This is a genomic window from uncultured Phascolarctobacterium sp. (genome assembly GCF_902463975.1).
Classification (GTDB): Bacteria; Bacillota; Negativicutes; order Acidaminococcales; family Acidaminococcaceae; genus Phascolarctobacterium_A.
Window position 1 is genome coordinate 1 of the sequence record NZ_CABQHJ010000002.1, and the last position, 115012, is coordinate 115012.

At 46.9% G+C, this 115012-nt stretch carries 112 protein-coding genes and 1 other annotated feature (1 of these 113 cut by a window edge); of the genes, 67 read left to right on the forward strand and 45 right to left on the reverse strand.

The window, feature by feature from the left end; genetic code table 11:
- Positions 1 to 343: 343 nt before the first annotated feature.
- On the reverse strand, positions 344 to 1228 hold the full coding sequence (locus RDW05_RS00810; RefSeq protein ID WP_307977492.1) for a YitT family protein: 885 nt from the start codon (positions 1226 to 1228) through the stop codon (positions 344 to 346).
- A gap of 265 nt (positions 1229 to 1493) precedes the next feature.
- Between RDW05_RS00810 and RDW05_RS00815 the strand changes: the two genes are divergently transcribed.
- Positions 1494 to 1820, forward strand: a complete 327-nt coding sequence (locus RDW05_RS00815; protein WP_307977493.1) for a hypothetical protein — start codon at positions 1494 to 1496, stop codon at positions 1818 to 1820.
- Between the two features lie 129 nt (positions 1821 to 1949).
- Here the strand turns inward: RDW05_RS00815 and RDW05_RS00820 are convergent, their stop codons facing one another.
- The 4 genes from RDW05_RS00820 to RDW05_RS00835 all read right to left on the reverse strand — a co-directional run bounded on the left by RDW05_RS00820 (position 1950) and on the right by RDW05_RS00835 (position 6003).
- On the reverse strand, positions 1950 to 2312 hold the full coding sequence (locus RDW05_RS00820; protein ID WP_021720113.1) for a DUF1667 domain-containing protein: 363 nt from the start codon (positions 2310 to 2312) through the stop codon (positions 1950 to 1952).
- Positions 2313 to 2324: 12 nt separating this feature from the next.
- Complete coding sequence (locus RDW05_RS00825; protein ID WP_009145285.1) at positions 2325 to 3593, reverse strand: NAD(P)/FAD-dependent oxidoreductase; 1269 nt, start codon at positions 3591 to 3593, stop codon at positions 2325 to 2327.
- Between the two features lie 2 nt (positions 3594 to 3595).
- Positions 3596 to 5059, reverse strand: a complete 1464-nt coding sequence (locus tag RDW05_RS00830; protein ID WP_040565033.1) for an NAD(P)/FAD-dependent oxidoreductase — start codon at positions 5057 to 5059, stop codon at positions 3596 to 3598.
- A gap of 206 nt (positions 5060 to 5265) precedes the next feature.
- Positions 5266 to 6003, reverse strand: coding sequence for a phosphatase PAP2 family protein (locus RDW05_RS00835; protein ID WP_307977494.1), 738 nt, complete (start codon positions 6001 to 6003; stop codon positions 5266 to 5268).
- Between the two features lie 150 nt (positions 6004 to 6153).
- On the opposite strand from RDW05_RS00835, the gene RDW05_RS00840 reads away from it, so the two are divergent.
- Positions 6154 to 6714: a hypothetical protein gene (locus tag RDW05_RS00840; protein ID WP_307977495.1), complete on the forward strand. Its 561-nt coding sequence runs from the start codon at positions 6154 to 6156 to the stop codon at positions 6712 to 6714.
- Positions 6715 to 7104: 390 nt separating this feature from the next.
- On the opposite strand, the gene RDW05_RS00845 is transcribed toward RDW05_RS00840, so the two are convergent.
- The 4 genes from RDW05_RS00845 to RDW05_RS00860 all read right to left on the reverse strand — a co-directional run bounded on the left by RDW05_RS00845 (position 7105) and on the right by RDW05_RS00860 (position 10285).
- Positions 7105 to 7485 (reverse strand): hypothetical protein, encoded by a 381-nt coding sequence (locus RDW05_RS00845; protein WP_307977496.1) that lies wholly within the window; start codon positions 7483 to 7485, stop codon positions 7105 to 7107.
- The gene (locus RDW05_RS00850; RefSeq protein ID WP_293692810.1) at positions 7463 to 7606 is read right to left on the reverse strand and encodes a hypothetical protein; all 144 of its coding nucleotides are present in this window, start codon (positions 7604 to 7606) and stop codon (positions 7463 to 7465) included. Before RDW05_RS00850 ends, RDW05_RS00845 begins: the two co-directional genes overlap by 23 nt.
- A gap of 396 nt (positions 7607 to 8002) precedes the next feature.
- A complete protein-coding gene (locus tag RDW05_RS00855) occupies positions 8003 to 8992 on the reverse strand; it encodes an agmatinase family protein (RefSeq protein ID WP_307977497.1) in 990 nt (329 codons plus the stop codon).
- 48 nt (positions 8993 to 9040) lie between these two features.
- Positions 9041 to 10285, reverse strand: coding sequence for an Nramp family divalent metal transporter (locus tag RDW05_RS00860; RefSeq protein ID WP_307977498.1), 1245 nt, complete (start codon positions 10283 to 10285; stop codon positions 9041 to 9043).
- 312 nt (positions 10286 to 10597) lie between these two features.
- On the opposite strand from RDW05_RS00860, the gene RDW05_RS00865 reads away from it, so the two are divergent.
- Both RDW05_RS00865 and RDW05_RS00870 read left to right on the forward strand, forming a co-directional pair.
- On the forward strand, positions 10598 to 11374 hold the full coding sequence (locus RDW05_RS00865; protein WP_304098763.1) for an IclR family transcriptional regulator: 777 nt from the start codon (positions 10598 to 10600) through the stop codon (positions 11372 to 11374).
- Between the two features lie 178 nt (positions 11375 to 11552).
- Positions 11553 to 12032: an L-2-amino-thiazoline-4-carboxylic acid hydrolase gene (locus RDW05_RS00870; RefSeq protein ID WP_293692806.1), complete on the forward strand. Its 480-nt coding sequence runs from the start codon at positions 11553 to 11555 to the stop codon at positions 12030 to 12032.
- 105 nt (positions 12033 to 12137) lie between these two features.
- Here RDW05_RS00870 and RDW05_RS00875 read toward each other — a convergent pair whose 3' ends face one another.
- Positions 12138 to 12941, reverse strand: coding sequence for a MetQ/NlpA family ABC transporter substrate-binding protein (locus RDW05_RS00875; protein WP_307977499.1), 804 nt, complete (start codon positions 12939 to 12941; stop codon positions 12138 to 12140).
- Positions 12942 to 13021: 80 nt separating this feature from the next.
- Positions 13022 to 13273, reverse strand: a binding site (T-box leader).
- 443 nt (positions 13274 to 13716) lie between these two features.
- Here RDW05_RS00875 and RDW05_RS00880 point away from each other — a divergent pair.
- The 3 genes from RDW05_RS00880 (at position 13717) to RDW05_RS00890 (ending at position 17620) form a co-directional block, all read left to right on the forward strand.
- Positions 13717 to 14856: a PLP-dependent aspartate aminotransferase family protein gene (locus RDW05_RS00880; RefSeq protein WP_307977500.1), complete on the forward strand. Its 1140-nt coding sequence runs from the start codon at positions 13717 to 13719 to the stop codon at positions 14854 to 14856.
- Positions 14857 to 14885: 29 nt separating this feature from the next.
- Positions 14886 to 16067 carry a MalY/PatB family protein gene (locus RDW05_RS00885; RefSeq protein ID WP_307977501.1) on the forward strand — a complete coding sequence of 394 codons (1182 nt, stop codon included), beginning with the start codon at positions 14886 to 14888 and terminating at the stop codon, positions 16065 to 16067.
- A 311-nt stretch (positions 16068 to 16378) separates the two neighbouring features.
- A complete protein-coding gene (locus RDW05_RS00890) occupies positions 16379 to 17620 on the forward strand; it encodes a hydantoinase/carbamoylase family amidase (RefSeq protein WP_307977502.1) in 1242 nt (413 codons plus the stop codon).
- A 106-nt stretch (positions 17621 to 17726) separates the two neighbouring features.
- On the opposite strand, the gene RDW05_RS00895 is transcribed toward RDW05_RS00890, so the two are convergent.
- The 12 genes from RDW05_RS00895 to dnaA form a co-directional block, all read right to left on the reverse strand.
- Entirely contained in the window at positions 17727 to 19061 is a 1335-nt protein-coding gene (locus tag RDW05_RS00895; protein WP_307977503.1) for an MATE family efflux transporter, read from the reverse strand.
- Positions 19062 to 19099: 38 nt separating this feature from the next.
- Positions 19100 to 21550, reverse strand: coding sequence for a DNA gyrase subunit A (gyrA, locus tag RDW05_RS00900; RefSeq protein ID WP_304075495.1), 2451 nt, complete (start codon positions 21548 to 21550; stop codon positions 19100 to 19102).
- A 70-nt stretch (positions 21551 to 21620) separates the two neighbouring features.
- Positions 21621 to 22385: a TSUP family transporter gene (locus RDW05_RS00905; RefSeq protein ID WP_374110993.1), complete on the reverse strand. Its 765-nt coding sequence runs from the start codon at positions 22383 to 22385 to the stop codon at positions 21621 to 21623.
- A gap of 165 nt (positions 22386 to 22550) precedes the next feature.
- Positions 22551 to 23288, reverse strand: a complete 738-nt coding sequence (locus RDW05_RS00910) for a thiamine diphosphokinase (protein ID WP_307977504.1) — start codon at positions 23286 to 23288, stop codon at positions 22551 to 22553.
- Positions 23288 to 23587 carry a hypothetical protein gene (locus tag RDW05_RS00915; RefSeq protein WP_307977505.1) on the reverse strand — a complete coding sequence of 100 codons (300 nt, stop codon included), beginning with the start codon at positions 23585 to 23587 and terminating at the stop codon, positions 23288 to 23290. The genes RDW05_RS00910 and RDW05_RS00915 overlap by 1 nt, the downstream gene beginning before the upstream one ends.
- A 32-nt stretch (positions 23588 to 23619) precedes the next feature.
- The gene (gyrB, locus tag RDW05_RS00920) at positions 23620 to 25560 is read right to left on the reverse strand and encodes a DNA topoisomerase (ATP-hydrolyzing) subunit B (RefSeq protein ID WP_307977506.1); all 1941 of its coding nucleotides are present in this window, start codon (positions 25558 to 25560) and stop codon (positions 23620 to 23622) included.
- A 2-nt stretch (positions 25561 to 25562) separates the two neighbouring features.
- On the reverse strand, positions 25563 to 25823 hold the full coding sequence (remB, locus tag RDW05_RS00925; RefSeq protein WP_049897182.1) for an extracellular matrix regulator RemB: 261 nt from the start codon (positions 25821 to 25823) through the stop codon (positions 25563 to 25565).
- Complete coding sequence (locus RDW05_RS00930) at positions 25810 to 26586, reverse strand: DUF721 domain-containing protein (protein ID WP_293724711.1); 777 nt, start codon at positions 26584 to 26586, stop codon at positions 25810 to 25812. Before RDW05_RS00930 ends, remB begins: the two co-directional genes overlap by 14 nt.
- Positions 26587 to 26588: 2 nt before the next feature.
- Positions 26589 to 27716: a DNA replication/repair protein RecF gene (gene recF, locus RDW05_RS00935; RefSeq protein WP_307977507.1), complete on the reverse strand. Its 1128-nt coding sequence runs from the start codon at positions 27714 to 27716 to the stop codon at positions 26589 to 26591.
- On the reverse strand, positions 27716 to 27940 hold the full coding sequence (locus RDW05_RS00940) for an RNA-binding S4 domain-containing protein (protein WP_021720090.1): 225 nt from the start codon (positions 27938 to 27940) through the stop codon (positions 27716 to 27718). Before RDW05_RS00940 ends, recF begins: the two co-directional genes overlap by 1 nt.
- A gap of 12 nt (positions 27941 to 27952) precedes the next feature.
- Positions 27953 to 29062, reverse strand: coding sequence for a DNA polymerase III subunit beta (gene dnaN / locus RDW05_RS00945; protein ID WP_307977508.1), 1110 nt, complete (start codon positions 29060 to 29062; stop codon positions 27953 to 27955).
- A 261-nt stretch (positions 29063 to 29323) separates the two neighbouring features.
- On the reverse strand, positions 29324 to 30709 hold the full coding sequence (gene dnaA, locus RDW05_RS00950; protein ID WP_307977509.1) for a chromosomal replication initiator protein DnaA: 1386 nt from the start codon (positions 30707 to 30709) through the stop codon (positions 29324 to 29326).
- Between the two features lie 355 nt (positions 30710 to 31064).
- On the opposite strand from dnaA, the gene rpmH reads away from it, so the two are divergent.
- From rpmH to RDW05_RS00995, 9 genes are all read left to right on the forward strand, one after another.
- Positions 31065 to 31199, forward strand: a complete 135-nt coding sequence (rpmH, locus tag RDW05_RS00955) for a 50S ribosomal protein L34 (protein ID WP_021718820.1) — start codon at positions 31065 to 31067, stop codon at positions 31197 to 31199.
- A 59-nt stretch (positions 31200 to 31258) separates the two neighbouring features.
- Entirely contained in the window at positions 31259 to 31615 is a 357-nt protein-coding gene (gene rnpA, locus RDW05_RS00960) for a ribonuclease P protein component (protein ID WP_040565072.1), read from the forward strand.
- Between the two features lie 15 nt (positions 31616 to 31630).
- Complete coding sequence (yidD, locus tag RDW05_RS00965) at positions 31631 to 31840, forward strand: membrane protein insertion efficiency factor YidD (protein WP_044484312.1); 210 nt, start codon at positions 31631 to 31633, stop codon at positions 31838 to 31840.
- Between the two features lie 45 nt (positions 31841 to 31885).
- The gene (locus RDW05_RS00970; protein WP_307977510.1) at positions 31886 to 32530 is read left to right on the forward strand and encodes a YidC/Oxa1 family membrane protein insertase; all 645 of its coding nucleotides are present in this window, start codon (positions 31886 to 31888) and stop codon (positions 32528 to 32530) included.
- A gap of 28 nt (positions 32531 to 32558) precedes the next feature.
- Positions 32559 to 33482 (forward strand): RNA-binding cell elongation regulator Jag/EloR, encoded by a 924-nt coding sequence (jag, locus tag RDW05_RS00975; RefSeq protein WP_246869426.1) that lies wholly within the window; start codon positions 32559 to 32561, stop codon positions 33480 to 33482.
- A 107-nt stretch (positions 33483 to 33589) separates the two neighbouring features.
- Positions 33590 to 34969, forward strand: a complete 1380-nt coding sequence (gene mnmE / locus RDW05_RS00980) for a tRNA uridine-5-carboxymethylaminomethyl(34) synthesis GTPase MnmE (RefSeq protein WP_307977511.1) — start codon at positions 33590 to 33592, stop codon at positions 34967 to 34969.
- Between the two features lie 759 nt (positions 34970 to 35728).
- Positions 35729 to 37612, forward strand: coding sequence for a tRNA uridine-5-carboxymethylaminomethyl(34) synthesis enzyme MnmG (mnmG, locus tag RDW05_RS00985; RefSeq protein ID WP_307977512.1), 1884 nt, complete (start codon positions 35729 to 35731; stop codon positions 37610 to 37612).
- Positions 37609 to 38328 (forward strand): 16S rRNA (guanine(527)-N(7))-methyltransferase RsmG, encoded by a 720-nt coding sequence (gene rsmG / locus RDW05_RS00990; protein WP_307977513.1) that lies wholly within the window; start codon positions 37609 to 37611, stop codon positions 38326 to 38328. The genes mnmG and rsmG overlap by 4 nt, the downstream gene beginning before the upstream one ends.
- An 11-nt stretch (positions 38329 to 38339) precedes the next feature.
- Complete coding sequence (locus RDW05_RS00995) at positions 38340 to 39218, forward strand: ParB/RepB/Spo0J family partition protein (protein WP_293852719.1); 879 nt, start codon at positions 38340 to 38342, stop codon at positions 39216 to 39218.
- Between the two features lie 126 nt (positions 39219 to 39344).
- Here RDW05_RS00995 and RDW05_RS01000 read toward each other — a convergent pair whose 3' ends face one another.
- Positions 39345 to 39521 (reverse strand): hypothetical protein, encoded by a 177-nt coding sequence (locus RDW05_RS01000; RefSeq protein WP_307977514.1) that lies wholly within the window; start codon positions 39519 to 39521, stop codon positions 39345 to 39347.
- 339 nt (positions 39522 to 39860) lie between these two features.
- Here RDW05_RS01000 and rbr point away from each other — a divergent pair, with 339 nt between their 5' ends.
- Entirely contained in the window at positions 39861 to 41912 is a 2052-nt protein-coding gene (gene rbr, locus RDW05_RS01005; RefSeq protein ID WP_307977515.1) for a rubrerythrin, read from the forward strand.
- Between the two features lie 200 nt (positions 41913 to 42112).
- Here the strand turns inward: rbr and RDW05_RS01010 are convergent, their stop codons facing one another.
- Both RDW05_RS01010 and RDW05_RS01015 read right to left on the reverse strand, forming a co-directional pair.
- Positions 42113 to 43366: a hypothetical protein gene (locus RDW05_RS01010; protein ID WP_307977516.1), complete on the reverse strand. Its 1254-nt coding sequence runs from the start codon at positions 43364 to 43366 to the stop codon at positions 42113 to 42115.
- A gap of 248 nt (positions 43367 to 43614) precedes the next feature.
- The gene (locus tag RDW05_RS01015; protein WP_307977517.1) at positions 43615 to 46242 is read right to left on the reverse strand and encodes an autotransporter outer membrane beta-barrel domain-containing protein; all 2628 of its coding nucleotides are present in this window, start codon (positions 46240 to 46242) and stop codon (positions 43615 to 43617) included.
- Between the two features lie 287 nt (positions 46243 to 46529).
- Between RDW05_RS01015 and RDW05_RS01020 the strand changes: the two genes are divergently transcribed.
- The 5 genes from RDW05_RS01020 to gatB all read left to right on the forward strand — a co-directional run bounded on the left by RDW05_RS01020 (position 46530) and on the right by gatB (position 51249).
- Positions 46530 to 47084, forward strand: a complete 555-nt coding sequence (locus RDW05_RS01020) for a hypothetical protein (protein ID WP_293724685.1) — start codon at positions 46530 to 46532, stop codon at positions 47082 to 47084.
- A 24-nt stretch (positions 47085 to 47108) separates the two neighbouring features.
- A complete protein-coding gene (locus RDW05_RS01025) occupies positions 47109 to 47633 on the forward strand; it encodes a hypothetical protein (protein ID WP_307977518.1) in 525 nt (174 codons plus the stop codon).
- Between the two features lie 400 nt (positions 47634 to 48033).
- Positions 48034 to 48321, forward strand: a complete 288-nt coding sequence (gene gatC, locus RDW05_RS01030) for an Asp-tRNA(Asn)/Glu-tRNA(Gln) amidotransferase subunit GatC (protein ID WP_009145481.1) — start codon at positions 48034 to 48036, stop codon at positions 48319 to 48321.
- Positions 48322 to 48337: 16 nt separating this feature from the next.
- Positions 48338 to 49807: an Asp-tRNA(Asn)/Glu-tRNA(Gln) amidotransferase subunit GatA gene (gatA, locus tag RDW05_RS01035; protein WP_298880463.1), complete on the forward strand. Its 1470-nt coding sequence runs from the start codon at positions 48338 to 48340 to the stop codon at positions 49805 to 49807.
- Positions 49807 to 51249 (forward strand): Asp-tRNA(Asn)/Glu-tRNA(Gln) amidotransferase subunit GatB, encoded by a 1443-nt coding sequence (gene gatB / locus RDW05_RS01040; protein WP_009145483.1) that lies wholly within the window; start codon positions 49807 to 49809, stop codon positions 51247 to 51249. The genes gatA and gatB overlap by 1 nt, the downstream gene beginning before the upstream one ends.
- A 112-nt stretch (positions 51250 to 51361) precedes the next feature.
- On the opposite strand, the gene RDW05_RS01045 is transcribed toward gatB, so the two are convergent.
- Both RDW05_RS01045 and RDW05_RS01050 read right to left on the reverse strand, forming a co-directional pair.
- Complete coding sequence (locus RDW05_RS01045; RefSeq protein WP_307977519.1) at positions 51362 to 52243, reverse strand: hypothetical protein; 882 nt, start codon at positions 52241 to 52243, stop codon at positions 51362 to 51364.
- A gap of 168 nt (positions 52244 to 52411) precedes the next feature.
- Complete coding sequence (locus tag RDW05_RS01050; RefSeq protein WP_307977520.1) at positions 52412 to 53518, reverse strand: hypothetical protein; 1107 nt, start codon at positions 53516 to 53518, stop codon at positions 52412 to 52414.
- 333 nt (positions 53519 to 53851) lie between these two features.
- Here RDW05_RS01050 and RDW05_RS01055 point away from each other — a divergent pair, with 333 nt between their 5' ends.
- The 4 genes from RDW05_RS01055 to RDW05_RS01070 are packed head-to-tail and all read left to right on the forward strand — an operon-like array spanning position 53852 to position 56453.
- Positions 53852 to 54076 carry a DUF6718 family protein gene (locus RDW05_RS01055; protein WP_307977521.1) on the forward strand — a complete coding sequence of 75 codons (225 nt, stop codon included), beginning with the start codon at positions 53852 to 53854 and terminating at the stop codon, positions 54074 to 54076.
- A 52-nt stretch (positions 54077 to 54128) separates the two neighbouring features.
- Positions 54129 to 54650: a DNA-directed RNA polymerase subunit alpha C-terminal domain-containing protein gene (locus RDW05_RS01060; RefSeq protein ID WP_307977522.1), complete on the forward strand. Its 522-nt coding sequence runs from the start codon at positions 54129 to 54131 to the stop codon at positions 54648 to 54650.
- Between the two features lies 1 nt (position 54651).
- Complete coding sequence (locus RDW05_RS01065; protein WP_307977523.1) at positions 54652 to 55887, forward strand: hypothetical protein; 1236 nt, start codon at positions 54652 to 54654, stop codon at positions 55885 to 55887.
- 53 nt (positions 55888 to 55940) lie between these two features.
- Positions 55941 to 56453: a flavin reductase family protein gene (locus RDW05_RS01070; RefSeq protein ID WP_307977524.1), complete on the forward strand. Its 513-nt coding sequence runs from the start codon at positions 55941 to 55943 to the stop codon at positions 56451 to 56453.
- A gap of 66 nt (positions 56454 to 56519) precedes the next feature.
- Here RDW05_RS01070 and RDW05_RS01075 read toward each other — a convergent pair whose 3' ends face one another.
- From RDW05_RS01075 to RDW05_RS01085, 3 genes are all read right to left on the reverse strand, one after another.
- Positions 56520 to 57191: a helix-turn-helix domain-containing protein gene (locus tag RDW05_RS01075; RefSeq protein WP_307977525.1), complete on the reverse strand. Its 672-nt coding sequence runs from the start codon at positions 57189 to 57191 to the stop codon at positions 56520 to 56522.
- 533 nt (positions 57192 to 57724) lie between these two features.
- On the reverse strand, positions 57725 to 58600 hold the full coding sequence (locus RDW05_RS01080; protein ID WP_021721218.1) for a phosphoribosylaminoimidazolesuccinocarboxamide synthase: 876 nt from the start codon (positions 58598 to 58600) through the stop codon (positions 57725 to 57727).
- Positions 58601 to 58754: 154 nt separating this feature from the next.
- Positions 58755 to 59591, reverse strand: coding sequence for a PHP domain-containing protein (locus RDW05_RS01085; RefSeq protein WP_307977526.1), 837 nt, complete (start codon positions 59589 to 59591; stop codon positions 58755 to 58757).
- A gap of 339 nt (positions 59592 to 59930) precedes the next feature.
- Between RDW05_RS01085 and sstT the strand changes: the two genes are divergently transcribed.
- Positions 59931 to 61187 carry a serine/threonine transporter SstT gene (sstT, locus tag RDW05_RS01090; protein WP_293724665.1) on the forward strand — a complete coding sequence of 419 codons (1257 nt, stop codon included), beginning with the start codon at positions 59931 to 59933 and terminating at the stop codon, positions 61185 to 61187.
- A gap of 82 nt (positions 61188 to 61269) precedes the next feature.
- On the opposite strand, the gene RDW05_RS01095 is transcribed toward sstT, so the two are convergent.
- Entirely contained in the window at positions 61270 to 61719 is a 450-nt protein-coding gene (locus RDW05_RS01095) for an Hsp20/alpha crystallin family protein (protein WP_009145490.1), read from the reverse strand.
- A 980-nt stretch (positions 61720 to 62699) separates the two neighbouring features.
- On the opposite strand from RDW05_RS01095, the gene RDW05_RS01100 reads away from it, so the two are divergent.
- The 13 genes from RDW05_RS01100 to RDW05_RS01160 all read left to right on the forward strand — a co-directional run bounded on the left by RDW05_RS01100 (position 62700) and on the right by RDW05_RS01160 (position 75309).
- Positions 62700 to 64085 carry an S-layer homology domain-containing protein gene (locus RDW05_RS01100; protein ID WP_307977527.1) on the forward strand — a complete coding sequence of 462 codons (1386 nt, stop codon included), beginning with the start codon at positions 62700 to 62702 and terminating at the stop codon, positions 64083 to 64085.
- A gap of 976 nt (positions 64086 to 65061) precedes the next feature.
- A complete protein-coding gene (locus RDW05_RS01105) occupies positions 65062 to 65262 on the forward strand; it encodes a hypothetical protein (RefSeq protein WP_307977528.1) in 201 nt (66 codons plus the stop codon).
- A gap of 65 nt (positions 65263 to 65327) precedes the next feature.
- Positions 65328 to 66434, forward strand: a complete 1107-nt coding sequence (locus tag RDW05_RS01110; RefSeq protein WP_293722687.1) for a nucleoside hydrolase — start codon at positions 65328 to 65330, stop codon at positions 66432 to 66434.
- A gap of 138 nt (positions 66435 to 66572) precedes the next feature.
- Complete coding sequence (locus RDW05_RS01115) at positions 66573 to 67214, forward strand: hypothetical protein (RefSeq protein WP_307977529.1); 642 nt, start codon at positions 66573 to 66575, stop codon at positions 67212 to 67214.
- Between the two features lie 35 nt (positions 67215 to 67249).
- The gene (locus RDW05_RS01120) at positions 67250 to 67594 is read left to right on the forward strand and encodes a hypothetical protein (RefSeq protein ID WP_307977530.1); all 345 of its coding nucleotides are present in this window, start codon (positions 67250 to 67252) and stop codon (positions 67592 to 67594) included.
- Positions 67595 to 67657: 63 nt separating this feature from the next.
- A complete protein-coding gene (locus tag RDW05_RS01125) occupies positions 67658 to 68131 on the forward strand; it encodes a hypothetical protein (protein ID WP_307977531.1) in 474 nt (157 codons plus the stop codon).
- Between the two features lie 10 nt (positions 68132 to 68141).
- A complete protein-coding gene (locus RDW05_RS01130; RefSeq protein ID WP_307977533.1) occupies positions 68142 to 68870 on the forward strand; it encodes a hypothetical protein in 729 nt (242 codons plus the stop codon).
- A gap of 147 nt (positions 68871 to 69017) precedes the next feature.
- On the forward strand, positions 69018 to 69764 hold the full coding sequence (locus RDW05_RS01135; RefSeq protein ID WP_307977535.1) for a hypothetical protein: 747 nt from the start codon (positions 69018 to 69020) through the stop codon (positions 69762 to 69764).
- 354 nt (positions 69765 to 70118) lie between these two features.
- The gene (locus tag RDW05_RS01140) at positions 70119 to 70928 is read left to right on the forward strand and encodes a hypothetical protein (protein ID WP_307977536.1); all 810 of its coding nucleotides are present in this window, start codon (positions 70119 to 70121) and stop codon (positions 70926 to 70928) included.
- A 129-nt stretch (positions 70929 to 71057) separates the two neighbouring features.
- The gene (locus RDW05_RS01145) at positions 71058 to 71537 is read left to right on the forward strand and encodes a hypothetical protein (RefSeq protein WP_307977537.1); all 480 of its coding nucleotides are present in this window, start codon (positions 71058 to 71060) and stop codon (positions 71535 to 71537) included.
- Positions 71538 to 71722: 185 nt separating this feature from the next.
- Positions 71723 to 72370, forward strand: coding sequence for a hypothetical protein (locus RDW05_RS01150; RefSeq protein WP_307977538.1), 648 nt, complete (start codon positions 71723 to 71725; stop codon positions 72368 to 72370).
- 226 nt (positions 72371 to 72596) lie between these two features.
- The gene (locus RDW05_RS01155; protein WP_307977539.1) at positions 72597 to 74213 is read left to right on the forward strand and encodes a bifunctional UDP-sugar hydrolase/5'-nucleotidase; all 1617 of its coding nucleotides are present in this window, start codon (positions 72597 to 72599) and stop codon (positions 74211 to 74213) included.
- 34 nt (positions 74214 to 74247) lie between these two features.
- Positions 74248 to 75309, forward strand: coding sequence for a hypothetical protein (locus RDW05_RS01160; protein WP_307977540.1), 1062 nt, complete (start codon positions 74248 to 74250; stop codon positions 75307 to 75309).
- 265 nt (positions 75310 to 75574) lie between these two features.
- Here RDW05_RS01160 and RDW05_RS01165 read toward each other — a convergent pair whose 3' ends face one another.
- Positions 75575 to 77392 carry a LuxR C-terminal-related transcriptional regulator gene (locus RDW05_RS01165; protein ID WP_307977541.1) on the reverse strand — a complete coding sequence of 606 codons (1818 nt, stop codon included), beginning with the start codon at positions 77390 to 77392 and terminating at the stop codon, positions 75575 to 75577.
- 29 nt (positions 77393 to 77421) lie between these two features.
- Positions 77422 to 78759, reverse strand: coding sequence for an ABC transporter substrate-binding protein (locus RDW05_RS01170; RefSeq protein WP_307977542.1), 1338 nt, complete (start codon positions 78757 to 78759; stop codon positions 77422 to 77424).
- A 409-nt stretch (positions 78760 to 79168) separates the two neighbouring features.
- Here RDW05_RS01170 and RDW05_RS01175 point away from each other — a divergent pair, with 409 nt between their 5' ends.
- The 4 genes from RDW05_RS01175 (at position 79169) to RDW05_RS01190 (ending at position 83233) form a co-directional block, all read left to right on the forward strand.
- The gene (locus RDW05_RS01175; protein WP_299824726.1) at positions 79169 to 80683 is read left to right on the forward strand and encodes an SPFH domain-containing protein; all 1515 of its coding nucleotides are present in this window, start codon (positions 79169 to 79171) and stop codon (positions 80681 to 80683) included.
- A gap of 287 nt (positions 80684 to 80970) precedes the next feature.
- Positions 80971 to 82074, forward strand: a complete 1104-nt coding sequence (locus tag RDW05_RS01180; RefSeq protein ID WP_293692758.1) for a hypothetical protein — start codon at positions 80971 to 80973, stop codon at positions 82072 to 82074.
- Positions 82075 to 82086: 12 nt separating this feature from the next.
- Positions 82087 to 82866 (forward strand): TPM domain-containing protein, encoded by a 780-nt coding sequence (locus RDW05_RS01185; RefSeq protein WP_307977543.1) that lies wholly within the window; start codon positions 82087 to 82089, stop codon positions 82864 to 82866.
- 70 nt (positions 82867 to 82936) lie between these two features.
- Complete coding sequence (locus tag RDW05_RS01190) at positions 82937 to 83233, forward strand: hypothetical protein (protein WP_293824041.1); 297 nt, start codon at positions 82937 to 82939, stop codon at positions 83231 to 83233.
- A 139-nt stretch (positions 83234 to 83372) separates the two neighbouring features.
- Here the strand turns inward: RDW05_RS01190 and RDW05_RS01195 are convergent, their stop codons facing one another.
- Positions 83373 to 84284 (reverse strand): metal ABC transporter substrate-binding protein, encoded by a 912-nt coding sequence (locus tag RDW05_RS01195; RefSeq protein ID WP_307977544.1) that lies wholly within the window; start codon positions 84282 to 84284, stop codon positions 83373 to 83375.
- Between the two features lie 191 nt (positions 84285 to 84475).
- Between RDW05_RS01195 and RDW05_RS01200 the strand changes: the two genes are divergently transcribed.
- The 12 genes from RDW05_RS01200 (at position 84476) to RDW05_RS01255 (ending at position 92635) form a co-directional block, all read left to right on the forward strand.
- Complete coding sequence (locus tag RDW05_RS01200; protein WP_307977545.1) at positions 84476 to 85141, forward strand: metal ABC transporter ATP-binding protein; 666 nt, start codon at positions 84476 to 84478, stop codon at positions 85139 to 85141.
- A complete protein-coding gene (locus tag RDW05_RS01205) occupies positions 85141 to 85938 on the forward strand; it encodes a metal ABC transporter permease (RefSeq protein WP_210685296.1) in 798 nt (265 codons plus the stop codon). The genes RDW05_RS01200 and RDW05_RS01205 overlap by 1 nt, the downstream gene beginning before the upstream one ends.
- 15 nt (positions 85939 to 85953) lie before the next feature.
- Positions 85954 to 86394, forward strand: coding sequence for a transcriptional repressor (locus RDW05_RS01210; RefSeq protein ID WP_307977546.1), 441 nt, complete (start codon positions 85954 to 85956; stop codon positions 86392 to 86394).
- Between the two features lie 132 nt (positions 86395 to 86526).
- Positions 86527 to 86811 (forward strand): 30S ribosomal protein S6, encoded by a 285-nt coding sequence (rpsF, locus tag RDW05_RS01215; RefSeq protein ID WP_009145514.1) that lies wholly within the window; start codon positions 86527 to 86529, stop codon positions 86809 to 86811.
- Between the two features lie 3 nt (positions 86812 to 86814).
- Positions 86815 to 87243, forward strand: a complete 429-nt coding sequence (locus RDW05_RS01220; protein ID WP_009145515.1) for a single-stranded DNA-binding protein — start codon at positions 86815 to 86817, stop codon at positions 87241 to 87243.
- Between the two features lie 18 nt (positions 87244 to 87261).
- The gene (gene rpsR, locus RDW05_RS01225; RefSeq protein WP_009145516.1) at positions 87262 to 87492 is read left to right on the forward strand and encodes a 30S ribosomal protein S18; all 231 of its coding nucleotides are present in this window, start codon (positions 87262 to 87264) and stop codon (positions 87490 to 87492) included.
- 148 nt (positions 87493 to 87640) lie between these two features.
- Positions 87641 to 88345, forward strand: a complete 705-nt coding sequence (locus tag RDW05_RS01230) for a hypothetical protein (protein WP_293808515.1) — start codon at positions 87641 to 87643, stop codon at positions 88343 to 88345.
- A gap of 41 nt (positions 88346 to 88386) precedes the next feature.
- Positions 88387 to 88872, forward strand: a complete 486-nt coding sequence (locus RDW05_RS01235) for a PepSY domain-containing protein (RefSeq protein ID WP_307977547.1) — start codon at positions 88387 to 88389, stop codon at positions 88870 to 88872.
- 163 nt (positions 88873 to 89035) lie between these two features.
- Entirely contained in the window at positions 89036 to 90142 is a 1107-nt protein-coding gene (ychF, locus tag RDW05_RS01240) for a redox-regulated ATPase YchF (RefSeq protein ID WP_210685300.1), read from the forward strand.
- Between the two features lie 175 nt (positions 90143 to 90317).
- Positions 90318 to 91079: a ParA family protein gene (locus RDW05_RS01245; RefSeq protein ID WP_021719853.1), complete on the forward strand. Its 762-nt coding sequence runs from the start codon at positions 90318 to 90320 to the stop codon at positions 91077 to 91079.
- Positions 91072 to 92064, forward strand: a complete 993-nt coding sequence (locus RDW05_RS01250) for a ParB/RepB/Spo0J family partition protein (protein ID WP_307977549.1) — start codon at positions 91072 to 91074, stop codon at positions 92062 to 92064. Before RDW05_RS01245 ends, RDW05_RS01250 begins: the two co-directional genes overlap by 8 nt.
- Positions 92065 to 92158: 94 nt before the next feature.
- Positions 92159 to 92635 (forward strand): DUF4446 family protein, encoded by a 477-nt coding sequence (locus RDW05_RS01255; protein WP_293387979.1) that lies wholly within the window; start codon positions 92159 to 92161, stop codon positions 92633 to 92635.
- Between the two features lie 85 nt (positions 92636 to 92720).
- On the opposite strand, the gene RDW05_RS01260 is transcribed toward RDW05_RS01255, so the two are convergent.
- Positions 92721 to 93134 carry a hypothetical protein gene (locus RDW05_RS01260; RefSeq protein ID WP_021719850.1) on the reverse strand — a complete coding sequence of 138 codons (414 nt, stop codon included), beginning with the start codon at positions 93132 to 93134 and terminating at the stop codon, positions 92721 to 92723.
- Positions 93135 to 93499: 365 nt separating this feature from the next.
- On the opposite strand from RDW05_RS01260, the gene RDW05_RS01265 reads away from it, so the two are divergent.
- The 8 genes from RDW05_RS01265 (at position 93500) to RDW05_RS01300 (ending at position 100418) form a co-directional block, all read left to right on the forward strand.
- Positions 93500 to 94672: an ABC transporter substrate-binding protein gene (locus RDW05_RS01265; protein ID WP_299824293.1), complete on the forward strand. Its 1173-nt coding sequence runs from the start codon at positions 93500 to 93502 to the stop codon at positions 94670 to 94672.
- A gap of 161 nt (positions 94673 to 94833) precedes the next feature.
- On the forward strand, positions 94834 to 96009 hold the full coding sequence (locus RDW05_RS01270) for an ABC transporter substrate-binding protein (RefSeq protein ID WP_303680567.1): 1176 nt from the start codon (positions 94834 to 94836) through the stop codon (positions 96007 to 96009).
- A gap of 125 nt (positions 96010 to 96134) precedes the next feature.
- On the forward strand, positions 96135 to 97025 hold the full coding sequence (locus RDW05_RS01275) for a branched-chain amino acid ABC transporter permease (RefSeq protein WP_277249539.1): 891 nt from the start codon (positions 96135 to 96137) through the stop codon (positions 97023 to 97025).
- Positions 97026 to 97036: 11 nt separating this feature from the next.
- Positions 97037 to 97996, forward strand: a complete 960-nt coding sequence (locus tag RDW05_RS01280; protein ID WP_307977550.1) for a branched-chain amino acid ABC transporter permease — start codon at positions 97037 to 97039, stop codon at positions 97994 to 97996.
- Complete coding sequence (locus RDW05_RS01285; protein WP_021719845.1) at positions 97971 to 98744, forward strand: ABC transporter ATP-binding protein; 774 nt, start codon at positions 97971 to 97973, stop codon at positions 98742 to 98744. The genes RDW05_RS01280 and RDW05_RS01285 overlap by 26 nt, the downstream gene beginning before the upstream one ends.
- The gene (locus RDW05_RS01290; RefSeq protein ID WP_009145532.1) at positions 98744 to 99448 is read left to right on the forward strand and encodes an ABC transporter ATP-binding protein; all 705 of its coding nucleotides are present in this window, start codon (positions 98744 to 98746) and stop codon (positions 99446 to 99448) included. Before RDW05_RS01285 ends, RDW05_RS01290 begins: the two co-directional genes overlap by 1 nt.
- A 104-nt stretch (positions 99449 to 99552) precedes the next feature.
- A complete protein-coding gene (locus RDW05_RS01295; protein ID WP_307977551.1) occupies positions 99553 to 100212 on the forward strand; it encodes a CBS domain-containing protein in 660 nt (219 codons plus the stop codon).
- Complete coding sequence (locus RDW05_RS01300) at positions 100212 to 100418, forward strand: DUF951 domain-containing protein (RefSeq protein ID WP_009145534.1); 207 nt, start codon at positions 100212 to 100214, stop codon at positions 100416 to 100418. Before RDW05_RS01295 ends, RDW05_RS01300 begins: the two co-directional genes overlap by 1 nt.
- A 647-nt stretch (positions 100419 to 101065) precedes the next feature.
- Here the strand turns inward: RDW05_RS01300 and RDW05_RS01305 are convergent.
- Positions 101066 to 102238 carry an MFS transporter gene (locus tag RDW05_RS01305; RefSeq protein ID WP_307977552.1) on the reverse strand — a complete coding sequence of 391 codons (1173 nt, stop codon included), beginning with the start codon at positions 102236 to 102238 and terminating at the stop codon, positions 101066 to 101068.
- Positions 102239 to 102743: 505 nt separating this feature from the next.
- Between RDW05_RS01305 and RDW05_RS01310 the strand changes: the two genes are divergently transcribed.
- Complete coding sequence (locus RDW05_RS01310; RefSeq protein WP_293722586.1) at positions 102744 to 104198, forward strand: flotillin family protein; 1455 nt, start codon at positions 102744 to 102746, stop codon at positions 104196 to 104198.
- A gap of 69 nt (positions 104199 to 104267) precedes the next feature.
- On the forward strand, positions 104268 to 104696 hold the full coding sequence (locus RDW05_RS01315; protein ID WP_307977554.1) for a DUF523 domain-containing protein: 429 nt from the start codon (positions 104268 to 104270) through the stop codon (positions 104694 to 104696).
- A gap of 118 nt (positions 104697 to 104814) precedes the next feature.
- On the opposite strand, the gene RDW05_RS01320 is transcribed toward RDW05_RS01315, so the two are convergent.
- The 9 genes from RDW05_RS01320 to RDW05_RS01360 form a co-directional block, all read right to left on the reverse strand.
- Positions 104815 to 105942 (reverse strand): 2-hydroxyacyl-CoA dehydratase family protein, encoded by a 1128-nt coding sequence (locus RDW05_RS01320; protein WP_307977555.1) that lies wholly within the window; start codon positions 105940 to 105942, stop codon positions 104815 to 104817.
- A 1-nt stretch (position 105943) separates the two neighbouring features.
- Positions 105944 to 107233 carry a 2-hydroxyacyl-CoA dehydratase subunit D gene (locus RDW05_RS01325; protein WP_374110994.1) on the reverse strand — a complete coding sequence of 430 codons (1290 nt, stop codon included), beginning with the start codon at positions 107231 to 107233 and terminating at the stop codon, positions 105944 to 105946.
- Positions 107233 to 108024, reverse strand: coding sequence for an acyl-CoA dehydratase activase (locus RDW05_RS01330; protein ID WP_307977557.1), 792 nt, complete (start codon positions 108022 to 108024; stop codon positions 107233 to 107235). Before RDW05_RS01330 ends, RDW05_RS01325 begins: the two co-directional genes overlap by 1 nt.
- A 30-nt stretch (positions 108025 to 108054) precedes the next feature.
- A complete protein-coding gene (locus RDW05_RS01335; RefSeq protein WP_307977558.1) occupies positions 108055 to 109257 on the reverse strand; it encodes a CaiB/BaiF CoA-transferase family protein in 1203 nt (400 codons plus the stop codon).
- Between the two features lie 96 nt (positions 109258 to 109353).
- A complete protein-coding gene (gene bioF, locus RDW05_RS01340; RefSeq protein ID WP_307977559.1) occupies positions 109354 to 111255 on the reverse strand; it encodes an 8-amino-7-oxononanoate synthase in 1902 nt (633 codons plus the stop codon).
- 178 nt (positions 111256 to 111433) lie between these two features.
- Positions 111434 to 111919 (reverse strand): hypothetical protein, encoded by a 486-nt coding sequence (locus RDW05_RS01345; protein WP_307977560.1) that lies wholly within the window; start codon positions 111917 to 111919, stop codon positions 111434 to 111436.
- Positions 111920 to 111929: 10 nt separating this feature from the next.
- Positions 111930 to 113285 (reverse strand): adenosylmethionine--8-amino-7-oxononanoate transaminase, encoded by a 1356-nt coding sequence (gene bioA / locus RDW05_RS01350; protein ID WP_307977561.1) that lies wholly within the window; start codon positions 113283 to 113285, stop codon positions 111930 to 111932.
- Positions 113286 to 113453: 168 nt separating this feature from the next.
- Positions 113454 to 114137 (reverse strand): dethiobiotin synthase, encoded by a 684-nt coding sequence (gene bioD / locus RDW05_RS01355; protein WP_304258209.1) that lies wholly within the window; start codon positions 114135 to 114137, stop codon positions 113454 to 113456.
- A 229-nt stretch (positions 114138 to 114366) separates the two neighbouring features.
- Entirely contained in the window at positions 114367 to 114582 is a 216-nt protein-coding gene (locus RDW05_RS01360; protein WP_246869428.1) for a 4-oxalocrotonate tautomerase family protein, read from the reverse strand.
- A 323-nt stretch (positions 114583 to 114905) separates the two neighbouring features.
- On the opposite strand from RDW05_RS01360, the gene RDW05_RS01365 reads away from it, so the two are divergent.
- A protein-coding gene (locus tag RDW05_RS01365; protein WP_307977562.1) for a DUF2520 domain-containing protein crosses the window boundary here: on the forward strand, positions 114906 to 115012 show its beginning. 742 nt of this gene lie beyond the right edge of the window; 107 of the gene's 849 nt are visible here — the first part of the coding sequence; it begins with the start codon at positions 114906 to 114908; its stop codon lies off the right edge, out of view.

Here is a 115012-nt window from a genome sequence, read left to right on the forward strand (position 1 = left end):
TTGACTTGGTCTTGCGCTTTCGCGCTCGACCCGCACATTCGCTTTTTTCTAGGTTCAATGTTCAGTTTTCAAGGTTCACTCTGTTGCGTTTGTTCGCAACTTTGTTCTTTGTGTTTGTCGCTGTATCCCGGCGACTTGTATATAATACCACGTGGGCAAGGTAATGTCAACACCTTTTTTACAACTTTTTTAAGATTTTTTAGTGAAACACTTGGCATAGTGGGCAAATAAAGTATCATGTATACACGCTTTGAGGCCTCTGAAAAACTTCAAAAATTTCTTCAAAAATCTACGAAAAATCCTCAAAAACACCTTGCAAAACGTCATTTTTTAGCAAAAATTTCTATAATCTTTTTTCGAAATTTCCTATCACCGATACATTTTCGTATTCAATAATAAAGATATTCGGGTCACATTCTTCCAATAAATGACGTAATTTCATTGACTCAACCTTAGAAACTACTGTCAAAAGCACATTGGTATTCTCACCGCTATAGGCACCGATGCCCTTAATTTTAGTTACACCGCGATGCACAGCCGCAAAAATAACCTCTTCTACCAAATCTATTTTGGTAATTATAATCATCGTTACCGTAATACTGGGTAAATAAGCCTTATCCAATACAACAGAAGTAATCACTGCAAAGAAGATGGAGTAGACTGCCGCAGCCACATCATATAATAGAATACAGCTGCCAAAGACAAAGATATTGATAATATTGAAGACTTTGCCTACACTCATATTGTGATACCGGTGCATCAGCAGCAGTCCCAGTATGCCCTCACCGCCGCCGCTGCCCTTGCTCATCAGTGTCATACCGCAGCCAAGGCCACACAGAATACCACCTGCCAGACAAGCCGTAATCGTATCAGGCAGATAATTATGCTTTGCCACAGGCACCAGACTCAATAATACGCTGTAGCTGGTTATGCAAACGGCCGATTTTACTAAAAAATCCTTGCCGAATTTGCGTATGGCCAGCATCATCAGGGGAACATTCAACAGGAAATAGATGCAGCCGATATAGCTGTCGGTAACAAAGCTCAGCCCCAGGACATTTCTCATAAAATATCCCAGCAGCTGTGCTATACCCAAAAAACCTCCGTTATACAGGTTACAGGGCAAAATGAACATATTAAAGCCTATAGAATATACCAGCGAGCCGCCTATAATCAGGCACAGGGCCTTTAAGGAAAGAAATTGTCTGAGATAGGTAACAGCCTTCATGCTACAGCCTCCTTTGCCGACTGACGGGGAAGGGGGTTGATTAATAACTACTATTATAATAATAACCTAAAATCTTCTATTTGCGTATTAACCAAGTAAATAAAGCACTTTTTTCATATCCACATAAGTAAAATGCTAAAGTCTTTACAATTTTTTCTGCTTATTTTTTGTAAATCAGACAAAATCGTCATAATTTCGCCATATACTGCCTTTATAATAAAAGCAACAAAGGTAAACAACCACTTTAAGAAAGAAGGTGCCAAATATGATGACAACATTAACCAAGTATATGAAGAAAACCACAGCAATTGCTATGGCTGCCATGGTGCTTTCTCTGCCGCTAGCAAGCGTAGCATCCGCTCACGAAAGGCACGATGCTCCGCCACCGCGTCATTCAGACCGCTATGACAGACACGACCGTTACGACAAGCATGATCGTTATGACAAACACGACCGTTACGACAGACATGACCGCTATGACAAGCGTCATAAGAACGACAATTACGTAACGAAAAAGGACAGCAACAAAAAAGCTACCACCAGCTTCATCATCGGTGCTGTACTTGGTGCGGTAATTGCCAAAAACACCTGATTAACATACTCCTTTCATACTCATTACTCATACACAAAAAGAGCTGCAGTTTTACACTATACAAGGTAGTGCAACTGCAGCTCTTTAAATTTGTACTATATTATATGTAACTAAGTAATCCTCAGCTGATTACATATCACGGCTGGCGATAATATCTACACCAAGGCCGAGAATATCCTTAACTACAACGTCACCGGTTTTAATCGGAGCGGTAACCTTGACGGTGCGCAGGAAGCGTGCGCAGTCCATGATACGTTCCTTCGGCAGTACGTTAGCGGATACTACAGGCAGCAAAGGCAGCATACCGCCTTCTACAGCAACGGTAGAGGTCAGCATACGCTTCGGAGCAGTAACTTCATCGTTAGCATATTTAGCGCCACGCGGGCAGGTGTTGCCGGTAACATTGGTAACTGCACCATTTTCAATGGTAACAGTCATCTCGCAGCCCATAGGGCACATAATGCAGTTCATAACACGAGTTTCAACAGCCATTTTATACCCTCCTTACAGCACCAGACCTACGGTAACTTCGTCACCGATCTGGGCAAATTTTGCAGCCGGAATTTCTACGGCAATCATTTCACTGGGCTTTGCTACGGGCAAAGGACGGCTCAGCAGAACATTGTCGCCACTCTTAACCTCCAGCTTAACTTTGCGGTGCGGTGCAGCAACACGCATGAACAGCTTAACCTTCTCGTCTGCAGGAATTTCTGCAGGCATGGTCAGCTTCTGCGGTACGCAGGTACGTACGCCGTCAATAGCCTTTACGGTTACGGTACGGTTTTCGGTTGCCATTTTCTCCTGAGCCTTCAATGCAGCATATTTGCCTGCGATTTCAGCTTCTTCGGATACAAAGTCAACCAGGTCATGTACGTGTACTACGTTGCCGGCAGCAAAGAAACCGTCTAAGCTGGTTTCACGATGCTGGTCAACAACCGGACCGTTGGTCAGCGGGTTCATTTCCAGATCAAGTCCGCGGGACAGCTCGTTCTCAGGAATCAGACCGACAGACAGCAGTACAGTATCACACTCGATATCAAATTCGGTACCCGGGATCGGAGTCATGCGCTCGTCAACCTTAGCAACGGTGATACCGGTTACGCGCTCTTCACCATGGATAGCAACGATGGTGTGGGAGAGGTACAGAGGAATATCATAGTCGTTCAGGCATTGAACGATATTACGGGTAAGACCGTTAGAGAAGGGGCAGATTTCCAGGCAAGCCTGAACCTTGCAGCCTTCCAGGCTCATACGGCGGGCCATAATCAGGCCGATGTCGCCGCTGCCGAGGATAACGATTTTGTGACCCGGCAGATAGCCTTCCATATTAACCATACGCTGAGCAGCACCGGCAGTAAATACGCCTGCAGGACGCTCGCCCGGAATACGGATAGCGCCACGGGTACGCTCACGGCAGCCCATGGTCAGGATAACAGTTTTGCCTTCCAGCTTCAGTAAGCCTTTTTCCGGATTAACGGCAATAACGGTTTTATTGTTTTGTACATCTAATACCATGGTATCAACCAGGGTTTCGATTTCAGGTTTATCAGCAACGAGCTCGATGCAGCGATGTGCATAGCCGGGGCCGGTCAGCTCTTCCTTGAAGTGATGCAGACCGAAGCCATTGTGAATGCACTGTTGCAGGATACCGCCGAGTTCGCGGTCACGCTCGATAACAACGATTTTTTTAGCACCATTCTGCCATGCGCTGTAAGCAGCAGACAGACCGGCAGGGCCACCGCCAACAATAATTACATCATATAATTGGTTCATTATTATTCCTCCCCGCCATCTGCAGAATATTTTTCGTAGAACATATTGGAATCAGTACGTTCTTTTAATACTTCGGGAACAGAAATGTTCAGCTCGCGTGCCAGAATCTGGGTAACACGCGGACCACAGAAGCCACCCTGGCAACGGCCCATGCCTGCACGGGTACGGCGTTTTACACCGTCAACAGTGCGTGCGCCAACAGGAGAGTTAATTGCTTCTACAATTTCGCCCTCGGTAACGGTTTCGCAACGGCAGATTACGCGGCCGTACAGATTGTCTTCGGCAATCTTGGCAGCCTTTTCATCAGCAGTCATATAGTTGAATGCTTTATGCTTCGGCAGAGCAGCCTTAAAGTCAGCCTTCTTGGCAGCGCCGCTTACACGGGCAATTTCGTTGGCAATCAGCTCACCTACAGCAGGAGCTGCAGTCAGACCGGGAGATTGCATGCCGGCAGCATTGTACAGGCCTTCAACCTTTTCGGAAGGACCGAGTACGAAGTCACCGGTGCTGGAAACAGCACGCAGGCCGGCAAATTCGGTAATAGCTGCGCCCATCGGCAGGTTCGGAATCAGCTTCTTGGCAGAAGCAATGATTTCATTCATGCCGGCAGTGGTAACAGCCTTATCCTCTTTGGAATCCTGCTCATTAGCGTTAGGACCGATGAAGGTGTTGCCGTGGGTAGTGGTGCAAACCAGAATACCTTTGGATTTTTTGGTCGGGGTAGGGAATACCACGCCATAAACCAGGCTGCTGCAAGCAGTCTTATCAAACAGAATATATTCGCCCTTACGCGGGGTGATGGTGAAGGTGTCATCACCGGCCAGCTTAGCGATTTCGTCAGCATACACACCGGCAGCATTAACTACATATTTAGCAGCAATAGTGCCTTTATTGGTTTCTACACCGGTAATTTTGCCGTCTTCCTTAACGAAGCCCAGTACCTTGCAGTCGCGGATAACTTCTGCACCGTTTTGTACAGCGCATTGAGCGAAAGCAATAGCAGCACCGAACGGCCAGCATACGCCGGCACTCGGAGCCCACAGAGCACCCTTGACAGTAGTCAGGTTAGGCTCCTGCTCAAGAACTTCTTCTTTAGACAGGATTTGCAGCCCTTCAACGCCGTTCTTTTTACCGCGTTGCAGCAGCTCCTGCAGAGTCTGCATTTCCTCGTCGGTGGTTGCAGCAACCAGGGAACCGGTCCATTTAATATCCAGGTCCAGTTCGTTTTGCAGCTCGTGGTACAGAGCGTTGCCACGAACGTTGGTAATAGCTTTGAGGCTGCCGGTAGGAGCGTCAAAGCCAGCATGAAGAATTGCACTGTTAGCTTTAGTAGTGCCGATAGCGATGTCCGGCTCTTTTTCCAGCAGAACGCATTTCAGGTCATACTTGGAAAGCTCGCGCAATACAGCAGTACCTACAATGCCGCCACCAATAACGACTACATCAGCAGATTTTACAAATTCCATTCCGTCACTTCCTTGCTGAATTTTCTCATAAAAATACATCTAAATTTTATCACAAATCTGCAAAAAATAGAAGAGGGAAGCGAAAATAAAAAGTCCATGGTGGGACACGATATGCCCCAACGATGTTTTCTTCATTATATACAAAAAAGCTGCTGCCATTTCAGTCTTACTGTAAGCAAAACTGAAAATGGCAACAGCCTGAAATTCTATTCTCTCTTTTTCACAAACCATCTCAGTGGCAGCTTTTTCTCCAGCCAGCCGATAAAGATATCCGAAAGCGGTGTAAGCAGAATCCAGCTTAAAACAAGCAGGACAAAGGAAACAGAGCCTACAAAAACATCGGTAAACCAATGCGCACCGCCCATAATACGGGGCAGAGAGAAAATAATAAATACAGCCAGCGCTTTAACGAAAGCGTCCTTGCCGATATATTTCCACATATACACAGCAAATATCAACAGCATCATGCCATGGTCACCGGGGAAGCTGCTGCCGGAACGGTCCTTGGCAGGCCAGCCGCTCAGCTGGCTAACCCAGTTTACATTATGATACAGCTGGTCAAAATAAATAGAAGCACTCGCACGGTCAATCGGCAGCAGCTTATCAAACTGCTTAATGATTACCGCACTTACCAGCATGGCAACGCCGATACAGAACAGCCAACGCTTACCTTCAACATTGCTTTTGCGGTAATAGCTGTAAAAAATCGCCAGCATCGCGACGAACGCCACCACATCAAAGGCACGCAGATTAACAAAGGCCGTAAAATAAGTAAAGGCCGTTCCCTGCGCCAGCTTCTGGTTAAAGAAATAAAAGACACTTTGGTCCAGAGCCAGCCACGGTCCGTGATAGCCGGCGGTGGGGGTGCTTGCCAGCCAGCTTCCCAAAAGCAGTGCTCCCAGGATATTACAGATAATTATCCAAATCAGGTTATTTTTCTTCATATAATCTCCTCGTATTTCAACATCCACTGTTCCTCAGATATCACCTAAAGTTCAGTTAACAAATTTACGTAAATATGATACCATATTCTTGAGGATTATATAAGTCTTTTATGTAGAATTTTCCTATCAGCTTCCAAAGGAGTGAGAATTATGCGCAAGCTGCTTTTACTGTTAACCTGCTTACTGATGTGCTGCTGCAGTGCGTTGGCGCTCGCCGCAGAAAAAACTAAGGCTACCGATGATGCTGACGCAATCAAACCGGTGGAAACCATCAGCGCGGCAGTAATGAATGAACGATTGCAGGCAGGCGATAGCGACGACCTGCTATATGTAAAAATCAAAGAAGACAGGGTAGAGGTTTACCAAGGATTGGCAACAGACCGCTCTCTGCGCAAGCAGCTGATTTTAACTATGCCCAATACCGAAATGCTGCGCTTATATACCAATAACAAGGCAACCTTTGCGCAGATGAACAAAATGCTCAGCGATTACGAAAGCTCCAACGCCAACTTCAACGGCTATAAGATTATCACCGATAAGGATACACCGAAAAAGCTGGAGAACGGCGGTAAAATCTATCGCCTGTGGTTTATGAAGATTGAACGCGAAAAGCAAAGCCGCAGGGGTGGCTGGAACTTCCCGATTGGCATAGGTATCGGCATCGGCGGCGGCCATCACCACCACGGTCCCTGGATTGGAGTAGGGTGGTAAGAATATATCGTATATATTACAAAGAGTGTACTAAGCTATTTTGCGACTTAGTACACTCTTTTATTCATAGCCAGTATTACAATCTCAATTAGTAAGGATATAGGTACACAGCACCTTGGCAGATACACCTTTGATTTTAGTACATCCGCATTTTGCTAACAGTCTGATAATCCCATAAGCTGAAATAAAATTAGCAATAGAGCGAGAAATATTCTTTTCATTAGTCGAATTACGTGAAACAATAGACATGGCGTAAACCTCCTTGGTTGATTGTTTGTTGCACTTTATTGTACCAAGTTTTGAGGCTTTACGCCTTTTTTATCTTCTGAAATATGCAGTTTTCAAGGAATTAAGCTGATTTTCGGTGTGGGAAGTTTGAGTTAATAAATATTAACCTCTAAGTCCTATTTGCCTAGCGACTTTTTTTATCTGTAAAACAAAAGAATCGTTACTTCGTCCTTTTCCTTCCAAACTGTTTATTGGTGTAGCGGCCCATCGATAAATTTGCTCTATACTCCCATAACCTCTTTTAAACAATACAGCATATTTTGCACAATTCTCTTTAGTAGGTGCATCAGATAAAATAATTTTTAATTGTTCGTCAGTCCATGGTTTTCCTTTATTAGAAACATCATATTGATCTTCATGATCTTTCTGATAGTCAATCAAAACCTTTTTTACAAATTGAATTTTCGTATCTAATGAAGAACCATCCAGTTCTAAATCCAGTAATTTATAAATTTCTAATTTATAATCTTGTTTTTTCATCATTTACCTCTAAATAAACTTTTACTATTCCGTCATTACGCATTTCTGAATGTACTATTTCAGTATTATCATCTAATGTTAAAATAGATACATCAAAATAATCATCTCCTTGCAATACATTCATTTTAGCATATCCATACAGCTTTAGCAATTAAAACAAGCGTAGACCTTCCTAAACATAAAAAGAGATACTGTGCGCACAAGCAAAAAAGACCTGCAGCCTCACTCCTTTGCTATTAGAGTAATATAAAAAATGTCTAAGCCTTTCATTTGTGCATTATATTATACAAAATGTCTATTATATTGCACATGAAAATGTTTTTTAGAAATTATTGACATTTTTTCTATTTTCGTGTAATACTAAGTGGGAAGTTTGAGTTACTACTCTAAAAACTTCTTGATATACGTATTTTATCTAGTAGTAGTCGAAAAACTATTATCAAAATATAGGCCACAAAAAGGCTTCACTATGACAAAAGAGCAGTCTGCATCCACACAGACTGCTCTTTTTGATTTGCAATTATTTATTTTCCAGCTTCATGCGACGTTCAGCAACACCGTTAAGGAAGTACAGCGCCAGCCAGCAGCCAACATGAGATGCTGTTTGCAAAGTACCGTTTTCCGGATAAATTTCTACGAAATCCAAAGAGCAGGCACCGGCAAGAGCTGCCTCATGCACCATGCTCAACAGCTCATAGCTGGTCAGACCGCCCATATCTTGCGGGCCTTGCGGCATATAAGCAGCGTCCAGAGCATCGGCACAGATAGTAATATAAATTACTTCCGTATCCTTGGAAACTACAGCCAAAGCTTTTTTAATCGCTGCCTTCCAGCCTTCTTCTTTAATCTCACGACAGGGAATAACAGTAGCACCGTATTTTTGGGCGTTTCTGTATTCCTGCTGATGATTACGCGGTCCGCGGATACCAATATGAGCAATCTTGGTAGCATCCATATTGGGGTCATTATACAGCTGGAAGAACGGAGAGCAACGAGAGTATTTGTCATCACCGAAGTTATCGTAGTTATCAAGATGAGCATCAAAGTGCAGCACGCCTACTTTTTTCGGATGGCGTTTGGCCATTTCGCTGATCAGAGGATAGGCGATACCATGGTCACCGCCTAAAACGATAGGCACACATTTTGCATCCAGCAGCTCGCCATATCTTTCACGAATTTGTGCAAAGGTGAACTCGTAGTTACCATTTTGTACAGCAACGTCGCCATAATCACCACCGGTAAGATGTTCAAAGGAATCAATATCAAAATCAGGCAGATAGCCGGTATAACGAATAGAAGCAGTACGAATAGATTTAGGACCATCGGTGCAGGAGGAATAACCGCCAATAGTGCAGCCGCCTTCCCAGGGCACACCCATAACAGCAACATCAACCTTCTTTAAATCTTCCTTGTTTTCCAATACAGGCAGATTCAAAAATGTCGGAACACCACTATAAATATTGGTCGGTAAAAAATTAGGGTCATAAATTGTCGGTTTACTGTCTTTCATTAAAATATCCTTCTTTCCTAGTCAAAACTAAACTATTTATTCATAAGATCAGAACAGGCTGATAACGCTGCTCAGACCAAGGTATAAACTGATTAAGAAGATTATCCAGCCCAATGCAGTTTGTATAGCACTGTTGGTAAATTCACCCATGATTTTCTTGCTGCAGGTAAGATAAACCGTAACGCCTACAACTACAGGCAGAACGATACCATTAACAGCCTGTGCCGTCATAATCAGCGCAATCGGATTAAAACCAAAAGCGGAGATAACAATACCGGTTACAAGAACCGCTGCATTAGTAATAACAAAGCGTTTATCGCTTCTGTCAGTTTTCCAGCCCCACAAGCCTGCAAGTACATAGGATACGCCCATCGGTGTGCAGACAGCACTGGAAACACCGGCAGCAACCAGGCCAACAGCCATAAACGGCTCTGCAAAATCACCCAGAGTGGGCTGCAGCTGAACTGCCATATCCATAGCATTTTTTACGGTCATGCCATGCATAACAGCAGCCGAAGTAATCAAAATTGCACCGGTTACGATACCACCGATAATCATAGGGATGTTAGTACCAAAGGCAACCAGCGGCAGTTCCTCGGCGCTATGCCAGGTGCGCTTGGCGCTGGCAGCATGTAAAAACATGTTATAAGGAACAACGGTAGTACCAATCAAAGCCAGGCAGGTCATCAAAGAACCTTCCGGAATGTGCGGTACAAGACCACCAAACAATTCGCCAAGATTAGGTTGTACAACAATCATTGTAATCAGAAAAACAATGCACATAACTACAACGCAGACAGCCAAAAGCTTTTCCAGATATTTCAAAGCATCACCGGCAAAGCTTAAAAGCACCATAATGCACAGGCCCCAAATAGGTGCAATGATATGTGTCGAAACGCCGGTCAATGCACTGACGCCCAAAGCAGTACCTGTCAAATCACCGCCCATATAAGCAAAGCCGCCTACAGCGATAGCCACGGCAACAAGGCCTACAAGAAATTTTCTGAGCAGCGGACGGTCATCAAAAGCAATCTGCAAGGTTTCCGCCAAATCCTTTTGGGTTACCACGCCTAAACGTGCTGCCATACCCTGTGTAACAATAACAGCAATTACGGAAAAGACTATGCACCACAACAATTCATAGCCATAACCGGCGCCGGCTCTGGTAGAGCTTGTTACGGTACCGGGACCGATAAAGGAACCGCAGATTAAAAAACCTGGTCCCAAAGCAGCTAATTTTTCTTTAAAAGTAAAGTGACGCGGTGCTTTAGCACCATTTGTTTCCTTTTGCATTTGTAATGCCCCCTCAAAAAAATAAATATATCAGACGCGTTTCGCTTTACATTATCGTTTTTCTTTTTATATTATCGTCTGATATTATTTCTTATATCACTTTACAGCAGCTCTGTCAAGATTTTTTTGTACTATTAATGTAAAACATTTCCACAAATCACATTTTCAGATATTTTCTTCAGTCAGACGCTGAAATAGTCTGCGCCAATCAAAAATAATGTATTATAAAAACGGCTCTCCAGCTCTTCATTGTCAGTCTAAATATATGTTATAATATATTTAATGTATCGAAGATATCGAAGGAGCATTATCATGACTACTACTACACCAAAGCTAATCCAATCAGTCCAGCGTGCTATTGATATCCTCAACTGCTTCAACAACAGCAACCCTGAAATAAGCATCAATGAAATCAGCGCCAAAACAAAACTGAACGTCAACACAGCCCGTGGACTTATCAATACAATGGTAGCAAACAATCTGCTGCTTTTAGACCATAACACCAACCATTACCGCTTGGGAAGCTTTTTTCTGAGCAAAGCAGGCATTATCCAAAGCCAAATCCGTTCTTATATCATTCTCTGTAAACCGCTGATGAATGCGTTGGCAGAAAAGTATCATATAACTGCCAGCCTGCAGATTGTCAACCAGGATGAAATTGTCACGATTTATTGTGCTTATCCTGTCAGTACCTCTTATTACATTACCTTGTCCGAATATACGCCTCTGCCGGAATACGTTACCTCATCCGGTAAGCTGCTTTTAAAGCATGTACTGCTTCCCGCACGTCCTGATTATCTGGACGATATTGAATTTAAGCCCTACACGCCATATACCTTAAAAAATAAACAGGAGCTGCAAAAACAGCTTGATGAAATTACGGTAAAAGGCTATTCCGTAGAAAAAGAGGAATTTAACCTTGATGTCGGCAGTATCGCTGTACCGATTTTTGATTTAAATAAAGACCTCATCGGCACCGTCAGCGTCACTGTCTTTGCCAGTGCCATGCCCCGTCTGGAAAAAAACTTGGTGCATGACCTGAAGCAGATTGCCGATCAGGTCGGCGGTTTAATCGGTATGCAAAAATAAACCTTGTACTAATCTCGTTGCTTCCTTACGCAAGTAACGAGATTTTCTTTTTCACGATATTGTCGTTTTTAAATTTGCAATTTCGTCTTGTATGATTTGCGACTTTTTTGTATAATGCATATGAGCTATATAGGTTTCTCTATATAGTCCAATGCAAAACAAGTGAGGGATTATTAAAATGCAAGAAGAAGTTAAAGAACCGGTTTCCATGTTTGTTTTATTTGCCAGGATGTTTTCTATTACCGCCAAAAATCTGGAAAAAGAATTTGGCGAAAAAGGCCTGAAGGTCTTAGAGGACAGCGTTAAAGAATTTGGTATTGAACGTGGCAAGGACATTGCTGCCCGTGCCAAAGCCAACGGCAAAGAAAATACACTGGAAAATTATCTGGATAACTACGATATGGGACGCAGCGAAGAATTCGGTTATGATACTGTTTATAAGCAAGACGGCATTCACCAGGATTTTCACCGCTGCGTATTTGCCAAAACCTGGATGGATGCAGGTGAAGAAAAATACGGTCGCATCTATTGCGAAAACATTGATCCTGCTATCGCAGAAGGCTATAACGAAAATATGGAATGTGTACATGACCATATCATGTATGCAGATGGTCATTGCACCTTCTGCTTCCGTATGAAAGAGAACAATAAAAAATAATAACGGCAAACTATACCGACTAATAAAAAACTCCCCTTAATATAGCTGTACATTTGCTGCAGCTGATATCAAGGGGAGCTTTTCTATATATTTTTATTTTCTACATTAAAATGCAGGTTCAATGGTGCCTTTATATTTATCGGCAATAAACTTCTTCACAGCCTCGGACTGGTAAGCTTTCACAAAAGCCTTGTAAGCTTCTTTATCCTTATCCTTGTTGCGAGCAGCAATAATCATTACAGCCAGCGGCTCATCCATAGGCTCAAGGAAGATATTCTGCTTTTTAACATCTAAGCCACCGCTCATTACATAGTTCATGGTAATAGCAGCAGCATCTACATCAGCCAGACTGCGCGGCAGCTGTGCTGCCTCCAGTTCCTTAAATTTCAGATGCTTGGGATTATCGACAACATCCTTCGGAGTAGCCTTCATGCCCACGCCATCCTTCAGTTTCAACAAACCGGCGCGCTGCAAAAGCAACAGACCGCGACCACCGTTTGTCGGGTCGTTAGGAATCGCAATCGTTGCACCATCCGGAATATCCTTCACATCATGCACCTTATCACTGTAAATGCCCATGCGCATTAAAATAGCGTTGCCGATGGGCACAAGGTCAGTCTTGTTGGTCTTGTTAAAGTTATCCAGGAAGGGCTTATGCTGATAGCTTACCAAATCAAGCTCGCCATCCGCCAAAGCCTTATCCGGGGTAACATAATCAGAGAACTCCACAACCTGTACCTTCAAGCCACTTTTTGCCGCTTCCTTGGCAGCAGCCTCCACAACCTCAGCATGAGGACCTGCAGTAGCGCCAACCTTAATCGTCGTTTCCGCCTGCTTATCACCGCCGCCGCAGCCTGCTGCCGCCAGTGCCACTACAGATAACGCAATAACCAATAATTTTTTCAACATAATTCATCGTCTCCTTTGTAAAACTATAAAACTAAAATAAAAAAAGCCTTCGTTTATCCATACCGCATTTTCATTATGCAGTAAGGGACGAAAGCAAACTTCGTGGTACCACCCAATTTCACTGCTACCTCACGATAGCAGCCTCCTCAAGTACGCCGGACTAAGCCATTAATACTTCAGCACTGTAACGGGTGCTCCCGGACGACCTAAACTTGCGCTTCAGCCAATCAGCTCCAAGACCATCTTCGGCAAAGTCTCCTGCGCTTCCTTGCACCAAACGAAAGCTCTCTGTGGCAGTACTCCTTGCGTACTCTTCTTTTCATCGCTCGTATATGAACTTGTGAGTAAAAATATACAACTTGTCAAAGCATCTGTCAACAAAAAACAGGAAAATTTTTCTCAAAGCCTAGTATTTTAGTAGATTTGTAAACGATGTTACACAATTCACTTGCTTATACAACTGCTATTCTGGCCCCTGCAACAGAAATATTATTTTTATTTTACATTTCTTCATTATAGCGCCCCAAAATACAATAAAAAGTGTAAATTTGCCTATTGACAAACTAGGCTTTATCATGTAAATTATCAAGCAACATCACACAAGCATTGCTTGTTGATTTTGTTTCACGAATAAAAAATTTGACAATATCACGCTCAACAGGTGAGAAGATTCCGGAGGAGAAAAAATGCAGCAATGTGCATAAAACTGCTTGCTGCAGTCCCGATGCAATATCCGGTATCTTGCCGCCTGACCTTGAAAGGAGAAGATGACACTATGGAATTTGCAACAAAATGTATTCATGAAATCGGCGCAGCTGACGCAACCGGCAGCATTACCCCGGCAATTTATCTTTCCTCAACCTTTGCACACCCCAAGCTGGGGGACACTACAGGCTTTAATTATACACGTGAATCCAACCCGACACGTGCACGTCTGGAACAACTTCTGGCAGCATTGGAGAACGGTGTCGATGCCTTGGCTTTTTCCTCCGGCATGGCTGCAGTTGATGCGGTTATGAATCTTTTCGCGCCCGGCGACCACATTATCACCGGCAACGATCTCTACGGCGGCTCCTTCCGTCTGTTCCGCAACCTCAATGCCAAAAACGGCGTAGAGTTCACTTCTGTGCATACTTCTAAGCTGGAAGAAATTAAGGCTGCCATTAAGCCCAATACCAAAGCCATCTTTTTGGAAACACCTACCAACCCCACAATGGAAATCAGTGATTTGCGTGCTATCAGCAAAATCGCCCGCGAAAATAATTTTCTCGTTATCGTCGACAACACCTTCCTGACACCATATTTTCAAAAGCCGCTGGACCTTGGCGCTGATATCGTTATCCATAGCGGAACAAAATATCTTTGCGGCCATAACGATGTACTCGTCGGCTTTACCGTAGCAAAGGACCCTGTTATTGCCGACAAGCTACGTCTGATTTATAAAACAACCGGTGCCTGTCTGGGAGCACTTGATGCCTGGCTCGTTATCCGCGGTATCAAAACTCTGCCGCTGCGTATGGAGCAGCACCAGAAAAACGCTTTTGCCATTGCCAAATGGCTGCAGGAGCAACCGCGTGTACAATATGTTTTATATCCCGGTCTGGAAAATCATCCCGGTTATGAAATCAACAAAGCGCAGACCACCGGCTTCGGCGGCATGATTTCCTTTGCTGTAGACAACGCCGAAACAGCACGCCAAATTTTGGAAGGCGTCAAGCTCATCAAATTTGCCGAAAGCCTCGGCGGTACGGAAAGCCTGATAACCTATCCGATTCGCCAGACGCATACCGACCTTACTGCTGAAGAATGTGCCGAAAAGGGGATTACAGATTGTCTGCTGCGCTTCTCTACAGGCATCGAAGCAACGCAGGATCTTATTGACGATTTGGCACAGGCCTTTGCTGCAATAGAATAATTTGTAAGAATAAAGTTTGGTGATAAGCTATGACTAAATATGATTTTGACAAGATAATCGACAGACGTAATACAGACTGCTTAAAATACGATTTTGCCATTCAACGTGGTCGTCCGGCAGACGTTTTGCCTTTTTGGGTAGCAGATATGGATTTTCCTATTGCCCGGGAAATACAGGAAGCACTTCTTGAACGCTGCCAACATGCCATCTTCGGCTATAGCGAAAGCACAGAAGCATATTTTCACGCTGTCCGCGACTGGTATACTAAGCATTTTAACTGGAGCCCTGAATCCGAATGGCTCACCAAGACTCCCGGCATAGTTTTTGCCCTTGCTATGGCAGTAAAGGCCTTCACCCAAAAAGGTGAGGGAGTACTTGTACAGCAGCCGGTTTACTATCCTTTCAGCGAGGTTATAGAGGATAATGAACGCAAGCTGATTAATTCACCGCTCATTCTGAAAAACAGTCATTATGAAATGGACTTTGCCGATTTAGAAGAAAAAATCGTCGCTAACAATGTTAAGCTGATGCTTTTATGCTCACCGCATAACCCCGTAGGCCGTGTCTGGACCCGCGACGAGCTGCAAAATTTGGGCGATATCTGCCTTAAGCATGGTGTAATTACCGTAAGTGATGAAATTCATGGTGATTTCGTCTGGGGAAATAACTCTCAGACGGTTTTTGCAAGTTTGGGTGAGCAGTACGAGCAAAATTGCGTAATCTGCACTGCACCCAGTAAAACCTTCAATATTGCCGGTCTGCAGGTATCCAATATCTTCATTCCTAACAAAAATCTACGTCGCCGCTTCCGCAAGCAGGTAGCGGCAGCAGGCTATAGTCAGGTAAACACCTTAGGCCTTGTTGCCTGTCAGGCAGCCTATACTTATGGTGAGGATTGGCTGCAGCAGGCAAAGGCTTATATCGAAGATAACATTAAATTTGTTGATGCTTATCTGAAGCAGAACCTGCCGCAGATTAAGCTGCTCCGGCCTGAGGGGACATATCTGATTTGGCTCGACTGCAGCGCCTTAGGCCTTACAGCTGCCGAACGCGAGCAGTGGCTCTGGCATAAAGCACACCTCTGGCTCGACGGAGGCGGTATCTTCGGCAAAGAGGGAGAAGCCTTTGAACGTATCAACGTTGCCTGCCCCCGTGCGCTATTATTAAAGGGACTTGAGCAGCTGAAGCAAGCTGTTCATGAATTAAATTAAATTTATTAATTCCATTCTTTCTACGATGTAACTGAAAAAACTGCTGCCTTCTTTGTAGCAAAAGTGAAGGCAGCAGCTTATTTTTATTTTCGCTATACTTTTGCAGGCTCATTATTCCATCTTGTAAATTGACGCCGATTTGTATATAATTCAGATAAGCTATCCTGTGCTTGTTTGCTGTAATACTCTTATCGGAGCAGATAAAACAGCGGAACAAATTGGTTTTAAAGCTATAATAAAATATAATAAACTTACTTTTTTACGCTTTTGCCTCTACGCAAAAGCCTAATGAAGCTGGAAGGGAGCATTATATGAAACGTGAACAAATAGCCAACAATATTGTTGCCGATCTCAAGGAGCTGGCAGCCTTAACCTCTGATGCAAACGGAGCACACCGCGTTGCCTGGACACCGACATTCAAAAAAGCAACGGAATGGTTTGCCCAAAAGATGCAGGCAGCAGGTGCCGAGGTCTGGACCGATGCCGCAGGCAACAGCTGGGCCAAATTTGCCGGCGAAAGCGAGGAGTGCATTGTTATCGGCAGCCATCTCGATTCCGTACCTGACGGAGGCTGGCTGGACGGCGCTTTAGGTGTTGTAGCAGCCATGGGCATCGGTGCCTATGGTCTGGCAGATAAAAAGCCTGCCAAAACTCTTTACGTTGTCGGCTGGGCTGACGAGGAGGGTGTAGCCTTCGGCAAAAGCTGTCTTGGCAGCAGCGCTGTCAGCGGCATTGTCACGAGCAAAGATGTATTGCCCTTAGTCCACCAAGAAAACGGCCGCAGCTTCAGCGATGTCTGGCAGGAATATGGCCTTGATGCCAGCAAGATAGGGGAGGCACACACTGCCTTTGCCAAACTGCCGGTTAAAGCTTACCTGGAGCTGCACATTGAGCAGGCACCGCTGCTGACGTTAGCAAAAAAAAGCGTAGCCTGCGTTTACGGCGTCTGCGGCTGCAACCGCCAGTACATCACCTTCCGCGGTCAGCAGGGCCATTGCGGTTCGCCGGTTGCCCTGCGTCAGGATGCCTTTATCGCGGCAGCGCAGACCACACTTGATCTGCGTGAAATCGCCCTCAAATATGATTCCTATTGTACAGTAGGCAATATCGAGGTCAAGCCTGACCTGACTACTATTTCTCCGGGCTATTGCCGCATTTCGCTGGACCAGCGCAGCATTAAGCCGGAAACAATGCAAATCATTGTTGCAGAAGCCAAGGCTGCGGCGCAGAAGCATGCACAGGAGGGTAAGCTCACTGTAGAGTTTGAGCCTATCTGGCATGCGGAGCCGATTCTTTTTGATGAACAGCTGGTAGAGGACTGCAACGCTGCCGTAGAGGAGGAAACAGGTGCAAGACACAGCATGTATTCCGCACCGCTGCATGATGCCGTGCCTCTGAATGCCGTTGTACCTTCGGTAATGATGTTCACCCAGTCTGATCCCGGTATTTCTCACTGCAAGGAAGAAAATACCCCGCAGCCGCAGCTGGAGGAGGCAATCCGTGCCTTCATCCGTCTGGCGGAAAAAGAGCTGGGTACAAAATTTGCAGAGTAGGCGGTATAGCTTAGCTATGACCTTGCAATAACGTAATTTTATATTTCAACACGACAAAAAGCAGCTTCTGCGATGCAGAAGCTGCTTTGCTTTTTATACGGCATATTTATTTTATTAAATCCTTCAATCCGCGTATCCGCATAACCTTCCAGGTAAAGCACAGACTGCGCAGCGACTGGTCCAAGAACATCGGTACCCAGGCGCCCACAATCCCCAGCTTGCAATAATAGATAAAGAAGGCCGTCATCAATGGACGTAAAACGGTAATCAACACAAAGGAATAGACCGCAACAGCAGTAGTCTGGCCGCTGCCACGCAATATACCTGCGGTGATAATCGTATGCCCCTGCGGTATGCAAACGGCAGCTACCCAGAACATTACCGTTTCACTGAGAGCAAGTGCCTGCGCATCCTGCGAATAAACACTGAAGATGGGTACACGTGCGGCATACAGGATAATAAAAGACGCAACGGAAAGACCCAGACCCCATTTAAAGCCTATACTGCGGCAGCGCTTCCAGGTTGCATAATCAGCGGCACCGCGCATTTGCCCGGCCAGCACCATATTAGCCTTGCCGAAGCCAAAGATAAAATCATAGGAAAAATCGCAGATGTTATAGCAAATGCTGTGTACTGCATAGGGCAGAGTACCAAGACGCGCAGTCATCCAGCCATAGGCCAGCATGCCGATGCGTTCCGCCCCCAGCTCACTGAAAACACCGCCGAATACAGGCATAAATTCCCGCCAGAAGACTTTATCCGGCAGCTGCAGCAGACCATCACTGAAAAAGCCCTCTTGCTTCATAATCCAGATGGTGATACCAAGAGTACACAGCGAGCCGATAATCGTGCTGATTGCAGCGCCACGCACACCCCAGCCGGCAAAACTGCCAAAGCCGGTAATGAGAAAATAATTGCAGACGATATTCACTACATTGCCGACAATATTGCTTTTCATAATAGCGCTTGTCCGGCCTACGCCCAACAAGGTTCCCTGCAGCAAAAGTGACAATGAGTTTAGCAGTACTGCAGCTACGGCAATATTGCCGTAAGCCAGCGCCAGCTCCAAATAATCGCTCTGCGCACCCATCAGCACCACCAGCTTCTCAAAAAAGCCATAGAAAAGCAGATGCAGCACTACAAGCAGGATACTGCTGACAGTAAAGCTTTGGCGCAGCAAAACCTTAATAGCGGAATATTGTCCGGAACCGAATTTATTCGCCGTCAGAATCGTAACTGCTGACGCCAGTGAGCGCGATACCGTCAGCAGCACCAGGCGCAGCGGCAGAAAAATGCTTACCGCCGCTATGGCCTTAGCACCCAATACGCCTACCATAATCAAATCAGCCGCAGCCAGAAAGGTCATAAAAATGCCCTCCAACGCAGCGGGGAGGGCAATACGCAAATATTTACCTGTTAATGAATCATTAAAGCTCTTCATTTTCTAGAAAACATATACGTTAAAACAAATAAACAAATTTATTCAGCATCCTCTTCATGATGGATTGCTGCCAGAGAAACAACCTTGTCATCATCGTTCAAGGTCATCAGCTTTACGCCCTGGGTATTACGGCCATATTGGGAAATCTGGTCCACATCGGTGCGGATAATCAGACCGGCTGCGGTAATCATCATGATTTCCTGCGCCGGGTTAATAACCTTCATGCCGATTACCAGACCGGTTTTTTCGGTAATCTTCATGTTGATGATACCCTTGCCGCCGCGAGTCTGCTTACGGTATTCCTTAACCTCGGTACGCTTTCCCATACCGAATTCGGTTGCCGTCAATACCTCGGAATCCTCATCGGAAACGCTGTCCATAGCTACAACCTCATCGCCGTAGTTGAGGGAAATACCCTTTACGCCATGTGCAGTGCGTCCCATGGTACGTACATCCTGCTCATCAAAGCGGATAGCAATACCGTTGCGGGTTGCCAGGATGATTTCGCTGTTGCCGTCAGTCAGTTCAACACCGATCAGATCCTCATCATCGTCCAGATTAATAGCAATCATGCCGTTTTTGCGGACGCTTTCCAGATCCTTAAGATTGATTTTCTTTACAGTACCCTTATTGGTAGCCATAAACATGTACTGCTCTTCTCTGAATTCCTTCACCGGAATAACAGCCGTAATCTTTTCGCCAGGCATTAAAGCCAGCAGATTGATAATAGCTGTGCCCTTGGCTGTGCGGCTTGCTTCGGGGATTTCATAGCCCTTCTGGCGATATACACGGCCACGATTGGTAAAGAAGAGAATGTTATGGTGGGTGGTAGAGAGGAAGAGATGCTCTGCCGAATCATCAATCTTCTTGCCGCTGCCGCCGGTTTTGCCTACGCCACCGCGTTTTTGGCTGCGGAAGTTGTCGAGAGTCTGGCGTTTGATGTAGCCCTGATGGCTGATGGTTACAACGATATCCTCCTCGGCAATCAGGTCCTCTATATCCATTTCGGAGCTGTCGATGGAAATTTCGGTACGACGCTCGTCACCGAAGCGCTTCTTCATTTCCTGCAGGTCTTCCTTGATAATGTTCATAACCTTATGCTCATCTGCCAATACGCTTTCCAGCCAGTCAATAGTTTCCAGCAGGTCAGCATATTCTTCGTCAATCTTCTTGCGCTCCAGACCGGTCAGGCGCTGCAGGCGCATATCCAGAATAGCCTGTGCCTGACGCTGGCTCAGCTTAAAGTTTTCCATCAAAGCAGTACGGGCAATTTCTGCTGTCGCGCTGCCGCGGATGGTGCTGATTACAGCATCAATATTATCCAGGGCAATCTTCAAGCCCTCTAAGATGTGAGCTCTGTCCTTAGCCTTGCCAAGCTCGTAGCGGGTACGTCTGGTAATAACATCCTTCTGGTGCTCCAGATAGTATTCCAGCACCTGCTTGAGGTTCAGAACACGCGGCTGGCCGTTAACCAGCGCCAGCATGATGATACCAAAGGAGCTTTGCAGGGCGGTATGCTTGTATAGACGGTTCAGAACAACGTCAGGAACAGCATCGCTCTTCAGCTCAACAACAATCTTCATGCCGTCTTTAAGGCTGGAGAAGTCATCAACCTTGGTAATGCCTTCAATTACGCCGTCCTTAGCCAGGTTAGCAATATCCTTAATCAGGTTAGCTTTGTTAACCTGGTAGGGGATTTCGGTAATAACGATATGGTGCTTGCCCTTGTTGGCAGGCACGATCTCAGCTTTAGCACGGATTTTTACAACGCCGCGGCCGGTGTTATAAGCGCTGGTGATGCCTTCCTTGCCCAAAATGCAGGCACCGGTCGGAAAGTCAGGGCCTTTGATAGCCGTCATCAGCTGCGGAATTTCCACATCCGGGTTATCAATCAGCATAACCAGGCCGTTAACAACCTCGCACAGGTTGTGCGGCGGAATGTTGGTAGCCATACCGACTGCGATACCGGCACTGCCGTTAATCAGCAGAGCAGGAACCTTAGAAGGAAGTACGCTGGGCTCTTTTAAGGATTCATCATAGTTAGGTACAAAATCAACAGTATCCTTTTCGATATCCTCCAGCATTGCCTCAGCAATTTTAGCCATACGCACCTCGGTATAACGCATTGCTGCCGGACTGTCGCCGTCAATGCTGCCGAAGTTGCCATGGCCGTCTACCATCAGATAGCGGGTAGAGAAATCCTGCGCCAGGCGCACGATTGCATCATATACGGAAATATCACCATGCGGGTGATATTTACCTAAAACGTCACCGACGATACGAGCGGATTTTTTATAGGGCTTCGTCGGAGTCATGCCTGCTTCCTGCATTGCGTATAAAATACGGCGATGTACAGGCTTCAGACCATCGCGGACATCAGGTAAAGCACGTTGGATGATAACGCTCATCGCATAATCGATGTAGGATTTTTGCATTTCCTCTTCGATATATACGGGAAGAACTTTACCAGTGGTATTTTCTAAATCCACTTTATCACCTTTCCTTTACAAAAAAACAATATTACAACCAGATATCTGAGGCAGAAGGCCTCATCTCAGGTTATTTTAACAATATCTCATAAACCTGCTTGCCAATCAGCAGGGTAGTAACCAGTAAATACAAGGGACGCACATAGGAAGCACCCTTTTTAATCGCCAGACGGGTACCGACAACAGCACCGGCAATCATTGCCGCAGCCATAATCAGGCCGTAGCTCCAGATAATTGTGCCGCTGACAGCAAAGGATACAAGAGCACCAACGCCGCTGGCAAAATTCAACGCCTTGGCATTACCGGCAGCCGTTACAAAGTCATAGCCTAAATACAAAAAGCCAAAAATCAGGAAAGAGCCTGTACCGGGACCGAAGAAGCCATCATAAAAGCCCATGGCAAACGCCATGACGATGGCACCGATTAAAGCCTGCATACCAAGCTTTTCTATCGTACCGGCATCGCCCCAATCCTTACGGCGATAGGTATAAACAGCAACAGCAACCAAAAGCACGACGATGATATTTTTCATCAGCTGCTCCGGCAGCAGATAAACTACGTAGGCACCTAAGGCTGAACCGATAAAAGAAAGCGGCATCAGCGTAAAGGCTGCCTTTTTTATTTTACCGGCGCGCCAAAAGGAGAGCACGCTGGTAAAGCAGCCGATAGAGGCTGCCAGCTTGTTTGTTCCCAAAGCATAGGGAACAGGCAAGCCCAGGCTCAACAGGGCAGGGGTGGAAATTAAACCGCCGCCGCCAACAGTAGAATCAATAAACGAAGCTATAAAGCCTGAAACTATCAGGAAGATAACTGTCGTTGCATCTAAATTCGCCACAAAAGTTTCCAAAAAATTCCCCTCATTCCGGTGCGTAGTTGTTAGTTGTTAGTGATTAGTGGTTAGCTTTAGGTTGCCTGTATATCATGCTAACGACCTTCACTATACACTATTTACTAATCACTGCACACTGCACACTGCACACTATACACTATTCACTTTTACCTATTTACTGCCTTCCGCCCAACGGATATAGAGTCCTAAAGCACCGCTGTGACAGGTGCAGCAGATTTTTTCGGCACCTTCCAGAACCTCATTGCTGATAGCATAAGGATAGAGCTGACGCAGTGTTGCCTGCTGCAAGGGCCAGCGCACGCCGGTAAAATCTACTGTCGTGCTTTCGCTTAACGGCAGCAATGAAACAGCTTCCGCCGCAGCCTGCAGCTTCAGCTCTACGCTTTCTCCTGCTGTCAGCAGCAGCATAAATTCCTTGTCATCCGCCAGTATAACACGGCAGCCACGCTGCTTTTTTACTCCCAGCAGAGTGTAAACGTTGCTGTATAAATGGTCGAAGCGTCCGCCCCAAATACCGCTGGCAAGAATATCTCCCTCAGGCAGATTGTGCAGCAGCAGCTGCAGGTCGGTATCATCCTTAGCAGGATTAAAGCTGTACACCTCTGTGCCTGCAGCACGCGCCTGCTGATAAACAGCCTGTGACGAGCTGTCGCAATCACCGAACAGCTCCGCCGGCAAACAGCCGGCCGCAAGGCAATACTCAGCGCCGCGGTCGGCGCAGTAAATTTTCTTGCCGCTGCCAATGCTGTACAGCCACTCAGTTTTTGGTCCGCGTCCGCCTGCAACCACCAGCAAAGTGTCAGCAGGGGAGAGTGCAACGGTATGATGTTTCACGTGAAACATTACACGCAGCTCCAGCTCAGGCAGTACAAAAAGCTTGTCAGCCATTATTTTTTCGCTACAGCAACAGGCTTAATCACAATCTGGCCGTTTTCCTTGAGAACCTTCCAGGTGCAATCACCATTCTTGTTCTTCAGCCATTCCATGCTGATTTCCAAAAGAAAACGGTTCAGGCGCTCCTGTGCATCCTCCGGCAGCAGCAGCACTTTTTTAGCAGGTGCCTTAGCACCCTTTAATTTGCTTTGCTTAACCTTTTCGTCAGCATACATGCCGTTTTCAAAGGTCAGCTCCTCGCTGAAGCCCTTCAGCATATCTGCATCGGAAAGTCCTTTTTTTATCTTAACCATTTTAAGCACCTCTTTTTATGCAACAAGCCTGCTTACAGGTCCAGGTTACGAACCTTCTTAGCATTGTCCTCGATAAACTGACGGCGCGGCTCAACCTTATCGCCCATCAGAATGGAGAAAATGCGGTCTGCCTCTGCAGCATCCTCCAGATGAACCTGCAGAATAGTACGTGCCGCAGGATCCATAGTTGTTTCCCACAGCTGGCCGGGGTTCATCTCGCCTAAGCCTTTGTAGCGCTGTACATACGGGTTAGTATCGCGGCCAACCTCGTCGAGGATTTGCTGCAATTCTTCATCGCTGTAAGCGTAGTAATGCTGCTTCTGGTTTTTACGGATTAGATACAGCGGCGGCTGTGCAATAAACACATGGCCTTCCTTAATCAGGGGCTGCATATAACGGTAGAAGAAGGTCAACAGCAGCGTACGGATATGCGCACCGTCGACATCGGCATCTGTCATAATAATAATCTTGCCATAACGTGCCTTCTCCAGATTGAAGTCATCGCCGATACCACAGCCGAAGGCGGTAATCATATTGCGGATATCTTCACTGCTCAGCACCTTATCAAGACGTGCCTTTTCTACATTGAGGATTTTACCGCGCAGCGGCAAAATAGCCTGGAAGTCACTGTTACGTCCCTGCTTGGCGCTGCCGCCTGCAGAGTCACCTTCGACCAGATAAATCTCAGTATCCTCAACGTTACGGCTCTTGCAGTCAGCCAGCTTGCCGGGAAGTCCGCCCAAATCCATAGCGTTCTTACGGCGTGTCAGTTCACGTGCCTTACGCGCTGCTAAACGTGCGCGTGCAGCAATAATAGCCTTTTCCACCAGCTTTTTGGCAACCTGCGGATTTTCCTCCATAAACTCGGCCAGAGTATCGCCGACCAAGTTATCCACGATAGGCATAACCTCGCTGTTGCCCAGCTTAATTTTAGTCTGGCTTTCAAACTGCGGGTTCTGCACCTTCAGGCTCAGAACTGCAGTTAAGCCCTCACGCACATCATCACCGCTCAGTGCATCCTCATTTTCCTTGAGCATATTGGTTTTACGCGCATAAGCGTTAATTGTGCGTGTCAGCGCCTTACGGAAGCCGCTGAGGTGAGTACCGCCTTCCTCGGTGTTGATATTGTTGACATAGGTAAAAATATTCTCGCTGTAGGTATCGCAGTATTGCATTGCAACCTCAACGATAATAGCGTTCTTTTCGCCCTCCAGATAAATCGGTTTCGGATTAATCTTATCCTTGTCCTTATCCATAAATTCGACGTATTCGATAATACCACCGGCGAAATGGAAGGTTTCACTCTTATCCTCGGCACGTTCATCGGTCAGTGAAATGGTGATACCCTTATTCAAAAAGGCCAGCTCGCGAATACGCAAACGCAGGGTATCATAGCTGTATTCAGTTTCCGTAAAGATGGTAGCATCCGGCTTAAAATGTACCGTAGTACCGGTAACATCGCAATCGCCCTTTTCATAGAGCTTTTTGGAGGTTTTGCCCTGCTTGAATTCAATGCCGTAGCATTTACCGCCGCGGCGAACTTCAACCTCCATATGCTCACTCAAAGCATTAACGCAGGTAACACCTACACCATGCAGGCCGCCGGAAACCTTGTAGCCGCCGTCACCGAACTTACCGCCTGCATGCAATACTGTCATGATAACCTCAACAGCAGGCTTCTTTTCCTTTTTCATCATATCCACGGGGATACCACGGCCGTTATCGATAACCGTAATGCTGTTATCCTTATGGATAATTACCTTGATATCACTGCAGTAGCCGGCCAAAGCCTCGTCAATACTGTTGTCCACAACCTCATACACCAGATGGTGCAGACCGCGGGAGGACGTACTGCCGATATACATAGCAGGTCTTTTGCGTACAGCCTCCAGGCCCTCTAAAACGTGAATCTGTTCAGCGTTATAATTGCCCTTGACCGCTGTAGCTTCTTCAATATCAATTTCCTGGGTCATATTTACCTCCGTTTTAAAATTTCCAGATTAGTATAGACAGCGCCGTCCAGAAAACCTGATTCAGCGCGTTTTTTCAAAGTCACCGAAGAAATCGAGGACAAATACATCGTATCACCGGTCAGAACACAGCTATAATAGCCTTCGCCGCCGGAAGCATCAACCACCCTGTAGCGGGAGCCATACTTCTTGACGAAATCGTCATAAACCAGTGACTGAGGGTGATTCAAATTAAAAATAGCGATGATCTCACTATTTTTTACCATGTAATCTACTCCCAAATGCAGATACACCCTGATCCCTCCTTAAATAAGTTAAAGCATTTTCATATAAAGCTAAGGTAATTTCCTCTGGCTGCTTCTCCAGCAGAAACATTACTGCCAGCAGGCTTTCCTTCTTGTCCGCAAAGCCACAGCGTACACGCTCAAAATAGTAGCTTTGCAGGCTTTCCTTTACAGCCGTGAATAATATTTTATCACATTTGTAGTAGGCCAGACAATCTTCATACTTCAGCCAGGGCTGAATCCGCAGCAGCTCCGCCAGCTTGCTGCGCAGCTCCTCGCGCTGCTCACGCTCGCAAATGCTGCACATTGCCAGTCCCTTGCGCATTTGGGCACCACAGACAGGACATTTGGTATATTCCACAGGCGGGGCAGGCGGCTCGGCCTCCTTGGCCTTTTGCTCCTGCCTTTTGAAAAAGCTGCCGGTATGAAAGTAAACCTTTTTTATCAGCACACGTCCCAGCAAAAAGGAATTGATTTTTTGCAGGAACAACTGCTGCATCATATACAGCTCATTAGCCAGCATACTGTTAGCCGTACGCACATAAAGCTCGTTGCCGCTGATTTTCTCAATAGCACAGCTGCGCGCTAGGTTTTCGCCAACAATCTCGCTCCATCTGCTTTCCAGATAATGCTGCAGATAGGCCAGCTTGATTTCCGGCGAAATATAAGCCTTTTTATAGGTGCGGCGCGGGTCAAACAGACGGCGGATAACCTCCTCCGCAGCCTCTAAATTTTCAGCATACATAATCAGGCCTCGCTTATACAGCCACCGGATATTTTAAAGTAAGCATTGCCTGCAAGCTCCGGTATCAGCTCGCGGTCATTTACTGTGATAAAGGTCTGCACTCTGCCGTCGATAAACAGCAGCAGCTGGGAGCGGCGACTGTTATCAAGCTCACTCATAACGTCATCTAATAGCAGGACGGGGAATTCTCCCAACTCGTTTTTGACATACTGCAGCTGCGAGAGCTTCAGTGCCAGGGCACCGCTGCGCTGCTGCCCCTGGGAGCCGAAAGAGCGCAGGGACAGACCATTGAGCAAAAGCTGCAAATCATCGCGGTGGGGGCCGATGCCTGTATTGCCGCGCAGAATATCGATGCGCTGACGCTCCAGCAGTCTGTCGCGGTAAAAATCCTCCGTGGCTTGCGCAGCAGACTGCGGATAAAGCAGCTCGCTGTTGTTGGCCTTCTGCTCATAGCGCACCTGCAGCATTTCGCTGCCCTGGGTAATCGAAGAGTAAATCTCGCCGGCAATAGCCTGCAGCTTTGCCAGCGCTGCCAAACGCCTGCGTACAATAGCTGCTGCAAGACGAATAAATTCCTCATTCCATGGCTGCAGCACCTCAGCACTGCCACCGTTATCACGCAGCTCCTTTAAAAGACGGTTGCGCTGCAATAGCACGCGGTTATACTTCAGCAGCAAATCATAGTAAACAGCATCAGTCTGCGCAATCTGCATATCAAAAAAACGACGTCTTAAGGCAGGCTCACCCTTGACCAGCTGCAAATCCTCCGGCGAAAACATTACGGCATTCAAAGCGCCATAATGCTCCTTAGGACGCACGCGCGCACCATCAAGCAATATTTCCTTGTGCCAACGCTCATGCTGCCGGTATTTTTTGATTTTTACCTCATGGCTGCCGCTGAAGCTGGCATATTCTACGCCTACAGCCATCGCCTCTGTACCCATTTTCAGCATTTCCTCTTCAGCCGAGGTACGGTGCGACATGCCGAAGGCCCCATAAAAGATAGCCTCCAGCAGATTAGTCTTTCCCTGAGCATTCTGCCCGTAAAAAACATTAATCATAGCGGGAAGCTGCAGCTGGCAGCTTCCATAATTGCGGAAATTAAACGCATAAAGACTATTGATTTTCATTAAGCTTCTTTGGCAACGGTCAGCTCTATCTGGTCATCAATATTAACTACATCGCCAGGATGTACCTTTTTGCGTTTTTCCGTTACCAGCTGGCCGTTCAGGCGGACAACGCCATCTTCAACCATCATAAATGCCTGGCCTCCGGTGTCAGCAACACCGGAAAACTTCAGCAGCTTATCCATAGTAATGAATTCTGTTCTGATTTCTACAGTTTCTTTTTGCATAATAGCAGCTCCTTAGAAAACAACGCGTACCGGGGTAACGATATAGGTATAATCAGGCTCTTCGGCGCAGGTAACGCAAACAGGGCTGAGAGAGGTATTCATGGATAAAACTGCTTCCTCTGCTTCCAGGTTTTTCAGAATATCCAGGATATACTTAGCATTAAAGGCAACATTCAGCGGGTCACCGACAGTCTGGCAGGCAATAACCTCCAGGCCGGTGCCAACATCCGGGCTGCTGCTGGTAATAGTAATTTCCTCAGCAGCTACGCTCATTTTGATAATGCTGTAGTCTCCGTCAGTAGAGAAGAGAGCAACACGCTCAACAGCGCCTGCCAGCTCTTTGATATTAACCTTGCTGGTCAGAGCGAATTTCGGCGGAATAACGCGGCGATAATCAGGGAACTGGCCTTCAATCAGACGGGAAACAATAACTACATTATCGATAACAACCATAATCTGGTTATTGAGCAGGGAAATAAGTACCTGCTGCGGTACTTCGCCGGTAAGATTACGGGAAATTTCGCCCAGAACCTTGGAAGGAATAATCATGCTGAGCTCTTCATTTTCCTCGTAAGGTAGAGATTTAATTGCCAGACGATGGGTATTAGTGCCAACGAAGGTAATTTTGCCGTCTTTAGCTTCTACAAGAATACCGGTGAACAGAGGTCTTGCTTCATCGGTAGAGCAGGAGAAGATAGTCTTTTTAATCAGCTCCTTAATCATGCTGTCATCAAGAGCAATGGTTCTGTCTGCATCAAAGGTGGGAAATTTAGGATAATCATCTTCATTCATTAAGAAGAGCTGATATTCAGATTTTCCGGAGCTTACTTTAATAGCATGCTTGTCAGCATTTTTGCTGATAGTCAGGCTTTCACCGGGCAATTTACGGATAAGGTCAGCAAAATGCTTGGCAGAAACAACTATTTCCCCTGGTTCGCTGATTTCAGCATCAATGGTGCAGGAAATAGCCATGTTTAAATCCATAGCTTGTATTTCCAGCTTGTCAGCTGATGCGATTACATGAATACCGGAAAAGATAGGTGTGCTTGGCTTGGAAATAATTGCTCTTTGAACTGTCTGGATGGCTTTATTTAAGCTGTTGGTATTACAGGAAATTATCATTTGTTCACAGTCCTCCTTGGTTTTTTAATACTGTTATAATATATAAAAAGTAGTCGACGTAGTAGTAGAGCCTGTTAGTTATGGGGAAAAGTATCGCAAGCTCAGTCGTGATGGGTTATTTCCCATGTATATAAAGCTGTTGATAACCGGGAAATAATATACACACAATCTACAGGGAAAAATTTTATCAACTGGTGCCCCAAAGTTATGCACAGTTTAGGGGCTAGTTATCAACAGTTTTTGTGGATAACTTTTTTACTGTTATTGCCGTAAGATTTCTATGATTTCCTGCAGCTCGTTTTGGAAGGCGAGGCTGCTGTTTTTGCATTTGCTGATTTTTTCATAAGCATGGATAACGGTGGTATGGTCGCGTCCGCCAAAGAGCTCACCGATACGCGGATAAGATAAATCAGCCAGTTCACGGCAAAGATACATAGCTACCTGACGCGGGAAGGCAATGTTTTGGGTACGCTTCTTATTGAACAGCTCATCCTGCTTTACATTGTAGTGGTCAGCAATAACCTTGATGATGCCTTCGAAGGTGATGGTTTTGCTTTTGAGTTTGATATCGTTGCCCATGTCTGCGAGAACCTTTTGCGCAGTCTCTACAGTGATGGGCATATGCATCAGGGAGGTATATGCTACTATTTTGTTGTAGGCGCCTTCAATTTCACGGATGTTGGTGGCGATGTTGGTTGCCAGCAGGGTAATAACATCGGTAGGCAGGGTGATATTGTCGGATGCTGCCTTGGTACGCAGGATGGCCATACGTGTTTCCAGGTCAGGTGTCTGGATATCAGCTGTCAGTCCCTGGTCAAAACGGGAACGCAGGCGGTCTTCCAGCGTTTCAATTTCGCGGGGGGGACGGTCACTGGAGATGATGATCTGTTTATCTGCATCCTTCAGTGCATTAAATGTATGGAAGAATTCTACCTGTGTCTGCTCCTTGCCCTTCAGAAACTGGATATCGTCGATAATCAGGCAGTCGATATTGCGGTATTTCTGACGGAAGGCTTCCGTGGTTTTGTTCTGAATAGAGTTGATGATTTCGTTGGTGAATTTTTCACTGGAGGTGTACAGTACCTTCATGCTGGGATTATTCTGCTTGATGCGGTTGCCGATAGCGTGCATCAGATGTGTTTTGCCCAGACCAACGCCGCCATAAAGGAAGAGAGGATTGTAGGCGTGCGCCGGGTCATTGGCTACTGCCTGCGCTGCTGCGTGGGCGAAGCGGTTGGAGTTGCCGATAACGAAGGTTTCAAAAACGTATTTGGGGTTCAGGTTGCTTTCATCGGGCTGCTGCACGGAGGTGTTTTCATTAAACAGCTGCTGCTGTTCGCGCTTGGCAGGTACAGCCGGCATTTCTTCAGCTGCTTCCGATCCGCTGCTGCCGTTGTCCATGGTTTCGATGATGAGCTTGATATTTTTGCTCATAATGCCGGCCAGGACACCCTCGATAACCTGAGCGTAGTTTTCCTCCAGCATTGTTTTAAAGAAGTCGTTTTTGACAGCTACTTTATAGTAGGTATCTGTCACCTCTAACGGCATAATCGGCTTAATCCAGACATTGAAAACTTTTTCATTAAAGGATTCCTTTAATTTGTCCTTACATCTGACCCAGATTTCCGCTAAATCATAGGAATTCATATAGATACATCCTTTCTCGCTGATTTTAGAAAAATAAAAACGACAGCCTGCATTGCCCGCGGAAGGGCGGTGTAAGCGCCGGTTTGAGTGAAGCTAGATATACACATATATTTTATCAGACTGTGGATAACTTCGCAAATTTTCAAGAAAAATTTCTGAGATGGCAGAAAAATGGCTGTTTTTACTTGACGAAGTTTTTATTTTCCCATATAATAAGTTAGTAATACCTTGCGTGGTGCAGTACGTGCTGATGAAGGCGCATTGTTACTGCGTTGGTAGAGCAAATAACAGCTATCAATATTCACATAAATTAGAAATTGATAAAATTTTGCGGTGGATAAGGAGGGAATACTGAATGAAGCGTACTTTTCAACCTAACAATCTCAGAAGAAAAAGAACTCATGGTTTCAGAGAAAGAATGAAAACTTTGGGCGGTCGTCAAGTTCTCAAAAGAAGACGTGCTAGAGGCAGAAAGAAATTGTCTGCATAACATTATAAAATAGGCCGCGCAAGTGGCCTATTTTTTCCATGCGGGCAGGTGTGCATTTGATGCAAAAGAAAAAGTTTACTTTAAAAAAATTAAATCGACTTAAATCGAAGAAAAGCTTTCAGATTGTCTATGTAAAGGGACGCACTGTTGTCGATGCTATGTCGGTTTTTTATATTCTCCCGGATCAGGGCGAAGATATAAAAATCGGTCTGGCGGTAGGCAAGAAGCTGGGCTGTGCTGTGGTGCGCAACCGTGTCAAGCGTCTGATGCGTGAAGTATTCCGCATGCATAAGGCAGAACTCAAAAAGGGTTACCATATAGTCTGGGTAGCTCGCAAGAAGCTGACAAAGGCTGATTACAAGACTTTTGAGCGTGTATTTTTAAGACTGGCAAAAAGAGCAGCTCTGCTGCAGTAATAAGGATAGAAGGCTATGAGCAGGTTACTGATTTTGTGTATAAGATTCTACCAGATTTTTATATCACCGCTGAAACCGCCGACCTGCAGGTTTTATCCTACATGTTCAGCGTATGCTATTGAAGCGATTCAGAAGAAGGGTCCTGTAAAGGGAACGTGGCTGGCGATTAAGCGTATCGCCAAATGTCATCCTTTTCATCCGGGCGGTTATGACCCTGTGCCATAAGCATACTATTAAGCTATAACACTTTGTTTTTTAAGGAGTGATATCTTGGATTTTCTCGCTAATATCGTACAACAGGTGTTGAATGTGCTCTACAATTTTACTGAGAGCGTCGGTATACCGAACCTTGGCCTGGCTATTGTGTTAATGACCATTATTATTAAGCTGATTATGTATCCGCTGACTCAAAAGCAGATTCAGTCAACTAAGGCTATGATGGAAATTCAGCCGAAAATGAAGGCTTTACAGGAAAAATATAAGGATGATAAACAGCGCCTGAATATGGAGCTGGCTAATTTATATAAGAGCGAAGGCGTTAATCCGCTGGCAGGCTGTCTGCCGCTGCTCATCCAGATGCCGATTATGATTGGTATTTTCTACGGTATCCGTGATTACAACTATGCAGCACATCCGGAAATCGTTACCAGCTTTTTGTGGCTGGCTGACATTTCCAAGGCAGACCCGACCTATGTTCTGCCGGTGCTTTCCGCATTAACTACTTTTATTCAGACCAAGCAGACTATGCCGGCAAACGGCGGTGGTGCACAGAACAAGATGATGATGTACTTCATGCCTCTGTTCATCGGTTATATCAGCTTGACCTTCCCGGCAGGTCTGGTACTGTATTGGGTTGTTATGAATATTATGCAGATTGCACAGCAGTCTATTATGAACAGAGCTGCTGCTAAATAAGCGTGTAAGCGTATAGGAGTTGGTAAAGATGGCTTTTGTTGAGAAGACCGGTAAGAGCGTGGACGAAGCTGTTGCAGCAGCTTTGGCAGAACTGAATGTTACTGCCGACCAGGCTGTTGTTGAAGTATTAGAGGAAGCAAAAAAGGGCTTTTTAGGCTTTGGCCGTAAGGATGCCCGTGTACGCGTAAGCGTTAAACCTGCAGAAGCAGAGGCAGAAAAAACTGCCGAAGCTGCACCCGCTGCTGAAAAAACCGTCAGCGAGGCTGCTGCCGACGCTGTAGCTGCAGTAAAGGTGGCTGCAACCGTAGCTGCCGGTGCTCTGGCTAAAAAGGCTGATGCTGTGAAGGCCGATGCAGCTGTAGCTGCCGAGGATTTCAAGAAGAAGGCTGCAGATGCTAAGGATGATGCAGTTGATGATGCTATCGCAGCGCTGAATGCTTTAAAGAGCGAGCGTCGCGAACGTCAGAACCGCGAACCGCGTAAATACAATGTAAGTGATGAGGCAGTTGCTGCTGCTAAGGAATTTTTGCAGAAAATCTTCAATGCTATGCATATTGAGGTTGCTATGGAAAAATTCATCAACAAAAATGACGGCAGCGTTACCTTCCGCCTGCATGGTGATGATATGGGTATTTTAATCGGCAAGCATGGACAGACCTTAGACAGCTTGCAATACCTGACCAATCTTGTTGCTAACAAGAATAGCAACGAGCGCGTGCGTGTAATCATTGACGTTGAGGATTACCGCGACCGCCGTATCGAAACTCTTAACCGTCTGGCAGCACGTCTGGCAGATAAGGTTAAACGTACCGGTGAGCGCGTAGCCCTGGAGCCTATGAATCCGCACGAACGCAAGATTATCCATATGGCATTACAGGGTGACCGTCGTGTTACTACCCTGAGCGAGGGCGATGAGCCTTATCGTCATGTGGTTATTGAGCTGAAAAAATAAAATAAAAAGCAAGGCTGTCGCGTTAAGTTAATTAGAGGCTTATTTGCGGCAGCCTTTTTTCCGTACTGAGCTTTTTTATGCAGTACAGATAAAAGAAGGAGGGTCATATGGCTGAGGATACGATTAGTGCTGTTACTACGGCTCTTGGCGAAGGTGCTGTAGGTATTGTGCGTATTAGCGGACCGCAGGCGTTGGCGGTGGGCGAGACCTTGTTTAAGGCGGCTTCCGGCAAAGCGCTAGGTGCATATCCTGTGAATACGCTTGCTTATGGCCATGTTTATGATACGGACGGCAGCCTTGTAGATGAGGTGCTGGCGGTGTATATGCGTGCTCCCCGTTCCTATACGGCGGAGGATGTGGTTGAAATCCAGTGTCACGGCGGTGTACAGCCGCTGCAGAAGATTCTGCAGCTGACTTTTGCTGCCGGTGCGCGTCCGGCGGAGGCCGGCGAGTTTACGAAGCGTGCGTTTTTAAACGGCAGGATTGATCTGACGCAGGCTGAGGCGGTTATGGATATTATCCGTTCGCGCAGTGAGGCGAGCCTGAAGCTGGCTGCGCGTCAGCAGCAGGGACAGCTTGCAGGCGAGCTGCGCACTTTGCGTAAGCAGCTTGTGGATATTGTTGTTAATCTGGAGGCTGTGATTGATTATCCGGAGGAGGATATCGAGGATGTTACCTATGGCAGGGTGCAGGAGAGCCTGAGCACTGTCTGCAGCGGGATTGAGCATCTGCTGGCGCATGCGCATACGGGTAAGATTTTGCGCGAGGGCCTGCGTACAGCTATTGTTGGCCGTCCGAACGTGGGCAAGTCGAGCTTGCTGAACGCTTTGCTGCGTGAGGAGCGTGCGATTGTTTCGCAGTATGCCGGTACGACGCGTGACGTTATTGAGGAGCAGCTGCTGCTTGACGGTGTGCCGCTGGTGCTGGCGGATACGGCCGGTATTCGTGCTACCGATGATTTTGTGGAGAAAATCGGCGTGGAGAAGAGCCGCCAGCTGTTGGCGGATTCGGAGCTGGTTATCTGCGTGATTGACGGCAGCGAGGGCCTGACGGATGAGGATGAGGCGATTTTAGAGGCTGCGGCGGACAAGCCCTGTGTGGTGATTGTGAATAAGAGCGATTTGCCGCAGCAGGTTGATTTGGCACAGTTGCGTGAGCGCTTCGGTGCTGATAAGGTGATGACGCTTTCTGCTAAGACTCTGGTTGGTATTGAGGCGTTTACTGTCTGGCTGAAGAGCTATGTTTACGGCAGCAAGGGTACGCTGGAGGATGGCGCTTATATTCAGAATGCGCGTCAGGAGCGTTTGCTGCGTGAGGCGCTGGCTGGTCTGCAGGATGCGGAGGTTGCGGCGCAGGATTTCCTGCCCTATGACTGCATTGTGATTGATGTGCGCTCGGCGATTGACCTGTTAGGGGAGATTACGGGTGATACGGTGCAGGATGAGATTATCAATGAGATTTTTGAGCGGTTCTGTATCGGTAAGTAGGGGGAAGCGACGCAACCCTTCCGTCTGCTCGCTGAAGCTCGCAGCCACCTTCCCTTTCAGGGAAGATATAATATTATTGCGAAGTTTTAACTTTGGTTATTACTATGAACTTTTATATGCTCCCTGAAAGGGAGCTGGCATCGCCGTAGGCGATGACTGAGGGTTGTGTAAGCGATATGTTATTTGCTCGTTAGGGCTTTCAGCTATTTGTGTTCTGCTAACCTTCTTGCCTTCCCCTTTGGGAAGGTGCCGAGCGTAGCGAGGCGGAAGGGGGTTGCGCGCCGCAATTAAATATCGTTCCAGTCAGCAGCAATTTTCCAGTGCCCAAAGGGCACAACGCAAATTTCGTGTGGAACCAGGACGAAGTGCCGCAAAACTCGCGCTATGCAAAGAAATTATGCTAAAGTAGTTGGCTTAGCGCTCAAACAGTTGCGACACTTCTATGGTACCAGACACTCATTTGCTAAAATTGCTATTCCTTACACGATATGTTAATTGCTTAAGTTAGTGTCAACTACTAGCCTTTTATATGCTCCCTGCGTCGCAAAGTGACATTAGCACGACTAGCAGTTTCTCGCGGCGCATAGCTTGCGACAAACTGAGTCTTAGCGTCAAGGGAGCTGGCATCGCCGTAGGCGATGACTGAGGGTTGTGTAAGCGATATATTAATTGCTCGTTAGGGTTTTCTGCTAATTTTCTGGTTATCTCTCATGTAAAAGGGTGATAGCCGGTACATATATTTTTAAGAGGTCTATTAAGATGAGTTATATTACAGATACATTTGATGTAATTGTCGTTGGCGCCGGCCACGCAGGCGTGGAGGCGGCGCTGGCTGCTTCCCGCCTGGGCGGCAAGACGCTGCTGGCGACGCTGTCGCTGGATAATGTGGCGCTGATGCCGTGCAATCCGTCTATCGGCGGTCCTGCTAAGGGACATCTGGTGCGTGAGCTTGATGCTTTAGGCGGCCAGATGGGTATCAGTGCGGATTTTGCGTGTATCCAGATGCGTCTTTTGAATACCGGTAAGGGCTATGCCGTACATGCTCTGCGCGGTCAGGAGGATAAGCCTTTTTATCACACGCTGATGAAAAAGATTGTTGAGGATCAGGAGAACCTGGAGCTGAAGCAGCTGATGATTGATAAGCTGCTGGTAGAAAACGGCGCGGTTGTTGGCGTAGAGGCCGAAACTGGCGAGATTTTCGAGGCGAAGTGCGTTATTCTGGCCACCGGTACTTATCTGCGCGGCCGTATTGTTTACGGTCAGGTTAATTATGAATGCGGTCCGAACGGTCTGCGCAGTGCGCAGAAGCTGTCTGCTTCGCTGCTGGAGAACGGTGTGGAGCTGATGCGCTTCAAGACTGGTACGCCGGCGCGTATTGATGCCCGCAGTCTTGATTACAGCAAGATGGAGCCGCAGTACGGCGATGAGGAGGTGCGCAATTTCTCCTTTATCAGCGATATCAAAACACGTGAGCAGGTTCCCTGCTATCTGACTTATACGAATGAGGCTACACATAAAATTATCCGCGATAATCTGCATTTATCCGGTATGTATAACGGTATGATTGAGGGTGTCGGCCCGCGTTACTGCCCGTCTATCGAATCTAAGATTGTGCGCTTCGCCAATAAGGAGCGTCATCAGCTGTTTATCGAGCCGGAGGGACGCAGTACCAATGAAATGTATGTACAAGGCATGAGTTCTTCTTTGCCGGCGCACATTCAGCTGCAGTTTATGCAGACGATTCCCGGACTGGAGCACTGCAAGATGATGCGTGCGGGCTATGCCATAGATTACGATTGCCTTGATCCGCTGCAGCTGCGTCCGTCGCTGGAGCATAAGGCTATCAGCGGCTTGTTCAGTGCCGGTCAGTCCAACGGTACCAGCGGCTACGAGGAGGCTGCTGCCCAAGGTCTGATGGCAGGTATTAACGCGATGATGAAGATTAACGGACGCGAGCCGTTGGTATTGCGCCGTGATGAGGCGTATATCGGCGTGCTGATTGATGACCTTGTTACCAAGGGTACGTCCGAGCCTTACAGAATGATGACCTCGCGTGCGGAATATCGCTTGCTGCTGCGTCAGGATAATGCTGATTTGCGTTTGACGGAAAAGGGCAGAGCTATTGGTTTGGTTGATGATAAGCGCTACGGCATTTTCACCGAAAAGCGTACTGTCTTGGAGCGCACGGTGAGCGAGCTGGGCAAGCAGAATATTTCGCCCAGTGCGGAAAATAATGCCATGCTGGAGGCTATGGGTACGGCGCCGCTGCGCAGCGGCAGCAGTCTTTTGGATTTGCTGCGTCGCAAGGAGGTTACCTACAGTAAGCTGCAGCAGGCCTTCGGTTTGCCGGAGTTGGCACCGCAGGTAGCGGAGCAGGCCGAGATTTTCGCCAAGTATGAGGGCTATATTACTAAACAGCGTCAGGAGGTTGAGCGCTTTATGAAGCTGGAAAACAAGCGCCTGCCTGACGATATAGATTATCGTGCGATTAAGGAGCTTTCCAGCGAGGCCGCTGAAAAGCTGGACAAGGTACGTCCGGCGAATATCGGTCAGGCATCGCGTATCAGCGGTGTTTCGCCTGCTGATATCAGCGTGCTGATGATTGCGTTGGAGCTGAAGCGCCGAAAGGAGCAGGAAGAATGACCTTTGCAGAAATTTTAGCCGAAAAGGGTGCGGAGGCCGGTTTGAGCTTTACGCCGTTGCAGCTGGAGCAGTTCAGCCGTTATTACGAGCTGCTGGTGGAAACCAATAAGGTGATGAACCTTACCGCTATTACCGAGCCTGAGGAGGTTGCCGTAAAGCATATGGTAGACAGCCTGCTGGCCTACGAGGCGGAGATGGGCAGTAAAACCCTGGCGGACGTGGGCACAGGTGCCGGCTTTCCCGGTGTGCCGCTGAAAATCTACTGCCCCGAGCTGAAGGTAACTCTGATAGATTCCTTGGGCAAGCGCCTGCGCTTTTTGCAGCAGGTGATTGAGGAACTGGGACTGAAGGGCATCCGCTGCGAGCATTTGCGTGCCGAGGATGCGGGCCGTGATAAAAAGCACCGCGAAAAATATGACTATGTAACGGCGCGCGCTGTGGCACGTTTGAGCGTGCTGAGCGAATATTGCCTGCCGCTGGCCAAAAAGGGTGGTCAGTTTATCGCCCTGAAGGGCAGCAAGTTTGCGGAGGAAATTACCGAGGGCGAGGCTGCGGTAAAAATCCTCGGCGGCAAAATTATCAGTGCGGAGCCTGTAAAATTACCCGGTCTGGACGATGGACGTGCTATAATAAAGATAGCTAAAATCAAAAGTACACCGGCACAATATCCGCGTAAGGCAGGTACGCCGGAAAAACAGCCCTTAGGCGCTAAATAGGGGGAAAGCATATGTTAGTAGATGATGGATTTTCGGTATTGGATACAGATTGCGGTATTATCGGCGAGCGTAAGGCAGTCAATGAGGTGAAGGTAGTCAAGGTTCCCATCGGACAGATTTTCCCCAACCCTTATCAGCCGCGCAAGAGCTTTGACGAGGCAGCCTTAGAGGAGCTGTCTGCTTCCATCGCCCAATATGGTGTGCTGCAGCCTCTTTTGGTATCGCCGACTGAGGACGGACGTTATCTGCTGATTGCCGGCGAGCGCCGTCTGCGTGCTTCCCGTATGGCGAAGCTGACGGAGGTACCGGTTATTATCAGCGATTATACTACGCAGCAGATTGCGGAAATTGCGCTGATTGAAAACCTGCAGCGTGAGGATCTGCATTTTCTGGAGGAGGCTGAAGGCTACGAACAGCTGATGGAGCAGTTCCATCTGACGCAGGAGGCTATGGCTGCGCGTGTAGGCAAAAAACAGTCTACTATCGCCAACAAGCTGCGTTTGCTGCGTCTGTCGCCTGCTGTACGCAAGGTGCTGGTGGATGCCGGTCTGAGCGAGCGTCATGCGCGCGCACTGCTGAAGCTGGAGGATGATGCCAAACGTCTGGAGGTGCTGGAGGTTGTTGTTGCCAAGAATTACAGCGTGCGCCAGACCGAGGAATATATCAACAAGCTGCTGGAGGACAACCAGCAGGAAAAACGCCGCCGTATGGTGATTGTCAACGATGTCCGCATTTACCTGAACAGTATTAAGCAGGTTGTCAACGCTATTAAGGACGTCGGCATTCCGGTTAATATGGAGCAGACGGTGGAAGGCGATGAGGTTATCGTCAGCGTCCGCATCAAGAACCAGAAGAAGCCGAAGGGCGGCAACAGCAAGCCATTGTTCTGAAAATGATAAAGCAGGAAGCTTCCTGCAGCAACGATAAAAGCAGAGAGCTGTGTTTCACGTGAAACACAGCTCTCTGCTTTTTTGTACAAGGAGGTGGCTTATTATGCTCCGGCTATAGCCGGATTTTTACCAGAATTTAAACATCTGGAAAAGACTCTTTTTGAAGTCCTTCTCCGGCGGAATTACCTCATGCAGGAATTTGGGCTTAACATAGCGCACAATCATCGGCGGCGTACGCAGCGTTGTTTCGGCAAAGCGCGGCAGCTTGCTGTTGGCGGGCAGCGCTTTTGCTGCTGACAGCAAAGCTGATTTATGCCTAGTTACGGGGAGGCGATAGCGTGGGACGTATAGAATGGACAAGTATGCATTTTTCTCATGAGCTCAGGCTTAGGTGTTTGGCAGTTGCGTGAATGCAAGTTGCTGAATATGCTGCCAGCGCTGGTCATGCCGCAGGTTTTCTAGGCGCTGATGGGGCTGGTGAAGTGAGCTTTAGAGAAAAGTCTCCTTTAAAGTAAAATTATTTTTTATTAATATAAGTTGTTGACAGACGCTGGGAATGAGTTATAATGTGAACGATATAATAGTGCTTTATAAAAGGTCAAGGGAGCGCTGTTAAAATTTCATATTGGAGGAGATGATATTGTGAGCAAGCATTTATCAACTTCCGTGAGGGTGCCTATTGAAGCGGATAATCCCAGTATTGTCCGTAATGAGTCATTGTGCATCAAATGCGGTCAGTGCAGTAATGTCTGCACAAGTCCTGTTGGTGTGTTGGGAACCTATGCGCTGGAGCAGACCGGAGACAGAGCTATCTGTATTCACTGCGGTCAGTGTGCTAATGTCTGCCCTGTTGGCAGCATCACCGAGGTATATGAATATCCAGAGGTTAAGGCTGCCGTGCAGGATAAGGACAAAATCGTCATTGTCAGTACGTCACCTTCTGTACGCGTGGCTTTGGGCGAGGAATTCGGCCTGCCTAAGGGGGCGTTCGTGCAGGGGAAGATGGTTGCGCTTTTGCGTGCTCTGGGCGTTGATTATGTGCTGGATACGAACTTTGCGGCTGATTTAACAATTGTTGAGGAAGCAAGCGAGCTTCTTGCCCGTATTAAAGGTGAAACGGACAAGCCGCTGCCGCAGTTTACAAGCTGCTGTCCGGCGTGGGTGAAGTTTGCAGAAACCTATTATCCTGAGCTTCTGCCGCATGTTTCTACAGCTAAAAGTCCGATAGGGATGCAGGGACCGACGATTAAAACCTATTTCGCACAGAAAATGGGCATTGATCCGAGGAAGATTGTTAATGTCGCCTTAACTCCCTGCACGGCGAAAAAATTTGAGATTCGCCGTGAGGAAATGAACGCTGCTGGGCAGAAGCTGGGTATAGCTGAATTGCGGGATATGGATAATGTCATCACGACGAGGGAGCTGGCACTGTGGGCGAAGGAAGCAGGCATTGATTTTACCAGCCTGGAGGACAGCGATTTTGATAAATTTATGGGCGAGGCCTCTGGTGCAGGTGTTATTTTTGGCAATACAGGCGGCGTGATGGAGGCAGCTCTCAGGACTGCTTATGCTTATCTTACGGGTGAGCAGCCACCTAAGGAAATACTCAAGCTCGAGCCAGTGCGTGGTTATGATGGATTGCGTGAGGCCAGCGTGGAGATAGCAGGCAGGGTTATCAATGTAGCAGTGGTTCACGGAACGGAAAATGTCCGAAAGCTCATAGCTGGTGGCATTGAAAAATATCATTTTATAGAGGTTATGACCTGTCCTGGCGGCTGTATTGGCGGCGGCGGGCAGCCGAAGGATTTTGCTTATGATGCTGACGCAGCACGCAAGGCACGTATCGAGGGTCTTTATGAGCGGGACGCAGAGATGGAGTTGCATCTGTCTCACGAAAATAAAGAAATTCAGCAGCTTTACCAGGAGTTTTATGATACGCCCTTGAGCGACATGGCTGAAGCAATGCTGCATACTGCTTATCAGGACCGCAGCGCAGATTTAACAAAAGGAGCGAAAAAGAAAATGATGAAGTGGAAATGTTTAATTTGTGGTTATATCTATGAAGGCGAGGAGCTGCCAGCTGATTTTGTCTGCCCAATCTGTAAGCAGGGTGCAGATAAGTTTGTAAAAATCGAGGATACTCCTGGCGACAAGGCAAAGAATCCTTATGCTGGCACAAAGTCGGAGAAGAATCTGTTAGAGGCCTTTGCTGGCGAGTCTATGGCTCGTAATAAGTATACTTATTTTGCTAAAGTAGCGCAGGAAGCAGGCTTTGAGCAGATTGCTGCTTTGTTCTTGCAGACAGCAGAGAACGAAAAGGAGCATGCACAGCTATGGTTTAAGGCTTTGGGCGAGCTTGGCGATACTGCGGCAAATCTGCTGCACGCTGCTGAGGGAGAGAACCACGAATGGACGGATATGTATGTGCGTATGGCCAAAGAGGCAGATGCCGAAGGCTTCTATGAGCTGGCAGAGCAGTTCCGTGGCGTAGCAGCTATTGAGAAGCGTCATGAGGAGCGTTATCGTGCGTTGCTGCACAACGTAGAGGCACAGCAGGTATTTGCTAAGAGCGAGGTAAGAATTTGGGAGTGTCGCAAGTGCGGACATATCGTTGTAGGTACGAAGGCTCCGGAGGTTTGCCCGATTTGTAAAAACCCGCAGGCTTATTTTGAAATTCATACGATAAATTATTAAGAGCGGATGTTAGCTCGGTTTCTTCTGAGCTGCCGGAATTTCCCCTGATGCTTGCTATGAAGCTGGCGTCAGGGGATTTTTAGGTTCTATAAATAAGTGTTGGAATTGTAGTAAAATATTATCGACCAAAACAACATAATCTACAAAGGAGACCAGACACTCTATGCTTTACAACAATTATACACAAAATAACCCGTTTTTTACCAGAATTTAAGCATCTGGAAAAGACTCTTTTTGAAGCCCTTCTCCGGCGGAATTACCTCATGCAGGAATTTGGGTTTAACATAGCGCACAATCATCGGCGGTGTGCGCATAGTAGTTTCGGCAAAGCGCGGCAGCTTGCTGTTGGCGGGCAGCTGCAGGCTGCGTACCTTGTCCTTGCTGTTGACGAAGCGGGCGCTGGCAGCGCCGGTCTGGCCGTTGACTACGATAACGAAGCGTTCGCCGGCGCTGTTGTCCGTATAGTCAACATAATAAATCGGCAGCATGATGTCAGCCGAATGCTTGCGGATATTGCGTGACCATTTTTCAATCTTAACATTCTTTAAGCCGTAATTTTCGCAGAGCCTGTTGCAAAGCTGCTCGTTGATCATGCGGTCAAGATATTTTTCTACCGGGAAAAGATTGCTGCGGGTGGTGATATGTACGTCACCCTCCAAAAATACAGGGTCGAAGGGGGCGAATTCATCAAAGTTCCAGGGAGCAACCATATCGACAGCGTTTTCGTCAAAGACATAGGTTTGCGGATATACCCAGTTTAAAACCTCCTGATAAATTTCGCAGTCACCCTTGTTGCTGGAGATTTGCGCTTTGACGCGCAGGTCCGCCAGTGTATAGGGAGTATAGAAAGCGGTAAATTTTTCTTTGATGGTCTTTTCTGCACCCTTAAAGGACATAGGTTCGCGCTTCATCAGCAGCTGCGCTCTGCCGAAGGCCTGCTCCTTAGTGAGCTTGAAGGGCAGGGCGATGGAGGGATAGCTGCGAGAGCCTGCGCCGATGAGCTGGTCCTTGTTGTAGCCGCCGGCCTTCAGCTCCTCCTGCGTCAGACGGTGACCGCAGTATTCGCAGGTAAAAATAGTCTGCGTGGATTCGCCGGTAACATCGGCACCGCAGAGCGGGCAGGGCAGCTTGATGGTGTGGCTTTCTTCGTAAGTCTTGGTGCTGAGGGCGCTGAAAACGCCCAGCTTATCTTCGATGCTTTGGGTGTTGTTTTTGAGCATCTCCGGCAAGGGCTCCATGAAGTATACGTGTCCCAGCTTCACCAGACCGTTGACAACCTCTACCGGTTTATGACGGTATTTGATTTCGGTATCAAGAATATTTTCTCTGTTCGGCCAAGGCTCCTTGCTGCCGCAGAAGGAACAGATGAAACTGGTGCTGGCAGCATCGGAATACATGGTGCCGCCGCATTTTTCGCATTGTATAGCACAACATTCGTCGTTTTCTTTAAACATAGGAACATCTCCCTTCCTTATCTTGCCTTCATTATAGCGCAAAAAGAATGTCAGCGCCCCACCCGAAAGGGGAAATTTGGGTAGGATGGGGTGAAAATATTAAAGGCAAGGCATAATAGTGCAAAAACTCAGCTGGCTTCTAAAGAAATTGAGCAAAGAAAAATTGTGCGGCTTTTTACGACCGCACAATTTTTTTGCTGTTTACTTACAGCATAGGATGTGATTATATGTTGAAGAATTATAACCTATCAGAAGGTCCAGCGCATACCTACGTTCCATTGCCAAGGTGTCTTGTAGTCGCCGCCGAAGGCTTTGGAAACATCTGCATACAGATAACTGTTATCCTTGGTTTTGAGGTTGAAGCCGATGCCTGCCTCGTACCAGGTGTCGCCCAAATCGTTGCTGTAGGTGGTGGATACACCGTTGTAGCTCAGGCGGGTGTCAGCACTGCCGCCGAAGTCATGCAGTACAGAAGCTTTGGCGTATACATTACCGTTGTCGCCAAGTCTGCTGCCAAGCTCGAAGCCTAAGCGGCCGATGGTGCTGCTTTGGCTGTCCTGACTGATAGCAATGCCGTTGGCGGTAGTGTAATCCTTACCGGCAATACGCAGCCAGGAAAGCTGTGCCTGCGGAGTGAAGTAGGCCTTGTCACCCATAGCGATTTCTCTGCCGTATTCCGCACTGATGCTGCTGCCCCAGGTTTTATACTGACCGTGAGTGAAGCCAATCGGTGCAGAGATATCGTAATCATTGCTCAGACGGCCTTCTTTGAGTACGATGTCTGCATAATGTCCCTTGTCGCCCAGCCAGGTGCCGTACAGTGTGAGTGCCAGACTGCGGTTTTTCGCTGTTGCATCGCCGTAGGTGGTCTTACCGCTGTTGCGGCTGATAGCAGCGCCGTAATGCCAATCGCCGCCAGCCTTGTCATAGCCCATCTGGAAGAAATTATTTTGGTTTTTGGCATTGCCATATTTAAATTCGCCGCGGTTCAAGCGTACCCAGAAGCCTTGGTCGCTATCGCCCTGACGCAAATCGCCCAAGCGTTTGCTCAAGGTAGCATCCTCCTGTCTCCAGGACAGTGCTGCTGCGCTTTGCATATGGCTGATAGCATCCACAGTAGTGCTTTGGGCAATTTTTACATTGGCGATTGTGTTGCCGTCAATATGGTTGATGGTATCTGCCTGCATTTGGCCGATGAGCAGACCTTCGTTTACCTGAACGTCAAATTTTGCCGCACTGTCATCGTGAATCTTCAGGCTGTTTCTAACAAGGCCTTCCAAGCCGGCTGCGTCCTTCACGTTATCAGCATTGATGCCTGCATAAGAGGTATGTACTGCGGCAGCGTCGGTGTCAGCGTTGTTTACGCGGAAGAAGCCTGTATTGAGGTTTGCATCAGCCTCCAGCGTCAGCTCGCCGCCGGTGCCCTGCAGGTGATTAATGTCAATGTTCTGCACCTCTTCATTGGTCATGGTGATGCTGCCATCATTCAGGGTGAGGTTTTCCAGATAGCTATAACCAATACCGTATTCACCCATAGCATGCCATGTAGCCTTGTTGGCGAGGGTGAGGTTAATGGTACCGGCAGAATCATCCTTGTCTACATAAGGACCGCTTTGGTCGAGATTGCCGGTGATGCTGGAAGCGTCAGTGTTCAGGTTGAGGTTAACGATTGCGGTGTTGGCTGCACGTACGTCACCAACGATTACAACATCGTTAGCAGTGCCTTGGTTGATGTTGACAATAGTGTCGGTATGCCAAGTCGGATCCGGATCCTCGCCGTAAGCATTGATAGCGTTGAATTTTCTATTGTTAGCATTGTTGGCACCAGTGATGCTGCCGCCGGCCATGTTAAGAACGGCACCATCTTCGACAAATAACACATCAACAGTACCGCCGTCACTATTGTTCTCTGCTCTGATATCCGTAATGCCCAGGTTGACTTCGGAATAGAAGCCTGCGCGTACACCTATGGCTGAAATCTCGCCGTCGCCGTTGCTTTCAGCGTAAATGGAACTGCCATCGCCGAGTGTAATTTGGGAGCTGTAAATGGCGTTGAGGCCGTAGCTGTAGCCTTCAGTTACAGCGTTGCCTTTTACGTTAATATGTGTTTCTCCTGCATTAATTTCGCTGTTGCCTGCTGCAAAGATGCCGTTAGTCTGGGCTAAAGTTTCAGATGTAGCTTCAGTAGCTATCTTCAGCGTGGCAAAGGTCATCTTTGCCTGGTCTTGGGCTTCAATGCCTGCTGCCCAAGCACGATTGCCGTTGCTGTTTTTAGAAACAGCCTTGATGTTTGTATCGCCGGTTACGGTCAACAGATGCTCGCTGTCCGTATCTTGAAGATCGCGGCCCATGAAAATACCGTCAGCAATACTTTCAGGTTTGCCGTCAGCTGTAACATCTATATGGAGATTTTTTATCTGGATATCAGCAGCATAGGCTTCAATACCGGAAATATAGATTCTGTTTATATCATAATTAGAGCCTGTAGACTGGCCGGTGATAGTAACATCTTGGGCAGTGAGTTTACCGGGAGTATCATAGTCAGAGGTTGCTACGTAAATACCGCTGGTAGCGCTATCTTGAACATCAAGCTGCAGATTCAGCGGCGTAGTAAATTTTAAATGTGTTCCTGCGCCCCAAACCTCGACAGCAGGGCCGGAGCTAGTCCATTTTACGACGTCGCCTTCGGCAAAGGTGTAGGTAGATTCTGTGCCGACAGTAGTACGGATACCATGTTCGGCATAAGCGTCACCCGCACCGGTGATTTGGTCAGTGTACTCCTGTGCAGAAACAATGGATGGTTGTGCCCCCCCGATGTACAGCGCAAGCATTACAGCTGTTGTCAGGGTTTTGGAGATTAATTTTTTGCGTTGCATAAATAAGACCACCTTTCTTGCAATCGGCTTGGACAAATAAAAGTTCAAGAATATTTTAAAGATTTATCTGCCGATTCTTCTCTACACCTGCATTATATATTAGAAAGCAGAAAAAAGCCCCACCCGAAAGGGCAAATTCGGGTAGGGTGAAGTGAAAAATTTGTTGATTTTGTGAAAAATTTGAAGTTAGCTTCCCTTCCTACTCAAAATCACCTTTTTGGGTGGGGACAACGCAGCGCAAATACGTTATGCTATACCCAGAAAGATAGCAAAAGGCGGTGAGCAGCATGCGCAAACAAAAAAGCAATAAGCTGAGAATTATTCACCTGCTGTTATTGGCAGCGCTTCTGCTGCTGACAGCAAAGCTGATTTATGCCCAGGTGCGGGGAGGCGATAGCATGGGACGTATAGAATGGACGAGTATGCAATTATACAGAAACGGCTCGAATTATGATTATAGCTATAATTATGCACTGCGTTTGGATGCTAAAAGCGGGCAGATGCTTTATGACTGCAGTTTTAAGGCTCCGACAAATCTTAATGACGACATCTGGCGTTGTGAGCTGGAGAGCGTGCCTGTGACGCGCGAGGAGCTGGCCCCTCTTGATGCGCTTATCCAAGGACTGCCGCTGGCACCGCTCAAGGAATCTGAGCCGGTAGATGATGATATGTTTATCTGCGATGAGACTAGGGAGATTTTTGACGTGAGTGTCGCCAACTATAAGGATAGAAGCGTCAAGAAGCTGACGGCGCCTTTGAGCGGGGAGCAAAGAGCGGAAATGCAAAAGCAGTTTCTGCAGCTTTACCTGAAGGCTAAGGACAGAGCTCCGCTTCGCAATTAAGGCTTAACAAAGGTGGTGAACGGTATGCACAGTAAATTATGGAAAATCACCAAAATGCTGCTGGCGGTGCTTGTACTGCTGACAGCTAATATAGGTTGTGCGCCGGTACAAGGAGAAGATAAGATGACACACGTAGAATGGTCCACTTTTTATATGAGCCGGAACCATCAGTTCTGCACCCTGAGCTACAGGTTTGAGGTTAATTATGATCCTTTTAAGGAAGGGCAGGGTACCTTCAGCTGCTTTTTTGTCGATAAAAAGGGCGAAAATTGCCTGCTGTCGTCGGCAGAGGTGACAAGTGAGGATTTGGTAGAGCTGGATGCTTTTATCCAAAAGCTGCCGCTTACGGAGCAGGAGCAAAAGCAGAAGCAGACGGATATGCTGTTTGCGCACGATGCGACGACAAAAGGGTTTTATATTACTTTTGGCAGCTATAAAAATAAGAACAGAAGAAAAGTAACGCCGCAGCTAAGCAGTATGCAGCAGGATGAGGCAATGGATATTTTAAAAAGGCTGTATGTTAAGGTGAGCAAGCGAGAAGGGAAATAGCGCCAGATGCTTGGAGTTTAGAGAACCGCCGTGAGGCGGTTCTTTTTTATACGGCTGTGTTGCAGAGAGGCTCTCCCTGGAGAGAGCGGTCGTCCGTAGGGCGACTGAGAGGGGTTGTGCTTATGCATATATTTTATTTTGTTGAACCCCTCTCCGTCATCGCTGCGCGATGCCACCCGCCCCAGGGCGCCTTCTCTTGCCCTACGGGCAATTCACCTTGTCTCCCCGAGGAGAGGCTTTATTGTTTTGCTGTCTAATATTTTAAAAGCCGCTTTTTCCTAAAAATATCCCCGCAACCACTGCCGAACCACCTTACTCAGTGTACTTTGCTCAGTAAATGTGTTATAATAAAACAGGTTATTTGTAAAAATAAAACGAGTTTTTATAGGATGGTGAAAAAATGAAAGTTTCTGCTGAAGACGTAAAGCATATCGCACAGCTTTCCCGTTTGACTGTTCCTGCTTCCGAAATGGAAGTGTTCACTGAGCAGTTCAACCAGATTCTTAACTATGCCGACATTCTTGAAAAAATTGATACCGCCGGTATCGAACCTACCCCGTACGTACTGCCGGTAAGCAACGTACTGCGTGAGGACGTTGTCAAAGAAGGCGTATCCCACGAGGAAGCATTGAAGAACGCTCCTGCTGTTCACAATGACGGCTTTAAGGTACCGCGCGTAATCGAATAAGAAGGAGGCAAACGCTGTGGATTTGTATAAACTTACTGCGCACGAGCTGCATGAAAAGCTCGTCAACAAAGAAGTAAGCTCCGTCGAATTAACTAACGCTGTTATTGCGCGTGTCGACGCAGTTGAAGACCAGGTTAACGCTTACGTAACCCTGGATAAAGAAAACGCTCTGGCACAGGCTGCCAAGGTTGATGCCAAGATTGCCGCAGGCGAGAAAATCGCTCCGCTGGCAGGTATTCCAGGCGCAATCAAAGATAATATTTCTACCAAAGGCCTGCGCACTACCTGTTCCTCCAAAATGCTGGAGAACTTCATTCCTGTATATGACGCACATGTTATCAAAAACCTGCGCGCTGATGAAACCATTTTCCTGGGCAAAACCAACCTGGATGAATTTGCTATGGGCTCTACCACCAAGACCTCTCATTTCGGTGTAACCCACAACCCCTGGAACCTGGACCGCGTTCCCGGCGGCTCCTCCGGCGGCAGCGCTGCTGCTATCGCTGCAGGCGAAGCTATCTGGACTCTGGGCTCCGATACCGGCGGATCTATCCGTCAGCCGGCATCCTTCAACGGCTGCGTTGGTATTAAACCGACCTACGGCCGTGTATCCCGTTATGGCTGCGTAGCATTCGCATCCTCTCTGGACCAGATCGGACCTATCACCAAAGACGTAACCGACGCTGCTCTAGTACTCAACACCATCTGCGGTAAGGACGAGATGGACTCCACCTCCCTGAACGTAGAGGTTCCCGACTTCACCAAAGCACTGGTAAATGACGTTAAAGGCCTGCGCATCGGTCTGCCGAAGGAATACTTCGGTGAAGGCGTTGATGCTAAGGTTAAGGCTGAAATCATGAAGGCCGTTGAAAAATACAAAGAGCTGGGCGCTGAAATCGTTGAGGTTTCCCTGCCGCATACCGAATATGCTGTAATCACCTATTACATCATCGCTCCGGCTGAAGCCTCCGCTAACCTGGCACGCTTCGACGGCGTTCGCTATGGTTACCGCAATGTTGATGCAACCTCCGCACCGGAAATGACCACCATGAGCCGTACTGAAGGCTTCGGCCAGGAAGTACGCCGCCGCATTATGTTGGGCACCTACGTACTGAGCAGCGGTTACTATGATGCATACTACAACAAGGCTATGCAGGTTCGTACCCTCATCCGCCGCGACTTTGAAGCTGCGTTTGAAAAATGCGACGTGCTGCTGACCCCGACCTCTCCGGTTCCTGCTTACGGCATTAACGACCAGATGGATCCGCTGACCATGTATATGCTGGACGTAACCACTATTCCGGTAAATATGGCTGGTCTGCCGGGTATTTCCATTCCTTGCGGCTTTGCTGATGACGGCATGCCTATCGGTATGCAGCTGATCGGTAAGGTTCTGGACGAAGCAACCATTCTGCGTGCTGCTTATACCTTTGAACAGGCAACCGAATATCATAAAGTATTCGCACCGCTGGGAGGTAACAAATAATGACTAAATATATTACCGTTATCGGCCTGGAAGTTCATGCCGAGCTGAAAACCAAAACTAAAGCATTCTGCAGCTGCTCCACTGCCTTCGGCAGCCTGCCTAACACCCATGTATGTCCGGTTTGTCTGGGTATGCCAGGTGCACTGCCTGTACTGAACAAGCAGGTTGTTGATTTCGCTATTAAGGCTGGCCTGGCGCTGAACTGCGATATCCAGAAATACAACAAATTTGACCGTAAAAACTACTTCTATCCTGACCTGTCCAAGAACTATCAGATTTCCCAATTTGATAAGCCTATCTGCCTGGGCGGTCACATTGACATCGTTGTTGACGGCGAGCATAAACGCATCGGCGTTACCCGTATCCACATGGAAGAGGATGCAGGCAAGCTGAACCACAGCGGTGCAACCATCAGTACCTCTGACTCCTCCGCAGTTGACTACAACCGTGCAGGCGTACCGCTGATTGAGATTGTATCCGAGCCGGATATGCGCAGTGCTGCCGAAGCTCGTGCTTACATGGAAAACCTGAAAGCAATTCTGGAATATACCGATGTTTGCGACTGCAAAATGCAGGAAGGCAGCCTGCGCTGCGACGCTAACATCTCCATCATGCCCGAAGGCGCTAAGGAATTCGGTACCCGTGCCGAAATTAAAAACCTGAACTCCTTCCGTGCTTTGGAGCGCGCTATTAACTACGAAGTTGAGCGCCAAAAAGAGGTTCTGGAGGACGGCGGCCACGTTGTTCAGGAAACCCGTACCTGGGATGAAGCTAACGGCGTAACCCTGTCCATGCGTTCCAAGGAAGAAGCACATGACTACCGTTACTTCCCTGAGCCTGACCTCGTTCCGGTACAGCTGGACGATGCCTGGATTGAGCGCATTCGCGAAACTCTGCCGGAGCTGCCGGCTCAACGTCAGGCACGCCTGATGAGCGAGCATGGTCTGCCAGAATATGATGCTTCCCAGATCGTTTCCACCAAGGCTATGGCTGAATACTTTGATGAAGCAGTTAAGACCGCTAAGGACAGCAAAGCAGTTTCCAACTGGCTGCTGGGCGATGTATCTGCTTACATGAACAACGAAGGCATTACCATTGCTGACTTCAAGGTAACCCCTGCACATCTGGCAGAGCTGGTTAACCTGATTAAGGACGGCGTGCTGTCCAGCAAGCTGGCTAAAAAGGTATTTGCCGAAATGCTCAAAGAGGATGAGGCTCCGAAGGCTCTCGTTAAGAAGCTCGGTCTGGAGCAGGTTAGTGATGAAGGCGCTATCCTCAAGCTGGTTGAAGAAACCATTGCTGAGAACCCGCAATCCGTTGCTGACTACAAAGCCGGTAAGGATAAGGCTATCGGCTTCCTCGTTGGCCAGATTATGAAAAAATCTCGCGGCAAGGCTAACCCGGGCATGGTTACTAAGATGCTCAAAGAGAAAATGCAATAAGGCATACATAGCCTGGCAATATCTGCGTGTATTAAAAGTATAAAAATCAGCACCTCGCTTTGACGTAAATTTTACGTTTGAGCGAGGTGCCTTTTTATTGCTGAATTTTAATTTATTGGCCGTTGTTGCGAAACAATTTCCAATAAAATAAAAGTGTACGATAATTATGTTCGTGGTCTATACCAATGACAAAGAAGTTTAAGGTGATTTCACTCTGACCGGCTACGCATATACTAATCCTTTCGTTATTATCATGGTTGATGCAAATAATTGGTTTATAAGCTTCAATTTTTTCGATTTGTTTCCAGGATATTGTTCGTGGTATTTTTAGCGGCTCAAGAAAGTGCCATCTGATTTTATAATTTTGCTGCAAGCCGTTTTTATCAATACTAAAAATAGGCGTATGCTTTTTTATGGACATTTTAGCAAAATACATATGACGGATATAACAGATTGTTAATCCAGCACCTATTAAAAAGTGAGGAACAGCAAAAAGTATGCCATAGTATAAAAAATAAATGGCAATAAACATGAATACCGCAGCAAATATCAGGTTGAAATAATCGCTTAAATTACAATTGTAGAAATAACTTTGACGAAAATCGCTCTGTAAAAAATATTTACTGTCATTATAATTATGCTTAAGGATAAATGCATTGGCTGTTGCTTCTTCATTAGCGTTACGGCTTTTGGTAACAACTATAAAACTATCGCCTTGAGCAGCAGTGTTTATTATGCGTAAATCGTAGGCTGCTTGCATGAAAATTTGTCTGAAGCTGTTAAAGGTTTCGATGCTGTCAACATGGACAGGGTTTATAGCAAAGCAAATTTTTTCAGGTGTAATGCCACCTCTTTGCATTGAATTTACAAAATTTTGGATGTCTGTGGTATTGTTGGCAACAATAATGTCATGGGGAATGAAAAGTTTGTTGTCTTCGCCAAGTATAACGATGATACTTTGAGTTTCTTCTATTTTTATACCGCCGTAGAGCATGAGGGCACCTTCTTTGCTTTAGATGATATAAGTATAGCATTTCTTTATAGTGAGATAAAGTTACCTATAAGATATACAGACAAGTTTTTTTCCATATAAAAATCTGCCCGGCTTAATATTTTAAGGCTCCCCGTCTGAACGGAACCGTTCAGGAAGAGAGCCTTTAGCTTACGGATTAAACCTAATGGATTTGGCAGATTTTACTACTGCAGCCTTCTGCCGTTTGGCATCATCAAACGGATATTGATAGTCAAAGGAAATAAATTTGCCATCCCTAACGAAGATATAATCCATTTCCGTAGAACTGGACAAATCAAAGCTTACATTCAAGCAATTTTCACCGTCAATAGTGATAAATTGAGCTTTGATATTGTCAAGCTTGTATTTAGGATTTTCTTTTTGCCTTGCTTCTACTTTCTTTTGTATGCGTGCTGCTTCTTTAGCAGCAAGTGTTTCTTTATCGTTATCGCTAAGGTTAGCAAAAGAATTAGGATAAAAGCTTAACTCTGCTTTATCAGTAATGTTTACAATCATGGGGCTGACGAAAAAATAACCATTAGAATAGGCGAATGTGTGATGGGGATCATTTTTTATAGGCATTAGTATACAGTTAGCTGGCGTAGTAAAGGATGCAGGATAATCTTTTAGAGTTTTTGTGGTAAAAGGACGTCTGTAAATATCATCGCTTAGAGGAGTAATTTTAACGGATTGGATTATTTTAGGGAGAAATAATTTTTCGTCAATAGGATAGATAAATCTATTTCCTACGTAGCTAAATTTATAAGTACCATTTGGTGTAATGATTATGTAATCATCAAAAATAGCTAGTTCTTTCTCAGGTAAGTAGTATGAAAAACGCATTGCCGGGTATTTGGCAATGGAGAGCTGTTCTTTGAGCAGAATCTTATAGCCTTTCGCTTCCAGGTTAGCTAGCTTTTCGTAAAAAAACTTGGTGTTCAGCTTTTTTAAATCTTTAGCTTTAAGGATAAACGGGCGACAATCAACGAGAAAAACTCTTCCATCACCGCGAAAAGAGTATAGGATATTTTTGTTTTTACTTTGATATTCTTTGTAATCTTTTTCAGGCACTGCAAAACTAAAGCCATATTCTTCGTTTTTATAATGCTGCATACTGATATTCGTCTTATCAGGGTTAATGTGGTATAGGTCTAAAATTTGTATCTTTTCTTTCTCGGTAGCAGATTCTTCTGCTTGAGCGATGCCGTTTAGAGCAATACAGGCAAAAAGAGCTACGACTAAAAATTTTTTGAGCATGGTTAAGACCTCCTTGGATATTCCTGACTAAAGTATAGCATTTCTTTATCGTGATATAAAGCTAGCCATAGAATATACGGACAATTTTTTGCGCAAAGTAAGTTGCCCGGCTTAAATTTTTAAGGCTCCCCGTCTGAACGGAAACGTTCAGGAGGGGAGCCTTTTTGAGTGCTATTTTTTTGTTAGTGCAATGCAAATGAGAATAGCATATAATATTGTAATAGAAGTTTTTCTTGAGCTTTAACATGCTTTTCTATATAATAGCTATAATGAGAAAAAAATATGAGAATGGATTGATAAAGATAGATATTGAATTTGAGGAGGTTTGGCGTGATGTGTTATCTTGTTGCTAAAGATACAGCAAAACATGGTTGTTATGCGTTGAAAACTATGCATGGCAAGAATTTGGTAGAATTAAAAAGATTTTTAAATGAACGTGTTGCTGCCAAAGGTATTCAGTTAGTGACAATTAGCAGACCTACAGCTTTTGGCGAGTATGCACCTTATCATTTTGCACAAAATGAGGAAGAATTTGTTACTCTTGTCAAAGCGATGTAATCATAATTATTTTAAGAATGATGTATGTATATATTGATAGGTGTGATGAATAATGGATATTATTGAACTAAAAAGAGAATATGAAGCAAGAATAGCTGACTTAAATAATAGAATTAGTGACCTTGAGTCATTACTTGAGAGATATAATCATGAGAATAAAACTCTTAGAGAAGATAGAGATAGATATCGTGAAAAAGTAAGAAGAGGACGTGAAATATTAACTGGTATCCAAAAGTTAGGTGATATATATTTACATGATGAATTAATATTACCTAAAATAGAATTTGAACGTAAAATTAATAATACAACAATAAAATCTAATTTATTAAATGATGTATTACCTAAACAAGAAGCGACACTAAGCTTTTATTTGGAGGATTTAGATTTTAGAGTAGGAGTTGCAAACCGTTTGAAGCGAGCAGGAGTGAATACTGTGCGAGAATTACTAGAAAAATTTAAAAATAAAAATGAATTATGCAGTAATCGTTATTTGGGAAGTAGATGTGGTGATGAAATTATAAAGGTTCTAGCTGAAAAAGGTGTTGATGTTACACAATATATGGATGGTGAGTAACGTGAATTATCAAATTGAAGATGTTTTTAGTCCGCGTTCGTTTCCTCAAAATACATATATTTCCCGTAAGCTTGATGATGAAGAAACTGTTGATGACAGATTAAGACGTGCTTTGGCGATGAAGGGAAACCTGATTTTTGTTTCCGGTGCATCTAAATCCGGCAAAACAGTGCTTTGTCATAAGGCCATAGCTGCTGAAAGCTACATTGCACTCAGTGGTAACCAAATAAGCACTAAAGCAGATTTTTGGAACCATATTGCAGAACAGCTGCCGCTGTCAGACGCAGTTGTAATGACAACCAGCGGGCAGGATACTGCTGCTAAAACAGGGCAGGCGCAATTTGCTGTTAATTTTGGTGTAGCTAATATGGGAGTAAGCATCAATAAAACTAATGGTGCTGCCTTTAATCAGCAGCTGGCAATGACCAACAACAGAACAGAGCGCCAGATAATCCAGTATCTGATTGATAATGATAAGGTGTTGGTAATCGACGATTTTCATTATGTAGCTCGAGAGATGCAGATGTATATTGCACGTACCTTGAAAACAGAGCTGTTTAACGGTTTGAAGGCGGTAATCATTTCCTTACCGCATCGAAGTGATGAAGCAATTATCTGCAATCCTGATTTAATTGGCAGAACTACCTCGATTGAAATTTTGCCGTGGACTGCAGCCGAGCTAAAGGCTATTGCTGTCAAGGGCTTTAAGCTGTTGGACATGCCGATAGACGAGGCCGAAGAAAATCTTTTGGCGCAGGAAAGCATTACTTCGCCACAGCTGATGCAGGAGAATTGCTTTCAGCTGGCTTTTGCAGTAATGCAGAAAAAGCAGCCTATCAGCCTGGAGCTGGTGCATTTTGCCTTTAAGCAGACAGCGCGAAATTACGCACATTATGAGCGCCTGGTTAAAGCAATTGTGCAGGGACCTGTACAGGGAATTGGCAGACGTAAGCTTTATGCGCTTACACAGGGCAGTGTGGATATTTATCATTTACTGCTATTGGCGTTTAAGGCGGATCCGCCTGTTACCGAGCTGAGTATGGTTACCTTGAAGGAGAGAATCAAAGGCTTATTGCTTAGCAAAGAGCTGCTTTCCAGTACGATTATTTCTGCAACCATCAACAAAATTATTAAAATTGTTGAAGCGACAATGCCTGACCTGGATGCGCTGGAATATAAAGCGCAGTGTCTGTATATTTTAGATCCGTTTTTGTTGTTTTATTTGAGGTGGAAGTAGCTTGCGTAAACGCTGTATAATATTCTTGTAAAGCAAATGAGGAGGTTTTTGTTATGACTATGAAAAAAATCAACGCCTTTGAGCAGGGCGAAGCAATTTTAAAGACTCTGTCCAAGGGTGCTTTTCTGACTACTGCTGCCGAAGGTAAGCAAAACACCATGACCATCGGCTGGGGCAGCCTGGGCTTTAAGTGGGGCCTTCCGACCTTCACTGTTATGGTGCGCCAAAGCCGTTATACCAAGGAGCTGATTGACGCTAATCCGGAATTTACCGTCAGCTTCCCGGTAAAAGAGGGCTTTGCCAAGGCTCTTGGTCTGTGTGGCAGCAAGTCCGGCCGTGATCTGGACAAGTTTGCAGCTGCAGGCTTAACCACGGAAGCAGGCGAGACCGTCAGCGTTCCTGTTATCAAGGGCTGCGGCCTGCATCTGGAATGCAAAATTGTAGAACACTACACCATGGCGGAGGATAAATTCGACAAGGAGCTGTGCGACAAATGGTATGCCAACAAGGATTGGCACACCTGCTACACCGGTGTCATTACTGCTGCTTATGTAGAAGAAGCATAAAAATCGTAGACCTCTAAGAAATGCAAAAACAGCTGCCGCTTAGCGGCAGCTGTTTTAGTATGCGCGTCAACGTGCGTTGCCGCGCAAAAAGTGGTCGGTAATTATTCTTGCTGCTTCCTCGTCCGTCATGTCAGCAGCAATTTCATCGCTTTGGTTAAAGATGCTCATGGCTACACCGAAGAAAACAAATTTAGTGGTAATCTCCGGCACGGTATCCTCCTTCAGCAGGTTGTCCTGCATTGCCTTAGTAATCAGCTGAGCTAAAATATCATATTCATCATGCAGAATTTTGTGATAGCGCAGGATGCGTTCAATCGTTTCCTCACTCAATTTTACAGAATTATAGCGGGGAACAACCTTAAAGCCGTCGCCGTCAGGCTTAACTTTGCAGCCGTTAGTGCCGCCGAGCATTTCAAAGCAGATAATCTGCCATAGGGTGCTGTTAGCAACATAAAAATGCACCATTACTTCAAAATACTTTTTGAGCTTGTCCTCAAAGCTGTCTGCACTATCGACAGCCTGCTGCGACTTTTCCAAAAAGGGCGCGTTTTTATCGGCAACCAGCTTGTAAAAAAGATGCTCCTTGTTGCCAAAATATTTATAAACAGTACCTTTGCCTACATCAGCCAGAGCGATTATTTCATCAAGCGTAGCCTTTTCATAGCCATGCTGCGAAAAAACCTCCTCCGCTGCCTGCAAAATTCTTATATCCTTAGGTAATGACGCGTCTATAGCCACCGTGAAACCTCCAACTATCCTAAATAGGAAAATTTTTCGTACATTTATTACATTAATTATACCTGTTTATGCGGATAATTGCTAGTGATGTTTACGTGTTTTAATAAGCTGAATTTAGCTTTTGACGATAAAATAAAAAACCCGCTCGCCGCGGGCGTTTTTATTTCGCGTAACTGCTGTCCGGCCCCTCAGCCGTCAGTGCTTTGTGCTTTTAGCATTTCCAAAAGTCCCCTCAATTGGCCGCTTCCACGAACCACCTTCTCTGTTTTTACGGTGGCGATACGTTACGCGATTAAGCACTATTATATTTACGGATTCTCTTACACTAATATATAGTATCTACAGTGCTATGAGAAACAAAAAAACAACAACGGAAATAGACAGCTTGCGCTGTTCCAACTCCGTTGTTGTTTATGGTGAAATTATACAACCAATGTCCATGGTTGTAAACAATTTTTTTGTAAAGAGCGTTAAATTTTTCCTGAGCCTGTTGCTACTGCAACAAAAGTTACAGTTTTAAAGCATTTTCAGAATTAAAAGTCAAACTTTTGACCTGTCAGCAGTTCATATGCTTCGATGTATTTGCCGATGGTTTTGTCGATAACATCCTGCGGCAGCTCGTAGCCTGCATCCGGGTTAGCGCTCAGCCAATCGCGGACAAATTGCTTGTCATAGGAGGGCTGGCCTTGGCCAACCTTGTAGCCTTCCAACGGCCAGAAGCGGGAGCAGTCCGGGGTAATCATTTCGTCACCAAGTACAACCTCGCCGTTTTCGTCAAGACCAAATTCAAATTTGGTATCGGCAATGATGATGCCACGCTCCAGAGCATAGGCAGCACATTTTTTGTAGATAGCGATAGTGTAGTCACGCAGCTTCAGAGCATATTCTTTGCCGCGGCCCGGATACAGTTTTTCCAGGATTTCGATGCTTTGCTCTACGCTGATGTTTTCGTCATGGTCACCGATTTCAGCCTTGGTGCTGGGGGTGAAGATAGGCTCAGCCAGCTTTTGGGATTCCTGCAGGCCTTCGGGCAGCTTAATGCCGCAGATTTCGCCGGTTTTCTTGTAGCTTTCCCAGCCGCTGCCGGTGATGTAGCCGCGAACGATGCATTCGATAGGCAGCATGTTCAGCTTTTTGCATTTCATGCTGTTGCCGGTGAATTCGGGTTTCTGGAAGAATTCGGGCATATCTTTGGTATCAACGGAAATCATATGGTTAGGAACAATGTCTTTGGTCAGATCGAACCAGAATTTGGAAATCTGAGTCAGCACAGTGCCTTTTTTCACAATCATGTTTTTCAGAATATGGTCAAATGCGGAAATACGGTCAGTGGCAACCATAATAATGCTGTCACCAACATCATACATCTCACGAACCTTGCCGGATTTAAACGGTTTGTACTCTTGCATTTTAATGCCTCCTAAAAATTTCTCAACAAGTAAATGCAGGCTCGGTGCCGGAATTTCTTGTCAGTGTTAACTTTGTTATATTTTATGGTAATATCATAGCACAGTCCAACGAAAAAGTCGAACGTTTTTCGTGTTTTAACAAATATTTTTCGGATTATTTTACATCCTGCGGCAAAAGGCCGTCCAAGCGCAGCATATCGGCAGTGACCAAAGGCTGTCCCAAACGTCTCCCCGGCACAAATGTACCATGGCAGTCGCTGCCGCCGCTGATAAGCAGACCGTGCTTTTTGCAATGCTGCAGCAGGCGTTGCGTTCCTTCTTCCGAATGGTTGGAGTGGTAGCATTCAAAGCCGTCGAATTTCTCCGTCCGCAGGATGTCGAGCACGCGCTCCAGTCCGGGGCCGTGAAAGCCGCTGGCGGCATGCGCGCACAGTGCTGCGCCGCCGGCAGCGTGAATTGCTGTGATTACCTCGCTGATGGCAGGAAACTCTGGAAAGCCCAGGTCATGCTCCGGCGTAAAGATGCGCTGAAAGAAATCGCCCACGCCGGTGCACAGTCCCTTGTCAATCAAATAGGCGAGGGCACGCCAGCCGCCGCGGCGTCTGTCATAGGTATAACGAGCGAACTCCGCTTCATCGACAGGCCAGCCGTCGCGCGCCAGCATATGAATGCTGTCCACATCCTTTTGCTCCAACAGTGCTTCGTTATGCTGCATTAATTCCAGCAGCTGTTTATTATGGATATCAATGCCGTAGCCAAGGATATGAAAAGACAAATCCTCCTTTGTGGAGCAGATTTCCGCTGCTGGCAGCAGTGTGATACCGGCGACTGCCGCCAACGTCATCGCTTCTGCGACGTTGGCTACGCTGTCGTGGTCCGTTACAGCAATCAGCCCCAGCTGTTGCTTTTGCGCTTCGGCTATCAGCTCCGCCGGTGTCCAGGTGCCGTCTGAGGCCGTTGTATGTATATGTAAATCAGCTCTTACCGACATATAAGCAGCTCCCTTCTATAGTATTACTGCTTTTTTGTGCAGTAATGATGTATTTTGTATACTTATAGAATAGTTTATCTTGCACAGCATGTCAACTGCTGGTAAATATATTCTCTCATTGCACAATAGTCCGTTATATTTAGGAGCGATTTGCGAGGTTTTGTAACAAGCTTAACACTTACTTATGTTTTAAGTGTAATAGTCCCTTTTATGAGTACGGATAAATTCCGTGTCTACTCTACAAATACATTACTCATTACAGGCTTGACATTGTTTAACTTATGATATATACTATGAACATCGTTATATACGGGAGTATAAATTTAGGGGGAGTTCATTATGTTTAGAAAATTTGCTGCGATTATCAATGAAGTCGCACTCATCAAGCAAATTGCCGTCGGTCTCGTAATCGGCGTTTTGCTGGCACTTTATGTACCGAAAGCGGTACCTGTTGTTACCATCTTTGGTGACCTTTTTGTAAAAGCATTAAAGGGCGTTGCTCCGGTGCTGGTTTTCTTCTTGGTTATGAACGCTATGGCCAAAAAGAAAAGCGGCGGCGAAGCAAATATGAAGCCTATTATCGGCTTATATGTTGTAGGCACCTTCTTTGCATCCTTAGTTGGTGTAACCCTGTCTTTCCTGGCACCTACCACTCTGCACCTGCAGGTTGCTGATGCTAAGCTCAACCCGCCCAGCGGCATCGTTGAGGTTCTGCATAACCTGATTCTGAGTGTTGTAGATAACCCGATTGCTGCTCTGCTGCACGCAAACTATATCGGCATTCTGGCATGGGCTGTAGTATTCGGTATTGCTATGAACATGGCTGCCAACGAACAAACCAAAAATGCTCTGGACGATGTTGCTAAGGCAATCACCCTGGTTGTTAAATGGGTTATCCATTTCGCTCCTCTGGGCATCATGGGCCTGGTTGCAACCTCCATCAGCGACAGCGGTCTGTCTGCAATTTCCAGCTATGTACACCTGCTGGCAGTACTCATCAGCTCCTACTTCCTGGTAGCGCTGGTTATGAACCCGTTGATTGTTTACTTCAACATCCGCCGCAATCCGTATCCGCTGGTATGGGCAACCATCCGCGAATCCGGCGTATACGCTTTCTTTACCCGCAGCTCCGCTGCTAACATTCCGGTTAACATGGCTCTGTGCAAACGTCTGGGCCTGAATCCTGATACCTACGCAATTTCCATTCCGTTAGGCGCAACCATCAACATGGCAGGTGCTTCCATCACCATTTCCGTACTGGCGCTTGCTGCTGCCAATACTCTGGGTATTCATGTTGATATGCCGACAGCTCTCTTGCTGTGCATCGTTTCTACCGTTGGTGCCTGCGGTGCTTCCGGTGTTGCCGGCGGCTCCCTGCTGTTGATTCCGGTTGCCTGCGCTTCCTTCGGCATCAGCAATGATATCGCTATGCAGGTTGTTGGCGTTGGCTTCATCATCTCCGTACTGGAGGATGCTTGCGAAACTGCGCTCAACAGCTCCAGTGACGTTCTCTTTACCGCAACTGCCGAATTTGCAGAGCGCGCTAAGGAAGGAACTCTGAAGTCCGAAGACCTGGTTCCGAGAAACAACATTTAATTTAACATAACAACAAAACGGCCGCCGAAGCTAGCGCTCCGGCGGCCGTTTCATTTTGAAAGGATGATGTGTTTTTTATGTATTAGCCTTCAATGGCAATATATTTTTTGTCTTCGACTTTTTTAGGCTCAACCTTAGGAATAGTAACCTTCAGGATACCGTCTTCGAATTTAGCCTTGATATCTTCTTGGGTAACTGCTTCGCCGACATAGAAGGTTCTTGCACATTGACCGCTGTAACGTTCACGGCGGATATAAACGCCTTTATCGTTCTTTTCGTCCTTGTCGAGGCCTTTAGCGGCGGTAATGGTCAGATAACCGTTTTCCAGTTTGGCGCTGACGTCCTCTTTTTTGAAGCCCGGCAGGTCGATATCCATTTCATAAGCTGTATCCGATTCCTTGATATCGGTTTTCATAACGTTCTGAGCATGTTTGCCGTACAACGGATTACGATGACCGAAGAACTCTTTTTCAAACGGGAAATCCATTAAATCATCAAATAAGCTTTCACCAAATACACTAGGCATCATCATAAGTCATTCCTCCAGTTTTATTGCGCTTGTTGTAGTCATTTTAATGTTGATGCAGCAAGTATTGATTTGATTTGCCAACGCGGGATTTGTGCTTTGCGGGTGCTGCCCTTGCAGCTCCTGTAGCTCATTTCCTTTGTTGATTATGTTATACCACTATTTATTAGCACTGTCAAGCGTTGAGTGCTAATTTCTGACGATTTCACAGAAATTACAAAAAAGTGGGGGAGAGCCACCTTCCGCCTCACTATGTTCGGCACCTTACAGATGGAAAGCAGTACTAAAGAGCCTCTCCTTGGGGAGAGGTGCCGAGCTTGTCGAGGCGGAGAGGGGATATGCTGAAAATAATGCTATTCGTAAGCATAAAGATTGCAAGCAAATAATCTTTGTGTACGAATTTTCTTCAATCTAAATTCAAATGTAAGCCTATAAACTGCAGTCCCCTCTCAGTCGCCCTAGCGGGCACCAGCTCTCCCCGAGGAGAGCCTCGTTTTTCTTCCCAAAGTTTCATATGCTTGCAGCCTCCTTCCGTCAGCTCGCAACCCCCTTCCGCCTCGCTACGCTCGGCACCTTCCCCAAGGGGCAGGCAAGACTAATAGCTTTCCATTAACCTTCATTAGCACGTTCTTGGTTCCCCCTCGGGGGAACTGTCGCGTTAGCGACTAAAGGGGGAAATGTGAGAGCAGATAAGAAATTTGCTAGAAGTATAACCCAAAATCTCTAAAATTTTCTCCAAATTTCCCCAAAATTCCTAAAAATTTCCTCTCATCCTACCCGAATTTGCCATTTCGGGTAGGGACAAACCACCCAAAATAAGCTATGATGTAGCCAGAAGCAACGAAGAAAACACTGTTCTTCTTGCAAAAGTCTTTACTAAACGGAGCAGGCACTGCAGAAGCTAAAATGAAACAAGGCAAATTTTGGCAGCAAACAGCGCAAGCCTCCGCAAGGTAAAAAATTTACTTAAAGAGGAGGAAATTCTCATGAAAAAATCTTTAGTACTCGCAATGGCAATGGCTCTTGGCGTAACCGCATCCGCTTACGCTGCTAACCCGTTCAGCGATGTTCCTGCCGGCCACTGGGCATATGACAGCATCAGCAAGCTGGCAGCTGCAGGCGTAATCGATGGCTACGGCGACGGCACCTTCGGCGGCGACAAGCTGATGACTCGCTATGAAATGGCACAAATCGTTGCTAGAGCAATGGCTAAGGGCGCTAGCGTAGAAAGACTGGCAGCTGAATTTGCTGACGAGCTGGACAGCCTGGGCGTGCGTGTAGCTAACCTGGAGAAAAAGGCTGACAATGTAAAAATTACCGGTGAAGTTCGCTTCCGTTATGTTGACCAAGACGGTGCAATGTCAAGAAGGACTTTAGACAGAGGTTACAGAGTTTTGGGCAATGATTCCAACCATGTGGCAGATATCCGTTCCCGTATCTGGATTAACGGCATGATTAATGATGACTGGACCTACACCGGCATGCTGCAGAATGTTCAGAACCTGAATAATAATGCCGGTGATGAAAATACAAGCTTCCAACGCGCTTATGTAGACGGCAAGTTGGGCGGCATGGCAGTACGTGCAGGCCGTTATAACCTGGTAATTGCTGACGGCAATATCTATGATACCCGTGCTGATGGTCTGGAGCTGTCTTATGGCAACAAGGTTAAGGTAAAAGGCTTTGCAGGCAAGGCAACTGATGATATTACTGTAGTACCGTTTATGATAAATGATGGCATTAATACTGAAACTGGTGATATTACTAATGGCGGCAAGTATTGGGGCTTGGCAGTAGAAGGCGAGTTGGCTAAGGGCTTGAAGGCTACTGCCGGCTACACTCAATTCAAAGATATGGGTACCGGCTTTGTAGAAGCTCATGGTGGAGATTTTGGCAAAACCGATATTGATAACGGCATCTGGCATGCAGGCTTGAGCTATGATATGGGTCATTTCAATCTGTCCGCTATGTATCTCAAGGGCGATTTGTCTGCTGACAAACTTAATGATACGCAAGACGGCGAAATTAACAAAGCTATTGATCAATACCTTGATGACGACGGCTTCGTTATCGGTCTGTCCTATAAGGGTGCAAAGGCTGAGGATGCAGGCAGCTGGGGCGCATGGGCTAAATACTATGACCAAGGCGCACAAACCTATGTTGCACACACCACCGATGCTAACACCTTTGGTATGACCGGCTTCAAGGGCTTCGGCGTTGGCGCTAACTACACCCTTGCTAAAAACATTGTAGCTAATGTTGCATACTATAACACCGAATCCAAGCTGTTGAAAGAGCGTCCTGGTATTGCTGCTGATATGGAACGTACTAAAGACCATCGCTTCTGGACTGACGTAACCTTCACTTTCTAATAAACCTTCATACAAAAACTTCCTAAAATCGGCAGCGCTCCGGCGCTGTCGGCAGAGAACCGCCGCGAGGCGGTTCTTTTGCGTTTGGGTGGGGGTGTCGCCCCCTTCCGTCAGCTCACGGTGTTCGCTGACACCTTCCCCAAGGGGCAGGCAAGACTAATAGCTTTCCATTAACCTTCATCAGCACGTTCTTGGTTTCCCCTTGGGGAAACTGTCGCGTTAGCGACTAAATGGGGAATCACTGAAGCAAATGAGAAGATGGGTAGAATAGAGAGGCTCACCTTTCTTCCTAAATTCTTAGCTGCTTACCCAACCCTTCCGTCTGCTCGCAAGGCTCGCAGCCACCTTCCCTTTCAGGGAAGATATAATGGTATTACGTAATTTTAACTTTAGCTATTACTACGAACTTTTATATGCTCCCTGCGTCGCAAAGCGACATTAGCACGACTAGCAGTTTCTCGCGGCGCATAGCTTGCGACAAACTGAGTCTTAGCGTCAAGGGAGCTGGCATCGCCGTAGACGATGACTGAGGGTTGTGCAAGGCGAAAAAATGTTAAAGTCATTTGCGTTGCAGCCCCCTTCCGCCTCACTAAGTTCGGCACCTTCCCCGAGGGGCAGGCAAGACTAATAGCGTAGGTTTTTGAACAATATCTTGATTACTGGTGTTAAAATTTTTATGTTTTTACTGCGATATATAATTGCTTGCGTCAGTACGCAGAACTTGGTGTACTGCAGACCAAAGAGGATATGGCAAAGCCTTTTTTGCTAAGCTTTTTGCGGTGATGCAAAAAGCGACTGTTTCCCGCGCTTTCGCAAAGCGCGCCCCTTTCTTGTTACTTCTTTCGGGGACGAAAGAAGTAAAACCAAAAGGACGCAGCAAAACCTAAAATTTTCTCTCAAACCACCCCGAAAATCAAAAATATCCTAAAAATTTCCCTTCAACCTACCCGAAATCACCCTTTCGGGTGGGGCGCTTTTGCACATTTTAGGCTACACTATAGTTGTAAACAATCAACTGCTTCCGCTTGAGGTGCTGAGCAGGCGCATCTATATCAACGCTGACGATAGGGAATGGATGCAGGAAATGAAGGATTTACTGCAGGACGGCAGCCTGCGCAAGTTTGCGATTCGGGCGAAGGTTATGGACGGCAGTGTTTATCTGGAGGAGATTGATTAAGGTAAAATCTGCATTTTGTGCGGAAATTTATAAAATAAGGTTGGGAAATTAAGGAGGTAATAAAGATGAAAATGAAAAAATTAACCAGCTTATGTGGTTGCCTGTTGCTTTCCATGTGCATGGGCGTTGGTGCTATGACTGCTCCGTTGTCTGCTGAGGCTGCAGCACGTGAAAAGGTTATTCTGGATGCAGATATGGTGGATTTGTTTGATGACGGCATCGCTATGATGATGCTTGCCGAATCTCCCAAAATGGATTTGAAGGGTGTTACCATCGTTATAGGCAATACCTGGGTTGAAACCGGTACCGCTTCCGCTATCCGTCAGCTGGAGGGCATCGGCCGCACCGATATCCCTGTATATATGGGCGTTAATGAAACCGTCCGCAAGGACCGTTTCGCTAACATGAAGGAAGAAAAACGCATTTACGGCCGTGGCCATGACTCCCATCTGGGCGCTGCAGGCTATCCTCAGCCGGCATCCTGGCAGGCTGAATACCGCAAAAATTATAATGATGAGCCTGTTATGAACCCGCAAAAGCAGCATGCTGCTGATTTCATCATTGATACCATCAAAAAGCATCCGGGCGAAGTAACCATCGTTGCTATCGGCAGCGGTGCTAACCTGGCAGCTGCGCTTGATAAGGCTCCGGAAATTGCTCCGCTGGCTAAACGCGTTGTTTATATGGCAGGCGCTTTCTTCTGCGAAGGCAACGTAATGCCGACCTCCGAGTTCAACGTTTGGATTGATCCGGAAACCGCTAAAAAGGCTTACCGCGCTCCCTGGAAGGAGCAAATCTTCCTGCCGCTGGATGTTTGCAGCAAGGAACTGATGAGCCACAATGATTTTAAGGATCTGGAAAGCCGCATTAAGAGCGACCGCTTCAAGGCTATGTGGGAAAGCCATTATGCTACTCCGATGTTCCGCAAGGATCCTGCCTTCAAGAACTACATTTGGGACGTTCTGGCAGCAGCAGTAGCAATTGATCCGTCCGTAATTCTGGAATCCGAAACTCTGCCGATTGATGTTGATGACCAATACGGCTACGGCTACGGTCAGACTATGGGCTTCCGCGGTGCAGCTCCTGAGGGTGCTCAGAACGCGAAGATTGTTTACGCTGTAGACCGCGCTAAGGTTTGGAAGATGGTTGAGGATGTATTCAACAAGCTGTAAGCAATAATTTTGCCGATTTAAAGCTTGCGCCCTACCCGAATTTGCTGTTTCGGGTAGGGCGCTTTAGTTTTTTTTAGGGTACAATATAGGTATAAAAGATTAGCTGCAAAGCAGGCAGCGGGAAGCGGAGGGATGGAGATGCTGAAGAAAAGCTGTAAAAATGTCCTGGTGGGAGCAATGCTGCTGGCTTCATTGGCAATGCTGCTGAATGGCTGCGGTTCGGATAAGCAGGCTGCTGCAACGCAGCCCAAGGCCACGAAGGTGGAGGAAGCTGCAGCGACTGTGGCGAAGGTGCCTGCCTATGAGCGTGAATACGGCAAGCTGGTGGAGGGTATCTATAATTTTGTTAATGACGGCAATATGGATAAGGTGCCGCAGCAGGGCATGACCGGAATTTATGAGCTGCGTGACCGTATGGGTTACGCTGATGCGTTGAACATGCTTGGTTATACGCTGCAGGATATCAATAATGACAAGGTGCCGGAGCTGATTTTTGCTATCTTGGATAATGAAAAGCAGGGCAAGGGTTATTATGGCAAGGATATCTATGCTATTTATACCTTTGTGGACGGCAAAATCAAATTTGTTGATGAGGGATGGGCTCGCAGCAATATTAAGCTGTTGGCGAACAATATGCTGCTGACGCACGGCAACAGCAGTAATGCGGAATATGTGCTGGCGCTGGAGGATTTGCTGCCGAATGGTAATAAAAGATGCGTTGATATGTACTTTACCTGTTCGAAGAGCAATAATGAACCAGGTCTTGATGTTTACCGCTGAAGGAATATAAGCAACGAGGCTTTAAGGGGCTGGCGATGCAGTATCTGGAATGCATGGGCGTACATGAGCTGCAGGATGCAAAGTTTGATCTTTCCAAGTACGAGCAGGTTTCCGTTCCTAATCCCTTTAAGGGTGCGGATGTGATTTTCCGCAGTACGAAAAATCTGGAAGAGTTCCGCCTGCTGGAGCTTGCTTCCGGCAAGAGCGTTTACAGCAAGGATTTGCTGATGGCTGATGAAAAGCTGGTGTTGCATCTGGAGAGCCTGGAAACTATTCCCAAGAACGGTATCAGCTTTAAGGATGATGCAGGCAGGGAGCGCAGGTTTGCAATTCTGCAAAGCGGTAAGGACGGCAGTATTTATCTGCAGGAGATTGAGTAAGGTGTAACGCCTGAAGAGGGCTTAATTTAAGAGAAGATGTAAAAAACTTTGGAGGTGTTTTTTATGCGTAAAAGATTTTTAGGTGCAATGTTATTGGCGCTTGGTATTGGTTTGTTTGGCGGTTGGGGCAGTGCTCAGGCGAATAGTGTGGCGGAGCCTACGCAAAGCATGCTGCATGTGTGCTGGCTGAAGGATGCTCATGTTAATCCTGCGGCCTGCGAGGTTGTGCGGATGCCGGAGGCTTTTGAGCCGGCGAAGGCTGTAGTGACGAGCTCGGTGGATTTCCCGGATTTTCAGGTGGTGGCGCTGGATTTGCGTGAGGTGACTGAGGAAGGCTATCCTATTTTTAATGTGCAGTCTGTTTATTATAAGGATTTCCTGCGTGCGACGGAGCCGATTATTATTGTGATGCGTGATTCCGAGTCCTTCCCGCGCAATGGTATTGCGGTGCGCGATTCTTTGGGCAGGGAGCGTGTTTTCGGTATTGCTATCAGCGGTGAGGACGGAAGCCTGCTGCTGAGTGAGGTTGAGAGATAGAGGTGTGGCGATGAAGAAATTATTTAGCTTGCTGATGTTCAGCCTGCTGCTGCTTGTCAGTGCACCAGCGATGGCAGCGTCTTATGGTGCATATCCGTATATGCGTTATGGTGCGAATGGCAGGGATAATGCTTCTTTGCATCTGATTTATACGCAGTCCGGCGTTTTTGCTTCTGTTGTTACTTATGATTTGCAGGATGGTAATGCGCCGATGTTTAAGGGCGTGGGTATGCTGGAGAACGGTTCGCTGGTATTAGAGGATTATTCGTTTGACGTGGGCCGTCATGGTGAGGATACACGTTATTTTGGTTATGGCTCTCAGCCGCTTGTTTGCGAGGCTAGAGTGCAAGAGGGTAAGCAGGTTGTGCTGCTGCCGACGGTTGATGCGCGCGAGATGGGGATTACTAAGGTGAGTGAGCCTGATATCGGCGGTACTTATAGGCTTGAGGGAATGCAGGCGGAAGAGGATTATACTATGGCGCTGTATTTCCTGCGTAAGCTGAATGTGAAGAATACCGGTTTGGATTTGAGCAGTAAGGATTATTGGTTTGGCTATGGCAGTCGTTTTGCCGAGGATCCGAACAGCGTTTTTAATTCGTATCTGCCGAAGGATGCCGGCGATTATTTTGGGATTTATGTTTATAATAAGAATGATGAGCTGGTTATGACTTATTATGTGCATCCGAATTTGTGGGATGCTTATAGTGTGACAGTTGATGGTGAGGTTAAGATGCTGTAGGCTGATGTTGTGATTTGATTTTTTTCCGCGCAATGGTATTGCAGCGCTTGCTTCCTTGGGCTAGGAGCGTATTTTCGGTATTGCTTTCAGCGGTATAGAAACAAGCCTGCTGCTGCGCGGATTTGAAAGAAATTAGAGGTGTGGGCGATGAAAAGATTATTTATCCTGTTGATGTTTTGCCTGCTGCTGCTTGTGAGTGCTGCTGCGCTGGCAGCACCGTATGGTGTGTATCCGTATGTGCGTGCGGATAATAAAGGCAACGCTAATGCTTCTCTGTTTTTGTTTTATACGCAGTCGGGCGTTTTTGCTTCTGTTGCTACTTATGATGCAGAGGATGGCAATGCGCCGATTTTCAAGGGCGTTGGTGTGTTGGAGAACGGTACTTTAGTACTGGAGGATTATTTGTTCGATGTAGACGTTAATAGTGAGGAAAGACGTCATTTTGCTTATCCTTCGCAGCCGCTTCCCTGTGAGGCCAGAGTAAATGAGGGTAAGCAGATTGTGCTACTGCCGACGGTTGATTTACGCGAGATGGGCATTACTAAGATAAGCGAGCCGGATATCAGCGGTACTTATAAGTATAAGTCTAGTGAGGGTGCGAGTGCTGATTATCGTCTGGCACTATATTTCCTGAAAAAGCTCCATGTTGAAAACACCGGCCTGGATTTGTGCAGTAATGATTATCGCTTTGATTATGATATGAGTGGTGCTTGGGAACATAACAACGTTTTGAATTCTTATATGCTGCCGGGCGAATATTATGCGATTTATGTGTACAATAAGAATGATGAGAAGGTTATGACTTATTATGTGCATCCGAAGCTGTGGAATGCGCTTCGTGTGAATGCTGATGGTGAGGTTAAGATTTTGTGCAGCAATGATGCTTTAGGTTGATGTTGTGATTTGAGTTTGAGGTCCTTGCGACGTAAGTTAATATTGCGGCAGGTGCCTTTTTGGGTGTTGAAAAAGGGGATGCTTGTGTGTCGCAATTGACATGTCGCAACCCTTCCGTCTGCTCGCTGAAGCTCGCAGCCACCTTCCCTTTCAGGGAAGATATAATAGTATGTACAGTTCTAACTATCGCTGTTGTTGCGAACTTTTATATGCTCCCTAACAGGGAGCTGGCATCGCCGTAGGCGATGACTGAGGGTTGTCTGCAATATATTAATTGATTTTGTTGACTGTTACTTGAACCTTTTTGCCTGCCAATTGGGGAAGCAATGACTATGATTTTCTGGAGGTGCGCTTATGAAGAAGCTATTGAGTGCGTTGGCGTGCGGTGCGCTGCTGTTGTGCGGCGGGATGTCGGTTGCGCGGGCTGATTATTATGAGATGTATAATCCTGCTACCCATGTTGAGGGTGGTGCTATGGTGTATGAAACTACGCGTGGCGTTTTGCTGGATTTGAAGGTGCACAGCGGTGAATGGCAGGACGACCATTACCGCTATGAGACCGAGGCGAGTGGTGTGGTGCGTTTTGCGCATGACGGTGAGCGTTTTATCGGTTATCTGCATGTGCCAAGTCTTGCAAGCTATGAAAATGGTATGGGTTATCCTTCTCAGTACAGATATAGTATGCCGCTTTATGAAAAATATGCTTTGAGTAATCCGCAGGGCTATCAGGCGCAGAGCAAGCTGTACGGTGCCTGGATTTTGGGTGAGCCTGAGGGTAATAATCGGGTGCTGCCGTCCCTGGCCGGTACTTATGAAAGAAGTAACAAAAGAGGTACTCGCTTTGTGCAGGGTGAAACGGAAATGCCTTGGATAGTAGCGAAACTGTTTTTGCAGCTGGTGCTGGAGCCGAATGTTAATTTACTGGACAGAAACAACGGCTCTTTCAGCTTCTGGGATTATCAGTGGGAACAAGAAAAGGCTTTGTATCCTGATGTTGACAAGCGTTACAGCTATCATACTATGACTAAGGCCGGCGATCCCGATTCTTCCGTTCCGGTAAAATTTAAGGATGCGCGCTATCTGGTAGAGAAAAGCGGCAGGCTGATTTATAATGTTGCCGATGACGGCACGGTAAGGAAGATTTACGACTTGGCCAATGAATAGGCCGGCGGTTGTGCTTGCGCACGATTTTTGGCAATGGGGGTGGCGCTGATGCGGTTACTGAGATTGCTGTGTATGACAATGCTGGGGCTGCTGCTTTGTGCAGCAGGTCCGCTATCGGGAGGTGTGGCTATGGAAAGGGCGGTTGACTGGCAGGAGCTGTCTGTGAGCAGCAGAGGTATGAGCAGAGCAAGCTGTTATTCATTTAACCTTTGCCGACGCGATAAGGAGCTGCTGTTTGACAGTGAGTGCTTTGCAGATGGCGAGCGCCTGAAGTTTTACGAGGTACCTGTTACGGCAGAGGAGCTTACACCGCTGGATAAGCTAATACAGCAGCTGCCATGGCAGCTGCGCCAGCCTTCGGCATCTCGTCCTGCGAATTTGCCGCGTGAGATGATTGAGGTGCGCGACTGCGGCAGCTTTTCGTTGACGCTTCTGACGGCAACGGGCGAAAAGCTGGTATGCCGTACTGACATTGAGCAGCAGCAGGAGCTGTTGCGTGAGCTGCAAAGGCTGGCTAAGCAGGTGTATGAACAGAAGCGTGATGCAGGCCATGAGAAGATGCATCCTATGCGTGGCTTTAGGCTGTTCAGGGAATTGCCGGGAAAATAAGCATGAAAGCAGTACGAGCTGCGTTTTTGGCAGGAATTTAGCCGAAAAACAAAAAAATTTACTTATCCTACCCGAAATCGGCAGTTTGGGTGGGGTGCTTTAGCACATTCCGTTGTACAATGAGCTTGTAAGGAAACATGCCTGCGGTTTTAAAAACGCAGGATAATTCTGAGGAGGTGCAACAAATGAAAAAAGGTATTGTATTAGCTTGCTGCGCAATGCTTTTGGCGGAACAATTGCAATCTGCAGAAGCTCTTGACTGGAACAGAAGAATTGGCGTAGACAGAATGATTGACAGAACCATTGATAATACTATTAACAGGGCGGTGAATAAAGTGGAGAAGCAAGAAAAAACCAGACGTGTAATTTTCCAAAACCTGCCGCAATCGGCAGCTGAAATCGGACCGGAAACCGATGCTCAGCAGGTTGCAGCTTATACTGTAGCAGCACTGGCTCGCTATGAAACCAATCCGGCAGAGGCAATTGCAATGCTCAATAAGCTGTTGGGACCAAGACCGGTACCTAAAAGAGATGAACAATTCCTGGCAGACCGTTTCCGCGGCAGACAATATCTGATGCGCTCCTACTTCATGGGCGCAGCTCCGGAAAACAACTATCAGCCGGATATGCCTTATACCGTAGAGGTTAAAACTAATGCCTATACTTATCAGGAAGAAGGCTATGCACGTTTTATGATTACCTGCGGCGGCGCTGACAGCCCGCGTCCGATGACTGTACGCCAAAAGGCTTCTACCGGCGAATGGTTCCTGTGGGATTACAAGGGATTGCTGAGCGGCATTAAAACTCCGGCAGCAGATGATCCGTGGTCTTAAGAATTGTGCAGCTGAGAAAATCAGTGTAGCATAAAGCAGGCAGCTTTCCTGTGGCAGCAAGCAAAATTACTTGCCTGCCACCTGGGAAGCTGCATTTTTTTGCCATAATAGCCTGAAAATCTGTAAAATTTCCTGCCACCCTACCCGAAATCAGCTTTTCGGGTAGGGTGCTTTTGCTTTCTTGAGGGTATAATGAAGGTACAAAAGCTGGAAGGAAGTGGTGTATATGAAAAAATTCCTGAAAAAAACATCGCTGTTTTTAGTGACTGCGGCGATGACTGTTTCCGCTCCGCTGATGGCGTGGGCGCTGGAGCATGACATTGTTATTCTGCATACTAACGATATCCATTGTGGTATTAATGATAATATCGGCTTTGATGGCCTGGCGCAGATTAAACGCGATACCTTGGCCAGAACGCCGAACGTAGCGCTGGTTGATGCAGGTGATGCCATTCAGGGCGCACCGATTGGTAAGCTTTCCCGTGGTTTGGCTGTTGTCAGCATCATGAATTATCTGGGCTATGATTTCTGCATTCCCGGTAACCATGAATTTGACTATGGCATGGACCGTTTTATGGAGCTGGTTCCGCTGCAGCGTGCAGGCTACTATTGCGCTAACTTTGTTTATGCCGGCAACAATAAGCAGGTTCTGCCTGGCTACAAGATTATGCAATATGAGGATACCAAGGTAGCCTTTATCGGCGCAAGCACTCCGGAAAGCCTGACGACCTCTACGCCGACCTTCTTCCAAAATGAGAAGGGACAGTATATCTACAGCTTCTGCGAAGATAAGAGCGGCAATAAGCTGTATAAGCAGCTGCAGAAGAATATTGATAAGGCTCGCAAGGAAGGCGCAGACTACGTATTTATCGTTGGCCATTTGGGCATGGACGGTACTACCCCGCAGTGGAGCAGTGAAAGCGTTGCTAAAAATACTCAGGGTGTAGACGCTGTTATCGACGGCCATTCTCATGAGCGCTTCACCCGTATGGTTAAAAATAAGGTTGGCAAGGATGTATTGTTAGCACAGACCGGTACTAAGCTCAAAACTGTAGGCGAGCTGGTAATTACTCCTGACGGCAAGCTGAAGAGCCAGCTGCTTACTAAATCCAACGGCAAGGACGCTGCTATTAGCAGAGTTATTGCCCAGGAAATAAAGACCTATGAGCCTTTGCTGAAGCAGCCTGTGGGCGAAGCCTTGGTACAGCTGCGCAGTAATGACCCCGCGACCGGTGAGCGCATCGTGCGTAACCGTGAATGCAGCTTGGGCGACTTTGTTGCCGATGCTTATAGAGCAGTGCTGGATTGCGATGTAGTTCTGGTAAACGGCGGCAGTATCCGCAACGAAATCAAAACCGGCGTAATCAGCTACAACGATTTGCTGGAGGCCTTCCCCTTCGGTAATATGTGCGTAGTATTAGAGACCAGCGGACAGCAGATTCTTGATGCGCTGGAGATGGGCTCTATGAGCTATCCGGAAGAAAGCGGCTGCTTTATGCAGGTATCCGGCCTGAGCTACACGATTGACAGCTCCGTTGCTTCCAGCGTTGAGTTGGATGCCAAGGGCAACTTTGTGCGTGTTGCCGGTGCCCGTCGTGTAAGCGATGTCAAGATTGGCGGCAAACCGTTAGACGTTAAGAAAAAATACACTGTTGGCGGTACCTCCTACATGCTCAAATTCGGTGGTGACGGCATTACGATGTTCAAGGGCGCACGTTTGGTGCAGGACGAAATGATGAGCGACGCAGATACGATTATGGAATATCTGCAGAATCATCTGAATGGCAAGGTTGGCGAGCAATATGCTAATCCTTACGGCGATGGTCGTATCGTCATCAAATAAAGAGCGTTCTATATAAAACAAGGAGATGATTGTTATGTTGAAGAAACGTATTGCGATGGGAATTTTGACCGGACTTCTGGCCTGCAGCTTTATTGCCGGCTGCGGCGGGGGTGACAAAGGCACCAGTGAGCCACCTAAACCGAAACCGATTGCTGCCGATTTGAAGGATTTGCCGAACAAGGATATTAAGGCCGGTGGTAGAACCTTTAAGCTGTTCGCGCTGAAGAATAATTCTAAAGTGCGTCTGGAAAATTCCTATGGCAAGGGCATGAAGCTGGCTGTTGTCGGCAGAGATATGATTTATGCCAACGTTAAGGACAGACTTGTGCAGATGCAGTGGGATAAAGATGGTCTGCGCATGTTGGACAATAATGTTGATGCTTTGTCCGGTAATGCTAAGATTTCTTCCGATGGCACCAGAGGCATTTTCTATAACAATAAGAGAATGAGACTCAACTATTTCGATAGCGAAACTAAGCGCATTGAAGAGGCACAAGGACGCTTCAATAACCTTGTTGTAATTCCTAAGGGCAATGCGGACAAGGCTTTGATTTGGATGAACCAGGGCGATATGAGAAAGGTTGAGCTGCGCAACGGCTACAGAGTAGGCAAGGATTTAGGCACAGTACGTAAGGAATCCAGAAGCCGTGCTGCTGACGACAAGGATAAAATCAATATTCCGCAGAGCGTTGTTGCAGACAGAAACGGTGATTTCTATGTTGGCGGCAATGCACGTATCGGCACTCAGGATGTAGGCCTGGTAAGCGTTTATGACTTCAATGGCAAGCAAAAACGCGTCATCGGCAAGGAAAAACGTGAAGACAGCAAGGCCATCAATTCCTTAACCGATATAGCTTTGACTGATGAATATCTGGTAGTCAGCGATTCCTCTGTAGACAAGCAGCAGCTGCAGATTTACAGAAAGAATACCGGCACGCTGGTTGGTACTGTAAGCTATAAGGATTTGACCGATAATAAGGAAACCAGCATCGGTGCATGTGTAAACCTGGCAAATATGCCTGATAACAGAGTTCTGGTTGCCCTCAGCAATGACAGAAAAAATATTAAAGATGAATTCTTCATCCTGCAACTGTAATGTAGGGTAGAAGGCATGACAGAAGCTGTAAAATTTAAGAAATAAAGATTTGAACACCCCCGAAAGATATATTTTTGGGGGTGTTTGAATTATAGCTTAAATTGGATATTTGGTTTTAGCAGTGTGTATGGCTATATATAATAAAAATGAGCGATAATGTGAGCGATAAAATGAGCGATAAAGTTAATATTGCAATAGTAACCCCTAAATCACGAAAGCCTCCGACGAGTAAACTCGCCGGAGGCTTTTTGCTTGCTTTGGTGCGTCAATGCTCTGCGTTGCGCATCAATTCGATATACTGCAGCAGCTCCCTACGGGTTTTTACGCCCAGCTTGCTGTAGATATTTTTATTATGATATTTTAAGGTGTTTTCGGTAATACCAAGCTGGCTGATAATATCTTTGGTAGAGCAGCCTTGTACATAAAGGTTAAAGATGTCCTCCTCCTTAGGTGTCAGCGTAGCAAGATTATCGATAAACATCTGATAACTGTCGGGATCGACGGATTCCAGCTTCTTTTCAATGGCTTTTTCCAAAGCAGCTTGGGCAAAGTTGAACTGCTGCTGTGCCTGCTCGCGTTCCTGCTGAGCCTGCAGCTTTTCTTGCTGCGTCTGCTTCATTTGCAGGCGTACCTGCGTGATTTCGTCCTGCAGGGCAGCAAGCTGCTGCTCCAGCTGAATATATTGGTTGGCAGTCTGCTTTTGCTTTTCCTGTGCTTCCTGTAAGCGCACAGCCGCTTGACCGTACTGTTTTTGTACCTGATTATTTTCGCTTTGCAGCTGGCGCAGCTTTTCGGCCTGCTGCTCGGAATGGTTCTGCAGAAATTCAAAGAACTGGTTAAGCTCCAGCACATTGGCATGCGGAGGGGCATCGGGATTTTGCTGCAGCTGCTGCAAATCCGCTACCAGCGGGTCTACATATCTTTTGCTGAAATAACCGGCAGACAGCAATGAAAGCAGCAGAATAATACCCAGCATTATCAGCAGACGCATTTTTGCCTGCCCCTGCAGATGATAATAGCTGTCGGCAGGCAACATGACTGCTACCCTGTGCTCCGAGGCACCGACCGTCAAGGGAGCGGTGAAGCCGATGAAGCGCTCCTGACCGGCAGTAAATAATTCATGCTCGCCGTCAGAGCTGGTTTTTATAGTAGAATTGACGAAGGAGGCCGGATTGGAAAGCTGTCCCTGGTATTCGTTGTCCGCCTTTTTATCGAGAATAGCGGTAATCAGCGGATAGCCCTTGTAATTGGCCTGCTTGGTGCGCTGTTGGAAGTAAACGCTGCTGATTTCAAAGCCGCAGATACCGATAATCCTGCCGTTATTACTGTTAATAGGCATCAGGAAAAGACGGGACTGCTCCCAGCTTTCTTTGAGGTGGGCAACGTCTGTCAGGATATATTGTTGGGAAATATTATTTTCCTTGGCATGCAAAAGCTTATCGGCCTGCGGATAGGCGTGGACGTTAAGCTCCAGCTGCCAGGTGCTGTAAAGGCTGATGTTGTTATTGCGGGCAACCTGAGGGTTGCCGCGGAACATACATGTTTCATTGAAAAGGGTGTTTTCGGAATAGATATTGGTAAATTTGAGAAAAAGACCGTTATAGGTTGGTTCCAACAGATTCGTGTTGACGCTGGCGTTGAGCAGATACAGGGCGCCGCTGGCTGGAGCCTGCTGCATCTTGGCAGCAAGAGTCTGATAGGTTGCCTGCTGGATAGCTGTCAAAGCCTCGGGATTGTTGTTCAAGGCATCGTAATTATTGTAAATGCCCTGCTCCAGCATAACGCGGTCGATATCATTCTGCAGCTGCTGCGACAAATCGATATTGTGCGCAGCCAGCGCGTTCATCTGGCGTTTGATATCGTTGGTACGGGTGTTAAGCTCATATTCAAGAAAGCGGTCGATATCATGGCTTGGTGGCTGTACTATGCCGATAACGTTTAACAGAATCAGCATAGCAGAACCTGCCAGCAGCACCAGTGACAGCAGGTAAATAATGAAACGGCCGCGCATAGAGCGCTTGTTATGCCATATTTCCTTGCCTATAAGCAGCAGTCTTTTTATTTTAGTGAGCTTATTGAGCATTAAGAGCCTCCTTGGTAGGATTTTTTGGCTTATTGCTTGTAATTCAGCAGCTTCTGATAACTTTCTTCTACTAACTTATCAAGCGTTTGCTGTGGATTGGCACCGCCGGCAATTTCCTGTAAATATTGCTGATGGGCAGCGCGCAGAATATTTTTGCTGCCGTATTCCAGATTCTGCTGAATTTCGGCAGCATTGTGCGGCAGATGCAGCCAGGTGCCTTGTTTGTATACCTGCTGCATGCAGGTATACAGCTTGCGGTATTTGTAATTATGCACGTTCTGAGGATTGTTCAGCAGCTTAGGCAGTGCCTGCTTGTTAGAAGGCAGGTAGCCTGCGTTCATAGCAAAGTTCAGGTTGTTTTCTTCCTGCGCCAGCCATTTGGCAAAAACAACGGCTGCCAGGTTTTTGCGTTCGTCTGTGCTTTTGATGGCAAATAATCCTACACCGCGCTGCAGCAGTGTTACTTTACCGCCGCTGAAAACAGGGCAGGGATAATAGTTGGTAACGATAGTTTCACGCGTGTTGTCGGGATTGGTGACATAATCGCGCATATAAAGAATGGCGGCGGTGGAGCCGACGTTGCTGATTAAATCGGCTGTTTTCCAGGCATCGGCCGCATAACCCTTTTCAATGCCCAGACCACCGGCGATAGCAGGCTCGGCTGCGGCACGGAAGATGCGCTTGAAGTTGGAGCTGGCAAGGTCCGGCTTGCCGTCCTTGATTAACGGGTCGCCCAAGGAAGCCATGCTCGTCAGGTAATAGTTATAGAAATCGTCCAGCTGGCACATGTTTTTGCCGCCGGTCCAGGTATAATACTTGCGGCAGAGCGCAAATAGCTTGTCATAATCGGCGAAATCCTCGGTGCTGGCACCTGTTGCCGCAGCAAAGCGGTCAAAATATGTCTGGTTTACAAAAAGCAGTTCGGTGGATTTTGCTACCGGTAGCATTAGCAGCTCCTTATCCTGATAGCCTTCGGCTAAAAATTCCGGCTGGTAAACAGCTAAATCTTCTTTATCAAGATATTTGTCCCAATGCAGCAGCTTATCGTGCATTGCGGGGATAACACGCGGATAGGCGGTAAAAAGGTCGGGCAGCGGCACAGCGCCGGGCTCCTGCTTGGCAGAGGCGAATAAAGCTTTGTCGATAACGTTGGAGCTGCTGACGGAGGCTACCTTAACGATAACACCCTTGGCCTTGCCTTCGCTGGCGTTAAATTTTTCTATTGTATCATTAAATGGAGAGTTTGTTTGGTTGCCATAAACGTGCCAGATGGTGAGCGTTACCGGCTTGGCCGGGTCGAGTGATGCCTTATTGCCGCAGCCACTGCTGAAAGCGGTAACAAGACAGAGCAGTAACAGCACCAACATACTGTATAAGGAAGCAGAAAATTTTTTTGATACAACGGACATGAAAAAAACCTCCTGAAAGAGTATTTTTAGAGAAAAAAGGTAAAAAATAAGGAAAATTTACCCTTATCCTACCCGAAATCGCCATTTGGTGTAGTGACGAAATGCAATTTTTATATTAAACTTAAGGCAAGGAAGCGGAAAACAGCTTACCTGCACAGATAATTTACAAAGATTGTCTAACAATTAGTTTATCACAAATCAAAGTATTAGTGAATAGTTTTTTACTACAGATAAGGATAAGATAAATATTTTACAATTTCTTGGCTGATAAGTGTACAGCTGTTTTATTCAAAGACCTGTTAATATTAAGCGGGTTTTGATAAAATATAATTGTTAATTTTTTAGTGATACAAAAGGAGGTTGTATTATGGGTTTAATTAAAGCGGCAATGGGCGCTGTAGGCGGCGTACTGGGCGACCAATGGAAAGAGTTTTTCTATTGCGAAAGCATGCCTCCCGAGGTTCTGGTAACCAAGGGTATGAAGCGTACGTCCAGCCAAGGACGCAGCTCCAACACTTCTGCAGAAGACAACATCATCAGTAATGGCAGCGTTGTTGCTGTCAACGAAGGTCAGTGCATGATTATCGTTGAGCAGGGCAAGGTTGTAGATATGTGCAACGAGCCCGGCGAATATGTATACGATACTTCTACTGAACCGTCTATCTTTACCGGCGATCTGAAGGATAATGTAAAGGCAATTTTCGGTCAGATCGGTAAACGTTTTACCTTCGGCGGTGACCCCGGCAAGGATCAGCGCGTTTATTACTTCAATATGAAGGAAATTTACGGCAACAAGTTTGGCACCGCTCAGCCGATTCCTGTACGCCTGATTGACAACAACTTAGGCATTGATTGGGAAGTTGGTATCCGTTGCTTCGGTGAATACAGCTATAAGATTACTAATCCGCTGCTGTTCTACACCAATGTATGCTCCAACATCACTGACGAATATCGTCGTGACCAGATTGACAGCCAGATGAAGAGCGAGCTCATGATGAGCCTGGGCGTTGCCCTCGGCACGCTCACGGAAAACGGTATGCGTTACAGCGCACTGCCGCGTCATGGCAAAGAAATCGCTAACGCTTTGAACGAAGATTTGAGCGACCAATGGCGTGACCGCCGTGGTGTAGAGGTTTATTCCTTCGCACTGGCAAGCGTAACCATGTCTGAGGAAGATGCTCAACGTCTGAAAGATATCCAGATGCTCAGCAATCCGAACCGTGCAGCAGCAGCTATGGCTGGTGCTACTGCAGACGCTATGCGTATTGCAGCTGGCAATGAAGGCGGCATGGGTGCAATGGGCGGTTTTGTTGGCATGAATATGGCCGGAATGGCCGGTGGCGCAAATGTGGCTGGCTTGTTTGCCCAAGGACAACAGCAGCAGATGTATGCTCAACAGAATCCTTACGGCCAACAGCCTCCTTACGGACAACCGCCTTATCCGCAACAGCCGCAACCTCCTACTCCGCCGCCGGCCGCCCCTGCCGCCCCTGCGGCAGCAGCACCGGCAGCAGATGCCTGGACCTGCAGCTGTGGCACTACCAATACCGGCAAGTTCTGCGCTAACTGCGGCGGCAAGAAGCCTGAGCCGAAACCGGCAGAGGGCAGCTGGACCTGCAGCTGTGGCACTACCAATACTGGTAAGTTCTGCGCTAACTGCGGCAGCAAGAAGCCGGAAGATAAACCGGCAGAGGATGGCTGGACCTGCAGCTGCGGCGCTGTAAACAAAGGCAAGTTCTGCGCTGAATGCGGCAGCAAGAAGCCTGAGGGAGCACCGCTGTTCAAGTGCGATAAGTGTGGCTGGGAGCCGCCAGATCCGCACCATCCGCCTAAGTTCTGCCCTGAATGCGGCGATATTTTCGACGATAACGACAAACAATAACCTCATATATTAACAGCTTGCGTCAGATGCGAATGCAAGCATGATGTATGCTCCTATGCTGCCCCCTTCCGCCTCACTACGTTCGGCACCTTCGCTATACTAAGACCCATTTTCCACTAAGTGGGAAATGTTGGTCGTGTTATACTCGAAGAGTGCAAGGGGAAGGCAAGAGAAAAGCATTTTGCGAATTTCCTTGGTTCCCCCTTGGGGGAACTGTCGCCGCAGGCGACTAAAGGGGGAGCGGGAGCAAGCAAAATTGCATAACTATATTTTAACGAGGTGATATTATGGCTGAAACCTCTGTAGGCTATAAGTGCCCTAACTGCAGCGCGCCGCTGACGTTTTTGCCCGGTCATGATAAGGTGACCTGCGAATACTGCGGTACCGAGCTGGAAGTTAAGACCATAGAAGAAATGTATGCCGCCAAGGAAGCCGCTGCTGCCAAAGCGCAGGCTGCCAAGGAGGCAAAGTGGGATACCTCTGCTGCCGGCAGTGAATGGGAAGCTGACGAAGCAGAGCAGATGAAGGCGTTTACCTGCTCCAGCTGCGGTGCGCAGATTGTGAGCGATGGCAACACTATGGCAACAGAATGCTGCTACTGCGGCAGCCCGACCATGCTGCCGAGCCGTTTCGAAGGCATGCTGAAGCCGGACTTCATTATCCCCTTCAAGAAAACCAAAGAGCAGGCTGTTGCTGCCCTCAAGGAATTCTACAAGGGAAGAACCCTGCTGCCTAACTCCTTTACGGCCAACAATCGTGTGGAGGATATCCAGGCGATGTATGTGCCGTTCTGGCTGTTTGACTCCAAGGTTAGTGCCAGCGGCAGCTATCAGGGTGCCAAAGACAGTGTTTATGAAACCGATGATAAGGTTGTTACGACTACCGTCGTATATAACTGCGAACGTGAAGGCACCATGTCCTTTGAGCGCATCCCTGTAGATGGCAGCGAGAAGATGGACGATACCTTTATGGAAAGCATCGAGCCGTTTAATTATAAAGAAATGGTTCCCTTTAGCACCGCTTATCTGACAGGCTTTTTGGCAGATAAGTATGATGTGGATGCCGAGGCTGCTGTAGCACGTGCGGATGAGCGCGTTGTCAAAAGTGCCGAGGGCTGCCTTGAAAATACCGTTACAGGCTATACCCGTGTAACCAGCAATGGTGACTGCGCAGTTATCAAGGATGAAAACGCTGTGCATTATGCAATGGTGCCGGTATGGATCCTGTCCACACGCTTTGAGGATAAGCCCTATACCTTTATGATGAACGGTCAGACGGGTAAGGTTGTCGGCAGTCTGCCGATTGACTATGGCAAGCTGCGTAATTACACTGCCCTGACCTTTATTATTGTAACAATTATCAGCTACTTCATTGTGAAGTTCATGTTATAAGGAGGTGCCGGAATGAGAAAGTTATTTGCAATCTTAACCATGCTGGCAGCCCTTATGTTAGCCAGTGTAACAGCCTTTGCTGCGCCCAGCCTGGTTGATAATGCCAAGCTTCTTACACCGCAGCAGCGTCAGGCAGTTCTGGCAGAGCTGCACAAGCAGGAGCAGGCGCATAATGTGCGTATTGCTGTTGTAACCATGAAGACTATTGACGGTGCCGTTCCCGGTAAATATGCCAATAAGCTGCTCGATGATGTTTATAATGATGGTGCCAAGGGCAATATGGTATTGCTGCAGGTTACCAACACCCGTAAATGGTATATTGCTACCGATAAACAGCTGAAGCAGGTTATCGTTGGCAATGAAGGCATTGAGTATATGAGCAAGCCGATGGTTGCTCAGTTCAAGAAAAATGATTATGCTCAGGGCTACATCACCTATGCTCAAAAAGCAGGCGAGCTCCTTGAGTATTACGAAAAGGAAGGCGAGCCGTGGGATCCTAATGCAGGCTTCAACTGGTTTGCTTTAGTAATTGCTGCCGGTATCGGCGGTGCTGCAGCCTATGGCTGTCGTGCTCTGCTGATTAGTGGTATGAGCAATGTCCAAAAGGCTGTTAAGGCAAATGCTTATCTGGTTAAGAAAAGCTTTGAGCTGACGCACAGCAATGATACTTATCTGTACACCAACGTTTCTACTGTTCCGAAGTCTAAATCCCGTGGCGGCAGCAGTGACGATGGTTCTGTAAGCGAAAGCTCTGCTGATGATAATCATGGCGGCGGCGGTGGCAGCTACTGATATTGCAATGAGCTGATACTTTTGCGGCTGCGAGTATTTATCGCGGCCGCTTTTTTAGCAGGAGGTTATTATGCGCAGGACGACTATCAATTCAGGCTTTTTTATCTGCTTCATTGCCAATCTGATAGTGAACTGGGAATGGGGGTTTATCGCGGTGTTGCTCTGGGGCTTTAGCTATTGGTTCAATCTTTCTTGGTATCCGGCGGCGGCTATGGCTGCTTTGTGGCTCCTGATGGGCTTTTCTCTGACCTGGATGATTATTTGGGGCTCGTCGGCGCGCGATAATTACCGTCCTAATCAGCAGCTGAAAAATATCAATCCCTATTCGCCTAAGAATGAGGATGTACTGCCTAAGAACAAAAAGTGAATCAGCTTTGCCGGCTCGGCCGACGGAGCGATGTGTACGTAAAAACGCCGCGGCTGCAGCAGGTCTTTGACCTGCTGCGTAAGCCGCGGCGTTTTGCTGTGCGTAGATAATTTTGTTTGCTGCTAAGATGGCAGCCTTTTTATTTTTTCAAGCTTTGGTAAATAGCGTCCAGGTTTTCTTCCATGCGGGTAAGATAGGTTTTCTCACCGTTGCTGCATTCAATAGTATATATTTCCTGCGTAGTGGCACCAACCTCGCGCGCCAGTGTTTCTGATGTTTTGGGGCTTACCGCTTCTTCTACGAAGATAGTTTTTACATTGTGCTCCTTGCAGTAGGCTGTCAGCTTGGCCAGGTTTTGCGCGCTTGGTTCGCCGCTGGCAAAAACATCCTCGATGCTTTGCTGCTGCAGGCCGAAGTCACGGCACAAATAAGCAAAGGCAGCATGACCGGTGACAAAGTCCTTTTGCTCCAGCTTGCTGAATTTCTTCTGATAGGCAACAAGCAGTGCCTGCAGCTTTTGATTGTATTCTGCGGCATTCTTGCGGTAGAAATCGGCATTGGTTTTGTCTGCGGCGGCCAGTGCTTCGGCAATATTCTTTACCTCTGTCTGTGCGCAGCTCAGGCTCAGCCAGGTGTGCGGGTCATACTGGCCGTGTGCTCTGATTTCGTCAGCCTCTGTAAGGCTGATGCGGTCGGTGCCCTTGGCTGCTTCTACAATGACGAGCCTGGGATTGGCAGCGGCCTGTGTTGCCTGCTCCACCCAACGCTCCATGCCTGTGCTGTTGTAAATTAAGATGTCTGCTTTGCTCAGCGCCTGCATAGTTTTAGTAGTAGGCTGAAAATCATGCGGCTCTGTGCCGTCGGGAATCAGGGAAGTTATATGAATTTTATCCTGACCTACGGCCTGAGTAAATTCTTTCATAGCATTAAAGGTTACTACAACCCGCAGCTTATGGTCCGCAGCAGGTGCAGGCTCCTTGCTGCCACAGCCTGCCAGCAGACTGCAGAGCAGCAGTGTGCAAATACAAAAAATAATACTGAGCTTTTTCATAGGCTCTCCTCCTCATTTAAGCACAAATAAACGCAAATGATTTGCATATTATAACGAATTTTATCATAACACCCGTGAACTTTCTTGTCAAGCTAAATGCAAATGACTTGCATATTTGCCGAGCGAGGTCTATAATATTTACTGCAACAAAAAGGCAGCGCAGGCTGCCGTGAGTAAATGAAGGAGCCAATATGATAGAACTGAAGCATATAGAATTTGCCTATGAATCCGGCAGCGAGCTGCTGCGCGATATCAATATGCAGGTAAATGACGGCGAATATATTGCCATTGTCGGCGAAAACGGCAGCGGCAAAAGTACGCTGGTCAAGCTGCTCTTGGGATTGCTGGAGCCGTCAAAAGGTGAATTGAAGAATACTTTTAGCAGCATCGGCTACGTGCCGCAGCGCTTTGAAACTCTCAACAGCCAGTTTCCGATAACCGTATATGAGGTAATGGAATATTACCGCAGGATATTAAAAGTAGCGGATAAGCAGGCGGTACGTCGCTGTCTGGAGCAGATGCATGTTTATGACCTGCGTGACCGTTTAATCGGCACTCTGAGCGGCGGCCAGTGCCAGAAGGTACTCATTGCCAGAGCACTGCTGGGCAGTCCGCAGCTGCTGATTTTTGATGAGCCTTCTACCGGCATTGATGTCAAGAGCCAGCAGGAGCTGTACAAATTTATGCAGGAGCTGCATGAGCAGGGTATTACCATTATCACGGTAGAGCATAACCTGAAATTTGCGGCACGTAATGCCGATAAAATGTATCATGTGATGAACGGTCATGGTCATTTCTGCAATCCGCAGGAATATGTGCAGGAATATATGCATGATAATGTAGGAGGTGCGGAATAATGCTGGAATACGCTTTTATGCAAAACGCTTTGCTGGTTTCTGTACTGATTTCTTTAATGTGTCCTATGATTGGCATGTTCTTGGTGCTGCGCCGTTATTCCATGATTGGCGATACGTTGGCACATGCATCGCTGGCAGGCGTAGCAGTTGGCCTGCTGGTTAAGGTGAACCCGATTATCAGCGCCTTTGCCGTAACCTCTGTTTTTGCCGTGTTGATTGAGGTTTTGCGTCAGCGCTTCCGCCGCTATGCGGAGCTTATACTGGTTATCATCCTATCGCTGTCTGTCGGTATTGCGATTACGATTATCAGCAGCGGTATGGTGCATACTAATGTAGAAGCATTTTTGTTCGGCAGCATTCTGACCGTAACGCCTGATGATGTGCTGGCGGTAGCAGTGCTGTGCGTAGTGTCGCTGGCTGCTGTTTACTTTTTGTATCCGCAGCTGGTTATGCTGGCCTTTGATGAAGACGGTGCTAAAATTGCCGGAGTAAAAACGCGTCTGATTAATTATATCTTTGCTCTGCTGGTGGCAGCCATGGTTGCTGTTTCTATCCGCGTGGTAGGCATTCTGGTTATCAGCTCGCTGATTGCGTTGCCGGTGGCGGCGGCCCTGCAGCTGGGCAAGGGCTTTAAGGTGACGATGCTGGCAGCTATGGTGCTGAGCTTTATCGCCATTATCACAGGCCTTGTGACCTCCTATTGGCTGGGTGCGGCACCGGGCGGTGTAACTGCTTTGGTTTCGGTGGCTTTGCTGTTGCTGATTATCATTTATAAAGAAATACGTGCTGTCTTATAAAGAAGGGGTAGAAAGATGACTGATACAAGTTCTGCGGCAGATTATTGCGATTATCTGCATCGCTACGGATTAAAAAATACCCGTCATAGACAGCTTATTCTGCAGCTGCTGCTGGCGAGCGAGGGCGTGCTGACGGCTGAGGATATTTATCAGCAGCTGTGTGAGCAGGGCGCAGAGATAAATTTCTCTACGGTTTACCGTATCCTGGAAAATTTTACGCAAAAGGGACTGACGGAAAAAAGTTTTTTGACGGATGCACGCAAGTATGGCTTTGTGCTGCACGCCTTGGGGCACAGGCACCGCCTTATCTGCCTGCGCTGCCATCGGATTGTGGAGGTAGACCATTGCCCGATTACTGATTTCGAGGAACAGCTGGCGGATAAAACAGAATTTGCCATTGTAGGACATAATCTGGAATGGTATGGTTATTGTTCGGAATGCCGCAAGCAGAAATAGCAGGAAAATTTTTCAAAAAAGCTTGCAAAGCAGCGTAAGCAATGATATAATTATTAAGCTTGTATATAACTATATATACTTCTTCTGCTCCCGGAGAGACGGGGGCCAAAGTCCAAAGGAGGAGGTGATTTCGTGAACGCATACGAAGTCATGTACATCGTTAAACCTGTTGAGGATGAGGCTTGTGAAGCAGTTGTTGCTAAATTCGAGAAACTCATCACTGCAAACGGTGGTAATGTAGAAAAAACCGATCGTTGGGGCAAAAGACGCCTTGCTTATGAGATCCAGGACCTGAATGAAGGTATCTATGTTCTCGTAACCTTCCAGGCTGACGCCGCTGCTGTTAAGGAACTTGATCGTGTTATGAAAATTACCGATGAAGTACTGCGCCATATGATTATCAGAAAGGGTGAATAATCAATGAACAAGATTATTCTGTTGGGCAGACTTACTAGAGATCCGGAAGTGCGTTATACGCCGACCGGTAAAGTTGTTTGTCAGTTTACTCTTGCAGTAGACAGACCTTTTGCCAATCAGGAAGGCCAAAGAGAAGCTGATTTTATTCCGGTAGTAATCTGGGGTAAACAAGCTGAGACATGCGGTAACAGTCTCACCAAAGGGCAGCGCGCGCTTGTTGAAGGCCGCCTGCAAATCCGTAGCTATGATGGCAAGGATGGCAATAAACGCTGGATAACCGAAGTAATCGCTGATCGCTTCGAGTTCATTGAGCGCAAAGCTGATGCCGCTGCTGCTCATAGCAATCCGACTCGCTCTGCTGCGCCGGCTCAAGACGGCGGTATGGGTGGTTTCGGACAACAGGTTCCCTTTGATGAGGAAATTCCATTCTAATTTAAGGGAGGTTATGCAATGAAACGCGAAAGAGGCAGAAGACCTAGAAGAAAAGTTTGCAGCTTCTGTGTTGATAAAGTTGAAGAAATCGATTACAAGGATGCAAATAAGCTGAAACGCTATATCACCGAACGTGGTAAGATTTTACCGCGCCGTATTTCCGGTACCTGCGCTAAGCACCAACGCCAATTGACCGTAGCAATCAAACGCGCTCGCTGCGTTGCTTTGCTGCCGTTCACCTGCGAATAATTCGCACGGCGGTTTAAACGAAACTTATACCCCGTAGCCGTTAGGCTGCGGGGTTTTCGTTTATGTAAAAATCACAAAAAATTTACTTATTTACGCAGGCGTTAACATGATATAATATTAGTAGTAATATACATACGAGGTGAATTGCATGAAAACATCTTTGAGAACCTTATTTTTGACTTTTGTTTTTACGATGCTTTGCACAGCAATGGCTTTTGCCTATAATCCCGGTCAGCGTACCATCCATCTGTTGGGTGAAACTCTGAACAGTGACAAGCATCCTGTACATCTGGTTGTAACCCAGACGATTGATATGCGTGAGGTGCTGACTGCCGAAGCCTATGCCAAGCTGCCGACTGCACAGCAAAAGCGCACCAACCGTACGGAATATAATGAAGCCAATGGCATTAACGCCGAGCGCATCACTACTACCGATGGTGACGGCAAGGTAATCAAGGATACCGTTTCCTTTGTGAAGAACGGTTATTGGTACACTATTGACTATCTCAATAAAAATTATGACAGAGTTCCTGAGCTGCCGGGCATGAGCATGCCCTTTGCCGAAACCCTGATCAGCTGGTTCAATGTACGTCCACAGGGTGGTAATGATGCAGTTACCGGCTATGATTATGACAAGATGACCAAGGGCACCAACAGCCTGAATTTCTATTATGCAAAGGATACAGCTGACTGGAAGGGCTACGAAGTAAGTTATCTGCCTATCTTTAAGGTGCTTGAGGTTTCCAATACCGTGGATGAGGCAACTGCCTTTGCTCTGCCGCCTGCAGATTTCAAGGCCGTTGCTAATCCTTCTATGCGTGCTTACGCTAACAGACTTTTGGAAAGACAGTAAGTCTGGTAAGCTGATTATATTTTTTCAAAGGGGGAATATTTATGTTTAAAAAATTATTAGTTTTGCTTTCTATGCTGGCTGCGCTGGCAATGAGCGCAGTAGCTTTTGCTGCACCTGTTAAAAGCCATCAGCAGATGGTTATTGATGCTGCACGTGCCGAGGTTCCTGCTGCTGCTGTATTTTATGGCTACAAGGAAGAAGATGGCGAAGCTGTTCTGAACTTCCGCGATAATGATAATTATCTGGAATACGAGGTAGAAGTTGTTCTTGCTACTACCAAGGTTAAGGAAGTAGAAATTAAAGGCAGCAATATTGCCGGCAGCACGATGATGGTAAAAACTCCTGAGGATATCAGACAAATCGTTCTGGAAGCATATCCCGATGCAAGAAATATTGTTATCAAAACCGAAAAAGAAGGCAACAATGTACATTATGATGTAGAGTTCATTACTGCAAGATATAAAGTAGAAGCTGACATGAACCCGGTAACCGGTGCATTTGCCAAGAGAGAGCTGGAATATTTCTAAGCCTAAGCAAAAAATCAGAGGCAGTCTGCGGACTGTCTCTTTTTTATGCTGCGGAAGAGTGCCATTTTGCGTCAAAACATTGCATATCAAAGCATATTATTGTAAAATATATTAGATACAGAGTTTTTAACGCACTAAATATATATGACGAGGAGCGATTTACGTGAGTACAAATTTAGAAGTCGGTATCGTTGGCCTGCCTAACGTAGGCAAAAGTACCCTGTTTAATGCTATTACCAAAGCTGGCGCAGAAGCAGCAAACTATCCCTTCTGCACTATTGAACCTAACGTTGGCGTTGTTGATGTGCCTGATAAACGCTTAGATGTTCTGAGCGATATGTTTAAATCCAAAAAGATTGTTCCGGCAGCCATGCGTTTTGTAGATATTGCCGGTCTGGTAAAGGGTGCAAGCAAGGGCGAAGGCCTGGGCAATAAGTTCTTGTCCCATATCCGTGAGGTAGATGCTGTTGCCGAGGTTGTACGCTGCTTTGAGGATGGCAACATCACCCACGTTGAGGGCAGCATTGATCCTCTGCGTGATATTGATATCATCAACACCGAGCTGTGCCTGGCTGATATGGAAACCGTTGAAAAACGTCAGGAGCGCCTGGTGAAGCTGGCAAAAACCGGCGATAAAAAGGTCAAGCTGGAGCAGGCTGTTATGGAAAAGGTTATGGCCGGCCTGTCTGATGGTGTTCCGGCACGCCGCCTTGGTCTGACAGAAGAAGAGCAGGAGTTCTTGGGCGAGTTGCATCTGCTGACCATGAAACCGGTGCTGTACATTACCAACGTTGCTGAAGGCGAGGTTGCCGATCCGTCCGGTAACGAGCATGTACAGGCTGTAAAGAAATATGCTGCAGAAGAAAATGCTGAGGTTATCGTTGTTTCCGCAAAGATGGAAAGCGAAGTTGCCGAGCTTCCGGAAGAAGAGGCTAAGGAATATCTGGAAATGGCAGGCCTGGAGGAAACCGGTCTGGACCGCCTGATTAAAGCAGGCTTCAAGCTGCTTGGCCTGATGACCTTCCTGACTGCGGGCGAAATGGAATCCCGTGCCTGGACTATTAAGCTGAACACTAAGGCTCCGCAGGCAGCAGGCAAAATCCATACTGACTTTGAGCGTGGCTTTATCCGTGCGGAAATCGTTTCCTTTGATGATCTGGTAGCCTGCGGCAGTAAGGCTGCGGCACGTGAAAAAGGCCTGGTTCGTCTGGAGGGCAAGGATTACGTTATGCAGGACGGCGATGTTGTCGAGTTCCGCTTCAACGTATAATTTATAACAGCGTAATATGCAATCTGAGCGCAGCAAGCGAAAGCGTGCTGCGCTTTTTGCTGTTGGGAGGCGCTGGAGCAGCGTACAAAAGTAAATAAACAAAAATTCTTTTCCCATGAGCACGTAAAGTGTGATAAAATAGAATAGATATACTATGACTACGAGGTGAAGCGAATTGGTAAAGGTAATTGCTATTGCCAACCAGAAGGGTGGTGTTGGCAAGACTACTACGGCGGTAAATCTGGCTGCGTGTCTGGCGGCGCTGGAACGCAAGGTGCTTTTAATTGACAGTGATCCGCAGGGAAATGCTACCAGCGGCTTTGGCTTTGATAAACGTGATATTAAGCAATGCATTTATGATGCGATTATCAGTGAAGTACCCATGCAGGATGTAATTAAGCACACAGCCTATAAAGGACTGGACCTGGTGCCTGCTACTATCCAGCTTGCCGGTGCGGAAATAGAGCTTGTTTCGCTGATGAACCGTGAAGGACGTTTAAAGAACTCTCTGGAAAGAGTAAAGCATAATTATGATTACGTTATTATTGATTGCCCGCCGTCTTTAGGTCTGCTGACAATCAACGGCCTGACTGCTGCCAGCTCGGTAATGATTCCTATTCAGTGCGAATTTTATGCGCTGGAGGGCGTTACTATGCTGATGAACACGATTCAGCTGGTACAGCGTAACCTGAACCCTGCATTAAAGCTGGAGGGTGTGCTGATGACTATGTATGATAGCAGAACGAACCTGTCGCAGGATGTTGTGAACGAGGTACAGAAGTATTTCAAAACAAAAATGTATCAGACGATTATCCCGCGTAACGTGCGCTTGAGTGAAGCACCCAGCCACGGACAGCCGGTTATCGACTATGACAGCAAATCTAAAGGTGCGCAGGTGTATATGGACTTTGCGCGTGAGGTGATTGAGGATGAGTAAGAAGGGCGGCTTAGGCAAGGGCCTGGGCGCAATTTTCGGCGAAAATACCAGTCCTGCTGTAGAAAAGGCGCAGGAGCCTGCAAGTGCTGCACAGGAGCTGCTTATTAAAAATATCGCAGCGAATCCGTATCAGCCGCGCTGCAACTTTGATGAAGAAAAGCTGCAGGAGCTGGCTGCTTCCATCAAGGAGTTTGGCGTTGTTCAGCCGGTAGTTGTGCGCAAAAAGGGCAGAAACTACGAGCTGGTGGCAGGCGAACGCCGTCTGCGTGCCGCAGGCTTAGCCGGACTTACTAAGGTGCCTGCTATTGTCAAGGATTATGACGATGCCAAGATGATGGAAATTGCGCTGATTGAAAATATTCAGCGTCATGACCTGAATCCGATTGAAGAAGCGCAGGGCTTGCGCCGCCTGATGCAGGAATTTAAGCTGACGCAGGAGCAGACTGCCGAAAAGGTAGGCCGCAGCCGCAGTGCCGTGACTAATATTCTGCGCCTTCTGAACCTGCCGGAGCAGGTTCAGAAGCAAATTATTAATGGCGTGCTGACGATGGGCCAGGCTAAGCAGCTTTTGGGACTGCCGAAGCCGGAGCAGATGTGCGAGGTGGCGGAAGCGATTATTGCCAATGGCTGGAGCTCACGTATGACCGAAGAGGTTGTGCGTAAACTGAAGGAAGGCAAGAAGCTGAAGATTGTCCGTGAGCTTATTGAGGAAGAAGCTAAAAATAAGGATAATAAGGAAAAGAAACCTAAGCGTGAGCCTACCGAGAATGATATTTTCTGCCATGACTTTGAACAGCGTCTGGTAGAGTTTTTGGGTACTAAGGTTAAGGTTGTGCCTAAGCTGGATGAGCAGGGACGCCAGGGTGGTACTATTCACATTGAATATTATTCTGCTGAGGACCTGGAGCGCATCTATGAGGTACTGCAGCAGGGACGCCATGAAGAAAAACCGCTTAACGGCGAGCCTAAGCGTCTGAATGTGTGATTTCAGAAGGTTTTTACAGTAAAAAATATGAAAAAAGCCGGGCTTATAAGCGCCGGCCGATTAGATAATCTTTGGTATGAGGGGGCTTTTATTGATGGAACAGGCCAATCTTTTGGTTAATACACATTCGGCAGCAATTATTATTGTGCTGCTGCTTATTGTGTTGGTTGCGTTGGGTATGTGCTTCAGTCTGCAGGGCAGATTGAATAAGCTGCAAAAAAAATATGACTTCTTTACTCAGGGCAAGGAAGCCAACATTGATGTCGTACTGACAGATACGCTGCAGGAGCTGCGTGCTGTACAGAATGAGCTGGCAGCTCTGCAGGATGAGCATCAGAAGCTGCATGCACAGGTACAGAACTGTCTGCAGAATATTAAGATTGTGCGTTATGATGCCTTTGACGCTATGGGCGGTGAAATGAGCTATTCGCTGCTGCTTACGGATGCGAATAATAAGGGTATTATTATGACCAGCATTTACGGCAGAGAGGAAAGCCGTTGCTTTGCTAAGGATATCGATAACGGTAAGTCCAGCTATCCGCTGGCAGAGGAAGAGCAAAGACTCTTGTAATTTAAATAGTGATAGTGTAAGAAAAATCCCGACAGGTTGCTGTCGGGATTTTTTGCTTTCAATTTTATAATTTAAGTATGGGTTTTTAAGCGCCCTCAAACAGCCTCAGCAGAATAAACATGCTCTCGCCAAAGCAGAGGTAGCGCACCCAGGTGCGGGGATAGACAAAGCCTTCCTCGTCCTCGTCATAGGCACCGCTGATACGGGCGTGAATAGCGAGTGATTCCAGTGCTGCAATCACGAGCAGCAGAAAGCCAGGTGTCCAGGTATTGTCGTGCAGCATCAGCCAGATGCAGTATAACAGGAAGAATACATCCAGCAGAAAGTAAATTATAAAAGTGGTGGCACTGCCGTCGATAATAATGACCTGCTTGCGGCCGGGGTTGGCACGGCGCTCGTCTAAAATTCGGGAAAAGCGCTGCAGCAGATAGGCGATTCTGCGGGAATGAATGAAATGAAACATGCGCACGCACAAGAAAAATAAAGCAATAAAGTTCATAAATACCTCTCATTCTATAAATAGTCTTGCCTGTATTTGTAAAGCAAGTAATTCTTATGCATTATATTATACACTATCTGCAGGCAGAGCGCTATAAAGGCAGTAAGAAGACACAAAAGCTACAAAGTTTATTTGGGGGATACAAAAATACCTGAATAACAAACGCGAAAATAGAAAACATAAAAAATGTATCAGTTTACGTGTAAAATTCCCATGTATACAATGAACATGAAAAAATTCGTTGACAAAAGTGTAATATAACGGCTATAATTGGTTACATAAAGTTGCTGGGATAGTGGTTGAATCTGAGAACACTCCCGGTACTGTGTTTTATATTTTATTTTTAAGGGAAAGAAGGACTCAAAATGAAAAAATGGAAGAAATTAGCATCTGCAGCTATGGCTGCTATGATGTGCGCCGCATTGCTCACAGGCTGTGGCGGAGAAAAGAAACAAGCTGATACCGGAGATACTATTAAGGTTGGCGCAGCATTCGAATTAACCGGTAATGTTGCTAACTATGGTAAATCCATTAACGAGGGCTTCAAGCTGGCTGTAGACGAACTTAATAAAAACGGCGGCGTGAACGGTAAAAAAATCAGCGTAGTTGAAAGCGATAACAAATCCGAGCCGGCTGAATCCGGTAACGCTGTAACCAAGCTGATTACCCAAGATAAAGTAGTTGCCGTTGTCGGACCTGCAACCAGCGGTTGCGTAAACGCTGCAACTCCTATTACTACTGCAAATAAGATTCCTCAAATTGCTCCGGCTGCTACCGCACCGAGCATTACCGTAGAAAACGGCAAGGTAAAGGATTTCGTATTCCGTGCCTGCTTTATCGACCCGTTCCAAGGTCAGGTAATGGCAGTATTTGCCGATAAAACTCTGAAGGTTAAAAACGTAGCTATTTTCTACGATTCCTCCAGTGACTATTCCAAAGGCTTAGCAGAGGTATTCCAAAAAACCTTGGAAGGCAAAGGCGGTAAAATTGTTGCTAAGGAAGCTTTCCTGGCTAAAGATGTTGACTTCAAATCCGCTCTGACTAAACTCAAAGCATCCAATCCGGAAGCAATTTACGTTCCCGGTTACTATGAAGAAGTTTCCAAGATTATCAAACAAGCTCGCGAAATCGGCATTACCTGCCCGATGCTGGGCTCCGATGGATGGGAAAGCCCGAAACTTGCTGAAATCGCTGGTAAAGATGCTCTGAAGGGCTGCTACTATGTAAGTGCCTTCAATGCTAAAGACGAAGACAAATCCGTTCAGGACTTCATCAAGAAATTCAAAGAGAAATACCAAAAAGATCCTGATATCTTCGCAATGCAGGGCTATAATGCAGGCCTGATCCTGGCAGATGCTCTGAAACGTGCAGGCTCCACTGATGGCACCAAACTGGCTAAAGCAATTGCTGAAACCAAAGACCTGCCGGTTGCAAGCGGCAAGCTCACCTTTGATGCTAACCACAACCCGGTAATGCCTGCTCTGATTATCGGTCTGGAAACCGGTACTCCTACTCTGGTTGAAAAAATCAGCCTGTAATTGCTAACAAAAAAATAAACATAAAAAATTCTACAAGTAAATATCAGAAAGCATAACAAGACTTCTATTCCATGGATTATTTATTAAGTTAGACCGGGCGCGTCTAATCGATGCGCCCTCTATAAAAATATTTTTTATTTATTTCTGAGGGGGAATAAACCATGAAAAGAGTAACAAAATTGTTATCTGTACTAGCAGCCGGCGCTATGTTTATGAGCGCGCTGACCGGTTGCGGAGGTGGCTCTAAAGGAGCTGACGGCGATACCATTAAGGTAGGCGGCTTGCTGGAAATGACCGGCGGCAGTGCATCCTTCGGTATTTCCGGTAAAAACGGCATCGACCTGGCACTGAAAAAAATAAATGAAAAAGGTGTGCTGGGCGGCAAAAAACTTTCTTTAGTTGTTGCTGATACCAAATCTGAAGCCTCCGAAGCAACTAACGGTATGCAAAAGCTGATTTCTCAGGATAAGGTTGTAGCAGTAATCGGTCCTAACCAATCCTCTGCTGTAATCGCATCCGGTGCAATCAATAATGGTGCTAAGGTTGTAGATATTACACCTATGGGCACTAACCCGGACGTTACTGTTGATCCTAAAACTAAACAGGTTAAACCCTACAGCTTCCGTACCTGCTTTATTGATCCGTTCCAGGGTACTGTAATGGCAAGCTTTGCTTCTAATGAACTTAAAGTGAAGAGGGCTGCTATCTATATCGATAATACAAGTGACTATGCTAAAGGTCTGGCACAGTTCTTCAAAGAGAACTTTGTTAAAAACGGCGGTCAGGTTGTAATTGAAGAGGCTTATCTGCAAAAGGATACCGACTTCAAATCTACTTTGACAAAAATCAAAGCTGCAAAACCTGATTTCATCTACATTCCCGGTTATTACCAGGAGGTTGGCCTGATTGTTAAACAAGCTCGTGAGATGGGTATCACCGTTCCTATGGCAGGCGGCGATGGCTGGGACAGCGCTAAGCTTCCTGAAATTGCCGGCAAAGCTGCTCTGGAAAACACCTTCTTCTCCAGTCTGTATTCTCCGGACGATACCTCTGATCTGAACAAAGAATTCGTAGCTGAATACAAAAAAGCTTACAACACCAACCCGGATGTATTTGCAGCATTGGCATATGATTCCACTCTGCTGGTTGCAAAAGCAATCGAAGATGCAGGCAGTGCTGATCCGGCTAAAATTGCTGAAGCAATGGCTAAGATTAAAGGCTTCAAGGGTGTATCCGGTGAAGTAACCTTTAACGAAGAGCATAACCCGATTAAGAGTGCTGTAATTATCGAACATAAAGATGGCAAACAAACCTTTAAAACTAAAGTTAATCCCTGATAGTTTACATTAGTAGTTAATCTGATTCAATCAACGAGGCTGTTGTTTTGCGTAGCAACAGCCTTTTCCTTTAAGTAAGCGTGTCCCGCTTACACAAATCTTTGAAATCTCTAGGGAGGTAAATTATGGAGACTTTTATCCATCAGTTTTTTCAGCAGCTGATAAATGGTGTATCTCTCGGCAGTATCTACGCATTGATCGCCTTGGGTTATACCATGATCTACGGCATCATTAAGCTGATAAACTTTGCTCATGGCGATATTTATATGTTGGGTGCCTATTTTGGCTTCTTTGCTACTACCCAATTAGGCTTGCCGTTTATCCCGGCAATTATTTTCTCGATGGCAGGCGCTGCTATCGCAGGTATTATTATTGAACGTGTTGCGTATCGCCCCATGCGTAATGCACCGCGTATCGCAATTTTGATTACTGCAATCGGCGTATCCTTCTTCCTGGAATACAGCATGATTCTGCTGGTTTCTCCGCAGCCGAGAACCTTCCCCGCTGTATTCGGCGCTACAGTATATCATCTTGGACCACTGGTTGCTAACAGTCAGCAGCTGGTTATCCTGTTGAGCGCTATTATCCTGATGGCAGTTCTTACCTACATCGTAAATAAAACAAAAGCCGGCAAGGCTATGCGTGCTGTATCCTATGATGCTGACGCTGCAAGGCTGATGGGCATCAACATTGACCGTGTAATTTCCACTACCTTTGCGCTTGGCAGTGCTTTGGCAGCAGCAGGCGGCGTGCTGGTAGGTGTTTACTATAACTCTATTGACCCGCTGATGGGCATGATGCCCGGTCTTAAAGCCTTCGTTGCCGCAGTTCTCGGCGGTATCGGTATTATCCCCGGTGCTATGATCGGCGGTATTATCCTGGGCGTTGTAGAAGCAATGGTCAGCGGCTTTATTTCCTCTACCTTCCGTGATGCGGCAGCATTCGGTATTTTGATTATCATCTTACTTTATAAACCTTCCGGCTTATTAGGCAAGAACGTTCGTGAGAAAGTCTGAGGTGACATGGTATGAATGCAATTAGAAAATTTGATTTAAAAGCCATAGTTGCCTGCGTTATCGTTTTTGGTATCGTACAAGGCCTGCTCTTTGGCGAAATCATCGGTCCCTTCTGGGAGCTGAACATTATCCTTATCTGCATCAACATTATTCTTGCAGTCAGCCTGAACCTGATTAACGGTTATACCGGTCAGTTCTCTATCGGTCATGCCGGTTTCATGGCAGTCGGTGCTTATACCAGTGCTATTATGACGGTTAAGCTGGGTATGCCCTTTGAAGCAGGTCTGGTTGTAGCAACCCTGGCCGCCGGCCTGTTGGGCTTTTTGATTGGCTTGCCTACACTGCGTCTTGATGGTGACTATCTGGCAATCGCAACCTTGGGCTTAGGCGAAATTATCCGTATCTGCATCCTGAACATTGATTATGTCGGCGGTGCATCCGGTTTAATGGGCATTCCCCGTATGACCAATTTCGCGTATACCTTCTGGATTATGATAGGTATTATCTTCTTCATCAAGAACTTTAAAAACTCTTCCTATGGCCGTTGCTGCCTGGCAATCCGTGAAAACGAAATTGCTGCAGATACCATGGGTATCAACACTACTAAATATAAAGTAATGGCATTCACCTTCGGTGCTGCTTTTGCCGGTACTGCAGGCGCACTCTTCAGCCACTACTTCTTCCTGGCGCATCCTGCGTCCTTCACCTTCATGCGTTCCTTCGATATCCTGACCATGGTTGTTTTGGGCGGTCTTGGTTCTATGACCGGTGCTATTACCGGTGCAACCTTGCTGACCTTCATTTCCGCTTATTTGTCGGATTACCCGGAATGGCGTATGATTATCTATTCTGTTACTATGATTATCCTGATGCTGTACCGTCCGCAAGGCTTGTTCGGCAGCAAGGAATTGAGCTTGAAAATGTTTAAATTAGGAGGTAAGGACAATGGCAGAACTGCTGAAGGTAGATAATGTATCCATGGTTTTCGGCGGCCTGCGTGCCGTTTCCAATCTTTCCATGCATATCGACGAGGGAGAGCTGATTGGCCTTATCGGTCCTAACGGTGCCGGCAAGACAACAGCCTTCAATATGATTACCGGTGTATATACACCGACCGAAGGCAAGGTATATTTTAACGGTCAGCAAAGCAGCGGCAAGAAATCTTATCAGGTTACGCAGATGGGTATGGCACGTACCTTCCAGAATATCCGCCTGTTCTCCGAGCTGAGCGTTATCGACAATGTAAAAATTGCTTATAATATGCACGTAACCTATAATCTGGCTGATGCTATCGTTCGTGATGGCAAATATCTCAGCGAAGAAGAATATATTACACAAAAGGCTCTTGATTTGTTGAAAATCTTCCATCTGGAGGAAGAAGCACATGAGGTAGCAAAAAACCTGCCTTATGGTAAGCAGCGTCGTCTGGAAATTGCGCGTGCTTTGGCTACCGAGCCTAAGCTGCTGCTGCTGGACGAGCCCGCTGCAGGCATGAACCCGCAGGAAACCAAAGAGCTGATGGAAATGATTCGCTGGATTCGTAAGGAATTCAATCTTTCCATCCTGCTGATTGAACATGACATGGGCTTGGTAATGGGTGTCTGTGAGCGTATTTACGTACTGGAATACGGCATGAAGATTGCCGAAGGTACTCCGGAAGAAATCAAACACAACAAGCGCGTTATTGAAGCATACTTGGGCGAGGAGGTTATCAACTAATGTTAACTGTTGAAGATATCAATGTATATTATGGCGCGATTCACGCTATCAAAGGTATCAGCCTCGATGTTCCCGATGGTGAAATCGTAGCGCTGATCGGTTCTAACGGTGCCGGTAAATCTACCACATTGCGCACCATTTCCGGTCTGATGAAACCTAAGACCGGTAAAATCTTATATGAAGGTCATGATATTGCCGGTGTACCGGCGCATAAAATTGTCGGCATGGGCCTGTGCCAGGTTCCTGAGGGCCGTCATGTTTTTGCCAATATGACTGTTCTGGAAAACCTGGAGCTGGGTGCTTATCTGCGTAAGGATAAGGATGGAATTGCCAAGGACATGGATGATGTCTTTAAAAAATTCCCGCGTCTGCTGGAACGTAAGGACCAGCTTTCCGGTACGCTTTCCGGTGGCGAGCAGCAGATGCTGGCTATGGGCCGTGCGTTGATGAGCCGTCCTAAGCTGCTGCTGCTGGACGAGCCTTCTATGGGTCTTGCCCCCTTGCTTGTAAAGGAAATTTTTAATATAATAAAGGAAATCAACGAGAGCGGTACTACCGTTCTGTTGGTTGAACAGAACGCTAATATGGCGTTGTCCATCGCTGATAAGGCATACGTTCTGGAAACAGGACGTATTACTCTGAGCGGTACAGCTAAGGAGCTGGCAAGCAGCGAGGCTGTTCGCAAAGCATATCTCGGCGGCTGATTAATATATAAATATAAATGCGTCGGGTTGCTTTATATTTGCCTTAAAGTGAAATGATTATATTAAAATGATTGTGTTCTATAGTCAAAGGAGGTAAAACTCATATGTTAGTAAAAGATATTATGACTGAACCTGTTGTTACTGCACGAGAGGATCAATCGATTTTGGAAGCACGCGAGATTATGCGTGGCAAAAGGCTGATCAGCCTGCCGGTTGTAGATGATATGCAACGCGTACGCGGTATTATTACCAGTGATGATATCGGCAAAGCTTCTCCCAGTGACAGCAGCACGCTTTCCCGTTATGAGGCTAACTATCTGCTGGGACGTCTGAAGGTTAAAGACGTTATGAAGCGTTCCGTTATAAGCGTTGAGGCAGAAGATACTATCGAATATGTTGCTTACAAGCTGTATAAATACAGAGTCAATGCTCTGCCTGTAGTAAATCAGGAGAACAAGCTTTGCGGTATTGTTTCCCGAAGTGATATCTTCCGTTCTATCGTAGAAATCATGGGTATGAACCGCAACTGCCTGCGTATTACTATTGAAGCACCTGATAAGGTTGGTGTTGTTGCGGAAATCTCCAACATTATGAAGGAAGACGGCATTAATATTATTTCTCTGGTAACCAAGCAGCATGGTGATGGCACTGCGGAAATTACTATTCGTGCCGCTCTGAATAATAATGGTATGGATATCATTGAGCAAATCCGTGAAGCAGGCTATGAGGTCAGCGACGTAATGACTTTGGACGGTATTGAATAATGCTTTCCGGTAAGGATGTTAATGTAGGCGATATCGTCAAAATGAAAAAAGCTCATCCCTGTGGCAGTGATGAGTGGGAAATTACCCGTACGGGTATGGACTTTGGCATGAAATGCTGTGGTTGCGGACATTTTGTGATGCTGGCGCGGACTAAGTTTGAAAAGGCTGCGAAGGCGGTTGTGAAGAGCGCTGCAGCAGAAAAGTAAATAAACAGATAAAGAGAACGCTCTCTTGCTATCGGTGGGTAGCAGGGGAGCGTTTTTTGAGTAGTATGTGATACTTTTTGCCCGGGGCGGCAAAAAGTATCCAAAAAACGCCCTGCGTAGCTGCTTCGCCGGATTCCGGCGACTAGATTAGCAGAATTTTTCACGTCGCTGAATTTTGCGAGGTGTGCTTACTGAGTGGTTCGTCAACGCTCCAGCGAAAAATTCCCTGTCGGTCCGTTGCCTGCGAGCTTGCGCGTAACAAAGACGTGCCGGCGAACCCGTCGTCCGTTCCGGTCTGCGCAGCGCGAATGGTAGCGTTGCAAAAAACAGGCTGAGGTTGAACTGGAACTTGAACAATAAAAATAAGCTGTTAGCGTGTCTTGTGACGTACTGGCAGCTTATTTTTCTTGATGCGTTTTACGTACTGCGTGAGCGCATATTTGATTTCATAAAGAATTCTTGGCGTGCCAAACATTCCGACCTTTAAGTTTGAAACTTGGTAAATACAAAAGTTTTAGGAAAATAATTCCTAAAACTATACAAAAATGCCAAGTTTTGGGAAAAATCTTCCCAAAACTTTTGCAATCAAAAACGAGCAGGCTTTAGCGTTGGTGCTAAAATCAGCTCGTTTTGATATATGACGCATTTTACATTTTCAGCTTGCAGAAAACGTACTTGGCAATTCCTGCTTCAATGACAAGCAATAAGGCAACGAGTTCAAACACCGCGCTGATATTGATACCATGGGCGACAAAGCCTAAAAGTGCGGGACCTAGAATAACACCTGTATAACCTAAACTGGTTACAGAAGTTACCGCAGCGCTGATAGGCATGTCCTTCTGATATTTTAAGAGCGAATAAAACACAGGGACAATGTTGGCACAACCAAGGCCGATGAGAATGAAGGCAAAGGTGTTGAGATACAGGTTATCTAAAACAACTACGAGCGCAAAGCCTGCTGCCGTGACGATGCTGCCGCCGATAACAGCTTTTTGTTCGCCTAAAAATTGTACAGTTTTATCGCCTAAAAGACGCATGATGAGCATAGCAACGGAAAAGATAGCGTAACCTGTGCCTGCCAACGCTATATCCATATTTTTCACTTCGGTGAGCAGTACGCCGCTCCAATCCATAACTGCACCTTCAACAAGGAAGGAAATGCAGGCGAGAATGCCTAAAACGATAACAATGCCGCGTGGGATAGCAAAGGCCTTTTCGCCGCCGGGGCTTTTATAATCCAGTAAGTGACGGCCGAAAACTGCCAGCAACGCTAAAACAATAGCACAGTGCAGTGTGGCGATGAGCGTTACGTTTAAGCCTGAAGATGCCAGTACGCTGAAAAGACCTGCGCTGGCAAAGCAGCCGATACTCCAAAAGGCATGCATACCACTGAGCAGTCTGCGGCCTGCGAGCTTTTCTACAATAACAGCGTTGGTGTTCATGCTGACATCCGTTGCGCCCATGACGGCACCAAAGACAGCAAGCGCGATGGCATAGCTCCAGATGTTTGGCAGGCAAGAAAGCAGCACGGAAATTAGTGCCATCAGCGTTGCAACTGTGATGACGACTTTTTTGCAGCCAAAGCGTTGTACGAGTGCGCCGGCTAAAGGCATAAAGATAAAAGCGCTGATACCGATGCACAGAAGCAAAAGGCCAAGTACATCCGCTTCAAGGTTCAGGCGTGCTTTGACCATGGGAATCATCGGTGCCCAGGTGGAAATGACGAAGCCTGGCAGGAAGAAGGCGACACGCGCTGCATTGATTTCTTTGCTGCCGACAGAAATATTTTGTAAAGTATTTTCGGGTTTGTTGATTTGCATTGTAAAAACTCCTTTCGTTACATAAGTAGCTATGAGAGCTTTTATGGGTTGAATGTTGCCATAATTTATCTAAAAAAGCGGGATGAAATTCGTTTGAATCCTATCCCGCTTCAATAGCTTGAGCGCTACAATTCCTCTGATAAATTATGATGATTTTACCACGAGCATATTTTGTTGTCAACGTAAGGTATTTAATTGTCTTGCGATATAGTTTCAAATTGATTGGCATTTGTTGCTTTACATATAGTGTAGGTGTGGGTTTAAGTTTTGAAAAATTTTCTGGCCTGCAAGTTGGCTTGCTAGCAAAATCGTAAGGCCTGAGAAGAGTCTGCCCAAATCTTTTTGACTGATAGATTAATTCCTGTAAAAAATCCACCCTGCTTTTATCATAATGATTTAAAGTATTGTAGAAATGTTCAAAATGTAACGAATAATTCCCTTGTCTTTCATGGTTGCCTATGCTATGATTTAACTAAAGCGTTTAGATGATAAAGGGGGAATTGTTTTGACTTACGGAATTGTTTTTCTAATTATTATTTTCCTGGTTTTATTTATTATTGCGGCCAAGACCTGTTATGTAAAGGCACCGCCAAACGTGGCTTATATCATTTCCGGTATTACGAAGAATCCGCGTATCCTTATCGGTATCGGCGGCTTTAAAATTCCGCTGCTGGAGCGAGTGGATATGCTGTATCTGGGGCAGATGTCCGTTGATATCAAAACCAGCCAAAGCGTTCCGACCAATGACTTTATTAACGTTAAGGTTGATGCGGTTGCCAAGATTATCGTTGATAAGGAAAACGGTATTTATCTGGCAGCGCGCAACTTTTTAAATATGGAGCCGGCGGATATTACGCGCAGCCTGCAGGATTCTCTTGAGGGTAATATGCGTGAAATTATCGGCACGCTGGATTTGAAGAAGATTAACGTTGACCGTGATTCCTTCTCTGACGAAGTGCTGAAAAAGGCTGCGAAGGATATGGAGAAGTTGGGCATCAGCATTTTGAGCTGCAATATCCAGAACGTTGTTGATGATAACGGTCTGATTGTCGATTTGGGTGCAGATAATACGGCGAAAATCCGCAAGGATGCTTCTATCAGCAAGGCTGTTGCTGAGCGAGATGTGGCTATTGCCGAGGCTGCTGCCAAGAAAGAGGCTAATGATGCACAGGTGCATGCTGATTTAGCGATTGCACAGCGTCAGAACGAGCTTTCTATTGCCAAGAGCGAGCTGAAGCGTACTGCCGATATTAAAAAGGCAGAGGCAGATGCTGCTTATGCTATCCAGCAGCAGGAGCAGCAAAAGTCGATTGAGGTGGCAACTGTGAACGCACAGATTGCTAAGGCTGAGCGTGAAGCTGACCTTAAAAAGCAGGAGGTATTGGTAAAAGAGCAAATCCTGGCTGCTACTATTCAGAAGCAGGCGGATGCTGACAAATACAGAGTTGAACAGGATGCGTTGGCTGAGCAGGCTAAGAGGCAGCGTGAAGCAGAGGCGCAAAGATATGCGATGGAGCAGGAGGCTGCCGCTATTAAAGCCAAGGGCGATGCAGAGGCTTATGCCATCAGAGTAAGAGGCGAGGCTGAGGCTGCCGCTATTCAGGCGAAGGGCGAAGCTGAGGCTGCTGCTATGGACAAGAAGGCCGAGGCTATGAAGAAATACGGTCAGGCTGCTATGGCTCAGATGGCGATAGAGGTGCTGCCGCAGGTTGCTAAAGAGGTTGCTGCTCCGCTTAGTAAGGTGGATAAGATTACGCTTTACGGCGAAGGCGGTATGGGCAGTCTTTCCGGTAATGTTCCTTCCGTAATGGCTAAGGTTTTCGATACGGTGAAGAGTGCTACCGGTATTGATCTGCAGGAGATTGCTAAGGGTGAAACCTACGATGCTAAGGTTAACAAGAACATCAGCATTGACGGTAAGCTGCCGGAAATTCCTGTAGAAATCAGCAAGGAAGAATAAACATGAAAATAAGCTGTTAGCATCAGGCATGTTAGTAGCTTATTTTTACAATAACGGAGGAATGTTTCTTTGAAGATTCTCGTGAGTTCCTGTTTATTAGGCAAAAACTGTAAGTATAACGGCGGTAATAACTTAAATCAAGGTGTGCTGGAATTTATCGAAGGTCATGAGGTTATCGGCGTTTGTCCGGAGCGGCTGGGAGGCCTCTCTACCCCTCGCTTGCCGGCAGAAATTGTTGCTGGTCTTGTGACAAACAAGGAAGGCGTCAGTGTGGACAATGAATTTCGCAAGGGTGCACAGGAGGCATTGGCAGTTGCTTTGGAGAATAAGGTGGATTTGGCAATCCTGCAATCACGCAGTCCCAGCTGTGGTGTTAAGGAAATTTATGACGGCAGCTTCAGCGGTAAGAAGATAAAAGGGCAGGGCGTGTTCACCAAGTTACTTTCTGCACGTGGAATTAAGGTGCTTGATGCCGAGGATGTGGCTGAGCATAAATAACAGTGCCTGAAAAAGTTGGTTTATAAAAATTAAAAGGCAAGGTCTTAGGAGGTTTGTTTCCTAGGCCTTGCCTTTTTTTGTGCTTTAGCTTACAATATTTTTCTTTTAACCTGCTTTATTAAAGCATTTCAGCAAACGTCTGGATTCTGGTGTGAAGCTGTTCAAAGCTAGTGTTGAGCGGATCAATCTCTACAGTCAGGCAGGGATAGCCTGCTTTGTTTAAGTCAGCTTCAAGCCAGGGCTGGTCGTATTCTTCAGGATCGCAGAATTTCATTAAGCAGTTAATAACGCCATCGGCCTGTGTTTGCTGGCAAAGTTCTCTTAAGAGGGAACCGCGTGGCTTACCAAGCTCATGAATCAGGCTGCAACAGGTGCGGTTCTTCCATTGGAGTGCTAAACGTTTCAAACCACCGCCTCCGTTTATAGGGATATCAGTTCTAAACTGACGGCTTTCCTGCGCAAGGTCATCACCGACAACAGCAAGCTTATTCTTGGTAAGTATTTCAAGAAAAGCATCAGGTTCGCCGGTAATGCCGGTGAGAATAACCTTCCTTCCAACAAAATTATAATCCGGTAATGCTTTAAGACTTTCATTAATTTCCTTTACAATGGCAGTATGCTCACTCTTTTCAAAGAAAAGAGCACTTTTCATAATTGCATGGCGTACTGCAGGCGTAATGATATCAAGATGCTTTACTGCGAGCGTGGTAAAATCTCTCATAACTGCATTATGCTCATTGTAAATTTCAATTGTTCGAAAGAGCGCTTTTTCGGTCATCATCTGACCGGTAATAGTAGCCAGCATGACAAGAACATTTTCATATTCACTGATAAGATAATCAGTACTTGCTGTTGAAGCACGGTTTTGCGGGTAGACAATGGGAATCATCGGGATATCAGGAACGCCAAAGCGCCAGTTCTGAGTCATACAGCGCAGTGTGTCGCAGATTGCCGGGATTATGACACCGCTGAGTCCTTTGTAGGTGCCGTTCAGGCCAAGTTCCAGGTTGGCCTGCATGATGGGGCAGGCGAAAGGTGGCAGGTAGCTTTTTACAAGCTTTAAGTCTGTCTGGCCACCCCAAAGGCCCAGTGGAATCATACCGCTGGCATGCACGAGCTCTTCCGGTGTATATGGTTCAAAGCAGCCGATAACCTTTTTACCCTCTGCCAGATATTTATCAAGCTGAGCCCGGGGATTTTGACAGGCCTGCTTAAGACTTTCAATATTTGTGTGCAAATCAGCCATTTTATAAATCCTCCTTATTCTGCTGCATAACTTCAACTAGGCCTTGAATTCTTGTTTCAAACTGAGCTTCACTGTAGTTGCGGTAGTCAGCCTGATCACCGTCAAAGGAAGTGAATGGGATGCCTGCAGCTTTTGCGAGCTGACGCTGTACTTCCATCATCTGGCAGTCCATAACCTTGCAGCTGCGGTTAACATGGTAGATTGTACCTTCGCAGCCAAAACGTTTCAAGGCTTCAAGCCGACGTTCAATCATCGTGCTGGCATTATCACCGTTTGTAGAAGCGAAGCAATAGGCGCGTGCCATGCCATCGAGGTCATTATATTCAATGGCCCAGGCTTTGCCGTAGCTGGAAGCAACCATGTTAATGCCATACTTTTTTAAAGTGCGAAGATTATGGCTTAGGTATGGCCAGCAGGCAATGCCGTCCCAAGAGATGCGAAATTGTTCAGCAACAGGGAAGGTAGATGTTCCGTCAGCTATATGCTGTTCAATTTCACTGTTTAATTGCTTCAAGATGGCGGTAGAGGAAGTTTTGCCGCGGTTGCAGACCATAGAGGACATATAGTTGAAGAGTTCAAATCCACTTAGGGGAGCCGGTTTGCGGTCAAGCAGATTATTGGCACGCTCCCATAGGAAGCTGTTGCGCTGGCTGATTTTCATTACTTCTTTAAAATGTTCATCGTCCCATGTTTTGTCGGTAAACTCACAGAGGTTTTTGATGAGCTCATCAATTTGTGCGCGCACATAGCGGACACGGCTTTCAGTAACGTAATCCCAGGGATTATAGCAGGTGTCGATGAAGAAGATGGGTATCTGCAGTTGGCGAGCCAGATTTTCATACCACTTGGTGAGCTGGTTGCAGATGTTGTTGGTGAGCAGCAGAAAATCAGGCTTTACCAGCTTGCCGCCGTCGGGAAGCTCTAGAGCGCTTTCGCCGTTTAATACGGAGGCATAGGCGAGGTTGAGCTTGGCGTAGGCGCAGAGGTCGTTGGCGTAGCCGAGCGGCCCTTCGCACTCCTGCAGGAGTGCATCTGCCTGATGTCTGGCAGCAATGCCTGCGGCATGGTTCTCAGGATAGAGCACGTTAAGTCCCAAGGTTTCGGCAATTTCCTGCGGAAAAATGGAAGCGGACCAGCCAACCTTTTCGCCGCGCTCCTTGGCGAGGCGTGCATTTTCAAAAAGGGCGGCACTTTGCTCGGCCAGCATGAGCATGCTTTTTGGCTTTGGCCGTTTAGGCTTGACCTGCGGAGCGCTGTCCGCTGCTTTTATCGTTGCTATACTTTCACTCATCATCTTCGCTCCTTCGCTTGCAATAGTTTTTCATAGGCCAGTACAGCTGCACCGATGGCACCAGCGGACTGGCATAAGGGATCAACAAGAATCGGACAGCCCATTTCCTTTTCCATGGCTCGGACAACGCCGCTGTTTAAGGCTACACCGCCGCTCATGGCCAGGCAGGTTGGATGTCCCAGGCGGAGCGCCATGCCTGCAACACGTTTGGCTACGGAATTGTGAATGCCTGCGGCAATATCTGCCAGAGGAACCTGCACGGACAGCTGGCTGATTACTTCGGATTCGGCAAAGACAGTGCAGGTGTTGCTGATTTTCGCCGGCTGCTTGCTTGCTGCGGACAAGGGGCCGAGCTGCTCGATAGGAACGTTTAAAACTCGTGCCATTACGTCCAGAAAACGTCCTGTCCCTGCTGCGCATTTATCATTCATCTGGAAAGCGAGAAGCCTTCCCTGTGGCGATAGCTTGAGAGCCTTGGCATCCTGACCGCCTATGTCGATCACTGTGTCCGCCTGCGGCAGCAGCAAATGAATGCCCTTGGCGTGGCAGCTCAGCTCGCTGCTCTGCTCATCTGCTTTAGCACAAATCAGCCGTCCATAGCCAGTTGCTATTGTATAAGCAATCTGCTCATGCGAGATACCGGACTGCTCAAAAATTTCGGCTAAGGCCCTTGCGGGGCCGATAGTACCCGTTCCCAGCGGCACAACGACGTGGGCTGCAATTTTTTTGCCGTTTTCCAGAATAACAGCTTTGCTGGTAGTGGAGCCGATGTCTATGCCTAGTGTGTACATAAAATGACTGCCTCCTTTGACGAAAATAAATTAACGGATATCATTAGCTGCATACAACGACTGGATTTTTTCCTCGCTGTAGCCAAGCTCTTTGAGAATTTCTGCTGTGTCGCAGCCAATCGGGCCGGAGGTTTTATGCGGAATTTCAGCTGGATCGACAGAGCGGAAGTGAGCCGGACCGTTGGTAAAGACAGTTTTTGTTCCGTCACTGTATTCATAATGATAGGCATAATTGTTGGCGATAACCTGTGGATCGTTGGGCACATCCTTAAAATGCGCGAGTACCTCATGCGGCAAATCGTGAACGTATAAAAGCTCATGCCAATAGGCAACAGGCTGCTCCCTGAATTTCTTATCAAGGATAGCGACAAGCTCTTTTTTATTTTCGTAATAGGCTGCAGCGGTGGAAAATCTTGCGTCGCTCAATAATTCAGGAAGACCGATAAGCTGGCAGAATTCAGGGAAACGGCGGTAATCAATGATTGCCAGATACAGCCATTCTCCATCAGCTCCCTGATAGGTGTTGCTGCATGCATGGCTGCAGTCCTCATGACTGCGGGGGTATTGACGTCCATTGAAGCCGTTTAGGAGGCCGGAGGAAAGAATAAAGGTGCCAATCTGCAAAAGGGAAACGTCAACCTTATCTCCTGCGCCTGTTCTTTCTCTGCGGAAGAGGGCAGCTGCAATAGCACCGGCAAGTGCTGCGGCAACGCTATGGTCGCCAAAACCCGCAACAGTCATAAGTGGCGGGCCGCCTGCCGGAGCCAGATCTGCCAAAAGACCTGTTCTGGCATAAAATGCAGTATAGTCATAGCCGGGACGGTCTTTTTCCGGGCCTTCTTCACCGTAGCCTAGTACAGAAGCATGGATGAGCCTTGGATAAGCATCTTTTAACTGATCGTAGGTAAGGCCGATTTTTTCTAAAGCCTGCACACGATAGTTAGTTACAAAAACATCTGCTGTTTCCAGTAATTTCATTAAGATATTTTTGCCTTCAGCTGTTCTGGTGTTGATGGAAAGAAAGCGTTTGTTTAAGTTTTGCATATCAAAATTAGGATTAGCGATTTCTGTTGTGGGAGAAAGAGAGGTAGCTCCCTGCGTTCTCCAGGTGTCGCCGTTAGTAGATTCTACTTTAATAACATCTGCTCCCCATTCGGCCAAAATTCTGGCAGTCATTGGTCCTGCCAGCATATTGGAAAGTTCAATTACCTTAATCCCCTCCATAGGTTTCATGAGTGGTTTCCTCCTTCGTATTGTCATAGAATTGATAACAAAAGCTGAGAAATATAAAGTCAGACTTTAGGTTTCTCAGCTTTGGGCTGCATTGCTTTATTTTTTATACTTTCTGATTGCTGCACCAATCAGCTTCGCTGTCTGCGACAGCTCTGCTTCGGTATGCGTTGCCATGAGGGCAACACGCAGGCGCGCAGTACCCTTTGCTACCGTCGGGTAGCGGATAGCAGGGGCGAGCACGCCGTTTGCCAGCAGCTCATCTGCAACCTGCAGAGCGGACTTCTCATCGCCGATGATAATAGGAATGATGGCGGTGGGAGAGTAGGCTTCTACGCCTTCAGCATGCAGAGCGTTTAAGAAAAACTTAACGTTATGCTGCAGCATTTGCGCACGCTGCGGTTCTTCTTCCAGCACCTCGATAGCTCGCAGTGCTGCGGCAAGGGCAGCAGGAGCCTGCGAGGTGGCGAAGATGAAGCTGCGTGCTTTGTTCTTGAGATAGTCGATGATTACCTTGCTGGCGCAGGCATAGCCGCCCTCGGAACCGAGAGCCTTGCTGAGCGTGCCCATGAGAATGTCCGGCTTGTAGGTGCTGCCGAAATGTTCAAGCGTGCCATGACCGGTTTTACCGATTACTCCTGTAGCGTGTGCTTCGTCAATCATCGTCAGCAGGTGATATTTTTTGCCCAGCGCAACGAGTGCAGGCAGGTCAACAATATCGCCGTCCATGCTGAAAACAGCATCGCTGACAATTAAGCCGCGGCTGCAGGGAGTGGCAAGAATTTTCGCTTCCAAATCCTGCATATCGTTATGCTTATAAACAACGATGCGAGCCTTGGAAAGGCGTGCACCGTCGATAATGCTGGCGTGGTTATATTCGTCACTGAAGATAACGCTTTCGCTATTGCACAGCGCGGAGATAATGCCGACGTTGGCCATATAGCCTGTGTTGAACACCAGCGCTCCTTCGGTACCCTTGAACTGCGCCAGCTTGCTTTCGAGTGCTTCATTCAGGGCTGTGTTGCCTGTGGTCAGGCGGCTGCCGCCGCTGCCTGCGCCCCATTGGAGCGCGGCGTCTGCTGCAGCCTGCTTTACACGTGCGTCTGCGGCTAAATCAAGATAGCTGTTAGAGGCAAACATTAAAATTTTGCGTCCCTGCATTTCGACGTAGCTGCTCTGCTCGCTGTCCATGGTGCGCAGACAGCGGTAAAGGTTCTGCTCCTTGAGCTGCTTTAATTCGTCAGCAAAAATCTGCTGTGGGTCAGGATTAGCAGGCTTTTCGACAGGCAGACCGCGCACAAGCACACGCTGTTTTTCCAGGTAATTGATAGCATCTTCAGCCTTAGCCCTGGTGCTGTCAAAAATGAAGACGCGGCCGCCATGCGGATTGCCAATTTCCTTCATTGGCATGAGGCGTACATAACCATGCTTTAAGGATGCAAGGTAGCCGACGAGGTAATCGGGATCATCGGAAAGGCACAGTTCGGCGATGATGCCGGGGGCGTTAACAACCTTAGTGGCCAGTACGATGGCCTCGCGGAAGTGGTTTTTACCGCTGCAGTTGCTCGCCGCGCCTTCAGCGTCCATATAGGTTACGCGGATGCCGCGCTCGTGGTCAGGCTCAAGTCTGGAGTTTGTGGCAACGTCGTAGAGTACGGCGCCGCGCATAGGGTGGTTGTGACGTAAAAGGTCGATTAATACATCTGCCTTGGCTTCCAGTCCCAGCTCGCAGAGCATTTCCTTCATGATTTTATAGGTTTCTTCTACCGTGTCTGCAGGACGTTTGCTGACGGGCAGAGCGTCGAGGTATTCCAGCTTTTCCGGTGCTACCTCTTCCATCTTGACATTGATGAAGTCGGCGCGGCCGAGACCGTGGTGCAGAGCGCGTTCGGTAAGGGCGCTGACAGCGCTGCCGATATCGGCTTGCGGGATAATGCGTTCAGCGCCGCTGACGTGCAAATCGCCTTTGGATGCGCGCATTTTGATGCTGTATAAGGGCATAGGGAAAACTCCTTTGTGTTTTGAATTCAGTGTTAAAATTTGCCCCCTTTCGCCTCACTATGTTCGGCACCTTCCCCAAAGGGGCAGGCAAGAATCTGCAATCGGAATTTCTTGGTTCCCCCTTGGGGGAACTGTCGAGCGTCAGCGAGGCTAAAGGGGGCTTCTCTAAACTTATTTATCAGCCTCTGAGCAAAGCAACCTTGGTAAGCAGCTGTTTTGCGGGCTTATAGAATGCACCGGCAGCAATCGCGGTAAAAATCATACCGGGAGCAGCTGCTGCGGTGAGTGCAACCCAGCTAACACCAGTAACCTGCCACAGCACAAGGCGTGCAGCGAAGGTGCCTATTGGACCGCTGATAGCGACGGTGAGCAGATTAGTGCCCAAAAGCGTCATTGTGCCACCGACAACAAGACGGAATACCATTTGTACAATTACGTTGAAGATGTTGTACGTACCAAGCATCATACCCAGCATGCTGGCTAAAACACCGGCGATAATATAACGCTTAAAGCCGAAGCAGGCGCAGATGAGCACAGCGATGGGCGAGGATAATTGGAACTCGCCGCCAGCAAGCGGGGAGGGAATTCTGAATGTGCCGGAAATGATAATCAGAATGGCCAATAAAGCGGTTGTGGTCAGGTCTCTGGTGTTTAAATCTTTCATTTATTACTCCTTATTTTAAAACCTCATCCATGGATTGTTTAGCCAGTGCTATAGCCTTATCCAAATCTTTATTTTCAATATTCAGCGGCGGGTTGAAATAGATAACGTTGCCCAGAGGACGCAGCAGCAGACCATGAGTCAGTGCTTTTTTATAAATCTCGTAGCCGATACGCAGGTTACCGTCGAAGCCGATTTTCTTATTCTTATCGGTAACAAGCTCCATCGCGTTAATCAGGCCGATATGACGGATTTCACCGATGTTCTTGTGAGATCCGAAGGTATCCATGAGTGCATTATGGAAGTATGCTGCTTTTTCGGCAGCATGCTCAAGAATTTTTTCTTCCTTCATAATCTTGAGTACAGCGAGGGCAGTTGCGCAGCCTATGGGGTTACCGGCATAGGTGTGGCTGTGCATGAACTGCTTGCCTTTGTTGTAGTCATCATAGAAGGCATCGTAAATCTTGTCTGTGGTGCACACAATAGCCATCGGCAGGTAACCGCCGGTGAGAGCCTTACTGATGGTCATGATATCCGGGGTGATACCGGCATGGTTGCAGGCGAACATTTTGCCTGTTCTGCCGAAGCCGGTAGCAATTTCGTCGGCAATTAGCAGTACGCCGTATTCATCACAGAGCTTACGCAGCTTTTGCAGGTAGAGAGGCGGATAGATACGCATGCCTGCGCAGCCTTGAACGATAGGCTCAACGATGATAGCAGCGGTTTCTTTGGCATACTTAGCAAATGCTTCTTCAGCAAATTTGAAGCATTCGCATTGGCAGTGCTCGCGGTCTTTAGCAAACGGGCAACGGTAGCAATCAGGTGCCTTTACATGGATGTTATTCATCATCATGGGTTTATACATTTGTGCGAACAGGTCCATGCTGCCTACGGAAAGAGCGCCGATGGTTTCGCCGTGATAGCCTTCGCTGAGGCACATGAAGCGCTGTTTTTCCGGGTGACCGGTCTGCAGCTGATATTGGAAGGCAATTTTCAGTGCGATTTCTACAGAAGAGGAGCCGTTATCGGCAAAGTTGAATTTGTTCAAGCCTTTTGGGAGAACATCAACCAGCTCTTCGCACAGCTTGATAGCAGGCTCGTGGGTGAAGTTAACGAAGATAACGTGCTCTAATTGTTCAATCTGCTCTTTGATGGCAGCGTTGATTTTGGAATTGCAGTGACCTAAGAGGTTGCACCACCAGCTGCTGATGATGTCGAGATATTCGGTGCCGTCGGCTGCGTAGAGGTAGGGGCCTTTAGCGTGGTCAACGATGATAGGACGTAAGGTTTCGTAGTCCTTCATTTGGGAACAGGGATGCCAGATGTGGGCTAAATCTCTTTTTTGTAAATCTGCTACTCTATCGTTCATGTTTTCTTCCTCCTGAGTTTTGTGTCATTATTGTTTATTCCCCCTTCTGCTTCACGTTGTTCGGCACCTTCCCCGTAGGGGCAGGTAAGAGCGTGTAATTAGGACTTTCTTGGTTCCCCCTTGGGGGAACTGTCGAGCTTTAGCGAGACTAAAGGGGGTTGTTTATTTTTATTTATATAATCCTTTAAGTACTTCTACATCAATATCCAACTCGCTGGCGTTCGGCGGTACGCAGGCAAGTACGGGGACCGCTGTAATTTCTTCCATCATACGCTTGTTGTCGGCCTGCATGAAGTTACTGCCGTCGTAGTTGTTCAAAATGATGCCGCGGACGGGAATGTTTTTCTGCTTGAGGTAGGAGATGGTCAGCACGCAGTTGTTTATGGAACCGAGCGCTGCGTTGGAGATTACCAGTACACCTAAATCAAGCTTTTTGATGATGTCCTCGAGCAGGATGTGCTCTTCATCCCAACGGATAGGGCAGATGATGCCGCCGCTGCCTTCCATGGTAACGTAATCATATTTGGCAAGAGAAGCCTGATAATCAGCTTCAATCTTTTCCATTTCTACGGGATTGCCCTCGCGCAGTGCTGCCAGATGCGGGGAAACTGCTTCCTTATAAATGTAGGAAACAAGATTTTCCGGTTTTTCAGGGATGTGGGCAGTTTTGGCAACAAAGTCTGCGTCACCCGGCAGCCAAGTGCCGTCGGGCTGTTCTTCGGCGCCGCTCAGTGCTGCTTTGTAATAGCCTGCGTTGACACCTGCATCACGCAAGCGTTTAACAAGCAGGCCGGTAACATATGTTTTACCGATATCTGTTCCGATTGCTGTAATGAAAAGACCTTTACTCATAATATTCACCTTCGTAATTTATTTTGGTTAACTTAAGATTCTACAAGGTTAACTTTAGCATAGCTTAAGTATACGCTGTGAAAATTTTAATGTCAACCTAGTAAAATAGTATGGTTAACCATGAGGGCTGGGCATAAAAAAAGACTGACAGCTATATTTTGTGGTTATAGCTGTCAATCTTTGCTTATTTTGTGGTTAACGAAAAATCACCTTAATATAAAGGAAAAAATTATTTTTTTGCTGCCGCGTTTTTACGGATTTCGGTTACAGGGACGCCGCCGATGCCCCAGTTATCTGTATCAACCTCGTCGATGGTGACAACAGTGGTGGATTTGTTTTTGCCTAAAACGTCGTGCAGAAGATTGGTTGCGCCTTCGATGAGAGCGCGCTTCTGCTCCGGGGTAACGTTACCCTCTTTGGTGATTTTGATGTTTACATAGGGCATGCTGATGACCTCCTTGCATTTTTCTTTCATAATAGCATATTTTGCTTGCAAACTGCGCAGTTCTATGCTATTATAAGTGCGGTAAAATTTACTGATGCACAGTAGCATTTAGGATGAGCTGGAGCAGTTAACAGTAAAGCTTACTTCTGAAAAATTTTAAGTCAATACTCGCTTGGATCTATAAGACCGGGACGAAGACGCAAACAGGCTAACTATGCGCATTCCGTACCGGAATGCGCTTTTTTATATGCTTCGGCATTAATCGGCAATTCCGTAGCCTTGAATTTGCACAGCGTCTCCTGTGGTCAGAAGGGAGGGCAATCTTGAAGGTTGGTATTATTGGCGGTGGACGCGTTGGCAGCCGTTTGGCTGCAAGCTTGCGTGAAGCAGGTGTGCTGGCCGGCATTACGGCTGCATCCGAGCAGCACAG

Excerpts from the sequence above, each read along its gene's own strand:
- RDW05_RS00830 (WP_040565033.1), bottom strand. The coding sequence starts at position 5,059 with ATGGAATTTGTAAAATCTGCTGATGTAGTCGTTATTGGTGGCGGCATT.
- RDW05_RS01180 (WP_293692758.1), top strand. The coding sequence starts at position 80,971 with ATGGCTGAAACCTCTGTAGGCTATAAGTGCCCTAACTGCAGCGCGCCG.
- RDW05_RS00915 (WP_307977505.1), bottom strand. The coding sequence starts at position 23,587 with ATGGTTAAGATAAAAAAAGGACTTTCCGATGCAGATATGCTGAAGGGC.
- RDW05_RS00910 (WP_307977504.1), bottom strand. The coding sequence starts at position 23,288 with ATGGCTGACAAGCTTTTTGTACTGCCTGAGCTGGAGCTGCGTGTAATG.
- RDW05_RS01190 (WP_293824041.1), top strand. The coding sequence starts at position 82,937 with ATGCGCAGGACGACTATCAATTCAGGCTTTTTTATCTGCTTCATTGCC.
- RDW05_RS01020 (WP_293724685.1), top strand. The coding sequence starts at position 46,530 with ATGCGCAAACAAAAAAGCAATAAGCTGAGAATTATTCACCTGCTGTTA.
- RDW05_RS00820 (WP_021720113.1), bottom strand. The coding sequence starts at position 2,312 with ATGGCTGTTGAAACTCGTGTTATGAACTGCATTATGTGCCCTATGGGC.
- RDW05_RS01185 (WP_307977543.1), top strand. The coding sequence starts at position 82,087 with ATGAGAAAGTTATTTGCAATCTTAACCATGCTGGCAGCCCTTATGTTA.
- RDW05_RS00870 (WP_293692806.1), top strand. The coding sequence starts at position 11,553 with ATGCAAGAAGAAGTTAAAGAACCGGTTTCCATGTTTGTTTTATTTGCC.
- RDW05_RS01165 (WP_307977541.1), bottom strand. The coding sequence starts at position 77,392 with ATGCTCAATAAGCTCACTAAAATAAAAAGACTGCTGCTTATAGGCAAG.
- RDW05_RS01330 (WP_307977557.1), bottom strand. The coding sequence starts at position 108,024 with ATGTACACACTAGGCATAGACATCGGCTCCACTACCAGCAAAGCTGTT.
- RDW05_RS01230 (WP_293808515.1), top strand. The coding sequence starts at position 87,641 with ATGAAAACATCTTTGAGAACCTTATTTTTGACTTTTGTTTTTACGATG.
- RDW05_RS00810 (WP_307977492.1), bottom strand. The coding sequence starts at position 1,228 with ATGAAGGCTGTTACCTATCTCAGACAATTTCTTTCCTTAAAGGCCCTG.
- RDW05_RS01280 (WP_307977550.1), top strand. The coding sequence starts at position 97,037 with ATGAATGCAATTAGAAAATTTGATTTAAAAGCCATAGTTGCCTGCGTT.
- RDW05_RS01295 (WP_307977551.1), top strand. The coding sequence starts at position 99,553 with ATGTTAGTAAAAGATATTATGACTGAACCTGTTGTTACTGCACGAGAG.
- RDW05_RS00940 (WP_021720090.1), bottom strand. The coding sequence starts at position 27,940 with ATGCAAAAAGAAACTGTAGAAATCAGAACAGAATTCATTACTATGGAT.
- RDW05_RS01270 (WP_303680567.1), top strand. The coding sequence starts at position 94,834 with ATGAAAAGAGTAACAAAATTGTTATCTGTACTAGCAGCCGGCGCTATG.
- RDW05_RS01255 (WP_293387979.1), top strand. The coding sequence starts at position 92,159 with ATGGAACAGGCCAATCTTTTGGTTAATACACATTCGGCAGCAATTATT.
- recF (WP_307977507.1), bottom strand. The coding sequence starts at position 27,716 with ATGAAAATCAATAGTCTTTATGCGTTTAATTTCCGCAATTATGGAAGC.
- RDW05_RS00815 (WP_307977493.1), top strand. The coding sequence starts at position 1,494 with ATGATGACAACATTAACCAAGTATATGAAGAAAACCACAGCAATTGCT.
- RDW05_RS01205 (WP_210685296.1), top strand. The coding sequence starts at position 85,141 with ATGCTGGAATACGCTTTTATGCAAAACGCTTTGCTGGTTTCTGTACTG.
- RDW05_RS01345 (WP_307977560.1), bottom strand. The coding sequence starts at position 111,919 with ATGAAAGATTTAAACACCAGAGACCTGACCACAACCGCTTTATTGGCC.
- rpsR (WP_009145516.1), top strand. The coding sequence starts at position 87,262 with ATGAAACGCGAAAGAGGCAGAAGACCTAGAAGAAAAGTTTGCAGCTTC.
- rnpA (WP_040565072.1), top strand. The coding sequence starts at position 31,259 with ATGCAAAAGAAAAAGTTTACTTTAAAAAAATTAAATCGACTTAAATCG.
- yidD (WP_044484312.1), top strand. The coding sequence starts at position 31,631 with ATGAGCAGGTTACTGATTTTGTGTATAAGATTCTACCAGATTTTTATA.
- RDW05_RS00930 (WP_293724711.1), bottom strand. The coding sequence starts at position 26,586 with ATGTATGCTGAAAATTTAGAGGCTGCGGAGGAGGTTATCCGCCGTCTG.
- RDW05_RS01325 (WP_374110994.1), bottom strand. The coding sequence starts at position 107,233 with ATGAGTGAAAGTATAGCAACGATAAAAGCAGCGGACAGCGCTCCGCAG.
- RDW05_RS01135 (WP_307977535.1), top strand. The coding sequence starts at position 69,018 with ATGAAAAGATTATTTATCCTGTTGATGTTTTGCCTGCTGCTGCTTGTG.
- RDW05_RS01200 (WP_307977545.1), top strand. The coding sequence starts at position 84,476 with ATGATAGAACTGAAGCATATAGAATTTGCCTATGAATCCGGCAGCGAG.
- bioF (WP_307977559.1), bottom strand. The coding sequence starts at position 111,255 with ATGCCCTTATACAGCATCAAAATGCGCGCATCCAAAGGCGATTTGCAC.
- RDW05_RS01015 (WP_307977517.1), bottom strand. The coding sequence starts at position 46,242 with ATGCAACGCAAAAAATTAATCTCCAAAACCCTGACAACAGCTGTAATG.
- RDW05_RS01140 (WP_307977536.1), top strand. The coding sequence starts at position 70,119 with ATGAAGAAGCTATTGAGTGCGTTGGCGTGCGGTGCGCTGCTGTTGTGC.
- RDW05_RS00880 (WP_307977500.1), top strand. The coding sequence starts at position 13,717 with ATGGAATTTGCAACAAAATGTATTCATGAAATCGGCGCAGCTGACGCA.
- RDW05_RS00835 (WP_307977494.1), bottom strand. The coding sequence starts at position 6,003 with ATGAAGAAAAATAACCTGATTTGGATAATTATCTGTAATATCCTGGGA.
- mnmE (WP_307977511.1), top strand. The coding sequence starts at position 33,590 with ATGGCTGAGGATACGATTAGTGCTGTTACTACGGCTCTTGGCGAAGGT.
- gatC (WP_009145481.1), top strand. The coding sequence starts at position 48,034 with ATGAAAGTTTCTGCTGAAGACGTAAAGCATATCGCACAGCTTTCCCGT.
- RDW05_RS00875 (WP_307977499.1), bottom strand. The coding sequence starts at position 12,941 with ATGTTGAAAAAATTATTGGTTATTGCGTTATCTGTAGTGGCACTGGCG.
- RDW05_RS01155 (WP_307977539.1), top strand. The coding sequence starts at position 72,597 with ATGAAAAAATTCCTGAAAAAAACATCGCTGTTTTTAGTGACTGCGGCG.
- gatB (WP_009145483.1), top strand. The coding sequence starts at position 49,807 with ATGACTAAATATATTACCGTTATCGGCCTGGAAGTTCATGCCGAGCTG.
- RDW05_RS00855 (WP_307977497.1), bottom strand. The coding sequence starts at position 8,992 with ATGAAAGACAGTAAACCGACAATTTATGACCCTAATTTTTTACCGACC.
- RDW05_RS01220 (WP_009145515.1), top strand. The coding sequence starts at position 86,815 with ATGAACAAGATTATTCTGTTGGGCAGACTTACTAGAGATCCGGAAGTG.
- RDW05_RS01045 (WP_307977519.1), bottom strand. The coding sequence starts at position 52,243 with ATGCTCTACGGCGGTATAAAAATAGAAGAAACTCAAAGTATCATCGTT.
- RDW05_RS00885 (WP_307977501.1), top strand. The coding sequence starts at position 14,886 with ATGACTAAATATGATTTTGACAAGATAATCGACAGACGTAATACAGAC.
- RDW05_RS01305 (WP_307977552.1), bottom strand. The coding sequence starts at position 102,238 with ATGCAAATCAACAAACCCGAAAATACTTTACAAAATATTTCTGTCGGC.
- RDW05_RS01300 (WP_009145534.1), top strand. The coding sequence starts at position 100,212 with ATGCTTTCCGGTAAGGATGTTAATGTAGGCGATATCGTCAAAATGAAA.
- remB (WP_049897182.1), bottom strand. The coding sequence starts at position 25,823 with ATGGTAAAAAATAGTGAGATCATCGCTATTTTTAATTTGAATCACCCT.
- RDW05_RS01235 (WP_307977547.1), top strand. The coding sequence starts at position 88,387 with ATGTTTAAAAAATTATTAGTTTTGCTTTCTATGCTGGCTGCGCTGGCA.
- RDW05_RS01195 (WP_307977544.1), bottom strand. The coding sequence starts at position 84,284 with ATGAAAAAGCTCAGTATTATTTTTTGTATTTGCACACTGCTGCTCTGC.
- RDW05_RS01115 (WP_307977529.1), top strand. The coding sequence starts at position 66,573 with ATGCTGAAGAAAAGCTGTAAAAATGTCCTGGTGGGAGCAATGCTGCTG.
- bioD (WP_304258209.1), bottom strand. The coding sequence starts at position 114,137 with ATGAGTAAAGGTCTTTTCATTACAGCAATCGGAACAGATATCGGTAAA.
- RDW05_RS01265 (WP_299824293.1), top strand. The coding sequence starts at position 93,500 with ATGAAAAAATGGAAGAAATTAGCATCTGCAGCTATGGCTGCTATGATG.
- RDW05_RS01335 (WP_307977558.1), bottom strand. The coding sequence starts at position 109,257 with ATGAAACCTATGGAGGGGATTAAGGTAATTGAACTTTCCAATATGCTG.
- RDW05_RS01025 (WP_307977518.1), top strand. The coding sequence starts at position 47,109 with ATGCACAGTAAATTATGGAAAATCACCAAAATGCTGCTGGCGGTGCTT.
- RDW05_RS01100 (WP_307977527.1), top strand. The coding sequence starts at position 62,700 with ATGAAAAAATCTTTAGTACTCGCAATGGCAATGGCTCTTGGCGTAACC.
- RDW05_RS00825 (WP_009145285.1), bottom strand. The coding sequence starts at position 3,593 with ATGAACCAATTATATGATGTAATTATTGTTGGCGGTGGCCCTGCCGGT.
- RDW05_RS01210 (WP_307977546.1), top strand. The coding sequence starts at position 85,954 with ATGACTGATACAAGTTCTGCGGCAGATTATTGCGATTATCTGCATCGC.
- RDW05_RS01175 (WP_299824726.1), top strand. The coding sequence starts at position 79,169 with ATGGGTTTAATTAAAGCGGCAATGGGCGCTGTAGGCGGCGTACTGGGC.
- RDW05_RS00850 (WP_293692810.1), bottom strand. The coding sequence starts at position 7,606 with ATGAATGTATTGCAAGGAGATGATTATTTTGATGTATCTATTTTAACA.
- RDW05_RS01145 (WP_307977537.1), top strand. The coding sequence starts at position 71,058 with ATGGAAAGGGCGGTTGACTGGCAGGAGCTGTCTGTGAGCAGCAGAGGT.
- RDW05_RS01290 (WP_009145532.1), top strand. The coding sequence starts at position 98,744 with ATGTTAACTGTTGAAGATATCAATGTATATTATGGCGCGATTCACGCT.
- rsmG (WP_307977513.1), top strand. The coding sequence starts at position 37,609 with ATGACCTTTGCAGAAATTTTAGCCGAAAAGGGTGCGGAGGCCGGTTTG.
- jag (WP_246869426.1), top strand. The coding sequence starts at position 32,559 with ATGGCTTTTGTTGAGAAGACCGGTAAGAGCGTGGACGAAGCTGTTGCA.
- RDW05_RS01085 (WP_307977526.1), bottom strand. The coding sequence starts at position 59,591 with ATGTCGGTAAGAGCTGATTTACATATACATACAACGGCCTCAGACGGC.
- RDW05_RS01110 (WP_293722687.1), top strand. The coding sequence starts at position 65,328 with ATGAAAATGAAAAAATTAACCAGCTTATGTGGTTGCCTGTTGCTTTCC.
- dnaA (WP_307977509.1), bottom strand. The coding sequence starts at position 30,709 with ATGAATTCCTATGATTTAGCGGAAATCTGGGTCAGATGTAAGGACAAA.
- RDW05_RS01130 (WP_307977533.1), top strand. The coding sequence starts at position 68,142 with ATGAAGAAATTATTTAGCTTGCTGATGTTCAGCCTGCTGCTGCTTGTC.
- RDW05_RS01275 (WP_277249539.1), top strand. The coding sequence starts at position 96,135 with ATGGAGACTTTTATCCATCAGTTTTTTCAGCAGCTGATAAATGGTGTA.
- RDW05_RS01120 (WP_307977530.1), top strand. The coding sequence starts at position 67,250 with ATGCAGTATCTGGAATGCATGGGCGTACATGAGCTGCAGGATGCAAAG.
- RDW05_RS01070 (WP_307977524.1), top strand. The coding sequence starts at position 55,941 with ATGACTATGAAAAAAATCAACGCCTTTGAGCAGGGCGAAGCAATTTTA.
- RDW05_RS00995 (WP_293852719.1), top strand. The coding sequence starts at position 38,340 with ATGTTAGTAGATGATGGATTTTCGGTATTGGATACAGATTGCGGTATT.
- RDW05_RS01150 (WP_307977538.1), top strand. The coding sequence starts at position 71,723 with ATGAAAAAAGGTATTGTATTAGCTTGCTGCGCAATGCTTTTGGCGGAA.
- dnaN (WP_307977508.1), bottom strand. The coding sequence starts at position 29,062 with ATGATAATTTCCTGTAATACCAACAGCTTAAATAAAGCCATCCAGACA.
- RDW05_RS00865 (WP_304098763.1), top strand. The coding sequence starts at position 10,598 with ATGACTACTACTACACCAAAGCTAATCCAATCAGTCCAGCGTGCTATT.
- gyrB (WP_307977506.1), bottom strand. The coding sequence starts at position 25,560 with ATGACCCAGGAAATTGATATTGAAGAAGCTACAGCGGTCAAGGGCAAT.
- RDW05_RS01260 (WP_021719850.1), bottom strand. The coding sequence starts at position 93,134 with ATGAACTTTATTGCTTTATTTTTCTTGTGCGTGCGCATGTTTCATTTC.
- rpmH (WP_021718820.1), top strand. The coding sequence starts at position 31,065 with ATGAAGCGTACTTTTCAACCTAACAATCTCAGAAGAAAAAGAACTCAT.
- RDW05_RS00840 (WP_307977495.1), top strand. The coding sequence starts at position 6,154 with ATGCGCAAGCTGCTTTTACTGTTAACCTGCTTACTGATGTGCTGCTGC.
- RDW05_RS01010 (WP_307977516.1), bottom strand. The coding sequence starts at position 43,366 with ATGTTTAAAGAAAACGACGAATGTTGTGCTATACAATGCGAAAAATGC.
- RDW05_RS01320 (WP_307977555.1), bottom strand. The coding sequence starts at position 105,942 with ATGGCTGATTTGCACACAAATATTGAAAGTCTTAAGCAGGCCTGTCAA.
- RDW05_RS01250 (WP_307977549.1), top strand. The coding sequence starts at position 91,072 with ATGAGTAAGAAGGGCGGCTTAGGCAAGGGCCTGGGCGCAATTTTCGGC.
- RDW05_RS01285 (WP_021719845.1), top strand. The coding sequence starts at position 97,971 with ATGGCAGAACTGCTGAAGGTAGATAATGTATCCATGGTTTTCGGCGGC.
- RDW05_RS01055 (WP_307977521.1), top strand. The coding sequence starts at position 53,852 with ATGTGTTATCTTGTTGCTAAAGATACAGCAAAACATGGTTGTTATGCG.
- RDW05_RS01170 (WP_307977542.1), bottom strand. The coding sequence starts at position 78,759 with ATGTTGGTGCTGTTACTGCTCTGTCTTGTTACCGCTTTCAGCAGTGGC.
- RDW05_RS01095 (WP_009145490.1), bottom strand. The coding sequence starts at position 61,719 with ATGATGATGCCTAGTGTATTTGGTGAAAGCTTATTTGATGATTTAATG.
- RDW05_RS01050 (WP_307977520.1), bottom strand. The coding sequence starts at position 53,518 with ATGCTCAAAAAATTTTTAGTCGTAGCTCTTTTTGCCTGTATTGCTCTA.
- RDW05_RS00860 (WP_307977498.1), bottom strand. The coding sequence starts at position 10,285 with ATGCAAAAGGAAACAAATGGTGCTAAAGCACCGCGTCACTTTACTTTT.
- RDW05_RS00845 (WP_307977496.1), bottom strand. The coding sequence starts at position 7,485 with ATGATGAAAAAACAAGATTATAAATTAGAAATTTATAAATTACTGGAT.
- RDW05_RS01060 (WP_307977522.1), top strand. The coding sequence starts at position 54,129 with ATGGATATTATTGAACTAAAAAGAGAATATGAAGCAAGAATAGCTGAC.
- sstT (WP_293724665.1), top strand. The coding sequence starts at position 59,931 with ATGTTTAGAAAATTTGCTGCGATTATCAATGAAGTCGCACTCATCAAG.
- RDW05_RS00895 (WP_307977503.1), bottom strand. The coding sequence starts at position 19,061 with ATGAAGAGCTTTAATGATTCATTAACAGGTAAATATTTGCGTATTGCC.
- bioA (WP_307977561.1), bottom strand. The coding sequence starts at position 113,285 with ATGAACGATAGAGTAGCAGATTTACAAAAAAGAGATTTAGCCCACATC.
- RDW05_RS01080 (WP_021721218.1), bottom strand. The coding sequence starts at position 58,600 with ATGCAAGAGTACAAACCGTTTAAATCCGGCAAGGTTCGTGAGATGTAT.
- RDW05_RS00890 (WP_307977502.1), top strand. The coding sequence starts at position 16,379 with ATGAAACGTGAACAAATAGCCAACAATATTGTTGCCGATCTCAAGGAG.
- mnmG (WP_307977512.1), top strand. The coding sequence starts at position 35,729 with ATGAGTTATATTACAGATACATTTGATGTAATTGTCGTTGGCGCCGGC.
- RDW05_RS01160 (WP_307977540.1), top strand. The coding sequence starts at position 74,248 with ATGTTGAAGAAACGTATTGCGATGGGAATTTTGACCGGACTTCTGGCC.
- RDW05_RS01125 (WP_307977531.1), top strand. The coding sequence starts at position 67,658 with ATGCGTAAAAGATTTTTAGGTGCAATGTTATTGGCGCTTGGTATTGGT.
- RDW05_RS01360 (WP_246869428.1), bottom strand. The coding sequence starts at position 114,582 with ATGCCCTATGTAAACATCAAAATCACCAAAGAGGGTAACGTTACCCCG.